The organism is Crystallibacter degradans (genome assembly GCF_012952295.1).
In the GTDB taxonomy this organism is placed as follows: domain Bacteria; phylum Actinomycetota; class Actinomycetes; order Actinomycetales; family Micrococcaceae; genus Crystallibacter; species Crystallibacter degradans.
In genome coordinates this window covers 115,344-228,750 of record NZ_JABBCH010000006.1, presented here as the reverse complement: position 1 = coordinate 228,750, position 113,407 = coordinate 115,344, and the positions used below count along the sequence as shown (strand labels likewise).

Genomic DNA, 113,407 nt, shown 5'->3' with positions numbered 1-113,407 from the left:
GAGCATAGGTCTGGGACGCGGCGATGATCGATTCCGGGCTTAGCGCCGGCACATTGCCCAAGATGCCCAGGCATGGCCAACCTGCGACGTGAATTTGCTCGTTCTGTGCGTACATGGCGTACTTGGTCAGCGGCTGAATGTGCTCAAAGCAGTTCAAAGCACCGACGCGGCCGATGGCAGTTTCGACGACCTTGATTCCGCTGCCGTCGCTTTCACCGAAAAGGGTGCGCTCCGCATGGGTGGGCTTGAGTTTGCGGCGGTGTAGGATGGTCTCCCCATCCGGCCCGATGATGGCTTGCGCCATGTAAAGGGAGCCGCCGTCCTTCTCGCTAAAGCCCAAAACCACGCTGATCTGATTCTCACGAGCGGCTTCGCGGATGCGGCGCAACTGGTCGCCGTCCACCGTGATCGAGTTGGCATGGTAGCGAGCCACAAACTCCATCTGCTGATAGACAGGGTAGGACCAGAGGAAGACCGGGTAGCCCGGGATCCAGGTCTCGGGAAACGCCACCAGTTCGGCACCTTCGGCTGCAGCCTGGCCAATCAGGTCGATGGTCTTTTTAGTGGTGCCTTCCGCGTCGAGCCAGACAGGCTCGGCTTGGACTGCTGCTACACGGATTGTCTTTCCCACGATTACTCCTTGTTCATCCCTGATGGATCGGATATTCCGAGACTATGACGCAGCACACTTACCTGTCCTTGGCGTTTTCTGCACGACATGGTGCATTTCCTGCAGGCGTTGGTACCCTCGTAGGCGTTGAACGTCCGCAGTGACGGCGCTTGGGGAAGCAAGAGGGATGAAGATGGCAGCCATTTATGCCTCAGACATTGCGGGATGGCAGGATATTTCCAGTAGCCATTTCGTACCGCTTCGCTGTGCCTCGCCCGATGCGACTTTTAGGGGCAGCCTGGTTCCGCTGCGGTTGGCTGAGGACGTCTCCCTCTGCAGAGTCAGTACGGGGCCGGTTCTGGTGGAGCGGACGGACCGTTTGGCGCAGCGTTCAGACAACGACGACGTTCTTCTCTCGCTTCAGTTGGCGTCCTCAGGAACGGTAAGGCAGCACGGCAGGGCGGCGCAGATCAATCCCGGTTGTGCCACTCTCTACGAGACCAACCGGCCATACGTCTTGGACCACCTGCAAGCCGGTCAGGAACTGCTGGTGTTGCGTGTCGGCAGAGACCGACTGGGCGTCCGGGGCAGGCTGATCTCCGAGCTATGCGGTCGCACGCTCGACGGCCGGATACCGGGCATGGCCGCTTTCAGCGGCTATCTGCGTGGTTTGGCCGAAGATACGGGGATCGATGACTTCGTACGGCCGGACATGGCTCGGGCTGGTGCCGAACTGCTGACCATGGTCCTGCGCTCATTCTCGGGCTTGGAGAGCAACGGCTGGGACAGCGACGCAGCGTTGCTGGCCGCAATGCGTTCCTATATAAAGGATCACTTGGGTAACCCGGCGCTGACTGTGGAAATGCTCGCCCGGGAACACCACGTATCGGTGCGCAAGGTCCATTCAATCTTTTCCGATATCGGGCAAACTCCCGCTGCTGTTGTCCGGGGCCTTCGCCTGAGCCGGGCGGCCTCGATGCTGACTTCCCGTGCTCCTGGGCAAACCGTTGCTTCCATCGGTGCCGCTTGTGGCATTCCGGATCCTACGACATTCAACCGCGCGTTCCTGCGTGAGTTCGGCTGCCCGCCTTCGAAGTGGCAACCTCACGCGTAAACGTACGCGCGGGATTCGAAGCAGGGCGGCTGGGAGACCCTGCGGCTCGGTTCCTGAGCATAACCAGGACGACCATGTAGGCGGGTGGCTGCGCAACGCAGCCACCCGCCGTCGTTGTTTGGCACGGCAGTGTCCGCCGCGAGCCACGACGTCTTTCCACGCTCCGTATTCCCTGTCATTCTGTAGTTGCAGGGCGGAATCCAGGACGAAGGAGAGCGGCGATGGGGTCGGCAGACGGAAAAATTGTGGTGGGCGTGGATGGTTCCGAGGGCTCGGTGGAGGCGCTGCGCATGGCCGCGCGGCTGGCGCCGGCACTTGACGCTTCCATCCACGCGATATCCTGCTGGCATTTTCCCGCGATCTACGAGGGGTATGTTCCCCCGGATTTCGAGGCGTTCGAGGCCTCGACAAAGAAGGAACTCGAGGCCGCCTTGGATCAGGCCTTCGGTGGGAATAGGCCGGCAGACCTGACCACCGAGCTATTGCGCGGTCCGGCGCCCGAGCTACTGGTCGAGGCAGGCCGGGAGGCCGTCATGCTGGTGGTCGGGCGGCGGGGACACGGCGGCTTCCTCGGCATGCACCTCGGCTCGGTCAGCACAGCCTGCGTATCCCATGCCGCGTGTCCGGTCCTGGTGCTGCACGAGGACGGAAAGATCCACAACCGCTCCGACCGCGCCCGGGGACGCCGGAAGCACTAGGCGGCGGCCGCCGTTATGCACTCAGGAGAGGTTGGATGCGCTTGAGTTCTTGTTCGTGTTTGATGGCTTCCACACTGAGGTCATAGCGCGTCTGCAGATTCATCCAGAACCGGTCGGAGGTTCTCAGAGCGCGAGCCAGTCGTAGGGCCGTGTCAGGACTGATGCCGCGCTTTCCATGAACAATCTCGTTGATGCGGCGGGGCGGAACGGAAATTGCGGTCGCAAGACGATATTGACTAATTCCTAGAGGCTTCAAAAACTCTTCCAGCAGTATCTCACCCGGGTGGATGGGGTCATGAGTGGTGGCCATGGCGGTGTCTCTTTCAGCGATAATCGGTGATCTCGACGTCATAATAACGCTGCGCGTTATTATCGGCAAGCGTTATTAGGGTCCTTGGCAGAATGCCAGTCGGCCCGTCGCGGTGCTGTAACCCGGATCAAGGGGCGGCCTTCACGATGTACGCCATCCCGTTCCGGCCGAGGTCAGGGAAGGCACCGATCCCGTCACCGGAGACGGCGGCGGGCAGCACCGTCTCCTTGCCCGCATGCCAGGGGCGCGGTTCCGTTCCCAGCGCCGGGTCGTAGCTGGCCGCCTGCCCCTTACCGGTGCCAGGTGCCGCGTACTTGCCGTAGACGATGCGGTCGGCACCGACAAAGTAAGGGCGGAAGTCCTCCGACTCGGTGTCGCGCGGGTCGGCGTTTTCCACCCATTGCCGCCCGGTCTCCGGGTCGAACATGGAAACCAGGACAGTGCCTTCCTCGAAGGACGCGAAACCGCGGCCCCGATGCCCCACAAACAGGAGCCCATTGAAGCCATGGATGTGGTTGGAGCCCGTCCGTAAGCACCCGTTGTTCAACTGCTCCGACGCGCCGATGCTTTCGCCGGTATGCACGTTGACAACGAGGCACTTGTCCGTGGCGACGCCACCGTTCCCGATGGCCAGATTGATATACGGGCCAACCGCGTTCGGGATGGCAATGAGCCCCTCATGGCGCCAGTCCCCGGTGAACGCTTCGTATCCCTGCTGGCGGCGGTCATCAAGCTCCATGTCCGCGAGGTCATCGACCCGGTTGAAGACGTCCACCCCGTCTACCCGCAGGATCCATTCATCGCCGTCGGGAACCTCAACGGTTTCGAACTCGCCGCTGACCGGATCGAAGACCAGCGGAGCCTCGGCGACCGGCAGATGCAGGGAGCCGCTGTGTCCGAGCAGCCCGGTGTCATTGTCGCCGTCGGAGGGGAACGTGTGGAACGTCCGGTGCAGCAGCTCGCCGTTGGCCCCGTCGAAAACGGTGATCACGGCAGCCAGGGCGCCGGGGGAGGGGCTTGCCCCTGCTGCCTCGGGTGGAGTTCCCTGGGTGAACACGGCGAAGAACTTCTTCCCGCCCTCATAGAGCTGAGCCACCTCAGTGCCCCTGGTCTGCTCGGGCCTGAGCTCCGTGGGTTCCTCCGACTGTGAGACTACGCCGCCGCGCCGGTCATAGACGGTCATGATGCCGTTTTCGGATAGGGCGGCGATGCCGGTGTCCAGGCCGTACGCGCCGACCACCCCGCCCTCGGTTACCCATGAGGCTCCGCCCGTCCACGGGTCCGGCAGCTGGGCGTCAAAGGAGTTGGTGGACCGGTAGGACTCGTGGGGCTCGCGCGTGGGCTCGGCGGATCCCGTGGAGCCCGCAGAAGTAGAGGGGACGGTGTCGGGTGGTTCCGGTCCGCCCGGGGTACAGGAGGACAGCGCGGTCACAGCGGCTGTTGCAAGTGCGACGGCCGTGGAGGCGTGCAAAATCCTCATGGCGCATCCTTCCCCAAGGCGGCGCACCGTCGCGTCGCGTGCGTTCAGAGTTACCCACCGCAGCCCACGCGTCAATCCACCAAACAGGGGGTGGAATACGACGGCGGTGTGAAGTACGACGACGGCACGACGAAGCCGTCCGCCCAGCCGGTTTGGCTGGACGGACGGCTTCGATGGGTTGACTACTCGGTTACCTCGAAGGTCAGGGTCTGCGTGAACTCGCGGCCGTGGACGTCGGTCGCGGTGACTTCGGCGGTGTGCTCGCCGACGGCGAGGCCGGCGGGCAGTTCCAGCCGCCAGAGGTGCATCATCCGGTCGGCCAGGCTGCCGCCGTGGACCAGCTGCTCCTGGACGGCGGTTGGGTCGGACCACTCGGCGCCGACCAGCTGGCCTTCGCCCTGCATCTGCTGGGTGCGGACCGCCTCGGCGGTGTCGCCGCCGTCGATCTTTACGTCAATCGTCGAGCCGGTGCTGCCCATCCAGAAGTTGGTGGTCAGCCAGGTCTCGCCTGCCAGGTCTTCCTGCGAGACGGTCAGCGGGTCGGTGAACTCCGGCGCGGAGCCCTTGTTGTCCACGTTCTCGGCGTACCAGCCGCGGTAGCGCGGGGTGTTCAGGCCCAGCGCCATCTGCAGGGAATCGTCTTCGCCGCGGACGGTGAAGCGCTCCTTGACGTCCGTGTTCTTGATGTCCAGAGTGAGCACGCCGGGCAGACCGCCGTCGCGCTGGACGGCAAGGGGGTAGCCCTCGGGCAGCATGCGGCCGGAGTACCAGTCGCCGGAGATGGCGCCCGCGGTGATGTGCGTGAATGGCAGGCCATCGACGCCGAAGACATCGGACCAGCCGACCATCGAGTCGCCTTCGCGCAGGTTCTCGATGCTGTGGGTGTGCCCGCCCAAAGCAATCACCTCGCGGCCTTCGAGGATCTGGTAGATCTCCTTGACCTGGTCGACCTGGTGCTTCGAGCTGCCCTGGTCAGCGTAGTCCAGCAGCGGGATGTGCGCGGCGAGGACGATCAGCTTGTTTTCCGGAACCTGGGCGATGTCATTGCGCAGCCACTCGAGCTGGCGCTCGTCCAGCGCTCCGTTGTACGGCGTGCCCGACTTGTACTCCACAGTGTTCAGCGCCACCACGTGGGTTTTGCCGGCGTCGTACGAGTAGTACTCCGGGCCGAGGTTGGCGCGGAACGAATCGAACGAGTGCTCGCTGCTGGCGGCGTCGAAGTCCAGGTCATGGTTGCCGGGCAGGAAGCGTGCCGGGCCGTTGAGCATGCTGGTCAGCTCGCGGGTCTGCGGGTACAGCGAGGGGTCATCGCCCACCACGTCGCCGATGAACAGGGCGCCGCAGCCGGCATAGTCGGTGCGTTCGGCCAGATCGGCGAAGGCGCCGGCCCGGGCGTACGGCACTTCTTCCTCTGTATAGGTCTGGATGTCGCCGCCGATCAGGCAGTGCTGCTCGGGTGACTGGGTCAGCTGGCTCTGGGCCAGCGGGAAGTTGACCGCATCCGGCAGCGGGCCGGTGGGGGCGATGCCGCCGTGCTCCAGCTCCGGGGAGCCTTCGGGCAGGTGGTGGTAGTAGAACTGCGCCACGTTGTTCTCGTCCACCGGCACCTGGTAGCCGCGCGGCTGGGTGGCGAAGACGGTCATGTTCTCGAACGCCGGCAGTTCGTAGCGGCCCTGGCTGTCCGTGGTGGTGATGTCTCGTCCGTTGGACACGGTCACGCCGCCGAGGCCGCGCTCGCCGTTATCCTGCACGGAGTTCCTGTTCTTGTCGTCGAAGACGCTGCCGTCGAGCGTCTCCTGATCGGCGTCCGGTCCTTCGACCACCTCGACGCCGCCGCGGTAGGCGTTCGCGGCCCAGCCGGTGTCGGCGGGAGCGCTGTCAGGCGCTGCGGTGGCCGCGGGGGAGAGCAGGACACCGCAGAAAATCAGCGCCACCGTGCCGGCGGTCAGGGCGATGGGTCTGGCAGAAGGTGATGTGGACGGGGTGGTATTGGGGTTCACCGTGATCCTTCGGTCGAGTGATGTTGGCAGCGGTTCTCGCCGCCAATGGCACTGTTCCAGCGTCCGGTGAACGTTTCACTACCGGCAGACCACAGGGAGGGGAAGCAGGCATAGCGACTCGCCCAACGCCGGGTGAAGTCTCCAAGCCCTGCGTCAAACAACGACGGCGGGTGGGCAGGCGCCGTCGTTGTTCGACCGAAGCGGATCTGGCATAGGGGTGCGAAGTCAGAGATAAAACGTACAATCAATAGCGGAAGCGTTCGCGGCGCTTCCGTTTTTGAAGTGCTTTTGCGCCGTCTCCCCAGCGGTGCACCATTGACAGGATGCCTATGTCTCAGCTCCGTCCCCGCCCGCTCTCTTCTGGAGTCGCCTCGTTCTGCGCAGCTGCACTGCTGGGCGGCTTGCTGTTCCCCGCCGCGGCAGTTGCCGCCGAAGAACCACGTCCCGCAGCCGCGGAGGAGCCCCGTCCCGCGGGCACCGAAGAACCCCTTCCGATGGCGCCGGAAGCCGGACTCGAGCGGGAAGATGTGCCGGCGTCGGGCCGGTTTGTCGTCAAGTTCAAGGAGAAGGCCGGGCGCAGTTCCGCCGGCCGCGCCCATGCCTACGGGAAGACGGCCAAAGACCTGGGCATCTCCGTCAAGGAAGTGCGGACCACCGCCACCGGGGCGCGAGTGATCGAAACCGCCGCGACGTTGGACTCCACCGCATCCGAGGACCTCGTGGCCGGGCTGGAGGCCAACCCGGATGTTGCCTACGTGGAGCCGGACCCGCTGCTGCAGCCGGCCGCGGCGGCGCCGAATGACGAGCTGTACGAACTGCAGTGGAACTTCTGGGAAGAGCAGGCCGGACTGCGTGTGCCCGGGGCATGGGATACGGGCCGGGGCGAAGGCGCGGTTGTCGCCGTCGTCGATACCGGCATTACCAACCACAGCGACCTGACCGCGAACGTGCTGCCGGGGTACGACATGATCTCCGACCCCGCGATGTCCCGCGACGGCAACGGCCGCGACCCCGATGCGCATGACGCGGGGGACTGGTACGGCGCCTACGAATGCGGCTCCAACACCGGCGGCTCGGGGTCGTCCTGGCACGGCACCCACGTAGCCGGGATCGTGGCCGCGGTGACCGGCAACGGCCAGGGCGTGGCCGGCGTGGCCCCCGACGCGAAGGTCCTTCCGGTCCGCGCGCTGGGCGCGTGCGGCGGCTACATGTCCGACATCGCCGACGGCATTATCTGGGCCGCCGGCGGCACGGTGCCCGGTGTGCCGGCGAACCCGAACCCGGCGGACGTGGTGAACATGTCGCTCGGCGGCAGCGGAGCCTGCTCCAACACCTCGCAGGCCGCAATCGATTACGCCTACAACGCCGGAGCCGCCGTGGTGGTCGCTGCCGGGAACGAAAACCAGGACGCGCTGAACTCCAACCCCGCGAACTGTGAGCATGTCATCACCGTGGCCGCCAGCGGCCGTGAGGGCAACCGCGCCGAGTACTCGAACTACGGCTCGGTAGTGGATGTAACCGCTCCGGGCGGGGACATGAGTACGGACTTCACCAGCGGCATCGCTTCCACGCTGAACGACGGCGCCACCGTGCCCGGCGCCGAATCGTACTTCTACTCGCAGGGCACCTCCATGGCGGCGCCGCACGTGGCAGGGGTGGCTGCGTTGATGATCGCCGGCTCCGGCGGAACCATGACACCGGCCGCCGTGGAGCAGCGGCTCAAGGACACCGCCCGGCCGTTGCCGGGCGTCTGCACGGCGGGCTGCGGTGCCGGGCTGGTGGATGCCGCCGCCGCGGTGGGGTCCGCCCCGTCGCCCACCCCGGAGCCGCCCGTGGTCGAGGTGGTGCCGAAAGACGTGGTTTTCACCGACAAGGACGGCACCGCCGCCGATGCCTACACGGTTCCGTCGGTCGAGGGTGTCCGCTACCAGGCAAACGGCAAGACCGTAGCTGCCGGCAGCCACCCGGGTAGCGGCACGGTGGTGGTCACCGCGGCCGCGCAGCCGGGCTACGGGCTGCAGCAGGGCTCAACCACCGAATGGTCCCACGCCTTCAGCGCGGCCGCCATCAAGGTTGACACCGCCGCACCATCACTGGCCGGCTCCACCGTAACGCCGGAAACGCTGAACCTGGCAAACGGCACGGACACCGTAACCGTCAAGGTGCAGGTGACCGACGGAACCGGGGCCGTGGCGCCATCGGTTTCGCTGGAGCATGCGGTGACGGATGAAACCGTGGGCCTCGGCGAAATGAAACTCGTTTCCGGAGACGTTAAGAACGGCGCCTGGGAACGGGCCATGACCGTGCCCGAGGGCGCATCCGCCGGCACCTGGGACGTCACGCTGTATCCGCTGCGGGACACCTTGGGCAACTCGTCGGCGGACTTCCGGAACCTGGGCAGCGTTGAGGTCACGGCGGGCAACTCCGCCCCGGAGCCCAGCCCCTCGATCACGTCCCAGGGCGAGATCGTGGCCTTCGATTCCCACGGCCAGCTCTGGAACTACGGGCACAGCGGAACCGGCTCAAGCCGTGTCATGATCGGCGCCTCCGGCTGGACCACCATGGACGAAATCCACACCGTGGACTGGAATGCGGACGGGTACATCGACATCATCGCCCAAGCCAAGTCCGGCAGGCTCTACTACTACCAGGCCAAGCGCGACGGCGGCTTCAGCCGCCACACCATCGGCAGCAGCGGCTGGGCGCCCTATGACCTGACCGTCACCAAGTGGCGGGCCGGCGATAAGTACCCCGTGGTGATCGCCAAGAACAGCTCCACCGGAAAGCTCTACGTGTACCCCAACGACTCCGGCACCTGGCTTTCCCCGCGGTACATGCTGGGCAGCAGCGGCTGGAGCGATTACACGCTGACCGCGATGGACTGGGACCGCGACGGGCAGCAGGACGTCGTTGCCAAAACCCCGGCCGGGCAGCTCAAGCTCTACCGCGGCAACGGCTCTGGCAAGTTCATCAGCGAGACCCGCCGGATAGTGGGCAGCTCCGGCTGGAACTCCATGAGCAACATCGTCACCTCCAACCGCTACGCGGGGGAGGGCACCGCCGGGCTGATCGCCAGGGGCAGCGACGGCCGGCTCTGGTACTACCAGGCGAACAAGGGCAGCTGGGCTTCGCGCGCGCTCATCGGCACGGGCTGGTCGAGCTACACCGTGGCGGGCCAGTAGAACCGAAGAACGACGGCGGTGCTCCACGACACGGAACGCTAACGTTTAATCCTGCATCTTTCGTGCGGGTATGAGGATGCTGTAGTTTTGTTGTCAGCAGTGAAGGAAAATGTTGGTGCAGTTTCCTTCATCTGCTGGCGCAGTTGGGGCGTTGGGGAACGATACTTCCTTGTTGGGGAATGATATTTTCTTGCCGTGCCCGAGTGCGTGTAAGTACTGGGAGGCTCTCAGTTCTGTTACCGCCGGGCACGTGCTTCACTTGATCCCCCGAAATCGGGTCAGCGCGTGCCCGGCTCAGCAGACTGTTGTGCTCCCCGTTTGGAAATAAGCGATAGACAGTTGGGGAACTGCATGAATCTACGACGTTTGCGGCGCAAATGGCGCCGGATGAAACCCGAAGCGCAGCGCGGCATTGCGAACGCAACAGTAGCGGTCCTGGGCGTGATGGTCCTGGCCGCCGGAGTTTACTCCATCACTCTTTAGCGCCGGCCAGCACTTTTGTGCCGGCCCGCACTTTTGTTCAGTACACAGTCGGATCGGCCGGCGCCCGCTCCCGCCGTCAGCAGGCTCGCGCCCGTATGGTTCAGAAATGCGCGAGCTGCTGCGGCTGCGGATGCTCCACCGGGAGTCAGAGTGGACGGATGTTCTCCGCCTGCAGGCCTTTCTGGCCCTGGACGACGTCGTATTCGACCTTCTGGTTTTCTTCCAAGGACTTGTATCCGCTGCTGGCAATGGCTGAGAAGTGGGCGAAGACATCCGGAGAACCGTCGTCCGGCTCAATGAAGCCGAAGCCCTTGTCTGCGTTAAACCATTTGACGGTTCCTGTTGCCATGATTCTTCTCCCAGTGCTCTTTCGATTGACCAATCGGGACAGCCCCATTTGGTCTTCGCCTCTCAACCTAAGGGGCAGACGGCAGAAGTCGCAAGGGTCAGCGTAAAGCATAGAACGTAGCCTGCCACCCGCCGTCGTGCTTTGACTGTTTTTCCTGCTCAGGGGCAAGGTTCAGTGTGGGGTAGGTTCTGGCGGGAGGCCGGGAACCGTGCCTAGGATGTGAGGAACAGCCCAGCGTCGGGCAGGTGAGGCGGTTCCTATGGCATTGAATCATGGGTACGGGGTGGTCGCGGGGGTCAAAGAGGACTACTTCCGGGATCCACCGAACGACTACGGGCAGTACTTCCACGGGAACCTGCGGCTGCGCACGACGGATGGTGTGTACAACTGTGCCATCGATGTCGACAGCAAGGCCGTCCCGAACGGCGTTCAGTGGCGGGTCATCGAGCTGCGGCCTTCAATGCTCAAGGGCGTAAACAAGCTAGCCGATGGCTGGCATCCACTCGAGTCCACGCCGGATTCCGGCGCGCTGGACTTCATCCGCAACAAGGACTTGAGCTGGCGGCACCATCTGGGGTGCATTCCGGGCCTGCTGGCCGCCGTGTTCCGGGTACATTTCCCCGTGCCGTGGAAGTCGGGCGTGAGCACCGAGGCGCTCGCCGACCTCGAGCCGCTGCTTGAAGTGTCGCAGCGGCTCTGGGTGTTCGGCGAACCGTTCCAGGACGGCCTGGGCGTGCACAACATCCACCAGAACCAGGGTGACCCGCTCGATTCGCCGTGGTCGGCGGAAAACGGCATCTGGCAGGACGGTGCCACCCTGGTGCAGCGGCAGGACGGCTCGTTTGCGATGTTCTGCAACAAGTTCGTCACCCAGTCGGTCCGGACGGACGAGCACGGCAAGCCGCGGAAATAGCGGATCCCATTGTCCGGTCCTTGAAGCGGGGTTAGTGTCGGAAGCAGGATCCATTCCATCCGAGACCGCAATCAATATCGGGCGGGGCGCATCTGCGCGGCTTCCCGAGGCAAGGAGGCTGGCATGGCTGAACGCCGGACTGAGAGGAGCCTGCGATGGGCTCCGTAGTGATATTTGCGCCGTCGCCGGTGCTGACCGTGACCGTGGAGGATGTGGAAGGCACCGCCGACATCCACCTCCACGCCGGAGGCCAGGGCGTGTGGCAGGCGCGGATGCTTACGGCCCTGGGCGCTTCGGTCACGATGTGCGGTGTGTTTTCCGGCGAGACCGGCCGCATAGTGCGCCATCTGATCGCCGATGAAGGTGTCCATGTGCTCTCGGTGGAGGGCCAGGGCAACGGCGGCGCCTACATCCACGACCGGCGGGACGGCGGCCGGAAGGTGGTCGCCGAATCCCCGGGTGACAAGCTCTCCCGCCACGAGCTCGACGAGCTGTACGGCCTGACCATCAAAGCGGGGATGGACGCCGGAACGGTGATCCTCAGCGGCGCCGCCCGGGAGGACGCGGTGCCGGCCGATGTGTACCGGCGGCTGGCCGCGGATCTCCGGACCGCCGGGTGCCGGGTCATTACCGATCTGACGGGGGAGCGGCTGTCCGCTTCTTTGGCCGGTGGCCTGGCCGTGCTCAAGATCGCCGACGACGAGCTCGTGGAGTCCGGCCGCGCGGCCAGCTCCAGCCCGGCCGACATTGTCGAGGCGATGCGTAAGCTGAACGAAGAGGGCGCGGAAACGGTGATTGTCACCCGTGCCCATCTGCCGTCCCTGCTGCTGGAGGAGGGCGAGGTCAGCGAGATACACATGCCGGAGATGCAGAGCGTGGACACCAGCGGAGCCGGCGATTCGCTGACTGCCGGTGTCGCCGCGACCCTGTCCGACGGCGGCTCGATGCATGAAGCGGTGGTGCTGGGAACGGCTGCCGGCGCGCTGAACGTGACCCGGCACGGCCTGGGCACCGGCGAGGCCGCCGCGATCCACAAGCTGAGCAGCCTGGTGAAGGTGGCTCCCTTCGAGGGCGAGGCTGAAGCAGATCAGTCGCAGCAAATTAGTCCGGACGAGCTGGCGCAGAAGATACGGAAACAATGAACAAGCCCAAGATGGTCCTGATCACGAACGACGACGGCATCGACTCCCTGGGTCTGCATGCCTTGGCGGCCGGTGCCGTGGAGGCCGGGCTCAACGTCACGGTTGCCGCACCGGTGGTGGAAGCCAGCGGCAGCAGCGCCTCCATCACCGCCCGGGAGGACGAGGGCCGCATCCGCATCGAGGAGCGGAAGCTGGAAGGCCTCGACGGCGTTCCGGCGTATGCGGTCCACGGTGCGCCGGGCTTCATTGCCATGATTGCTACCCATGGCGCCTTCGGCGACCCGCCCGACGTCGTACTTTCCGGGGTGAACCGCGGCGCGAACGTCGGCCGCGTGATCCTGCACTCCGGCACGGTAGGCGCCGCGCTGACCGCGGGCATCAACGGCGGCCACGGGATGGCCGTCTCCCTCGACACCGGCATGCATCCGGCCCACCTATACTGGGACAACGCCGCGCGGCTGGCCACCGGGCTGGTGCCGTTCCTGCTGGAGCAGGAGGCCGGCACCGTGCTGAACCTCAACGTGCCGAACACGGACTCGCCTGAGCTGCCTGAATACCGCACGGCCACGCTGGCCGAATTCGGTATCGTGCAGACCACCATGGCCGAACGCGGGCAGCAGCATCTTCGCCTGGCCATTGCAGACAGCAAAGAGGAGGCGCCGCCGGAGAGCGACTTCGCGTTGCTGGCAGCCGGCTTCGCCACAGTGACCAGCATCCAGCCGGTGACCGAAAGCAAGCTGCCTGATCTGGAGCGGAGCCTGCCGAAGCCAGCCGGATCCTAGGATGAACTTTCTTGCCCGTTCCGGTCCGGCACGATGGCGGCGGGCGTATGCTCGGCCTATGGATATTCCACGGGGATTGGCGGTTCTGGCCGTGGCCGCGCTGGCTCTGACCGGCTGCGGCGACAGCAGTGGCAACGAATCCGCCGGTTGCATGGAAGCTTTCGCCGCGGCCGACAAGGAACGGGAGCTGCAGGACACCGATAAGTTCCTGGAGCCGGCCTTCACCGCGTGCTCCAATTTGAGCGAGTTCGAGGCGGCTTCCGAGGCGCATCAGGGCGTTCTGGGCAATACGCTTCCCAGCAGGTATGTGACGGAGCGCTGCCAGAACGAAGCTGCGCTGGCCGAGACGCCTCTGTGCACGTCCTTGGGCACCGGTTATTAGGACGCGCGCCTAGTCATCGAAGACCGTTTGGGCCGGTCCCTGGCCGATAGCGGCCACAATTCCGGCTGCGATCTCGCGGAGCTTGATGTTCCGGCTGCTGGAGGCGTTCTTCAGGATGCTGAACGCCTCGTCCTGGCTGCAGCGGTTCTGGCCCATGATGATGCCGACGGCGAGATCGATAGTGGTCCGCGAGTCCATGGCCCGCTTGAGGTGGTCTGCTGTTTCCGTGCTGTAGGCAAGACGCAAGGCCAACTGCAGGGTTCGCGAGGCCTGGGCTGCATAGCCTTCCGCAGTCCGGACGGCGTCCGGCCCGAAGGTGTCCGGCTCCCGCGCATAGAAGTTCAAGGCAGCACCGCCGCTTTCGCCCAGGATCAGCGGCACTCCCATCATGGAGTAAAAGCCATACTCGGCAACGGCCGCGAAGTAATCCGGCCACCGGTTATCCGTGCGCACATCAGCAATGACCGTTGTTTGCTCGGTGGCAATGGCATGCAGGCACGGTCCCTCGCCAAAACCGTACTGGACCTCGTCCAGCAGCGTGGCCTGGGCGCTGCTGCTGGCCACCGTGAGCGCCCGCTTCTCCCGCTTGAGAGTCACTCCGCAGTGCACCTCGACGCCCCCGCCAAGGATGTTGGAGGAAAAGACGGCCAGATCCTCGAGGAAGTCGTCAACATCCTCGTTGCTGAGGATCAGGTCTTGGAGTTGTTCCGCGACGGGAGTCTCCGCGTAATTCTCTGTCATCGCTCAAGTCTAAGTTCCGGCCGGCCTAAATGCAGCGCCCAACTTTCGCCATCAGGTCCTGCGGACCTTGAGTGGTCAGGGCAGGCGCCGGCCCTTGTAGACCGAATCCGTGTTCAACTCGGGCACGCGTTCGCCGCAGTCCCGCTCAAAATCCTGGATACCGGCGAAACGGATTTCCACAGTAACAGCACTGGGCTGGCCAGCAGTGCCGGCAGGATCGGGTCCCACCACTAGCACCAGGTCTCCCGACGCCGGTAGTCCGTCCAAACCCGGCTCAAGGCAGAAAGGCAACCACCCGCCGTCGTTCTGTGGAATGCCGATCACCTGCCGCGACGGCGGGACACACGTTGACGTGTGGGCGGTGAAGTTCCGGAGCTCGACGCCGGAAAGCAAATCCAACCAGGTATTCCCGCCGGTTCGTGCCAGCAAGCCGATCAACGCGGGAGCGGCATGGCGTGCGCCGGTGATACCGATCCAGCAGGCCTCACCGGCGGGCAGGGCGACGAGGAGACGGACCGCGCCATCTGTGGCACCTACGATGCAGAGGGGCAGCGCTCCGGCACTTGTGGGCAGCGCCGTGAGTCCGTCAGCAGCGGGGCAGCGGTAGCGCTGGAACGATACGAACACCCCCTCCGCCACAGCATATTCAAACATCCGATCCCTGCCCTGTTACGCCGATTGCCCGGGCGGGAATGAGAAGCCTGCGTGCAGCGTCCTGGCTGTCCGTCGCGCCGCTGCGCTGGATCCAGTGCTCCAGTTGGCGGGCGTGCACGCGTTTTGACCCGGGGTCGGAGGCCCAGGCCAGGAACGGACCGAAATTCGTCACGGCATGCACCCGTTCCCAGAGCGATGCCGGTAGCAGTTCGGGGTTTGCATAGCTGGCTTGCGTCATGAGCTGCCAGCCGGCCCTGAAAATCGGCGGTACGGTGAAGGGCCCGGCGGTGCGTAGGGCGGGGTCCCTGCAGCGCAGCGACAGAGCGGCTACGTCCGGGTGCACGTATCCCACCATTTTCCCTAGCCGGACCACGGCAGCGTCGAAGGCGGCTTGCCGGGCTTCCACCCCGCGCTGGCTGTGTTCCATGGCGATGAGCAGCAGATAGCAACCGAGGATGCCGGCAATTGGATCGTTGTACTCTTCTAGCAAGAGCCGCTGCAGATTCATTCCGTGGCTCTTGCCGAGCAGATCCCGTCCCTGCGCCAGTCCCAGACGGGCGGACTCCACGACGCGGTCCTGCTCTACTGAGCCTGCCACGCCGTAGGGGCGCATAAAGACGGCCGCGTCCACCAGCGGTACAACGTCGTTGGCAGCGAGCCCGGGCACCAGCTCCGCCGGGGAGCGCTGCAAGGCAATCTGGGTGAGCCAGTCTCCGCAAGCTATAACGCTGGCCTCTCCCGCACGGCCGCTGCGAAAGGTCTGGCGGAGGTAGTAGGCGCCGGGCGGCACCCGTCGTGCCCACACAGCAACCGGGTCCGTAGGGGAGGAGCCATCCAGACTGCTGTCCTCCAGCAGGGAAGCGATGACCGTTCCGTCTGGCGAGATCAGTTCCAGCCCCTCCATCGGGTGGGCAAGGGGAAGCTGCGGGCGGTCCTCCGGATCCAGCCAGTAACGGACCAGCACGGAAATGGTAGGGGCGTCCAAGGCGGCGCCCGCGCGGCTGTCGGCCTGGGCCCCTTCGCGAAAGCGCGCTACGTGCGATTCGTGGATCAGCGCGGTTCCGGGGATGGGCGCAGGGGAGGGCACCTCAGGCGAAGCGGACATCGCGGGTTGCATGTCCTGGTCCAGCAAAATGATCCGTTCGAGCACCGTTGATATGTCGCGCCCGAGTTCAGTCCTGATCTTGTAAACGCCAGGGGCGTCGAACTCGTGCAGCGCCCCGGTGTCTGAGAAGATCCGCTTGAGCGTGTGGTCCATGATGGAGACCGAGGCGGCGGGATTGGCTGTCTGCACATCGAGGGTGAAAAGCCGGGTGGGATGAGGCGACAGAACCCGCGGCCCGGTATCGCGCATTTCCACTTCCATCGGCCCGGATCCGGTGACCTGAAAACCGTGACGGAAGCCTGCGTCCGGAACTTCCGCGACATACAGGCCGCGGACAAAATCACCGGTCCAACTGCTTCCGGTGATCTTTTCCATAACGACGGCGGCGTGCGGCCTTCCGGTCCAGACCTTTAGTTCCAGTCCGGTGAGGTCCCGGGGGAAGGCCAGCGTGACCAGATAGGCGGGCCGGTTGCGGAACCGGCGGAAGGTGATGCCGGCATCCGCCCGGATGAAGGGGTGCAGGTCCACCGCGGAGGCATTGCGGACGTCCTCCGGAAGGAACTGCGGCATGGTGTCATGCAGGAAGGCCTTGAGGCTTTCGGAAGTTACCCGGCCGTGTTCGTCCGTGGCGCCACCCCGGAGCCCGTGCAGCAGCGTCCAGCTGAAGACGCCGTGAACTTGTCCATCCGCCATCTGGTGTTCCAGGGCGCTCTTTGTCTGGGCGGCAACGGCCACGAAGGCAGGACCCGGTACCCCGGTTCCCACACCGGCGCGGATGGGAACACTGCTGACCGGGATGGTCTGGTGGTGGGTCATGCAGCAGTCCATCCACAGGACGACGTCCCTGAAACGCCGGGCCTTGCGGAAATTGCGCATCCAGTCATAGGCATAAACGTAGGACGGGATGGTGTTGGTAGCCTCGGCGGTAAACAGCGCTCCTTCTTCAAGCACGGGGGCGAAACCGTGCCCGGAGAAGTACAGGTACAACCGGTCCCCCGGCCGGTCCGCGGTCTCCTCTTCGAGCCAGGTCAAGGCACGCCTGATGGTGGCTTCTTCCGGCTCCGGTTCGTCAGGCTTGGGCGGATGGAAGTCCGCCGAACGGATCAACCGCACGTTCTCGGAGCTCAGCCCTCCGCCGTCGGCATCGATGAGCCAGTCATGGATGTCCTTCGCATCCGTGTCCGGTCCCTGCAGGTCGGCCGTGGCGTCTGCGGTAGCGAACTTGGGATAGTGCGAGATGCCGACGACGATGGCGTAGTCAGCCATGCTCTGGCCCCCTTTTTAGGCTGAACCGCTCACCAAGGATAGGCGCCACGGATAAATTCGATGTCGGTCCCGGACAACCTGGAGTTGAAGCCGGCGGAGAAGCCATCGGTGGTCCAGGACAGCGGAATGGGATACATCATGATGGAAGAACTGTCCGTGTCCGTTCCGGTGACCTGCGCTGTGTTGTACTTGCTGAAGATATTGTGCTCGATGGTCTGCTCATCCCAGTTGTTCGGTGGGCCGGACAGATCGGCGATGACAGCCGCGCGGTTCCACTGGATCGGCCGTTGGGGATTCTGGTGCTCATGGATCAGCCCGATGGCGTGGCCGAACTCGTGAAGTACCACCTCATCGACTTCGTCGTCGGTCGATTCAGGCGTCAGCCAGCCGAAGTTCATGGTCGGCTCGCCGGTGGCGATGTGCTGGGCCTGCGTCCCGAGGTAGGACCAGGATCCGTCACCTTGCAGGAAGGCGACCCGGATATCGCTCGGGCCATCTGCGGCCTCCAAAAATTTCAGATTCGCGACGTCCGGACCGGTCCATTTACGTGCCGACGCCAACACGCGCTGCTGCAGATCAGCGTCACCCTCGAGGAAGCCGACAGTGAGTTGGGTGGCGTTCCACTTTGTGTCATTCAGTAGCGCGGCCTTGGTATTGCCGGTGGGCGGCCGGACTGTCCGTATGGTGCAAAAATGATTCCGGTTAGTTCCGGTTCCCTGGTTCTGTTCCACGAGTTTCTCCTGCCGGCGGCCGTATCAATCTATGGCGCCTTGCCCCGCTTATTGCCGGGCAGAACGTTTACCCGGTATAGCTCGTGAAGTGTTACTGGAGCATTACCATCTGTTGCGTTGCGACCCCGGCTTACCTGTGAACTTGCTGAAAATCATTGACTCCTTTGCTTCATGTGAGGATCGTCGAGTCAAAGGTTGGTATCGGGGGATTGCCGGCGATCGACAGTGGGGGGCTTATGTCTTCGGCCGCAGTAAGCACAGGAAAAACGTCCAGGGAATACAGTCTGTCTCTGCTGCAATGCTGGCGCCTGAGCCGCGACGACGAGGTGGTTTCCGTGGCCTTGCGCCAGCAAAGGCTTATCGCCGCCGTGGCCATAGCCGGACCGGCACCGCGGAATTATCTGAGCGGGTTGCTGTGGCCGGACAGCCCCGAACTCCGGTCTTCCGAGAACCTTCGGGTCAGCGTCCATTACGTCACCCGCGACCTTCCGGGACTGCTGGATGTTGACGGCCGGACTCTGGGGCTTGGGCCGCGGGTTCGGGTTGATCTCCATGACTTGTGGCACGAACTTTCACACCCGGAACCGGAAGCTAACGCCATGGCCTTTTCTCGCGTCAAACAGTGGGCAGAGCTATTGCCGGGCTGGTACGACGAGTGGGTAACCCAGGAACAGCGGCGGCTGCTGCAGATGCGGGTGTCCTATCTGGAAAGGCTTGCGGCGTGGTTTCTTGAGGTGGGCAAGCCTCCTAAAGCACTGGAGGCGGCTGCGTCCACCCTGAGTCTTGAACCCGTGAATGAGATCGCTTTGATGCAGTTGGTCAGGGCCCATTTGGCCCTCGGAAACCGGGGTTCTGCCCTGCGTGCACTGGATGAATTCGAGGAGACGCTGTACCGGGAATTCGGAGTCAGTCCCTCTATTCAGATCTCCGGTCTGATCGATTCCATCCGATGGGCTTAGTGCAGGGTTGACCACGGAAACTGTCGCTTTGTTCCATGGAGTTAGAAGACCGGTAGCGGGATAGTCGGTACAGCGGTAAGGAAGCTAGTAATGGACACTACGGAACAGTTTTGCCAACCTTTCGTCTCAATACAGAAGCCGGGGCTGGCGGATGTGGAAGAGCGGCATACGGTCTGGGGGACGCTGATCAGCGACAGCCTTGTGGTCTGCCGGGACAGTTCGTGGACCCAAGATGTGGACCGGGACTGGGAAGTGCTTCTGGCCACCGACCCCCGTAACGGCAGCGCCGCAGTGGAGCGGATCAAGATGGATGAAATCGACATCCTCGGGCACGACGGCGCAGGCAGCGCGTCCATTGCAATGATCAGGCTGGCCCACGCACCCCGGTATCCCGTGCGCACGCACGTCAACCTGGACGATATCGACGAGGACGTCTTCACCCAGGGACTCGGCGACAACTGGGATGTCTGTGCCGCCTTGCAGGCCGCCGGTGCGTTGCCGTCCGAACCACAGGACGGGCCGGTGGGCCAAGTATTGGGTCCGGTGGCGGATTGGGAAGCCGCGGAGGAAAAGCCCCGGATCAAGAGATACGATCCCGCCGCGGATCAGCCCTCCGGGCGGACCAGAACCTTTGCGCTGAGTGCGCGGGATGCGGAGAAGCCGGCAGAGGAACCGGAACCGCCGAGCCGGATCCTGCTCTGTTTCTTCAAGAGATGCGGGTAGCCCGCCATGCGTCGCCTCCACCTTCCCACAAGCGTCTCACCGGCTCTGGATGTGGTGGTGCTAACCCTGCTGTATGTGCTGGACCTGCTGATTTCCTGGGACCCCGCGACCAGTCCGCCGGGCGTGGGCACGTATGCTGTCCCGCTGCTGGGCATGGCAGTGTATTTGCCGTTGTTGTGGCGGCGCCAGCACCCGCTGCTGATGTTGCTCTTGACCGTGTCGGCCAGCGTCGTTTTTGCTATTCTTATGCCGCCCACCGTCCTGATGCTGGGTGCATTCCTGGGCCTCTTCAGCGTGGCGCGGCATTGCCGACTGCGTCCCTCGTATACGGGCTTCGCGTTGGCAATGGTCTTGGTAGTGGTCAATGTGGTGGCGCAACTGGACTACATGCCTGCCGGAGAGCCGGGGCAGATCATTCTGGTGGGTGGCCTTCTGGGTACCATGATGGCCATTGCCTCGTTCGCCGCCGGCCGCTGGGCACGCAGCGCTGCCCGGCAACGCCTGCTGACGGCCCAGCTGGCAGCAGCAGATGAACGCAGCCGCATTGCACGGGAGCTGCATGATGTGGTGGCCCACGCCGTGAGCTTGATGGTGCTGCAGGCAGCCGGCGCCGAAAAGATGTTGGACAGCAATCCGGAACGGGCCCGCGCTGCGTTGGGGAGCGTTAATCAACTCGGGACTCAGGCGATCACCGAGCTGCGCCGGATGCTCGGTCTGCTGGTGCCGGCGGGGCCTTCCGAGCCAGCAGATTCCCTGATGCCGGCTGAAGCCGCCCCGCCAAGACGGCTGGTTGATGTTGGCGGACTCGTCGAAGAGCTTCGGGAAACGGGGCGGGAAGTGCTGCTGGAAGTAGTCGGCGACCCCGTTCCGCTCGAAGCAGGTGTGGATTTTTCCGCGTACCGGATAGCCCAGGAAGCACTGACCAATGCGGCAAAATACGCGGATGCCATCCGCCCCGTTATGGTGCAGATAACCTGGCAGCAGGACGAGGTCCGTCTATCGGTCCGCTCCCAGGGTGCCGGTCCCGCAACCCCGCAGACCCTGTCCACCGGACACGGCCTGCTCGGAATGCAGGAACGCGCCAGAGCTGCTTCCGGCAGCCTTGCGGCAGGCCCTACACCGGATGGCGGCTTCCTCGTGTCGGCTGCATTTCCGACCGCCGCGCCTACCAATACCGGCACCGCCGACCGGCACAGCAGATTCCGCCGGCTGCATCTGGGTAGGGCCTGATGACCCAAACTGCCGGCGACGGGATCCGCGTTCTCTTGGCCGATGACGAGGCCTTGGTCCGCGCCGGGCTGACAATGCTGTTGGAGTCTGAACCGGACGTCACCGTGGTTGGGGAAGCGCAGGACGGTGAAGCCGCCGTCGACATGGCACGTAACCTGCAGCCTGACGTGGTGGTCATGGATATCCGCATGCCGGTGATGAGCGGCGTGGAGGCCACGGAAATTCTCACCTCTGACGATTTCCTGAACGGTGTGGAGAATGTGCCTTCCGTGCTCGTCTTGACCACATTCGGCGATGACGAGGCCGTCCGGGCCGCACTGCGCTCCGGTGCGTCCGGCTTCATTCTCAAGAGCTCGGCTCCCAAAGGCCTCGGCGACGCCGTACGCTCGCTGGCTGGAGGGGCCGGTTGGCTGGATCCTGCCGTTACACGGGGCCTGCTGGTCGATTTCGCCGGCCGGCCCGATGCCCGGCTGCCTACCACAAAGGAGATGGAGCGGTTGACCGCCCGTGAACGTGAAGTGCTCGCCGTCGCAGCACACGGATTGAATAATGCGCAGATTGCGGCTCACTTGTTCCTCAGCGAAGCGACCGTCAAGACGCATCTGCACAGGTCTTCCTCAAACTCGGCATCACGGACCGTGCCCAGGCAGTTGCCGCCGCTTATAAGTGCGGTCTCGTGAAGTCAGAGGACAAGCTGTAAGACCATTCCGTCCAGGCTGCCTGCTGCCTAACTGGCCGTCACGGCCTACACCGCTGGTGGTATGCCACTTTTGCATCACCCGGAGGACGCTGCGTTGCCCCTGCTGGGCGCATTCTGATTCCGAACCTGAACAAAGGTTGGGAGAGGAACAGGACATGCTCGGCACAGATACGGCTACTGGTCGCAAGGTAAACGCGGACTCGGCCAGCGGGAATGCAGTACGTGTGGATATATTCCTCTGGGCTGCAACGTTGTGCGCTGACCGGAGCTGCGATCCTTCACCGGCGTTGCTCCACGATAAGTATGCGGAGAAGGTACGGTTCTGCGACGGATTCGGGCATCTCGAGGCAGCGCAGGCCGAGAACCCGGACGAGACCTCTGTTTACCTGCCCTGGTACTGGCAGGTTTCGGAAGCCTGCACGCTGGATGCCTTGGCCACGGGTTACCGCACTGAACTGGAACGGGCCCAGGGGGAGACGGGTTCGGAGAGCCGATTGCTGGCCCTGGCGGTCGAACTGCGCGACCGGGTTGCAGCAGACCTGCGGACGGCGCAGCGGAACTACTGCAGCTACTTGGCGGAGGCTTTGAACTGGTGGCTGGGCAAACTCAACGGGCTGGTCAGCCACTTTGCCGAAGAGCAGTCTGCGTCCATGTCTGAAATCAGTCAATGAACGCCACCTTCGAAAGGTACTCCTGGTACATCCGCACAGCATCCTCCAACGGAAGGTGACCGAATCTTAAGGCAGTCTGCAACCCTTCCAACTCGATGTTGCAGGCTTCAGCAGCCGTTATTTGCGCGGCCACGTTATTGGAATTGGCCAGACCGGTGGCCACTGCGGATGCTACCGAAAGCAGCGCAGCCAGAACGCAGATGACTTGCCAGACGACGGAGGGGTCCGGAAGTGAGAACAGCCGGGCCACCGCCGCGGTGAAGCCTTCCTGACCAAAGCCCGGACCAGCGGTCAGGGCAGCAACCAGGGCGCTTCCAACAACGCTGGTTATGGTTAATCTGGTCCGGCGGGGACGGGCACGCCGCAGGTACGTCTTGATGTCACGGCGCCGTTTGTCAATCTCGCGGAATAAGTTATCGCGGGTTCCTGACGTATTCATGTCCCATCCTTGCCCAGCACCTACCGGGACACCGGACGCGGCATCCGCAGCAGACCGCTGCTTGGCCCCAAGCTATAAACGACCTGTTACTCGGCCGTTACCCAGAAGCCTGTCTTGCCGACCTTGCAGGACCGGATCTCCTGCACCCGAAGTCAGCAGATGGACGGTGATTTCATTGGCGCGTAGCGTGGAGACTATGAGCGAGATCCGTGTCAACGGTGTGTCCCTCTACTACGAAGAACACGGCGACGGCGTTCCCATCCTCTGCATCCACGGAACCGGCAGCTCGGCGAAGGTCTGGGGCGAGGCGACGGCGCAGCTTGCCAAGCGTGGACGGACGATCATCTACGACCGGCGAGGCTGCACCCGCAGCGAGCGGCCGGAACCGTACTCGATGACCTCGGTGGGGGAGCATACCGAGGACGCTGCGGCGCTGCTGCAGGCTCTCAAGGCGACCCCCGCCGTCGTTATTGGACGCAGTTACGGCGGCGAGATCGCCGTTGACCTCGTACAGCGCTATCCCGGACTGGTCCGGGCCCTGGTCCTGCTGGAACCGGCGATCGTGACGATGACGGCGGAAGCACATGCGTGGGAAGGCGCCCTGGAGGCGAACGTCGCCGCGGCTGCCGCGGTCGGGGGACCGGAAGCCGGAGCGGATTGTTTCTACCGGGAAATCCTCGGCGACGGGGGCTGGGCACAGTTGCCCGAAACCTGGCGGCGCATGGTGCTCGATAACGCGCCCGCTATCATGGCCGAGCTGAAAGGCGGATCCTCCCGGCCGGACCAGGAGCAGCTTGTCCGCGTGCGAAAGCCCGTGCTGATTGTTTCCGGTGCTGCGTCGCCGCCGGTCTTCCGCGCAGTCGACAACGTGCTGGCCGACCTGATTCCCGGTTCTCGGCACGAAGTCGTGGAAGGCGGGCACCTCATCGATCCGGCTTCCGCGGAGGTGCTGGCGTTTCTCGACGAGCAGCTGGCCTGACGGGAACGGTGTATTAGTCGCGGTGGCCGTGGTCCGCCTCGAACGCGCGGAAGACGTCCCGGGTGGTGGTGCCTTCGAGCGCAAACTCGTCCCGCAGATATCCGGCCAGTTCCCTCAGCGAGGTTTCCAGGACCTCGGCGGTGAGGTTGACATCCTTGCTGGGAGAGCGCTGTCCTGCCGCGGAAAGGTCCAGTGCGTAGGTGAGGGAAACGGCTAGAGAGACATCAGGGGACATGTCCCGAAAGTAGTACGTCTCCGTGGTCTGGCTGAGGTCGATGCGGGCTTGGGAAATGCTGTCCGATACCGATTCCAGCGCGCTGCAGGCCACTGAAGGTTCCAATTGGCATAGTTTGTCCACGTACCCGCTCTTGCTCATCGAGGACAGCTTTAGCGCCAGTGCACGGCGGCGTGAAAGGGCAGGGTAGATCTGCATGAACCACGAAACCGCTGCGGTGAGCAGGCCGAATCCCGTGACTGCTTGAAAGGTAGAGGCCCAGCGGATCCAGTTGTCGATAGGAACGACGTCGCCGTAGCCGAGCGTGGACAGCGTCATGACCGAGACGTACAGCGCCTCCGCGGCGTTGGAGTACCTGGTTTCATCCAGTCCCGGCGAATAGGAGAACCCGTCCGGAAAGTGCGGGTAGTAGATCAACGCCCATCCCACGGCCTGCAACACGGTCCAGGTGAGGATCACGGAGACGATGGCCAACGGGCCGGCGTACTTCCGGATGCCGCCCGTGCCCCCGAAGGCCTTCCACATTCCGTTGACCACGAAGTGACTCAAATGGCCGCGTCCGGTAGGCCGGAGCAGGGTATGGAAAATGTCGTTCAGCCCGGCAACAATCAGAACGACGCCCAGCAGGGTGAAGAGCCACATCATCCTTACTGTCTAGCACGCCGGCCTTGCGCGTGGGGCAGAACGGCGGATCGGGCGTCCTTCCATTGGGCGGACATCTCGCCCCAGGGGCTTACCGCCAGGAGAAGCGGGCGATATCCGCGGCGCCGATCAGACCCGCCTTCGGTCCAAGCGCCGCCAACTCGATGGGTGCTGCGGGACGGAATCCGCCGCCGGTGAGATTGCGTCCGAACGCGCGGCGGGTCGGTTCCAGCAGCAGTTCGCCCGCTTCGGAGAGTCCGCCACCGATCACGAACATCCCGGGGTCCAGGGCCGCCGCCAAGTTGGCCAGGCCCAGGCCGAGCCACTCACCGATGTCCTCGATCAACTGGATGCTTGCCGGATCGCCCTCGCGGGCCAGGGAGGTGACGACGGCGCCCGTGATGTCCTCCGCGCGACCATCGACTGCGCGGAGCCACTCCTGGGCAACTGGGGAGTTTGCCCGTGCGAGCTCGCGTGCCTCGCGGCCCAGGGCGTTGCCGGAGGCATATTGTTCCCAGCAGCCGCGGTTACCGCATTCGCACCGGTGGCCGTGCGGGACGATGACCTGGTGGCCGAACTCGCCGGCCACGCCCCAGTTGCCCCGCTCGAGCCGGCCGTCGATGACGATCGAACCGCCGATGCCGGTTCCCAGCGTGATGCACACCAACCGGCTCTGGCCGGTTCCCGCGCCGAAGCGGCATTCCGCCCAGGCCGCGGCGTCGGCGTCGTTGGCCAGCGAAACCCTGCGGTGCAGCAGCTTTTCAAGGTTGGTACGCACCGGCTCGTTGCGCCAGGCCAGATGCGGGCTGAACAGGACGGTGCTTCCGCTGCGGTCCATCCAGCCGGCGGCGCCGATGCCGACCGACAGGATGCGGTGGTTGGCGGACAAAGAGCGGACAAGCGAGACGATGACCTGTTCCACTTCGCGTGGATCGTGGCCCGGGGTGGCTCGGATTTCCTCGGCGAGGATGCGGCCGTCAGCGTCGACGACGCCGGCAGCTACCTTGGTGCCACCGATGTCGATCCCGATGGACAGCCCGCGGCGGGTCAGCCGGCTGGGCAGCCGGAGCTGGGGGCGTGCACGAGGAACCCGGCCATTGCGCAGGGCCCCGGCATGGACTCTGAGGATACGCGGGCGGTCCGGATCAGCTCTCATCTGTTTCATATTAGGGGCACTTCTGCCAGCTGGCCGTGACCGGCGGCCCCTGTGACGTGGATGGGTTGACCTGATGAACCTGGTGGGGCGGCATCTCGCCGATGCCGCCCCGTCAGCTTGTACCCGATGTCGACCGGGTCCTATCGCTTTACCAAGGAGGCGGTCAACGCCGCATCGGCATCTTTCAGGACATTGGCGGCGACCTCAAGACCTTCGATCCGGCCAAGAGAGACATCCTCATGCTCGATGTTCACGAGCATTTCCGGATCGACTTCGTAAAGTGCCCGCAGGAACTCCGTCCAATAGGCAGTGTCATGCCCCTTGCCCAACGCCACAAAGTCCCATGCGGATTCCTTCGGCCATTCGTTGGCCCGTTCGTCGCCGCCCAGATTCGTGCGCTCCTCCGCGGGCGAGAGGCGCCGGAACCGGTTATCGAGAACCCCGTAGAGGGCGGCTGTCTCCGCATTTACCCGAACATCCTTGGCAGCGGCCTGCACCACCAGGGGACCAAGATGACGGACCACGGCGACCGGGTCCATCTGCTGCCAGAAAAGATGGGACGCGTCGAGTTCGACGCCGATATGTGTCGCCTTGGTCAGTTCCAGCAGCTTATATACGTCAAGTTCCGTGTGCAGCATTCCGATGCACGACTTGCTGGGGAGATGGTCGGGCGCCAGACCATGTTTGGCGGCAGCGTACGTGCTGGGCTGGGTGGGCTGATTCTGTTCGCTTCGGGTCCAGCGCTAGCTCTACCTGACGCGAGTTTTGTGCTTCATGTAAGTATGTCAGTACAAATGTTTGACAGGACATTTTGACTCGTGCAAAGTAGTTGGTGTGGTTCGGCTCACAGCCTGCCAGCAGGCGGCCGCGAGGGCACGCCCCGAAACAGAAAGGCCGAGGATCTTAAGTGGCTCACGATTTGCTTACCATGGGACGGATCAGCGTCGACATATATCCGAATGAAATCGGGGTCGGGCTGGCAGACGTCAGTACGTTCGGGAAGTACCTGGGCGGTTCTCCGTCCAACGTCGCCGTAGCCGCCGCGCGGCACGGCCGCCGCAGTGCCATCATCACGCGTACGGGTGAAGATCCGTTCGGCGAGTACCTGCACCGCGAGCTGTACAAGTTCGGTGTGGATGACAGCTTCATCACCGCGGTTCCGGGCCTCCAGACCCCGGCGACGTTCTGCGCCATCATGCCGCCGGAAGATTTTCCGCTCTACTTCTACGGCCGTTTCCCCACCGCTCCGGACCTGCAGATCGCGGCCAGCGAGCTGGACCTGGACGCCATCCGCGAGGCCGGCATCTTCTGGTCTACTGTCACCGGTCTGTGCCAGGAGCCCAGCCGCTCTGCTCATCTGGCCGCCCACGAAGCGCGGCGCCGCGAGGACCTGCAGGCCGGCCAGTTCACGGTTCTTGACCTGGACTACCGCCCGATGTTCTGGGCCTCCGAAGAGGAAGCCCGCGAGCAGGTTGCCCGCATCCTGCCGCACGTGAGCGTGGCCATCGGCAACGACAAGGAATGCGCCGTCGCAGTGGGCGAAGGTACTCCCGACGAGCAAGCGGACCGGCTGCTTGAGGCCGGCGTGGAGATTGCTGTGGTCAAGCTTGGGCCGGAGGGCGTGATGGCAAAGACCCGGACCGAACGCGTGGTCTCCGCCCCGGTCCCGGTCAAGACCGTGAACGGTCTCGGCGCCGGCGATGCCTTCGGCGGTGCCTTCTGCCACGGACTGCTGGCGGGCTGGCCGCTCGAGGCGGTCCTGGACTATGCGAACGCCTCAGGTGCTCTGGTGGCTTCCCGACTCTCCTGTGCGGACGCGATGCCGACGCCGGACGAGGTCAATTCGCTGCTGGCCGAACGCGGGCGCAACGTTCCGGCTCCCGTGGAGGCAGTCCGATGAGCGAGTTTGACGACAACCCGCGCCGCTACGAGCACCTCTCGCGGATCCGGCTGGAAGATCCGGACGCTGTGGCACGGGCGGCAGCCGTACGCCGGCCGCACCCGGGACTCAAATTGGGCGAGCAGAACTTTATCGTAGCCGCGGATCATCCCGCCCGCGGCGCTCTCGCTGTCGGCGAAAATGCCACGGCAATGGCGGACCGGCGCGATCTGCTGGACCGAATGAAGGAGGCGCTGGCCAACCCGGCAGTAGACGGTGTACTTGCCAGCCCCGACATTATGGACGACCTGCTGCTGCTCGGTGCGCTGGACGGCAAGCTGCTCTTCGGTTCAATGAACCGCGGCGGCCTGGCTGGGTACGTCAACGAGATGGACGACCGGTTCACCGGTCACACCGCCGCCGCTCTGGAGACCCTCGGCGCTACCGGCGGCAAAATGCTCACCCGGATCTGCCTGGGCGACCCGGCTACTGTTGCGACGCTGGAATCCACGGCCAAGGCCATCGACAGCCTGGCAGAACGCCGGCTGGTCGCCATGGTGGAGCCCTTCATCTCGGTGTGGGACAACGGCCGGGTCCGCAACGACCTCAGCACCGACGCCGTCATCAAATCGATCGCCATCGCCTCCGGCCTCGGTGCCACCAGCGCCTACACCTGGATGAAGCTGCCTGTGGTTCAAGACATGGAGCGCGTCATGGCGGCCACCACCATGCCCACAGTGCTGCTGGGCGGGGATCCGTCCGGCACGGCCGAGGAGATCTATTCGAGTTGGGGCGCTGCGCTGCGGCTGCCCGGCGTGCAAGGCCTGACCGTTGGCCGCACGTTGTTGTACCCGAAGCAGGGCAGCGTTCAGGAGGCAGTGGCCACCGCCGCATCGCTGCTGAATACCCGTACCGAACAGGAGATCGCCAGCTGATGGCAACCCGTAGAATGACCGTGGCCCAGGCGGTCGTAGAGTTCCTGGGCAAGCAGTACACCGTCGATAACGTCGGGGGAGCGGAGTACCGCGAGCGGCTGATCCCGGGCATGTTCGGCATCTTCGGCCACGGTAACGTTGCCGGGGTCGGCCAGGCCCTGAAACAGTGGCAGGTCCAGGATCCGACTCTCATGCCGTACTACCAGGGCCGAAACGAGCAGGCCCAGGTACACCAGTCGGTGGGTTACGCCCGGCACATGCGGCGCCGCGCCACTTTCGCGATCTCCAGCTCGATCGGTCCGGGTTCCTCGAACCTGCTGACCGGTGCTGCCCTGGCCACCACCAACCGCCTGCCCGTGCTGCTGCTGCCCTCGGATACCTTCGCCACCCGGGCGGCGGACCCGGTGCTGCAGCAGCTGGAGCGCCCGGACGCCTACGACATCACGGTTAATGATGCCTTCCGCCCGCTGTCCAAGTACTTCGACCGCGTCACCCGCCCGGAGCAGTTGTTCTCAGCCTTCCATCACGGGCTTCGCGTCCTGACGGACCCGGCCGAAACCGGTACCGTGACCATCTCGCTGCCGCAGGACGTGCAGGCCGAGGTGCTGGATGTGCCGGAGGAATTCCTCGCCGAGCGGGAGTGGCGAATCCGCCGCCCCGAGCCGGAAGAGGGTGACATCCGCCGTGCCGCCCAGCTGATCCGCGCGGCCAAGCGCCCGCTGATCATCGCCGGTGGCGGCGTGCTGTACTCCTTCGCAAACGAGCAGCTCGCCCGGTTGGCCGAGCTGACCGGCATCCCGGTGGCCTACACGCAGGCCGGCGTGGGAGTACTCCCATGGGACGCCCCATACTGCCTCGGCGCTGTGGGTTCCACAGGTACGACAGCAGCCAACGCCCTGGCTCGCGAAGCGGACTTGATCATCGGTATCGGCACCCGTTACGAGGACTTCACCACCGCCTCGCGCACTGCGTTCCAGAACCCGGACGTGCAGTTCGTCAACATCAATGTGGCGCCGATCGACGCCTACAAGCAGGGCACCAGCCTGCCGATCGTCGCCGACGCCCGCAAGAGCCTGGTCAAGCTGGTGGAAAGTCTGTCCGGATACCGGGTGGCCGGCGACCTGGAGCAGCAGGTGGCGGTGGAGAAGGACCGCTGGAACAAGACGGTGGACGAGGCGTTCGACACCCGGCACACCCCGCTGCCAAGCCAGAACGAGATCATCGGCGCCGTCAACCGCACCATGGACGCCCGCGACGTGGTCATCTGCGCGGCCGGCTCGCTGCCTGGCGACCTGCACAAGATGTGGCGCGTACGGGACCCGTTCGGCTACCACGTGGAATACGCCTACTCCTGCATGGGCTACGAGATTCCCGGCGGCTTGGGGGTGAAGCGAGCGGCCATCGACGAGGCCGACCGCGCCGCGGAGGGGTCGGCAGACGCCGAACCGCGCGACGTCGTCGTTATGGTGGGTGACGGCTCTTACCTGATGATGCACACCGAGCTGGTGACGGCAGTGGCCGAGGGGATCAAGCTCATCACGGTGCTGATCCAGAACCACGGCTACGCCTCCATCGGCGCGCTGTCCGAATCGCTCGGCTCGCAGCGGTTCGGCACCAAGTACCGCACGCTGGACAAGAAACACCACACATTCGACGACGGCGAAAAGCTGCCGATCGACCTGGCTACCAATGCCGAATCGCTCGGCGTGCGGGTGATCCGGGTTGAGCCCGGAGAGAACGTCATCGCGGACCTGGAATCGGCGGTCGCCAAGGCCAAGGCCGAGCCGGAAGGGTCCGGTCCCGTGCTGATCCATGTGGAATCCGATCCGCTGATCGACGCGCCGGACTCCGAGTCCTGGTGGGACGTGCCGGTGGCCTCCGTCTCCGAGCTGGACTCCACCCAAAACGCCTACAAGACCTATGCGGACCACAAGGCCCAACAGAAGCCCCTGATCTAGTAATTTTCCACTGCAACACCGAGGAGCAATCATGACCACCACCATCACGCACTTCATCAACGGAGCGGAGACCGCCGGCGAGGGCGACCGCACCCAGCCCGTCTACAACCCCGCCACCGGCGAGACCACTGCCGAACTGCGCCTGGCCAACCGTGCGGACATCGATGCCGTCGTCGCTTCGGCCAAGGCCGCCTCGGAGATCTGGGCCGAAACCTCGCTGTCGAAGCGCACCGCAGTCCTGTTCAAGTTCCGTGAACTGCTGGCCGCCAACGTGCAGGAACTGGCCGAGATCGTCACGAGCGAGCATGGCAAGGTTGTCTCGGACGCTGCCGGCGAAGTGGGCCGCGGCCTCGAGGTCGTCGAGTATGCCTGCGGCGCCTCGCAGTCGCTCAAGGGCGAATACTCTGACCAGGTCTCCGGCGGGATCGACGTCTTCTCCTTCCGCCAGCCACTCGGCGTGGTCGCCGGCATCACTCCGTTCAACTTCCCGGTGATGGTCCCGCTGTGGATGGCGCCGGTCGCCATCGTCACTGGCAATGCCTTTATCCTCAAGCCGTCCGAGCGCGACCCTTCCGCCAGCCTGTTCATGGCCCGCCTATGGAAGGAAGCCGGACTGCCTGACGGCGTCTTCAACGTCCTCCAGGGCGATAAAGAAGCCGTTGACGGTCTGCTGACCCACCCCGATGTGGACGGCATTTCCTTTGTCGGCTCCACCCCGATCGCCAAGTATGTGCACGAGACTGCCACCAAGCACGGCAAGCGCGTGCAGGCACTCGGCGGCGCGAAGAACCACGCGGTGGTCATGCCGGATGCGGATATGGACCTCGCCGCAGACCACATCAACGCCGCTGCCTTCGGCTCGGCAGGCCAGCGCTGCATGGCCATCTCGGTTGCCGTTGCCGTCGGCGATGCTGCGGAAGGACTGGTAGCCAAGCTTAAGGAACGCGCCGAGGCTGTCAAGGTGGCCAACGGTTTGGAGCCGGACGCGGACATGGGCCCGGTCATCACCCCGCAATCCAAGTCCCGTCTACAGAAGATCGTCGGCGAGGCTCAGGACGACGGCGCAGCGCTGGTCGTGGACGGCCGCGAACTGATGGTCAAGGATCACGAGAACGGTTTCTTCGTCGGCCCGACCGTCATCGACCACGTCCGCCGCGAGATGAGTGCCTACCGGGAGGAAATCTTCGGACCAGTCCTAGCCGTGGTGCGCGTGGCCAACATGGAAGAGGCTCTCGAAGTCATCAACTCCAACCCCTACGGCAACGGAACGGCCATTTTTACGTCCTCCGGAGCCTACGCCCGCGCCTTCACCCGCGGCGTCACCGTGGGCATGGTCGGCGTCAATATCCCGCTGCCGGTGCCGGTGGCCTGGCACTCGTTCGGCGGTTGGAAGGACTCGCTGTTCGGCGATCACCACATTTACGGCCCCGACGGCGTGCGCTTCTACACCCGCGGCAAGGTTGTTACCCAGCGCTGGCCCGAACCGAAGCAGGCCTCCAACGCGTCCTTCGCGTTCCCGTCCAACTGACGCGCGTCCATCCGGCCCGCCGACTAACCCCGCCAAGTACAAGGCTGAAAGGACTAATCCATGTCCGAGGTTGAGAACAAGCTGATTATCGGAACTGCCCCCGACTCCTGGGGTGTCTGGTTTCCGGATGATCCCAAGCAGACCCCTTGGGAACGCTTCCTGGACGAGGTCGTTGAATCCGGTTACAAGTGGATCGAACTCGGCCCCTACGGCTACCTGCCCACCGATACGTCCCGTCTGGCAGATGAACTGAAGGCGCGTGACCTCAAGGTCTCCGCAGGCACCGTGTTCACCGCCTTCCACCGCGGCGTGGACCAATGGGACGTTGCCTGGGAGCCGGCCCGCAAAGTTGCGGAACTGACCGCGGCCGTCGGCGGGAAGCACATTGTGGTCATCCCCGCGATGTGGCGCGACGACGTCACCGGCGAGGCAGTGGAGAACGGCGAGCTCACGGTTGAGCAGTGGGATGACCTGTTCAACGGGCACAACCGCCTGGGCAAGGTTCTCTCCGAGGAGTATGGCCTCCAGCAGCAGTTCCACTCCCACGCTGACTCGCACGTCTGCGTGCAGCCGGACATCGAGCGCTTCCTCCAGAACACGGACCCGCAACTGGTCACGCTGTGCCTGGATACCGGCCACGCAGAATACGGCGGCGCCAGCAGCGTGGACCTGATCGAGAAGTACCCGGAGCGGATCGGCTACCTGCACCTGAAACAGATTGACCCTGCCGTGCTGAAGACGGTGCGCGAGCAGAACATGACGTGGGCCGCAGCCAATCTGGCCGGCGTCATGACCGAACCCCCGAACGGCATGCCGGACCTGTCCAAGGTGATCGATGCCGTCGAAAAGCTGGACAAACCTATCTTCGGCATCGTCGAACAGGACATGTACCCGGTGGCCGACTTCGGGGTGCCCATGCCCATCGCCAAGCGCACGTGCAGCTACCTGCTTTCCTGCGGCTCGCGGACCCGCCTCCAGTAGCCCGTTCAGCAACAGTCCCTCACGCAATCGTCACAAGCCAAAGGAAATACCATGAGCCAGAACCTGCGCGTTGCCGTAATCGGCGCCGGACGCATGGGCATTGACCACATCCAGCGCATTCACCGGCGCATTCATGGCGCCGAGGTGGCCGCCGTCGTCGATATCGACCTGGACCGAGCCAAGGCCGCCATCGCTGACATTCCAGGCGCCGTGGCGCTGACGGATGCCCAGGCCGCCCTAGACAATCCGGAGATCAACGCGGTACTGATCGCCACGCCGGGCTTCCTGCACGAGGAGATCCTGCATGCGGCGCTGGTCAAAGACATCCCTATTCTGTGCGAGAAGCCGCTGACTCCGGACGCCGAGTCTGCCTGGAAGGTGGTCCAGGCAGAGGAGAAACTGGGCCGTAAGCGGATCCAGGTGGGCTTCATGCGCCGCTACGACAGCGAATACGCGCAGCTGGGCAGCATCATCCGTGGCGGCGAACTCGGCGAGTTGCTGGTGCTCCACCACCAGCACCGCAACCCGACCACCCCGCCCGGCTTCACTAACGAGATGCTGATCAACGACTCCGTAGTCCACGAGTTCGACGCCGTCCGGTTCTTCACCGGCGAGGAAATCACCTCGGTGCAGGTGCGGATGGGCAAGAAGACCCGCAACGCGCCGGAGGGCCAGCACGATCCGCAACATGTCCTGCTCGAGACCGAGTCGGGCGTCCTGGCCGACGTGGAAATCTACGTCAACGCCCAGTACGGCTACGAGGTCGGCACGCAGGCCTCCTTCGAGGACGGCGTGGTCAGCATCGGCGGCGACTCGGGTCCCTATGTGCGGACGCAGGGCCGCTGGGGCGGCAAGATTGCGCCCGGCTTCGAGGAGCGTTTCGGCGCAGCATACGACGTCGAGATCCAGGCGTGGGTAGATGCCGCGCTGAAGGACGAGATCGGTGGCCCGAGCGCCTGGGACGGCTACGCCACCGCCGCCTGCTGTGAAGCGGGCGTCGAAGCGCAGAAGACCGGCGGCAAGGTTCTCGTCCAGTTGAACGAGAAGCCCTCACTCTACAGCTAGAACCCGTGGTGGGAGGGGCCTGGAACCATCGGTCTCTCCCGCCAGCCCATGTCCGGTCATCTCCGGCCCCACATCCACAAGGAGCGCTACCGATGAAGATCGCCCTGGATCCAACTCCGTTCCACCACAGCCACTCTGTGCTTGAGTTCCCGAAACTCGCGGCAGAACTGGGGTACAAGTACATTCAGCTCACCCCGCACAAGGACGTTATCCCCTTCTTCACCCATCCGAAGGCCGACGACGCCTTGGTAGCCGACCTGAAGAAGGCCTGTGCCGAGGCCAACGTCGAAATCGCTTCGGTGCTGCCGGTCCTGCGTTGGTCCTCTCCGGACGAGAACCTGCGTGCGGCTGCGGTCCGTTACTGGAAGCGCGCGGTGCAGATCGCCGTCGACCTTGGCGTGACACAGATGAATACCGAATTCAGCGGACGGCCGGAGCAGCCAGAAGAATCCGAGGCCGCTTTCTACCGGTCCATGGAAGAACTTGTACCCGTCTTCGAACGCGAGGGCGTCCATGTGGCCATCGATCCGCATCCTGACGACTTTGTCGAGGAAGGCCTGGCCGCCTGGAGGGTAATCCGCGGCGTTAACTCGCCGAACCTGGGCTTCGTCTACGTCGCCTCCCACTCCTTCCACATGAAGGATGACCCCGCCGAGATAATGCAGGCGGTGGGGGACCGGCTCCGCGTTGTCCATGTCTCGGACACCATGGACCACCATGCATCGCACGGTCTGCGCTACATCACCAACCCGCCGGGCAACCCGGTACGCGTGCACCAGCACCTCAAGATCGGCGACGGCGACGTGGACTGGCAGGAATTCTTCGGTGGACTAGCAGAGAACGGCTTCCTGGACCGACCTGACTCGGTGATGGTCTCCAGCGTCTTCGCCGAGAACGAGAATGCCATCGACGTATCCCGATACCAACTCCAGACGATGAAGGAATTCGTCGGCGGTTTCCAGTGACAGGCAAGTCCGACGGAGAAGACATGAGCATTGCAAGCTCGCATAAGTTAGCTGCTTCCGGCGGACCTGCCGGTGCGGCAGGCCCCGAGGGCAAGCCCAACAGGGCGCTCAAGCGCATTACCGCCGTGAGCACGCTGGGTGGACTGCTCTTCGGTTACGATACCGGCGTCATCAACGGCGCCCTGCCCTTCATGGAGCAGGATCTCGGGCTGACACCGTTCACCACAGGACTGGTCACCAGTGCCCTGCTGTTCGGCGCAGCCTTTGGTGCACTCGTGGGCGGCCGGCTGGCAGACCGCTATGGCCGCCGGCGGATGATCATCGCCCTTGCCGGGGTCTTCCTCATCGGCACGCTTGGCGTGTCCTTCGCGCCGAACGTGGAGATCATGGTCCCGTTCCGTTTTGTCCTCGGTCTGGCCGTCGGCGGTGCCTCTGCCATGGTTCCCGTGTTCCTGGCGGAGATGTCCCCGGCGCACATGCGTGGGCAGATGGTTACGCGTAATGAACTGATGATCGTCACCGGGCAGTTGCTGGCCTTCGTGACTAACGCAGTGCTCGGGAACGTATGGTCCGAGGAGTTGCACATTTGGCGCTGGATGCTGGTGCTCGCAACATTGCCTGCGATCGCACTCTGGATCGGCATGCTCCGTGTCCCCGAGAGCCCACGCTGGCTGGCCTCGATCGGCAGCTTCGAAGAGGCCTTTGAGGTGCTGAAGCGGATTCGCACCGCAGCGACTGCGCAGAAGGAATTCGACGAGGTCCGCCACTTGGCCCGTGAGGACTACGAGTCAAAGAAGGGCTCTTTCAAGGACCTGAACGTTCCATGGATGCGCCGGATCTTTTTCATCGGCGTGGGCGTAGCGATCTGCCAGCAGATCACCGGCGTGAACTCAATCATGTACTACGGCACGGAGATCCTGAAGCAGTCGGGCTTCGGCACACAAGCGGCGCTGACGGCGAACATCGCCAACGGTGTGATCTCGGTCCTGGCGACCTTCGTCGGCATTTGGCTACTGGGCCGTGTTGGCCGTCGGCCGATGCTGATGATCGGCCAGATCGGCACCATCATTGCCCTGGCCCTGATCGGTGTCTTCTCCATGGTGCTTCCGGAAGGAACCGGACGGGGCTTCGTCATCCTGGGCTTGACGGTGACCTTCCTGGCTTTCCAACAGGGCGCGATATCGCCCGTGACCTGGCTGATGCTCTCCGAAATCTTCCCGCTGAGGATCCGCTGCCTCGGCATGGGCAGCACCGCCTTCATCCTTTGGATGGTCAACTTCGCCGTTGGGTTCAGCTTCCCCATCCTCGCCGAGGGCTTGGGGATCTCCGGCACCTTCTTCATGTTCGCATTTGTCGGAGTCTTCGCGGTGATCTTCGTAAAGGCCTACCTGCCAGAGACACGCGGCAAGACATTGGAAGAGCTGGAAGAGCAATTCCACGTGGGCGACACAGCGGCACTTCGTCGGGAAGGCACCTCGGTGCTGGTCAGCCAGCACTAAGCGCTGCACCACTGACCCCGGCCGTCGTAGTCCTTTTGGACGGAGTGGTTTTCCCTCACGACTGGTCCGGAAGAAGAGGGGTCCGGGCACGGCGGAAAAGCCGGCTCGGGCCCCTCGTCGATGTTTGGCTATGGCACGGCGTCTTGACCCATTTGCTCTTTACCGAGTCCACCATATTTGTTAGAATGTCAGGACAAACTATTTAGGAGGCGTACATGCCGCTGATCCGCATTGATGTCGTCGAAGGCCGTTCCGAGCGGGAGCTCGACGCCGTCAGCCAAGCTATTCACACCGCGGTCGTGGCGGAGTACGGGATCCCCGAGCGGGACTACTTCCACATCCTGACCGTGCACCCACCCGGCCAGATCGTCGCCCAGGACGCTGGCCTTGGGTTTGAACGGTCCCACGGCGTTGTCATGATCCAAGTCTTCACCCAGGAAGGCCGGAGCGCCGTCGCCAAGACGAGCCTGTTCGAGGCTATCCACAACTCGCTGGCCGAGGTTGGCGTCGCGAGCGAAGACGTGTTCATCGGCTATATGGAGAACGGGCCGGGCGACTGGTCCTTCGGCTTTGGGCGTGCCCAATACGTCACCGGAGAACTGGCCGTGCCGAAGCGCTGAACTCAGTCATACGCACCGGGGACGGTCTGGTCCCAGTCGACCACTGAGCCGGTGACTACGCCGGAGCGCTCGGACAACAGGAACACCACGAAGTCGGCGATCTCGTCCACCTGCCCCAGTTTGCCCATCGGCTGCGAGGCGTTAGCCTTCTCCAGCCAGTCATCGCCGGCGTTGTGGAAGCGGCGCTGGATCGCGTCTTCGCCCTCCGTAGCAGTCCAACCGATGTTGATCCCGTTGATCCGGATACGATCGCAGCGGTGCGCGTGCGCGGCATTCCTGGTCAGCCCGGCCAGGCCCGCCTTCGTCGCGGCATAGGGCGCCAAATAGGGCTGGCCGCCGTGGGAACTCATCGTGATGATGTTGGCGATGTTGCCAGACGTCCCGCGTTCGCGTAGATGCGCGATGACCTGCTGCATGAGGAAGAATGGCGCCTTTAGGTTCACTGCCACGTGTGCGTCGAAGAGCTCCTCGGTGGTGTCCAGCATGGTCCCGCGGGTGGTGAGGCCCGCGGCGTTCACCAGTGCATCGACCCGGCCGAGACGCTTGACGGCGGTCTCCACCACTGTGCCTACCTGCGGCATTTTGGACAGATCGGCCTTGATGAACATTGCCTGCGTCCCGGCCGCTTCAATCCGTTTAACGGCTTCCCTTCCGTTTTCCGTGTTGCGACCGACGACGGCGACCGCCTCGGCGCCCTGCTCCGCGGCGGCCATGGCAATGCCCGCACCGAGTCCCTGCGTCCCCCCGCTGACCAGCAGGACCTTGTTCCTCATCAAGCCATCAAATCCCACTACTGTTATCCTCTTGATTCGGTTGCTCTTGTGGCGGCAGCAGGACCAACTGCGGCAGCCCCGCCCACGGCTACTGTCCTGCCGGTCACCGCTGAATGGGCAGCTGCCTCGGCCAGTTCGAGGGCGGCAACCCCGTCGCCTATTCCAGGGGTGGCCGACTCATCCTCCCGTATGCAGCGCAGGAAGTGCTCCAGCTCGGCGCGGTATGCGGCGGCATAACGTTCGAGAAAAAACGGCTCGTACGCATCGGCTTGCTCAGTGCCGGCGGACGAGTAACTTCGCACCGACGTCGGCCGAAAGTTCTCCGCGCTGAGCATCCCGCCGGCGCCGAACGCTTCCAACCGCTGGTCGTAGCCGTACGCGCTGTGCCGGGAGTTCGTGATGGTGACCTGCTCGCCGCCGGCACCGATCAGGACAACGACGGCGGAGTCATAGTCTCCCGCGTCGCGGATGTAGCCGTTGAACAGGTTTGAGCCGTGTGCACTGACTTGGACAATGTCTGGGAGGAAGAACCGCGCCATGTCGAAATCGTGGATGGTCATATCGCGGAAGATGCCGCCGGAGGTGCGGATGTAAGCCTCGGGCGCCGGCTCCGGGTCGCGACAGGTGATGGCGAGTTGCTCCAGCCGACCGATCTCGCCCGCATCCACCCGCCGCCGGACAGCCGCAAAGGATGGGTCGAACCTGCGGTTGAAGCCAATCATGATCGGCCGCGCCGCCCCAGCCACCGCGCGCTGGCAGGACCGGGCGCGCTCAAGGTCCAGGTCCACCGGCTTCTCACAGAGCACCGCCACGTCCCGTTCGGCTGCGGCCAGGATCAGGTCCACGTGGGTGGGGGTCGGCGAGCAAAGGATGACGCCGTCCACGCTTCTGTCCTCCAGAACCTGCTCGACAGATTCCGTGGCGGTCGCTCCGTACATCGCCGCCAGTCCGCGCGCACTTTCGATAAAGGGGTCGGCCACCCAAGCGAAGTCCACCCCGGGATGCGCGGCCAGACTGGCGGCGTGGACCGCGCCGATCCGGCCGGACCCGATCAGGCCCAACCGGAGCGGACGGCCAGCGCCGGTGTGCGATGCCACGTCAGCCCACCTGCGTCCGACGGCGCTGCTGCTGGGCATCCAGTTCCGCTTCGAAGGCCGCCTGGTCCAAACCGGTTTTCAGGGCGCGCAGCACTAGCCCGGCCTGGCTCTCCGGGGCGATGCCGCCGACCGGCTGGTCCCGGTCAAGATTGGTGGGGAAGGCATATCCCTCGGCGGACGCGGCCACGACGTTGCGCACCGAACGCTCCGAGGATCCAGCGGCGCGGTGTTCCTGCATGATCGGGTAGAGCGCCTTGCACATGCTGGTCCGGTCCACGGTTTCCATGGCGCGGCCGAAAGCGGACGAGACCTGGAGCAGGTTGGCCATGCGGCGGATGTCGGCGCTGCGGTTGTGCCCGGCCCCGTGGAATAGCGCGGGGTTGAAGAATGCGGCGTCACCCTTTGCCAGGGGCAGCTGGACAAAGTTCTGTTCGAAGTAGTCGGTGAACTCGGGCCGGTGGAACGCCACATAGCCCGCGGGATATTTGTGTGAATGCGGCAGGTAGAGGGTGGGCCCGGATTCGATCGGCATGTCGCAGTGCGCTACGGCACCCTGCAGGGTCAGCGCGGGGGAGAGCCGGTGGATGTGTGCTGGGTAGGTCTGGGCTTCCTCCAGCCCCATGAAGCCCAGATGATAGTCGCGGTGCGCGGTCTGAGCGGCGCCGCCGGGGTTTACCACGTTGACCTGTGACGTGACTTGATAGTTCGGGCCGAGCCAAGCTTCGGAGACCAAGGCCAGGATGTCGTTGCCGTAATAGTCGGCAAAGACTTCAGGTTCCGCAACGGCAAGCTTGTCCAAGGCGCCCCAGACCCGATCGTTCGCCCCGGGCTTGGCGAAGTGGTCTCCCGCCGCAGTCCCCGCCGCTTTCTGTGCTTCGATCAGCCGGATGAAGGCCGCGGTGGCTCGATCGACGACGGCGGTATCGGCGAAGGCCTCCTTGAAGACGACGATGCCGGGCCCGTCGGTCAGGGCGCGGACCAACTCGGCCTGGATATCTCGGCGCCCCGCCGGGTCCTCGGCCCGCTGTTGCAGCTCCGGGCCGTAGATGAGGACGTTTCGTTCCACACGATGGGCGAAGGGGTAGTCCTCGAGGCGTGTCTCGACGGAGACTGTACGGACGAAGTCCTCCAGGCGGCAGGCGTCCGAGTGGAACCACTGGACACCGGCGCTCATGCTTGCGGTGCTGGCCCGAGCGGTGATGGACATGGCAACTCCTTTGCTGGGGTGCTGAATGGATGGAATCCACCTGCGGATGCAGATGGTCGGCAAAGCCAGGAAATAGATAGATGTCTCGTGCTGCGAGCTGCCGGGGCAGCTGCTCTTACACCAGTCTTCTGCCCCAGCAACCTCCGCGGCAATGGGCAAGTACCTCAGAAAGCCATCAAGCTTCGGCCCTTGCCATGGCACTCTCCTTCCTGAAATGCTGGCCCAGCGATCGTCGATTGCCTCAGGAACCCCTCACCTCGACCTCAAACAGGAGGCAGCATGGCGCATCGGTTCACTGTGCGGGAGATCGCCCGGCAGGCGGGGGTCAGCGACGCCACGGTGGACCGGGTGCTGCATGACCGCCCCGGCGTCCGAGCGGTTACGGCTGGACAGGTGCAGCGTGCCATTCAGGAACTCGAGGCGCAGCGCCACCAGTTGGAGCTGACCGGACGCCGCTTCCTGATTGACGTCGTCGCAGATGCTCCTGCGCGGTTCAACACCGCTGTGCGGAGGGCGCTGGTAAACGAGTTGCCGCTACTGCGCCCGGCGGTGTTCCGCGCCCGCTTCCACCTGAACGAGAACTGGACACCAGCAGGCTGCGTGGATCAGTTGGACCGGATTGCCGCCCACGGCAGCCATGGGGTAGTGCTCAAGGCGCCGGACGTGCCGGAGGTGGCTGCCGCCGTCGAACGTTTGCATGCCAAAGGCATTCCGGTGGTCACACTGGCGACAGACGTACCGGTGAGCCGGCGGCTGGCGTATGTCGGAATCGACAACAGGGCGGCCGGGGCAACGGCGGCCTACCTGGTCTCGCAATGGCTGGGCGGGCGGCCCGGGAGCGTCACCGTGACAGTCAGCAGCGACGCGTTCCGTGGCGAAGAAGAACGGGAAATGGGATTCCGGGCCGCGATGCGCAGGCTGGAGCCGCATCGTCCCGTTCATTATCTGGCCGGCTCGAACGGGCTGGACGGCAACGCACAGGAGATCATGGCGCACGCACTCGCAGAGGATCCCGGAGTGGCCGCGGTTTATTCCATCGGCGGCGGGAATGCCGGATTGCTGGCGGCCTTCGCGGAGGCCGGCCGGGAGCTGGCTGTCTTCATCGGGCACGACCTGAATCCGGACAACGTCCGCCTGCTGCGCGAAGGCAGGATCAGCGCGTTGCTGCACCATGACCTGCGCCAGGACGTCAACCGATGCTGCCGCGTTCTGATGCGCCATTATGGTGCTCTGCCCATGGACCCGGTGCCCGAGGCGTCAAAGATCGACGTCGTCACCCCGCACAATATTCCGGCCGGACTGTAGGCAGGCCGGCCGGATAACCCCGGGGTTTGCGTGTGCTGCTCCTGGAGTGGTCAGGCGGTAAAGGGCAGCCGGGGATCCATCTGCTGGCCCTCCCAGGTCTGGCGGATCCAGCCGTGGTGCGGGTCGTCGCTGATCAGCCATTCCCGGACGCGGCCGGGGCCGGCCATCACGTTCAGGTAATACAGGTCGTAGCCCGGGGCGGCCATGGCCGGTCCGTGCCAGCCGTAAGGGACCAGGACCACGTCGCCGGTGCGGACTTCGGCATTGACATCGATCGGCCGATCATCCGAGGCATAGACCCGGGCATACCCGATGGCGTCCGCCTCGGCAGGAGCCAGCGCGTCCTTGGCTGGCCGGGTCTCAAAGTAGTAGATCTCCTCAAGGCTGGTCTCGCCGTCCTTCTCCTCATCATGCTTGTGCGGGGGATATGACGACCAGTTGCCTGCCGGCGTAATAACCTCGCACACGATAAAGCGGTCCGCTTCCAATGCCGCGGGGGTGCCGAAGTTGTGCACTTGGCGGGAGCAGATCCCGGAGCCGCGCAGTTCCACCGGAGTATCTTCGGCTTTGATCAGGCGCACCGGGTAGCTGGCCTTTGCGGGCGCCAGGGCAACGGCCACCCGTCCGCCGTCGGACGAGGAGATGGTGACGGCGGTTTCGATCCCCGTGTAGAGCACATCGGACGGGCCAGCGAAGACGGATCCTCGCCCGCGGAGTGCGTAGTCAAGGCCGTCGATGGTCACGGTGAAGGAGCCTTCGAGCGGGATCACGAGGCGTTCCTCGGCATCCGCCGCCAGTTTTACGGCCTCGCCGGGGGCGAGCCGAGCGATCTTGATGCCGGTGTGTGCCCAGCCGTCCACCTGGGTGGGGCTGTCGGCGGCGCCGAGCGAGACCTGCCAGGCGCCGTCGACGGCGGTTCCGAGCGGGTATACCCATTGCGTAGATTCGGGCATGACTGTGCGGCCTTTCGTTGAGGGATCGAAGTCGGTCTGTAGAACGGAAGTTGGTGAGGCGAGTTGCCGCCTGTCCTGGGTCAGCGCTGGACCAGGGTCATCTCGAAGCTGTACGAATCGGCGCGGTAGACATGATGCCCGGTTTCGACATTTCGCCCGGTGTCATCCACCGCGGTGCGCTCCATGGTGACCAGTGCGGAGCCTGTCTCGACGTCAAGCAGGCCGGCCTGCCGGGCATCCGCCACCATGGCGCCGATGCGCTGGCTGGCCAGACGGAAGTTCACACCGGCGTCACGCAGAATCTGGTACAGCCCGAGTTGCCGCAGTCCTTCTTCGGTGATCTCCGTAATGTCGTCCCGGACCCAGTTCTCCATCAGCGCCAGAGGTTTGCCGCCTACGCTTCGCAGTCGAGAGAAATGGTAGACGTTCACACCCGAGGGAAGGTCAAGGGCCTTAGCGATTGACGCATCGGCCTTGCCGTGGCGGAAATCCAGGACCTCAGTGGTGGGCTTCTGGCCCGTGCGCTTGAGGTCGTCGAAGAGGCTGGACAGCTCGAGGTGCCTGCGGACCTGGTTGGAGACCACCTGCGTTCCGACACCGCGCTTCCGGACCAGCAGGCCGGAGCGGACCAACTCGTCCATAGCCTTGCGCATTGTCGGCCTCGAGAGCTTGAGTTTGCTCGCCAACTCAATCTCGTTGTCCAGCCGGGAGCCGGACTCAAGCGCGCCGCTGTGGATGGCCGCTTCGATGCCCTGCACTACCTGGTGGTACAGAGGCACCGGAGAGGACCGGTCTATGGGGATATTGAGGTCTGTGCTCATTGCTCCTCCTCCGCCTGCTTCCGGGTCTTGGGTGATGGTTGCTGCAAATGATAGGACAAACAGTCTTGCCGTGATGGTATCAGCGATCCTTCTCGTTCCCTCGGCTACACCTGGGGAATGGGAGCTCTTCCTGTACGTATACCGGCCGCCACTCGTGCCTTCCGAAGCGTGGCTTCCTTCTCATTGTGAATATGTCCTTACATACTATTGACTTCTGTGACTCCTGTCACCATGCTTGTTCCCAAGGAACTGAACCGGGGCGAAGACCATGCTCCCCGGGATCGGTCCACCGGCCTTCGGGGAAGGCCGGTTCACGAAAACAAAGGAGATTCTCGTGTCACACAAGCTTTCCTGGCGGAAACTGGCGGCTGCGGCGGTCCTGGTTCCTGCGCTGACCTTGACAGCCTGTTCCAGCGGCGGAGGGCGTGCCCCCGAAGCGGGGGGTGAAGGTGGTGGCGCCGTTGCCGATACGGAACGGATCAAAGTTGCATTGATTACGCACGCAGCTCCTGGCGATACCTTCTGGGACATCGTTCGGAAGGGTGCGGAAGAAGCCTCTGCCAAGGACAACGTCGAATTGCAGTATCTCTCTGATCCCGAGGGCGGCCGGCAGGCTCAATTGATCGAACAAGCGGTGCAGCAAGGCGTGGACGGCATCGCAGTTACCCTGGCCAAGCCCGATGCTTTGGCCTCGGCATTGCAAAATGCAACTGAAGCGGGCATCCCCGTAGTGAGCCTCAACGCAGGAGAGGACCGGTTCTCCGAGCTGGGCGCTTTCACCCACTTCGGATCGAACGAAAAGCTCGCTGGCGAGGCGGTGGGTGAGCGGCTGGCGGAAGACGGTTACGAGCACCCCATCTGCGTGATCCAGGAGCAGGGACACGTCGGCCTCGAGAACCGGTGCGCCGGTGTTAAGGAAAAGGTGCCCGGCACCGAAATCCTGTACGTGCAAGGAACCGATATGACGCAGGTGCAGTCCACTGTGACCGCAAAACTGCAGGCAACGAAAGCCGCCGATGTCGTTATCGGGCTCGGCGCACCGTTTACCCTGACCATTCTGCAGGCGGTCGAGACCGCCGGAAGCGATGCCAAGGTGGCGTCCTTCGATATGAACGCTGAACTTGCGCAGAAGATCGTCGACGGCGATGTCATCTTCACTGTCGACCAGCAGCCATGGCTGCAGGGCTACATGGCTGTGGATGCACTTTGGCAGAACAAGCGCGGCGGCTTCGAGATCGGCGGTGGCCAGCCGGTGCTGACCGGTCCAACCATTGTGGACCAGGAAAGTGCAGGCGAGGTCCTCGAATTCGCCGAGCAAGGCGTCCGCTAACCAGCCGACTGCTGTGGCGGGACCACTTTCCGGTTCCGCCACAGCCTTCAAGGAGTAAATGACATGACCATGACAGCAACAGCTCCCGTCAAAGATGAACGGGTAGCGAAGAAAAGCACCATCAGCAAGATTCTGGGCCGTCCCGAAATCGGAGCCCTCGTCGGGGCCGTGGCACTGTTCATCTTTTTTTCGGCTGTGGCCCCCGTCTTCCTGCAGCCCGGATCGATCGCTACCGTTCTCTACGGCGCCTCGACGATCGGCATCATGGCTGTCGGTGTTTCCCTGCTGATGATTGGTGGCGAATTCGACTTGTCCACCGGTGTGGCCGTAATCAGCTCGGCGCTAATGGCCTCCCTGTTCAGCTGGTACTTCTCGATGAACGTCTGGGTAGGCGTGGTCCTGGCATTGGTCCTCTCGCTTAGCGTCGGCTTCATTAACGGCTGGATCCTGATCAAGACGAAGCTGCCCTCATTTATTGTCACTCTGGCAACCTTCCTGATGCTGACCGGTCTTAATCTGGGTCTGACCCGGGCAATAGGCGGCAGCGTTTCCACGCCGTCCGTTTCGAACATGGACGGATTCGAGTCGGCCAAAGCGATCTTCGCCTCCTCGGTAAACATTGGCGGCATTGATGTGAAGATCACTGTTTTCATCTGGATCGCAATGGTTGCCGTGGCCTCGTGGATTCTGCTGCGCACGAAGGTAGGGAACTGGATCTTCGCTTCCGGCGGCGATGCCAATGCCGCCCGTGCCGTGGGTGTTCCTGTTGTACGCACCAAGATCGGTCTCTTCATGGGTGTAGGCTTCTGCGCCTGGGTCCTTGGCATGCACAACCTGTTTGCCTTCGCGACTGTCCAGTCCGGCGAAGGTATCGGCAACGAGTTTCTCTACATCATCGCCGCTGTCATCGGCGGGTGCCTCCTCACCGGTGGCTACGGTTCAGCGATCGGCGGCGCGATCGGCGCGTTCATCTTCGGCATGGCCAACAAGGGCATCGTCTATGCGGATTGGAATCCGGACTGGTTCAAATTCTTCCTGGGGCTGATGTTGCTTCTGGCCACGATCGTCAATCTTGTGGTCAAGCGCCGGGCCGAGCAGAAGTAAGCGCACGAGGAGCAGAAGGAAATGACACTCATGAAAAACAAGGACATCACCCAGGAAGCGCTGCTCCGGGCCGAAAAGGACCCGCTGACCAGCACGCCGGTCCACCTGCTCGAATTGGACGGGGTGGGCAAGCACTACGGCAACATCATCGCGCTGAGCGACGTAACAATGGCCGTGGACGCGGGCCGAGTGACGTGCGTCCTCGGCGACAACGGCGCCGGCAAATCCACGCTGATCAAGATCATCGCCGGCCTCCACAAGCATGATGAGGGAACCTTCTCGATCTTCGGGGAGCCGCGCCATCTGAATTCGCCGCGTGAAGCCTTGGATGCAGGAATCGCAGCGGTGTACCAGGACCTCGCCGTCGTGTCATTGATGCCGATCTGGCGTAACTTCTTCCTTGGTTCCGAACTGACCACCGGCGTCGGCCCGTTCAAGCGGCTAGACGTGGAGACAATGAAGCAGATTACCAAGAAGGAACTGAAGGAAATGGGCATCGATCTGCGCGATGTCGAGCAGCCCATCGGCCAACTCTCCGGCGGTGAACGGCAGTGCGTGGCCATCGCACGAGCCGTCCATTTCGGGGCCAAGGTTCTGATTCTGGACGAGCCCACCGCTGCGCTGGGCGTGAAGCAGTCCGGCGTCGTGCTTCGTTACATCCTGCAGGCGCGCGATCGCGGTCTCGGCGTCATTTTTATTACCCACAATCCGCACCACGCCTTCCCTGTGGGTGACCGGTTCCTGCTGCTCAAGCGCGGCAAATCGATCGGTTACTACAACAAGAAGGACATCACGCTCGAGGAGCTCACGGCGCAGATGGCCGGCGGTGCCGAACTGGCGGAGTTGGCCCACGAGCTGGAGTCGCTCGGCGGCCACGGGGATGTTATTGCGGAGGTTGAAGCAGAGGTCTCCGGTACCGAAACCCGCCGAAGCTGAAGACGGCTAACCCGCGACTGAACGAAGAATTCAGCAGGAAAGAGGACCATGACCATCCGCGCAGGAGTGATTGGCGCCGGCATAATGGGAGCCGACCACGCACAGAACCTGGCCCGCAATATCGGAAGTGCTTCGCTGACCTGCATCGCGGACATCGATGCCGAGAGGGCCGAGGGAGCGGCTTCAGCCCTCGGCGCCCGCGCGGTGACAGATCCGCTGGAACTCATCAAAGCGGACGAAGTCGATGCAGTGGTCATCGCCTCCCACGACTCCACGCATGCGGAACTGGTCCAGGCCTGCCTGGACGTCGGCAAGCCTGTGCTCTGCGAGAAACCGCTGGCGCCGACGGCGGCGGAAGCGCGTGAGGTTGTGGATGCCGAACGCAGGGTCCGTGACGAGCACGGAAGGTCCCTGGTCAGCGTGGGATTCATGCGTCGTTTCGACCCCGGGCACCTGGAGGTCCGCGAGGCCATTGAGGATGGCCGGTTGGGCCGCACATTGCTGGTGCACGGCGTCAGCCGCAATGTCTCCGCGGCGCCGGGCGCCACGAGCGAATCCGCCGTCACCAACTCCGCGATCCACGAGCTGGACTCCCTCCCTTGGCTGCTGGACAGCCCGATCACCGAGGTCGCGTGGGTACCCGGTATTCTCTCCACGTCTCAGGCTGGTTCCGGCCTGCAGGATCCGGCGTTCATGATGATGCGCCTGCGCTCCGGCGTGCTGGCCACTCTGGAACTGTTCCTCAACGCCGGCCACGGCTACTCCACTCAATGCGAGGTGGTCGGTGAGCGCGGCACTGGCCGGTTCCTGGAGCCGGCCACCGTGGCCTACAACTCCGCGCTGAAGAGCTACACGCAGTACCCGCAGGATTGGCGGCCTCGTTTCGCCGAGGCCTACCGTCGTCAGCTGCAGGCCTGGATCAGGTCGCTGCAGGAGGGCACGGAATCGCCGCTGGCGTCTGCCGAGGATGGACTGCGTGCCTCGCTGGCGGGCGAGGCGATGGTGGAATCCATGCACAACGGAGGGGCTTTCACCCCGGTGGGGCAGGCATGAGCCCGACATCAAACGCGCGCTTTCCTGATGCGCTTCCCGGCAGCCGCGTGCCGGACTCCTGGGACGCGCCCCCGCTACGGTGGGGCATTGCCGGACCGGGCTGGATCGCGGAGCGCTTCGCCGCCTCCTTGCAGAGACACACCCGCCAGGTTGTGGCCGCCGTTGGTTCGCGGTCTCAGGAGCGCTCCAGAGATTTCGCAGGACGGTTCAGCATCCCTGCGGCCTACGGCAGCTATGAGGAGCTGGCGGATTCGCCGGATGTGGATATTGTCTACGTGGCCACGCCGCACAACCACCACCACTCCGTCGCGCGTGTGGCGCTCGAGGCGGGCAAGCATGTCCTGATTGAGAAGCCTATCGGTGTCGACGCCCGGCAGGCCGAGGACATCGCCGGTCTGGCGGCATCGCGGGGGCTGCTGGCTGCGGAGGCGCTTTGGACGTTCTTCCTGCCAAAGTACGACATCGCGCGGCAGCTGCTCGAGTCCGGCGCGCTGGGACGGTTGGTCACCGTGCAGGCCGAGTACGGCGAGCACTTCGAGCCGGGCCACCGTATCTTCGACCCGGAGCTGGCCGGCGGGCCGTTGCTGGACCTGGGCACGTATCCGCTAGCGTTCATCTCCTCGGTCCTTGGTGTGCCCGAGACCGTCCACGCCCTCGGGACTCCGCACCCGGCCGGCGTCAACGGCCAGATCTCCGCGGTGATGGACTTCGCCGGTGGCGCGCACGCTGTGTTGAACACAAACCTCTTTGGATTCACGCCCACCACGGCCACCATCGTGGGGACTGAAGCAACGCTCACCCTGGACGGATCTTTCAACGTACCCGGCGGTTTCACGGTCCGCACGGCGGATGGGCGGGAACTGCGCTACGGGGAACCGCCTGGTGATCACGTGGCGGGGCTACACTTCCAGGCCGCGGCAGTGGCCCGTGCGGTGGCCGCCGGGAAGCTCGAAGTGGCAGAGCGGCCGCTGGGCGAATCCATCAAAACGATGCGGCTGGCCGACGAACTGCGCGCCCAGCTGGGAATCAGTTTTCCCGACGCGCGGGATAGCACGGCCGCGGCGGCGCGTACCATCTAGCAGCCCCCACCACCACCAGCAGCCTTATCAACCAGCAAAGGAAACAATGAACAAGGTATCCCTCGGCCTGGCCGGCGCCGGCCGAATCGGCACCATGCACGCAAAGAACATCTCCGCCCTCAACGAGGGCCTGAGGGAGCAGGGCATTCAGGTCCGGCTGCAGATTACCGACGTTGCCGCGGACCACGCGCGCGCGGTGGCCGAATCGGTGGGTGCGGAATTCGTCCCTAGCGTCCGGGACATGCTCGACGGCGGGGTCGACGGCCTGGTCATCGCCACCGGCACCGCAACCCATCCTGAGCTCATCCGTGCCGGCGTGGAAGCGGGCATACCGGTCTTCTGCGAGAAGCCGGTGGCCGGAAATGTGGCGGACTCGCTGCCGGTGCTCGACTGCATACGGGAACACAACGGTGTGGTGCAGATCGGTCACCAGCGCCGCTTCGACGCAGGCTACCTGGAAGCCAAGCGCCGCTTTGATGCGGGGGAGCTGGGTTGGATCTACTCCCTCCGGGCCGTCACCGGCGACATGTTTCCGCCGTCTATCGAATTCCTGGCAACGTCGGGCGGACTGTTCCGCGACTGCTCGGTACACGATTTCGACATTCTTCGCTGGCTAACGGGCCACGAGATCGTGGAGGTGTATGCCCGCGGCTCGAACAACGGAGATCCCGCCATCGGCGCCGTGGGCGACGTGGACACCGCGCTCGCCGTCGTTACTTTCGACGACGGAACGGTGGGCACGGTCTCCGCTACCCGCTACAACGGGGCCGGCCACGACGTGCGGCTCGAAATCCAAGGATCCAAGTCATCCGTGATGGTGGGGCTGGACGAGAAGACCGCGGTCCGGTCGACCGAGGCCGGAGTCGAGTTTCCGCAGGGGGAGACCCACAAGACCTTCGCCGAGCGGTTCGACGCTGCTTATCGGGCCGAGATGCTGGCGTTCCTCGAACTGATCCAAGGGCAGCGGGAAAACCCATGTACGCCCGATGACGCCGTCGCTGCCTCCAAAGTGGCCGACGCCGCACAGCTGTCCCTGGAGACCGGCATCCCGGTCAAAGTGGAGCTCTGACTCTCCCAGTCACGAGGTCCGGACAAGGCCTCGCGGCCAGTGTTGGCCGATCGGTGATCGGGGGTCCTGGTGGCGCTGCTGCTAGCCCTTGGAGATCCCCGCACTGAAGGGATCCGTACGCCGTATCGTGAATGCTTCTCGGAAGCGTGCCAAGGCCAGCTCACTGTCGGATTCGGCCCAGGCCTCCATCCCGACTGTCCCCTCGTAACCGATTTCGTCCAGGGTCCGAGCGATGGCCGGGTAGTTGATCTCCCCGGTGCCGGGTTCGCAGCGCCCAGGCACATCTGCCACCTGGATCTCGCCAATGTGCGGCAGGGCGCGGCCGAGCAGGTCGATCAGGTTCCCTTCGCCGATCTGCGCGTGATAAAGGTCGAGCATCATCTTTACATTGGGGTGCGCCACCGCCTCGACGAGGGCCAGCGTGTCCTTGACTCTGGCGAGCGGAATGCCCGGGTGGTCAATGATGGTGTTGAGGTTCTCGAGCGCGAACGTGACGCCGTGCTCCGCGCCGAGCTCGCCCAGCTTTTCAAGAGTCCGCAGTCCCGTGAGCCACATCTGGCCGGTAGCGCGGAAGGCTGGACGTGCGGCCTGCCCGTCGATCAGCTCGGCAGGGTGGACCACCATGCGGCTGACGCCCAGCTCCAGTGCTGTGGGAATGAGCTCGGCGGCCGTGCGGAGAACATCGGGCGAGGTGTCCGGATCGATGACGCTGCCCGCAGAGTAGCCGGTCATCGAGGAGAACGCGGCGCCGGTGGCGACGAGCTGTTCGACGTCGTGCTTGCGGGTATCCCAAAGCTCGACGTCGAAGCCAGCGTCGGAGATCCGGCGGACACGTTCCTCGATGGGCAGGTCCAGGAAAACCATTTCTGCGCAGACAGCAAGGCGGATGCCGGTTGAGCCCAGGCTCGGCGTGGCCTGACCGCTCATCGGGCGTCCGCCGGAAGTGCGCTGGCCTGGACGGCGGCGGGGAGAACATCGGCTAAGTTGACGGGGGCACTGGTGTCGACTGATTTGATGCAAGCCAGGGCGAGGGCTAGGGCCGCCCGGGCATCGGCGCCGCCGGGTGCGACAAGCTCAGGAGCTGGTGTGCCGTCGCGCCGGCTTCGGATGACCTCCGCGAAGTGTGCGATTTCCGCGGTGTAGGCATCATGGAATAGCTCGACGTTCAGCCGCGGGGTTTCGCCGCTGAAGCCGTGCGCGGTGTAGCTTGTGGCTGATGTCTTGTGCAGCGAACCGGCCTGGACCATACCGGCCGACCCGAATACCTCGCCGCGTACGTCGTAGCCATACAGGGCGCTGAAGTTCGCCTCGGCGACGGCGATCGCTCCATTGCTGTAGCGGATGGTGACGACCGCGGTATCCAGGTAGCCCGCATCCTTGAGCGAAGGTTCCACCAGCGCATCGGCCATCACATGGACCTGCTCCGGGACGGCTCCTTGGTTGAACCAGTTGAGAGTGTCGAAGTCGTGAATCAGCGTCTCGAGAAAGATGGTCCACTGCGGGGTCCGGTCCGCGTTTGGGATGGCGTCCGTTGTGTTGGGATCGCGGGTAAGCGAACGTAGCAGCCGTGGCTCGCCCACGCTTCCGGCGTCAATGGTGCGCTTTGCGGCCGCGAAGTCCGCCGCGAAACGGCGGTTGAAGCCGATCTGCAGCTCGACTCCGGCCTCCTCTACGGCGGCCAGCGCATCGTCCAACTCTTCGAGGGTCCGTGCTGCCGGCTTTTCGCAGAACACATGCTTACCGGCGGCAGCGGCTGCTGCGATCAGGGACGAGTGGAAGCGGGCCGGTGCTGCTATGATGACGCCGTCGACGTCCGGATCGACAAACAGGTCGGCTGGATTGGCAGTCACCTTGGCGACGCCGAGCCGGTCCGCCAGTTCGGTGGCGGGTCCAAGGGCAGGATCGGCGATCGCCTCGAGGCGGGTTCCGCCGATCCGGGCGGCGGCGCTTTCGGCATGGAAAGCTCCTATCCAGCCGGAACCGATCAGGGCAAGCCGGACCGGGGATGTTGTCTCGGTGTTGCGCTCGACGTAGGCCATGGATGCTCCTTTGATGATGAAGTCCGGAGCTTGGGCTCCGACTAGCACTAGAACGATCTAGTAGACGGGACGCATCCACTGTGACACACGTGGACAGCGCTGTCTAGATCGTTCTAGTATCAATTTTGGGGCTCTTGCAAGAATCGAAGCGGCCGCGAAAAGCCCCTCGAAGAACCCGCTCCCGGATGTGTGGCGGAAAGCAAAGGAGCATGATGCGACAACAGCCTGAGGGCACGCCGACGCGCAGGACTACGCTGGCGGACGTCGCCGCGGCGGCCGGTGTCTCGCGGGCGCTGGCTTCGATCGTAATGCGTGGCGCCGAAGGTGCCGGTGAGGCCACTCGCCTCCGCGTGCTTGAGGTTGCCCGCGAGCTGGGCTACCGTCCGGATTCCCGTGCGCGTCTGCTGCGCAGCAGCCGGACCAGGCTCCTTGGCGTCACTTTCACACTCTCCGAGCCATTCCACGGTGAGGTGGTCGAATCCATTTATGCTGCAGCGGAGGCTGACGGATTCGACGTGGTTCTCAGCGCGGTCGGTGCGCGTCGGCCGGAATCCCGCGCGGTGGAGTCGCTTCTGGATGCGGGCATTGAGGCGGCGCTGATGATCGCGCCGTCCTCCGCCCCGGATTTACTGGCCGCTTATGCGCGTCAGGTGCCGGTGATCAGCCTCCTCAGCACCACGTCGGCTGAAGGCGTTGACGTAGTCCGCAGCGACGACGGCGCCGGCGTCCGTGCGGCCGTGGAACATCTGGTGTCGCTGGGGCACCGGAATGTTGTGCACATCGATGGTGCCGGAGCAGTGGCCGCCGACGAACGCAGCGCGGCCTATCGGGCTGCCATGCAGGAGTACGGACTCTCGGCCAACATCCGGGTGCTCCATGGCGGAGCCCACGAAGAAGACGGGCTGCGCGCGGCTGGCGAACTGGTGGCCGGTTCGATCCCGGACGCCGTAGTGGCCTTCAATGACCGGTGCGCACTGGGCGTGCTGGAGGCCGTACGACGGGCGGGACTAAACGTTCCCGAGGACCTCTCTGTAACTGGGTACGACGACAGTCAGCTTTCCCGCCTCAGCCACGTGCAGTTGACCAGCGTCAGCCAGGACGCGCCGCGACTGGCTGCAGCTGCTGTCGCGTGTGCGGCGGCGCGGCTGGCCTCCCAGGAGCCCAAAGACCTGGTCCACCAGCCACAACTGGTCGTCCGGGAAACAACAGGGCCCGCTCCCGCACGGGTCTAGCGTGCGTTACTTGCGGGCATCACCGTCGTCGTTGTTCGCCGCGAAACTGGCACGGCCAAGAGGATAGCCACGGCACACATTCCCGCCAGGAGGAAGAAACCGGCGTCGAACGAGCCAAGGAGGTCCTTGGCCGACCCGAGCAGGTACAGCGAGAACAGGGCGCCGATGTTCGCCCAGAAGTTGGAGAAGCCACTGATCGTGCCGGCGAATTCGCGGCCGAGTGCGCGGACCGGAATGTCGAAAAGCGGACCGAAATAGATCTGAACCAGGAACTGGTTAACGGCCACCAGGACCAGCAGGGCGGCGGGGGACTGGGCCTGGACGATCAGCAGCAACGTTCCGCCGATCAGCACCAGTGCTGTGGAGATGACCGCCACGGGACGGTTGAAACGGTCCGCGATGTAACCGCCGAGGAAGTTTGCCGGGGCAGAAAGCAGAGCGCCCGCAGCGAGGACAAGCCCCGCGGCCTGCAGAGACATGCCCTTGTCCGTGATGAGATAAGTGGGCAGCCACATCGCTGTTCCACCGGTGACTGCCAAGCGCACGAACTGGATGCCTGCGCAGAGCCAGAGAATGCGCTTTCGTATGAGGGCCGCGAGCTCGTGGAACCGGACGGGCCGGGTGTCCTGCCCGGTGCCAGGTGCCTCCGGCGTCTTCCAGAACAGGACCAGGAACAGCAGTCCCATGGCGGCAAAGATGAGAAACAGATTGCGCCAGCCAAGCGGGCCCACCAAGACCGGACCGAGGGTGTTGAGGAAGATGTTGGAAGTGAAACCCAGCGCCACAAACAATCCGATTGCAGTGGCACGGCGATCAGGCGGGAACTGGCGTGACATCAGCACCATGCCTGGTGCGAACATAAGTGACCGGAATATCCCGGATACTGCCTGGTCCAGAAGTAGCCAGCCAAATGTTGGCAGCAGCGCAAAACCCAAGGCTGTCAGATTAACCCCGAGGGTGCCGATCAGGAATACCCGCTTGGCGCCGAACCGGTCCGCCAGATATCCCGCGGGAATCTGCATCGCCGCATAAGTGGCCGTGGTCGCAATGGCGAACAACCCGGACTCGGTAAAGGTCAGTCCAAGTTCCGTCCGGATCAGCGGAAGGAATAGCGCGATGCCTGCGTATGCCAAGGACTGGGAGCTTTGGCAGAGCACGATCAAACCGGCGATAAAACCGCGGGAACTTCTCATCGGACCAGTCTTGCAGGTCGACTGTGTGGTGGAACATCTTGCAGGTAATGCACAGTCGCAGATTGGCATCGCAATCCACGTGGTCGATCAGGGGTCGGACCGGCGGATAGCGGCGGCGACGGCGAAAGCCCAGCCGAGGATGCCGACTAGACAGATCCGCTCCGCCAAACCGAGCAGTTCCGGTGCAAAGCCGATAGCCAGGCCAAGGGACGCGAGTCCTGCGCCGGCGAGCAGGGTGAAGGCCAATGCGGCCGGATACGCGTTGCGCAGGTTCGTGCTGGTTCGAATCCACAGGGTCAGCAGGACGAAGGCCGCCAACGCGGCGAGGAACCCGAAGGCTGCGACGTAAAGGTGGATGGTGCCTTCGGTGGTGGAAACCCGCAGACCGGATGCGCCGGCAGCAAGGACGTCGGCCGAAAAGAATGCCAGCACCCCGGAACACACGCCTCCGATGCCCAGGAGCCAAGAGCCGGTGCGCCGCAGCCCCGTCGCCGGCCCTGTCCGGCTGATCGCTGCGATCACGCAGAAAGTCATAACGGCGCGGCCGAGGAAATTGAGGTTCATGATCCAGCCGAACGGACCCACCGCGAGGTTGCTTTCGGCGTCGCTGATTGGGTTGTAGTGCGGCGGCAGCAGGTGAAGGACAACATCCACCACGGCGTAGATCACGGCGCCGGCCATGGCAGCCGCCGCGTATCGGCGTCGGCCTGCGGTGAGCGGCTGCGTTGTCTCCATCCCCTAATTCCATCACGCCGCCCGCCGCGCGATCGCCGCGGGCAGGCGCAGCGAGTGCACCGGCCGTTCACCCGGCGTTGTTAGACTGCCGTGAATCCGCGAGCCGGAAGGAGTGCCGGGATGACTCAGGACGACGCACAGTGGTCGATCGGAGACCAAGGATGGGTCAGGGAGAACCTGCGCGAGGCCATCGACCAGTTGGTGGAGCTGGGTTACTCGGTGCGGGGCGGCCAAGGCGAGGACCCGGAGCTCATCGACCCTGGCGGTTCGGCCGTGGAGACGTGGCGGGAGGACTACCCGTACGACGAGCGGATGTCCCGCGACGAGTACGAGCTGGAGAAGTACCGGCTGCAGGTGGAACTGCTGAAGTTCCAGTACTGGAGCCAGGACCATGACCTCAAGCACGTAATCGTTTTCGAAGGCCGCGACGCCGCCGGCAAGGGCGGTACGATCAAGCGCTTCACAGAGCATCTGAACCCCCGGGCAGCCCGAACGGTGGCGCTGGGAAAACCATCGGACCGGGAAGCGGGCCAATGGTATTTCCAGCGCTACGTCCACCATCTGCCCACCATCGGAGAGATCGTGATGTTCGACCGCTCCTGGTACAACCGCGCCAACGTAGAGCGCGTGATGGAGTTTTGCAGCCCCGAGGAATACGAGACCTTCATGGCGCAGGCACCGGTCTTTGAACGGATGCTGGTGAATTCCGGCGTCCACCTCACCAAGTTCTGGTTCTCGGTGACGCGGCACGAACAGCGCACCCGTTTCGCGATCCGCCAGATCGATCCGGTGCGGCGGTGGAAGCTCTCGCCGATGGATCTTGCCTCCCTGGACCGGTGGGAGGACTACACACAGGCGAAGGAAGACACGTTCCTGCGCACCGATACGGACCACGCCCCGTGGACCACCATCAAGTCCAATGACAAGAAGCGCGGGCGGATCAACGCCATGCGCTTTTTCCTCAACCAGTTCGACTATGAGGACAAGGACACCTCAGTGGTTTACGAGCCGGATCCGCTGATTGTGCGCCGCGGCCGCGAAGCGGTAGGCGACTAAACCGCAAACGTGACCCCCGCCGTCGTTAGCCCACTACGCTGGAAGAAAATTCTAACGACGACGACGAAAGGCGGGGCGACGTTGAACCCACCGCAGCAGGTACAGCAGACCCGGACGATCAGCGCGGACGACAAGGGACTGCCCGGCAGCGCGGCCGGCCGGGCCGTGGAGGAGTACGTCGCGGCCGGTCCGGACCTGGCGGATTTCTGGACTCCCTTGCTGGTCCTGGACGAGGAAGCCCTGGCGCACAATGTTGCGTTCATGGCCGGCTGGCTGGGCGAGCGGGACCTGGAACTGATGCCGCACGGCAAGACCACCATGGCGCCGCAGCTCTGGCAGCAGCAGCTCGACGCCGGCGCCACCGGCATCACCGTGGCCAATCCCAGCCAGCTGCGGGTGGGGCGGGCGCGGTCTTTCAACGCGCTCCTGCTGGCCAACCAGCTCACGGACCCCAATGCGATCCGCTGGGTCGCCGGGGAGCTTGCGGATCCCGAGTGTTCCATCTGGTCCTGGCTCGACAATCCCGCTGCCATCGCCCTTGCCGAAGAAGCCCTGGCCGGGGTCTCGCTGGCCCGGCCGCTGTCCGTGCTGGTGGAGCTCGGTGCGCCGGGTGGGCGGACCGGCTGCCGCAGTGTGGACGAGGCGGTTGCGCTCGCCGAAGCGGTTGCCGCGTCACCGGTTCTGCGGCTGGCCGGGGTGGCCGGCTACGAGGGGGCGCTCGGGCACGACCGGGACACGGCGACGCTGGACTTCCTCCACCGGTACGTTTCTGATCTGTTGGAGCTGCACCAGCGGATCGGCCACCTGTACGACGACGGCGACGTGCTGGTGACGTGCGGCGGCAGCAACTATCCCGACGTCGTGAGTGAGCTGTTCGCGCAGGCGCGGAAGTCCGACACGGCGCGGTACGTCCTGAGGTCCGGCGCCTACATCACCCATGACCACGGGATCTACCATGCGCTGTCACCCTTCGACCCGGACCGCGCGTCCACTGGTGACGAGACACTGGTGCCGGCAGCCCGCGCCGTCTGCCGGGTGCTGTCCCAGCCAGAGCCCGGGCTGGCCCTGCTCGACGGCGGCAAGCGGGACTTTCCCTACGACGAGGGCTTCCCCATCCCGCTGACCGCCGTATCCCGGACAACAGGTCAGACTTCCGACCTGCGCGGGGCTACCGTGAGCGGGATGAATGACCAGCACTCGTTCCTGCGGACGGCCGACGGCGCCGAGCCCGGCGTGGGGGACCTGGTGGTGCTGGGGCTCTCACACCCGTGCACCATGTTCGACAAATGGCGGCTCATCCCCGCGGTTGAGAGCTTCACCCCTGGGGCCAGCGCCAAGGTTGCCCGGCTGATCGAGACGTTCTTTTAGGAACACCACGTGCCCGGAAGCTGTGGGCTTCCGGGCACCCGGTGTTCCTGATGGCGCGATCTTGACGGGTTAGTACTTGTAGATGTACTCGTAGTGGCTCTTCTCCCAGCCGTACCACTTGGACCAGTCATAACCGTGCTTGTGCGTCCTGTAGTTCACGCTGTGGTAGACCTTCTCGCCATGCTTGTAATGGTCCGGGGCGCCGTACCGCACGGTGTAAGTTTCGTAGCCTTCATGGTCGAACTTGTCCTTGTGCTTCCATCCGCCCATGTACTCGTCGCCGCCGTGGCCCTTCTTCCAGGTCTTCTGGTGCAGATCGATCCAGTAGCCATCTTCGCAATGGACCTTGACCTTGTAGTCGATGTGGTGGGCCTTCTTGTAGTAGTTGCCGTGGTGGTCCTTGTGCTTCTTGTAGTAAACCTTCGGCTTCATCGGTTCCACCTCGCACCCGTACTTGTAGCCGTGGTGGCCCTGGCTCTGCGTGACGGCTGCAGTTTGGGCGGCGACGTTTGCCTGAGCCGGGCCAGCGAGGGCAAGCGGCACGGCCGATGCGGCGATGGCCAGGCCCGCGGCAGTGGTGGCTGCCTTGACCAGCGTGCCCTTGCTGCGTACTGATGCTGCTCCGTTACCGGAGTTCTTCTTAGCGAACATTGGTTTTGCTCCTGCATGTCTTGGCTGATTCGTTGCGTCCCATCGGGGTACGCCATCAGTTTCGCTTCGGCAGGGCATTCGGCGGATCCATCTGCAAGTTGGTTCGCGCGCTACATCTGCAGGTGTAGTGCGATGCCCCTGGCGGTACCGGGTGCATCCCGGGAAGTACGGCGGTTTTGCGCCCTGCGGTGGACGCCGCCGGAGCTGTTGCAAGCGCATTCTGGTCCAGCATCTAATCGGACCTCGGGAGCGGATATGGACATCTTCGGCATAGGACCAAACGGTAGCGTCAGTGATGAGGAACAGTGGAGTCTGGGGCTGATCGGCTGCTGGCGCTTGCGGCGCGGCATGGTTGACCACATACCCTCACGACGCGAGCAGCGCCTGATCGCCCTGCTGGCATTCCAAGGACCAATGCCACGTTCCACTGCGGCACGCATACTATGGCCGGAGGCCAGCAAAAAGCAGGCTTCAGGATCGTTGCGCATCAGTTTGTGCCAGGTATCCCGGGACTTGCCGGGCGTCCTGGTTGCCGAATTCGGCCGGGTCGGCCTGGCACCGGACGTCCGGGTGGATGTCCAGGAACTCCGGCAGCAGCTGAGCGGAACCTTGGAAATCGAAGGCGCCGCGGCCATCGCCTGCAGCCACCTGCTGTGCCACGGTGAATTCTTGCCTGGCTGGTATGACGACTGGGTAGTGGAAGCGCAGGACGAATGGCGCAGCGTACGCACGCAAGCCCTTCAGCAGCTGGCCTGGAGACTTTTCCGGCTGGAGGACATGTACGGCGCCGTCGAAGCAGCCCGTTCCGCGATGGAAATCGATCCACTCAATGAAGAGGCCCAACGGCTGGCTATGCAGGCACAGTTGGCGGAAGGGAACTACGCCGAAGCCTTGCGCGGGTACAAGGACTTCAGCTCCCGGTACCGCGAAGAACTTGGCGTTGCACCTTCCCGGGGCCTGGCCGACCTGCTGGTAACTGTGCCCCGGTCCGCGGAGAGAAGCCACTCTCTGCCTGTCGGCGCCCGACAGGCCAGCTGATAGGCGAGCCGGCGTAACTAAGCCGCGCCGCCGCCGTCGTACGTCAGCAGTCCCTCATCTTCCTCGATTGCCTTCAAAGCCAGATCCCGGTAGCCCACCGAGTCGAAGAGCACGGTGATGCGGTCCGGCTGGGTCCCCATGACAATGCCGTGGCCCCACTCGCGGTGCGTGACCGGCCGCTGGATCTCGTAGCCCTCCGGCATGGCGGCCTCGTGCGCCTCCGCCTCGGCCCGGGAGCCCTCTTCGCAGTTGTCGCAGTTGCCGCAGTAGCCGTCCGTCTCCTCGCCGAAGTAGTTGAGGAGCCAGTCCCGCCGGCAGGTGTCCGTCTCGGCGTAGCCGCGCGCCATTTCAATCCGGGACTTATCGATCAGCCGGCGCGATTCCGATTCGGCCAGGGCCTTCTCCACCGCTTCCTCGGCACTGACGGAGCCGACGGCGCGGTAACCCCTGCGGTTCACCGCGATGCTGCCGCTGTGCTCGAGCAGGTTCAGCACCCGGGTCTGTTTTCGTGGCGTCAGGCCGGTGTGTTCGCGCAGGCCGGCGGCGCGGATGGGGGAGTGGTCCCGGACGGCCTCGAACACCGCGGCCAGGTCCTCTTCGGCCGGGGTGCCGCCGACAAAGAACCGCTGCATCCCCAGGTCCTCGGAGCGGTAGTGCAGCACGGCGCGGGCGGGCTCGCCGTCCCGCCCGGCCCGGCCGATCTCCTGGTAGTAGCTGTCCAGCGAGTCGGTGATGTCCGCGTGCACCACAAACCGCACGTCCGGCTTGTCGATCCCCATGCCGAACGCGGTGGTGGCCACCACGACGTCCACCTCGTTGGCGTGGAAGCGCTCATGGATGTCCTTCCGCTCCGAGGCCTTGCGGCCGGCGTGGTAGGCGTCCGTCCGCAGTCCGCGCTCGGCGAGCTCCGCGGCGTAGAACTCGGTGTCCTTGCGCGTGGCGGCGTAGAGCAGCCCCGGTCCCTGGAGCTCCGCGAGCTCCTCCAGCACGGCGTCCTGCTTGCTGCGTTCCTCGTGGTGGCGCTGCACGCTCAGGTTTAGGTTGGGCCGGTCAAAACTGTGCACAAAGGTGTGCGGATCGCGCATGCCCAGCCGGTCGACAATCTCGTTGCGGGTCTGCGGCGAGGCGGTGGCGGTCAGCGCGATCACCGGTGGATGGCCCAGCCGCTTCACCACCGCGGTCAGGGTGAGATAGTCCGGCCGGAAATCATGGCCCCACGACGAGATGCAGTGCGCCTCGTCCACCACAAACAGGCTGATGTCCTGCTTGGCGAGCCGCGCCATGGTCTCCTCGCGCGCTAACTGCTCGGGCGCCAGGAAAATGAACTTCGCCTCCCCGTTCTCCAGCGCCTCCCACGCGGCCCGCTCGGCCTTGGCCCGCACCTGCGAGTTGATGGCGAAGGCCCGCTCCGCCTGCAGGTCCGCGTTGATGGCGTCCACCTGGTCGCGCTGGAGTGCCAAAAGGGGCGAAACAACGACGGCGGTACCCGGCATTGCCACGCCCGGCACCTGGTACACGGCCGACTTTCCGTGCCCGGTGGGCATGACGGCGAGAACGTCCCTGCCGCCAACGGCTGCCTCCATGGCTTCAAGCTGGCCCTCGCGGAGGGTCTCCATGCCGAAGGAGCGCTCGGCGATGTCCCGCAGTCGATCCGCCGTCGGCTGTTCTGAAGTTTCTTGATCTACGTTTGCCACTTCTCGATCTTCTCCCGTGGACGAGCGGGATGGGGGAATCGGGCAAGATTGGGCCAAACGCGCAACATTACGTGGTTTGTAACAAACGATTCACCATTGTGTGCGGTGGATTGGCAGACTGTACACGGCACAGCTGGCCGCGATTATCTTCCCCCAAGATATTGGCCGCTCCCGGACCGGATGCTTTCCCCCATTCATCCGCCCGGGGACGCCCGAAGACCCCCGCTCCGAGACTGGCGGGGGTCTTCGCTTTTAACTCACGCGAGACTTTTAACTCATCCGCGGTTGATCTGCACCTTGCGGGCTGGAGCGCTTGCCGGCTTGGGCGGCATCGGCGTCCGAACTTCCAGTACGCCGTCGCGATAGGTGGCGTTGATGTCGTCCGCGTTCACGCCATCGGGCAACGTGACGTCCCGGGTGAACGAGCCGTACCTGAACTCCGAGCGGTAACTGTCCTTGTCCCGGTGTTCCGTCTGTTCCCGGCGCTCGGCCTTGATGTGCAGGACGCCGTCCGACACGGAAACGTCCACGTCCTGGTCCGGGTCGATGCCCGGCAGTTCGGCGCGCACCACCATGGTCTCGCCGTCCACGAACTCCTCGACCCGGATGCCCGAAGAGGACTCCATTTCCGTATCGAACAAGCGCCGGAGCGGCTCCAGCAGTTCGCCGGGAGACCTGCGGGGGTCGAAGGGAAGCCTCTTATGCTGCTCAGCCATGGCCGTGTCCTTTCAGTCGGGTTTCTTACAGATTCCCACCGGAGGCATGCGGTGACAAGGACAAGCTTCCGGCGTCAGTCCTGTTCACGGGTCAACAGCAGGACGGCGCCGGAGACCACCAGCACGGCCAGGCCCACATAGAGCAGGAACTTCACGGCCTGGACGGCGATGCCCAGCACCAGCAGGACGATGGCCGCCAGGAGGAGGACGGTGAGCAATTGCTTCATGGTCCCAGTATGCCGCAGCCCGTCGACCCGGGCCGCTCAGGCAGCCAGTGCGGCATAGCGGCCGTTTTCTTCCACCAGCGTATGGTGCGTCCCGGTCTCAACGATGCGTCCGCCGTCGAGCACTGCTATCTGGTCAGCGTTGCGCACGGTGGAGAGCCGGTGGGCGATGGTGATGGTGGTCCGCCCCTGCGCCAGCCGGTCGAAGGCCTCCTGCACGGCTCGTTCAGTCCGGGTGTCCAGCGCGCTGGTGGCTTCGTCGAGGATGAGCACCTGCGGGTTGCGCAGCAGCGTCCGGGCGATGGCGATGCGCTGCTTTTCGCCGCCGGAGAAGCGGTGGCCGCGGGAGCCGACCATGGTGTCGTAGCCGTCCGGCAGTGCCATGATGTGCTCGTGGATCTGCGCGTCGCGTGCGGCCTGTTCGATCTGCGCATCGGTGGCGTCCGGTCTGGCGTAGCGCAGGTTTTCGCGTACCGTGGTGTGCAGCAGGTAGGTGTCCTGGCTGACCATGCCGACCACGGAGGCCAGGTCCGCCAGCGCCATGGTGCGGATGTCCATGCCGTCGATAGTGATGCGGCCGGCGCCGGGATCGTGCAGCCGGGCGGCCATGGAAGCCAGTGTGCTCTTGCCCGAACCGGTCTGTCCCACCAGCGCCAGGGTGGTGCCGGCCGGGACGTCCAGGCTGACGCCGTCGATCGCGGGAAGTTCGCTGCCCGGATAGCTGAAGCTCACATCCTCGAACCGCACGTGGCCCTTGAGCGCGGCAGGAACAACGACGGCGGGGGAGTCCGGGTCCTGGATCTCCACCGGCAGGTCGAGGTACTCGAAGATGCGCGCGAACAGGGCCAGCGAGCTGGTCAGTGTGATGCCGACGTTCAGCAGTCCCATCAGGGGCCGGAACAGTCCGCTCTGCAGCGCGGTGAACGCCACCACTGTACCGATGGTCATGTTTCCGGCGGTGGCAGGCAGGCCCGCGGCCAGGTAGATGACGGCGGGGACGGCTGCGAAGATGATGCTCATGGTGGCCATGCGCCAGCGGCCGGCGAGTTCGGAGCGAAGTTCCAGGTCCGTGAGCCGGCCGGAGGACTCGGTGAAGCGGGCGGCCAGTGCCGGTCCGGTGCCCAGGGTCTTGCTCAACTGGATGCCGCTGACGGAGAGCGACTCTTCGATCGTGACGTTCATGTCCGCCAACTCGCGCTGCTTGCGGGCCGTGATTTCGCGCCGCATGGTGGCGACCTTGCGGGTGAGGATCACGGCCGGCGGCATCACCAGCAGCGAGATCAGGCTCAGCTGCCAGGACAGTGCCACCATGGCGACGGCGGTGGCCACCACGGTGGTGAGGTTCGCCGCGATGCTCGTGGCAGTGGACGTGACAACCGTCTGCATACCGCCGATGTCGTTGGTGATGCGGGACTGTACTTCGCCGCCGCGGCTGCGGGTGAAGAAGCCGATGGACTGGCGCTGCAGATGCGTGAACACATCCGAGCGCAGCCGGTGCATCACCTGCTGGCCGATCCGGGTGCTGATCCAGGTCTGGACCACGCCGAAGGCGGCCGTGATGACGGCGACGGCCAGCATGCCTGCGGTCAGGAAAACCAGCAGCCGGACGTCCTGCTCCGGCAGCGCGGTGTCGATGACAGCGCGCAGCAGGAAGGGCGAGGCCATCGAGACCACGGAGGACGCAATGATGATGGCGGTGACGAGCGTGAGCTGCCAGCGGTAGGGGCGGAACAGTGCGGCAATGCGCCGCAGCGAAACGTGCTGCGCCTGGTCGCGTTCCGCGGCGGTAGGTGCGCGGCCGGGTCCGCCGCCACGGCCGCCGCCGGGGGCCAAGCTGATGGTATTGATGGATTCCGTGGGAACCACCCCGTTTCTCTCGAGGGGCGCCAGGCCGTTCTGATTGGACGGCCGGTTGATGACTGAGGCCAGCAGAATTGCTGAGGTAACCTCACTATGAGGGTACAACCGCTACCGCTGATAGTCTATTCCCGTGGCCGATGAAAACTTGCTGGATTCTTTTTGGGCCGTAGCCCGGCGGCTGCGGCACCTCTCCCGGGACGCGCTGGCGCCGTGGGACGTTGCGCCGTCACAGTCCCGGGCGCTGGGCATGCTCAGGCGCCACGGCCAGCTGAGGCTGGGGGAACTCTCCGAACGGCTCCACATTGTTCCGCGCTCCGCCACCGAAGTCGTGGATGGCCTGCAGGAGCGCGGCTGGTGCGTGCGCCAGCCGGACCCGGCCGACCGCCGTGCCACCGTGGTGACCCTGACCGACGCTGGCCGCGAGCTGTCCGAGGCCATTCGTGCCGCGCAGCTGGAGCAGGCCGACAAGTTTTTCGCGGTTCTGACCCACGAGGAGCGCGCCGAGCTCGCGGCCACCCTGGGCCGGCTCCTGCGCGCCGAAGAAGGTGCCTCCCTGACCTTCGACCGGGCGTCCGAGGACCGCGGGCAGTAGGTCTCGCCAACGCGGGCTATCCGTGCTGTGATGGTATGATTCCAGATCGTCCCAGTCTCGCAGCGGAGCGGATATGTCCAGCCAGGAACTCATCCCCGTAAAGCTTCCGGCACTCAGCCGCGGCGCCAGAAAAACCCTCTTGGTCATCGGAGTTTACGGCGTCGGCCTGTGCTGGTTCGGCGCCATCGCCCTGCTGGTCGCGGCGCCCGCCCTTGTCTATGCGATACCGCATCTATTGTTCTTCCCCGTGCTGTTCACGCTCGGGCTTTACGCAGCCTGGCGGCTCTGCCTGAAAGGGCCGGCTGCCGTTTCCACAGACGGGCGGCACCGGAAGCCTCCGCACGGCCAGCACCGTAAGCTTGCGGGTCGGCGGCAGCATCGGCAGTCCGGTCCAAGGACGAAACTCGGCCGGTACCCGGCCAACCACCCCCGCTTCTTCAACGGCCTTGCAGTGGTCGCAGCCTACGCGGCAGTGCTCTGCTGGATCGGCATGATGGGACTGCTAGCCGCCGGGAGCAACGGACTGGCAGGAGTGGGTCCGCTGGTCTTGATTCCCGTGCTGGCAACCCTGTCTGCCGTGGCCATCGCGCGTTTCGCGAGAAGCTCCAGACCCCGGCGGACTCTGCCCTAGCACCCGGCGGACGTCGCCAGGAGCGTCACTGCCGGAACCAGAATCGTCGGAACCAGGAGCGTCAGAGCCAGAAGAGGAACGTCGCGGCGATGAGCCCCGCCACCACGGCTGCGCCGCCGGCAATCCAGAGCGGCTTGCGGCGCGAGGCCGGGTCCGCCGTCGTTGTTTCAGGTTTTGGCGCCGGTACGTAACGCGTTTCCGAGGAGGGCTGGCCGTCCGCGGGCGGGACGATCTGGATCATCCCGGTCCGCAGTTCCTTGCGGGCGGGCAGGGCAGGCTGGGCCGGCACGGACAACTTGGTTGGCAAGGGGACCACGGGGATCATGCCGGTCGGGGGCACGGGGTCCGCTGCCCCGCTGCGGATGTCGCGCCGGCGGGGGTAAGGGGCGTTTTCAGCCGGGGGAGTCATCAACTCGACTTTCAGCCGGGCAAGCCGGACGTCGGATGGGAGTGTTTTCTCCATCCTATGGTCCGGGCCTGCTTCAAATGCCCTAGCCAGATAGCGTTTCCATCACATTTCCTCACGGGACCTTGGCCACTTGGCGAATCCGGCAGACCCGGTAACAATGAACTAGGGGACCGGACCGTATGACGGAGCACATGGGAGTGCCATCGTGAATGGGGAACAGGTGGACGAGGCAGCGCGCGCTCAGCCGGATTCGGCGGACCGCAGCATCAAGGTTTTTATTCTCGATGACCACGAACTGGTCAGGCGCGGACTCCAGGACCTGCTGGAGGGCGAGGGCTTCGAGGTCATCGGCCAGTCAGGCTCGGCGCGGGAGGCAACGGGGCTGATTCCCGCCCTGCGTCCGGACGTGTCCATACTCGATGCGCGGCTGCCGGACGGCACCGGGATCGAGGTCTGCCGGGACGTGCTGTCCGTCGATCCGTCGCTGCGGTGCCTGATTCTGACGAGTTACGACGACGAACGCTCGCTGCGCAGCGCGGTCATCGCCGGGGCGCTGGGCTATGTGCTCAAGCAGATTGTCGGGACGGATCTCGTGGCGGAGCTGCGCAAGGCCGCCAACGGGGAGTCGCTTTTCGAGCCGGACCTGAAGGCCCGGATCCTGCAGGGGCTGGCCCGGCCCGAGGCGGCGGATCCCCGGCTGGACGCGCTGAGCCCGCAGGAGCTGCGCATTCTGGCGCTGATCGGCGAGGGCCTGACCAATCGGCAGATCGGCGACCAGCTGTTTCTGGCCGAGAAGACGGTCAAGAACTACGTGTCCTCCATTCTGGCGAAGCTCGGATTCGAACGCAGGACCCAGGCCGCGGTGTTCGTGGCCAAGGCCGCCGGCGAAGCGCAGCCCGACGGGGTGGGGTAGCGGTCGCCTGATGACTGCCGGCGTTGCTGCGGAGTCCGCTACGCCAGCGGCACTGTCCAGACCAGGCTTGTGCCCTTGCCCGGAGCGCTCTTGAGGTCCAGAGTGCCGTGGAGTTCTTCGGCGCGCTGCTCGAGGTTGGCCAGGCCGCTGCGGCGCAGGGGATGGGCGAATCCGCGGCCGTTGTCCTTGATGGCCAGCCGGACGCGATTGTCGATAGCTGCCACGGCGACCTCGATATGGTCGGCATCCGAATGGCGCACCGCGTTGCTGAGTCCTTCCCGAATGACCGCCAGCAGGTGTTCGGCCACCTTGTCCGGCACATCCGAATCAATGGGACCGGAAATCTCGAGCCGGGGTGTGAAGGCGGACGCCCGGGTGCCTTCCTGCACTGCCCGGACAATCCTGCTGCTGAGGACTTCCTCCTGGGCATCGGCGCGCAGGGAGTAGATGGTGTCGCGCAGCTCGCGGATGGCTTCGTCCAGTTCCCGGGTGACGTCGGTGATCCGCTCCTGGGCGCTGTCCTCCATGGTGTAGCGGCGCAGGCTTTGCAAGCTCAAACCGGCGGCAAACAGGCGCTGGATGACGACGTCGTGCAGATCCCTGGCAATCCGGTCCCGGTCGGCAAAGAGCACCAACTGTTCACGCAGCCGCTGGCCCTGCGCCAGCTCCATGGTGAGCGAAGCATGCGTGCAGAAGATTTCTGCCATGTCCAGATCAACGGGATGGAAGCCATCGGCCCCGGGCGCCCGGCAGAGCACCAGCAGGCTGGGTTCGCCGCCGCGCGGGGACAGCCGGGCCACCAGCGCGGCCCCCAGCCCCTCCGCTTTTTCCGGGTCCACCAGATCTGCCGCTTCGCACAATACGGGCTTTCCTGTCTCCAGCACGGAGTGGAGAACGGTGAGTGAGACCGGGACGCTCTGGCGGACAATTTCCCCCGCGCGCTCGCCTGCGGCAGCTTCGCACCGGGCGATCATCCCGTCCTGGGCCGGGGTGGCGAACACCGCCAGCGCAGCCCCGGACGGTGCCAGCGCGTGGTCGACGATCAGATCTCGCGGGTCCTGGGATTTGGAAGGCAACCGCATGCTCAGTTCCATCGAGGCCTGCAGCCACTGCTCACGGCGCCTCATGGCCTCGAATAAGCGGGCATTTTGTATCGCCACGCCCGCCGCCGCGGCAAGGGTGGTTACGAATTCCTCGTCCCGGACGGTGAAGCTGCCGCCGCCCTTCTTCTCCGTCAGGTACAAGCTGCCGAAGACTGCACCCCGGACGCGGATCGGCACCCCGAGGAATGACTGCATCGGCGGATGGTTGGGCGGAAAGCCATGGGCGTCTGCGTGCCCGCTGAGCGGATTGAGCCGCAGCGCCACGGGTTCGCGAAGCAGCAGCCCGAGCACGCCGTGTCCGGTTGGCAGGTCGCCGATGCGGTGGTGTTCTTCCTCGTCGATGCCGACGGTAATGAAGTGGCTCAGCGAAGTGCCGTCTTCACCGGCAACGCCCAGGGCGCCGTACTGGGCATCCACCAACTGGCAGGCCGACTCCACCACCCGCTGCAGGACGGTTTCCAGGCTTAGGTCTTCAGCGAGCGCCATCACGGCAGCCAGCAGGTGTTTCATCCGGTCCTGCCTTCAGCCGACGAATCCGGAATCCACATACGTCCCCCAACCGATGTTCGTACTCTGCAGCCCGGCTGTTGCGCTAAAGCTCTGGACTGTCATCTAAGTTGCCGGGGGCAACACGCGTCAAGCTATTACGGCGTTAGATCCTTCTGCCGGACTGCTGCAGGGGCTTCCTGAATGCGCCAATCAGCCGCCGTCGTGCGGGCTGAATGGTTCAATCAGGGGCTCTTAGCACCTTTATAACAATTGAGGGACGAAAGGCCCTCCTCTTTCCAAAGTGGCTAGGGCAGACTTTTGATCATGCGGCCTCTGACGGCTGCTGCGCCGGACCAATGACGTCCGGCACAAGTCTTGAGCAAGACCGGAGGAAACCCCTATGGTTCTACCCGCTTGGCAAGAAGACGATGCGGCAATAGCGGTGCCCACAATCGGGATCGGACCAGAACTGCCCTTCTGCGAGACCTGCCGCTCGGACCAGTATCTGATCATTGAGGAGTTCATTCCGCCCCGGCTGCAGCCCGGGACAGGTCTTACCTCCGCCGAAGCCAGCTACAGCTGCCTTAAATGCGGGCAGTTCAGTGGCCATGAGGTGCCCTCGGACTGGGAGCCGCCGGGCTGGTTTTGGTACGCCTGACCTGAAGGCGGGACTTTGGGCCCTATTGGCAATGGCCGGGGCACGGGAGCCTGTAGGTGGTGCATATCGGGAGCCAGCAGGGGGGACTGGCCGCACCACGTAAGTGGCAATCCCGATTCCGTGCCGGTCCCGAGCAAAGGCGCCCGGGGTCCAGTACGGAAATGCAGCCGTGGACCGCCCAGGCTATCGGCGGTCCACGGCAGCAATCAGCAGTTCCCCGGAGATCTCAGAAGGACGGGTATGACAACCACGCAACTAGTACGAAATCCCGCGCACCAGACCGGTTTCGCCGGCGCTGCCAGCCGGAAACTCAAGGTGCTGGTGCGCCTGGACACCACGATGCAGTCGGCGCGGATCCAGGTGGGCGGAACGGTGACGATACAAAACCTCAAGGCGCTTTACGCCATTGCGCGGCGTACGAACGCGCTGGTGCCCGGGATGGAAATAGTTGTCGATCTGTCCAAGGCCCACGCCGGTGCCGAAGCACTGGCGGATCTGCAGACCGCAGTAGAGCGCGGCTGCCTGCCGGAGAAGTCCGATCCGCTGCATTCCGAATGCCGGCTCCAGGTGCTGGAACCCCTGACTGCGTAGAACTTCGCCAGGCGGTAGGGCGACTGCGTCCTAAGAGGCCGGGTCTGAGTGCGTCCTAAGAGGCCGGGTCTGAGGCCGTCTCCGAGGCGTTGGGGGACGGGGCACCCGGCGGCAGGTACTGACGGTAGGGTTCCAAGGTGCCGTCGAAGACCGGGACCAGCAACTCTGCACTCTCGGAGCCGACCGTGACGGTGACCGGGACGCGCGATCCCGGCGGTTCGGTGACGGTCGGGAGCTGGTGGACGTTCGTGTCGAACCCATAGTCCGTGCCGCCGTCGACCGTCACCGTCACTTCACTGTTGGCATCTGTGATGATGACCTCCGTGGGCTCGTCCGCGGTGTTGGAGAGTGTGCCCAGCAGACGGCCCGGCTGGCCTTCGGCCGCGGCAACGATCAGTAAGCTCCGCACCTGCATAGGCCCGATATCCGCGTTGACCCCGTTGGCCACCGGGTCTGTTTCTTCCACGTCCGTTTCTGCGCAGCTTGAGAGCGTAAAGGCCATGGCGAGGGCGGCCAGCACGGCGATCAGATGTCGCAGGACAGTGCCTGGTTTTCTCATGGTGGGGATCCTAACGTTGCTCGTCCAACACGTACGTTTACTCCTAACCTAAGCACACTGATCAATCCGGACAACGGTATTGACCGGATCGTAACCGGTTGGCGCGATCAAGCAGAACGGGCCGGTAACGGCGTATGTTGCCCGGGTTCCGGTTGTGTTAAGTCCGTTGACCTCTCTTCCGGCGTGTTTTTACGGTGAAACCAGCTGAATCAACTGCACATCGAAGGAGCAAGGCCATGTCGATTCATCATTCCCAGAGTGAACACGTGAGGAGCTGGACGGTCCGCCTGGGGCTTCCGGGCGCCCTTGTTTTCGCCTCGCTCGGCCTGGCCGGCTGCGGGACGTCGGGACCCGAGAGCGGGGTCGATGTTGAGGACGTCCAGGAGGCAGCCGATGATCCGTTGGGAGCGGAGGCTCCGCGCTCGGCGTCGCCGTCGGTGCCCGGCGGTCCCTATGAGGGGCTGTATGACCAGAAGTTCGTTGACGAGCTGGACTCGCTCGAAGGCCAGACCGTTACGGTCTCGGCCGACGTGAACGAGGTGGTGGCGCCGGAGGCCTTCACCATCGCCGGTACCGACGATACGACGGTTGAACCGCTGCTGGTGATTTACGACGGCGACCTGGCCGACCTCGAGCCAGGCGAACCGGTGCAGGTCAAGGGTGTGGTCCACACGGTGCTGGACCTGCCGTACGTTGAGGACGATCTGGGCGCGGACCTCGACGATCCCCTTTACGCCGCCTGGGACCAGGAGCCCTACATCATGGCGTTGAACGTCGATATGAGTCCCAGCGGCTGACAGCAGCCCCGGCTGGGGCAGAATGAGTGCATGAAGAGGCGCAGCGAACGCATCCGGGACACCCTGCGGACCCAGCTCTGGCCGGTGCCGGCGGTCGCCGTCGTTCTCTCGGTAGTTCTGGGCATCATCCTTCCCCGCCTCGATTCAGCTGTCGACGACGACCTGCCGCCCACGGTGACGGCCCTGCTGTTCGGCGGCGGACCTGAGGCGGCGCGCTCGGTACTGGAAGCTATTTCCTCGTCGCTCATCACGGTCACCTCGCTGACCTTTTCCCTCACGGTGGTCACGCTGCAGCTGGCCAGCAGCCAGTTCTCCCCGCGCCTGCTGCGCACGTTCACGCGCGACCGGTTTGTGCACGTGACGCTTGCATTGTTCCTGTCCACCTTTGTCTTCGCGCTGACCGTGCTGCGCAGCGTGCGGACCCAGCAGGACGAAGACGGGCCGTTTGTCCCGGAAATCTCCGTCACCGTCTCGTTTGTCCTGTCGCTGGCCAGCGTGATGGGGCTGGTCCTGTTCCTGGCCCACCTGACGCGCGAGATCCGGGTGGAGACGATGATGCGCAACGTGCACGAGGAAACCAAGGTCACCATTGACCGGATCTTTCCCGCCGGCGCCCCGCCCCAGCCGCAGGAACCGGAACCGGGCCCGGGAAGCATTCCCATCACGTCCGCCCGCTCCGGATTCCTGACCAGCATCGACGAAGACGCGCTGCTGCAGGCCGCGCGGGAGACCGGCGCGGTAGTCAAGATCGACCGGGGGCCGGGCAGCTCGCTGATCGAAGGAGTGCCGTTTGCGCGCGCCTGGAAGACCGGTTCCGGCGGCGCACTTGGTGCCGAGGAAGCCGCTGAGCTGGGGAAGCGGGTGAACGAGGTGGTGGCCACCGGCTTCGAGCGCACCAATGTGCAGGATGTGGCGTTCGGCTTCCGCCAGCTGGTGGACGTGGCGGCCCGCGCGCTGTCCCCGGGGATCAATGACCCGACCACGGCGATCCATGTGCTGGGCCACCTGTCCAGCCTGCTGTGCTGCCTCGTGGACCGGAACCCGGGACCGCGCATGATGATTGACGATCGGGACAACGACGACGGCGGCAGCGGCGGCCGCAACAACGACGACGGCGGCAGCGGCGGCCGCAACAACGACGACGGCGGCCGGGTCCGCGTGGTGCTGGCGTTGCCCAGCATCGAGGAGCTGCTGGATCTAGCCGTCAGCCAGCCGCGCCTGTACGGTGCCAAGGACCCGATGGTGGCCGCCCGGCTGGTGGAGCTGCTGCGGGAAGTAGCCTGGTGCGACAAGGACCGGCGCTACCGTGGCGCCCTCGCACTGCAGCTCGAACAGGTGCGCAGCGCCATCGAAGCGGCCTCGTTGGAGCGGGCCGAGCGCACCCGTCTGATGCAGGCCGCGAACGAAACTGCCGCCCTGCTCGCAAACTGAACGTCCCGCCGTCGTTCTCGGATTGTAATTCACAGCGGTTGCTTGTTCGAAGCAAACGGTCAGGGTTGCACCTTACAGTTAAAACCATGCGCATTCACAAGACTCCTTTGTTGGACAGCTCGACGAAGCTGGGCAAACTGGCCCTCTTCTTCGGGGTGAGCGTGCTGTGCGGCGTCCTGGCGGCCGGGCTCCTGGTCCCGTCCGTCGCCGTGGCCGCCGCGGGAGCCAACACCTCGGTGGACATTTTCGACCAGCTGCCCAGCGATCTCGAGACCAACCCCATGGATGAGCCTTCCACCATCTACTCCGCGGACGGGGAGCTCATTGCCACCTTCTACGCGGAGAACCGGGTGCCCGTGACGCTGGACGAGGTGTCGCAGCACATGCAGGATGCCATAATCTCCATCGAGGACACGCGGTACTACGAGCACAACGGCGTGGACCTGCAGGGCATCATGCGCGCCGCGGCCAGCAACCTCGCCGGCGGCAGCCTGCAGGGAGCATCCACGCTGACCATGCAGTATGTGAACAACGTGCTGATCGACAACGGCGTGGAAGCGGGCAAGAGTGCCGACGAGCTGACCATCAGCGGCACCAAGAACATCACGGACAAGCTGCGGGAGGCCAAGCTGGCCATCGCCGTCGAACGGGAGTACTCGAAAGAGGAAATCCTGCAGGGCTACCTGAACATTGTCCTGTTCAGCGGCCAGACCTACGGCGTGGAGGCTGCCGCGCAGACCTACTTCGGTATTCCGGCCGCCGAGCTGAACATCGCGCAGTCCGCCATGCTCGCCGGCATGGTGCAGTCGCCGAACTACTTCAACCCGGTCACCAACCCGGAGGCCACCAAGGAGCGCCGGGACACGGTGCTGGGTGCCATGCTGCGCAACGGGAAGATCACCCAGAAAGAGTACGACGACGCCGTCGCCTCGGATCTGGAGATTGACCTGCAGCCGGTGCACTCGGGCTGCGTGGGGGCCGAGTTCGCCGCCTACTTCTGCAACTACGTGGAAAACCTGGTCATGCAGTCCGACGCCTTCGGCGAAGATGCCGCCGAGCGCGCCAAACTGCTGGTCCGCGGCGGCCTCAAGATCCAGACCACGCTGGATTCCCGGCTGCAGGAGGAAGCGCAGGAACAGATCGAGGAGCAGGTTCCGGTGGGTGACGCGTCCGGCGCCGGCTCGGCCATGATCTCGGTTGAACCGGGTACCGGCAAGATCCTCGCGATGGCGCAGAACACCAACTACACGCCCGAGGCAGGCGAGGGTAACACCGAGCTGAACTTCAACGTTGATCCGGGCATGGGCGGAACGCCGTACGGCTTCCAGCCGGGCTCCACCGTGAAGCCGTTCACCACCGTTGCCTGGTTGGAGGCCGGGAACGCCCTGAGCGATGTGGTGGACGCCAGCCGCACCTACTATCCCGGCGGATACAACTGGACGGCCAGCTGCCTGCCGGACACCGCCTACTTCAGCGAGTGGGATTTCAAGAACGCGCTGCCCGGCTACGCCCGTCCGATGACCGTAAGCGAGGGGCTGACCTCGTCGGTCAACTCGGCGACCGCGGCCCAGGCCGCCATGCTGGACCTGTGCGAGATCCGCGACGTGTACAACAGGCTCGGCGTCCACCGCGCGGTGGACGGCGAGCCGATGGTCGTGAACAACCCGTCCTTCGTGATCGGCGGGCAGGAGGTCTCCCCGCTGACCATGGCCGCCGCGTTCGCCACCTTCGCCAGCGGGGGAGAGTACTGCGAGCCGATCGCCCTGACCGAGGTCACCGACTCCGAAGGCAAGAGCTACGAGATCCCGGAGCCGGCGTGCGAGCAGGTCCTGGAACCGGGTGTGGCGGCAGCCATCAGCAAGCCGCTGCAGGACCTGGTGCAGGAGATGCCGGGCAACATCACACCCATCGGTGTGCCGGCCGCAGCCAAGACCGGCACCACCGACCTCTCCGAGCAGACGTGGACCGTTGGCTACACGAAGGGCATTTCCACCGCGTCCTGGGTGGGCAACTGGACGTCCTACTCGTCGCTGAACTACGTCCCGATCAACGGCGTGGTCCGCGACTATGTGGACGGCTCCACTATCGCCGGGGCGCAGTGGACCGAGTACATGCGCGAAGTGGCTCCGCTCTACGAGACCGGGGACTTCGGCGAGATTCCCTTCAGCATGCGCTAATCCTCCACGAGCTCCAGCTCCACGGTGGCAGTCACCTGCTCGCAGGCTCCCACGGTGCAGGTGGCCAGGAAGATGCGGGCGACGGCGGTTCCTTCGGTGAACGCGAAGAAGCCCCCGGATGCCAGCACGGACACCTCCACGCTTTGCTCCTCGCCGGTGCAGTCGACCGGAGCGGCGAACCCGTTGCCGCTGGCGACACGGTCGTCCTCGACGGTTTGGGCGATTTCGGCGAACACGTTCGCATTCTGCCCGCTGTCGCACTCGTAGGTGATGGACAGGGTGACAGCAGCGCCGTCGCCAAGGAGCTCGCCCTCGTCGGGAGCGGTGAGGGTGCCGGCCGCGCTTGCGGGCGCGGCGATGGAAAAGGCGGTCAGGAGTGCGGCGGCTCCGGCCGCAGCCAAAGCGCGTGACATGGTTTTCATGATGGGGAAGTCCGATGCGACAAATGAGCGGGAATTCGGGGGAGGTCGCCTAAGAAGGCTTGGTCCGCTGAGCCGGAGCGCCGTTTACCACTTGTTCCGTCATTTTATCCGTCCGTTCCGCCCCCGGCGAGGGGGGCCGAAGAGCCCTTGTCAGCGGCACACAGACTCATCCCTGGTGCTGTGCGCTTGCACACTGATGGGACCCCTCTGCCTCCCATAGTCTGTGACCAAGACCGCAAATCCCACCGGAAGACCGGTCCGCACTCCGTCCGGGAGCGCAGGTCCAGGGCCTCGACCGACCTCTTGCCCTGAGGTTCTGGAACCGTTCGGTGCCGTGGCAGCTGACCCTGCCGCGGCACCGCATCTGGACCTCCCGGCTGCAGGATGAGAAGCCGCACTTAAGGACCCGCAATGACGCACACTGTTCTGGAAGAAATACCGACCGACCGCCTCCTCGAATCCACCACCGGCATCGCCGCAGACGCGTTCCTGGACGCCTGCGGTTTCGGCTCCGCCCGCTGCCCCTACTGCGACGGCCCGGAAACGGACTGAACCCCGGCGCCTGCTGCCGGGCTCCTCACCCTGGTCCGCGCGCCTGCGCGTCAGAGCTCGGGGACGCATTCGCCTTGGCCGAGGAGGGCAAGGCCGGCACGGTCCCCGTCGGCGAGTTGGGTCTGGGAGTTCCCGCCCGCGTACATCAGCTGGCCCGGATCATCCACATGGTCCAGCCCCAGGACATGGCCCAGTTCATGCACGACGACTGACCGCGCACCTTCCCAGCCACCGGGGTATTGCAGGACGTCGCGCATCTGCGGGCCGTCCAGCTCAACCTGCCCGGTGACATAAACCATCGTTTCGCCCTCGAGGCCTACCGGGGAGCTGCCGCCCAGGCCGATGGTGTCGCCACCCAGATCCGGATTGTCCTCGGGTGTTGACCAGGCAATGAGCACCGGTGCCCAGCGTTCACCGTAGCGGTCCGGCTGGTACTTCGGCCGGCCGGCCTGGGGCGCTTCGGCGGTTTCGCCGTCGTTAATGAACTGGAGTCCGGAAGCCGCCGAGACAATGCGGACCGCCTCCTCGATCATTTCCGCGCCTCCGGCCGGCGCCCCGTCCGCGCGGACCACATAATGGATTGGCCGGCAGGGATCGTAGGCGACGAAGGGCTGGTCCAGCCCGTCGAATTCAAGGAACCGGTACTGGTCCGATCCGGTGGCGGCTGGCGGTGTGCCCAGCGGCGCATCCGCAGCTCCAACGCCCGACGGCGGCATCTCGGCTGCCGCTAAAAGCCCCGGCAGGGCGTTGAGCACCCGGCTCCCCATGGTCGGCGCCAGCAGCAGGGCACCCACAACAGTGATGGACACCGCGGTGGTCAGCCAGAGAGGGTACCGGCGGTTCCGGTGGAGACCACCCCGGTTCCTGCGGCGTCGAGCGCGCCGTAGAGCGTGCGGGGAAACGGTGGAGGCCGGGGCCGCCGGGGGAGTCCGCCAACCGGCCGGGGCCGGCCCCTGTCCAAGGGCCTCGTCCAGCGCCCACTGCGGGATGCGTCCGGACACGGAGCTGCGCAGGGTTTCCGATGTACCGGTGATCCTGCGGCTGACGTTTTCGGTGGGCGGAGGGTGCGGCCCATCCCCACGGCTATATGGCATTTGTTTCCCCCAACTGCCTGATCCACCCGACCCTAGCCCACGGCCAGGACAATTCTGCGGCCGGCAGCTACCGGCCCAGCAGCAGCCAAAGGGCCCCGACACACGCAGCGACGGCGAATGCTGCCGTGACGGTCCGCATCTGCCGCAGCCGCGGGCCCGTCCGCAGGTCCCGGCGCATCGGCAGCGGGCTGCCCGAGGGTACTGTAACCAGCGGAACCGCTGCGATCATGCCGGTGGGCGGAACGGGATTGGCGGTGCCGAGGCGGATGTCGCGGCGGCGCGGATAAGCCAAGGTCTTCGTCGTGTAGCTCATGAACCTGTCTTTCAATCGGCGGTCCGGCGTAGGTTGCAGTGGTCAGGTGAAAAGTTACTTGGGTCACCTTGTGAATACCTTGAGGCCCCTGACAAGCCACAACACTTCGGGGCGCCAATCAGCCGCGCGAGCGTGATCAAACCGTAACCCAAGCGGGTGGTGAATCGGTTACTCTTATTCGGCGCCGCGTGTCTCGGATTGGGGCGGTGCACCAAGTCTCGCTATCTGGAGTTACCTATGAACACCGTTCATTCGCGCCCGCCTGCCTGCGGTCCGTTATATAAACGATTGACCTCCCGGAAGGCCTGGCAGCGCGCTGTCTCCGGTGCCACCGCCCTGACCATCAGCGTGGCCGGAGTGCTCATCATGCAGCCGGCAGCAGCGGCCGAATCCCTCCCCGCCCCGGCCGTCACGGTGACCGAACCAACCGAAACCCAGGCGCCGCCGTCGTCGGTTGACAAGGGCCTGGCCGAACGGCAAACGCTGCCGGACGTGCTCGGGTCCGCGGAACCGGTGGAAGACGCCGCACCGGCGGAAACGCCCGCCGTCGACCCCATTGATGAGCCGTCAGATGGGCCGGCCACTGAAGCGCCGGAAGCCCCCGAACCGGGCCAGACCGCCACCGAACCCGCCGAGGATACGGGCACACCGGCGTCGGAGACCCCCGTCGAGGTGGACGTGGACAAGCTGACGCAGGCGCAGAAGCTGGCCCTCCTGGAAGAGCTGCAGGGCGAACACGGCGCCGAGATGGGCAAGGGCCTGGAGATGCGCCAGGAACGCGAAGCAGAGCTCAAGCAGGAAGACGCGCAGGAGGAGCTCGCCGAAACGCTCGACGTCCTCGAGATCGAGCGGACGGCAGCCGTCACCATCGCCGCGGCCACCAACCGCAACCACTGGCGTGCGCCGGGCGTCCAGGGTATGGACGTCTCCGGCTGGCAGCCGAGCGTGAACTGGCAGACCGAGTGGAACCTCGGCGCCCGCTTCGCCTACGTGAAGGCCACCGAAGCGACCAGCTATAAGAACCCCAGCTACGGCAGCCAGTACTCCGGCTCCTACAAGGTGGGCATGATCCGCGGCGCCTACCACTTCGCCATCCCCAACGTCACCAGCGGCAAGGCCCAGGCGGATTACTTCGTCAACAACGGCGGCGGCTGGTCCGCCGACGGCAGGACGCTGCCGCCGCTGCTGGACATCGAGTTCAACCCGTACCCGGAGCTGGGCAACACTTGCTACAACATGAGCCCCTCGCAGCTGGTCAACTGGGTGCGCGACTTCTCCAACCAGATCAAGGCCCGGACCGGCCGCGTGCCGGCCATCTACACCAACGGCAGCTGGTGGAACCAGTGCCTGGGCTACAGCAGCGCCTTCAAGGACCACCCGCTGCACATCGCGCACTTCTCCACCGGCAATGTCACCTACCCGTGGCTGCCCGCCGGCTGGACCCGCTACGACATCTGGCAGTACAGCGAATCCGGCCCCTTCCTCGGCGACTCCAACGTCTGGCGCGGCACCCAGGCGCAGCTGGTCGCTTTCGCCAAGTACCCCAACGGCGTGAGCGCCCCGGCACCCGCCGTGGCGCCGAAGCCAGCCGGCGACTACACCGTCACCAGCGCTGTCCCCGGCGACCTGAACCGCGACGGCAAGAGCGACATGGTCTCCCGCCGCACCGACGGCAGCCTCTGGTACTACCCGGGCAACGGCGCCGGCGGCTACGGCAAGGCCGTGAAGATCGGCGGCGGCTGGCACATCTACAACAAGCTGGTCGGCGCAGGGAATTACGACGGCGATGCGTACCCTGACCTGCTGGCCCGCCACCGGGACGGCTCGCTCTGGCTCTACCAGGGCACCGGCGCCGTCGGCACCAAGACCTTCAAGCCCAGGGTCAAGGTCGGCTCAAGCGGCTGGAACCAGTTCACCGAGGTCATTGCCGCCGGCGATCTGAACGGGGACCGCCGGGCGGACGTGCTGGCCACGCGCCCGGACGGGACCGTGTGGTTCTACCCGGGCCTAGGCACCGGGAAGACCGGCTCCCGGGTCCAGGTCGCCTCGGGCTGGAAGTACACCAAGCTCGCCGCTCCGGGCGACTACTCCGGCGACGGCAAGGCCGACGTCCTCGCGGTTAAGGCCGACGGCACGCTGTGGCTGTACCGGGGAACCGGCCGGAAGGCGGCTCTGAATGCCTCGTTCGGCGTGCCGCAGAAGGTCGGCTCCAGCGGCTGGCAGAAGTTCAGCCAGGTCCTCGGCGCGGGCGACAACAACGGCGACAGGAAGCCGGACGTGCTGGGCATCTACCCGGACAAGTCGCTGCGTTTCTACGCCGGCACCCAGATGCAGGACGCCTCCGGCATGCTGCCGCACGTGGCCGCCGGAACGGGCTGGAACGCCTACAACCTGGTGGCGACGCCGGGCGACTTCAACGGCGACGGCAAGGCAGACCTGGTGGCCAGCAAGTCCAACGGCACGCTGTGGTTCGCCGCCGGCAACGGCAGGGGCGGCCACGCCGCCGCGGTGCGCATCGGCACCGGCTGGCAGATCTACACCGCGCTGGTCGGCGTGGGCGACTTCAACCGGGACGGCGCCAACGACCTGCTGGCCCGCGAAAAGGACGGCTCGCTGTGGCTCTACAAGGGCACCGGCCGGGTCAACTCCATCAGCGAAGGCTACATGCCGCGGATCCGCATCGGCGCCAGCGGCTGGAACCAGTTCAACACGCTGCTGGGCGCCGGCGACGTGAACCGGGACGGCAAGAAGGACCTGATCGGCGTGCGCCCGGACGGCACGGCGTGGCTCTATCCGGGCACCGGCACGGGCAAGGTTTCCGCGCGCAGCCGGATCGCCACCGGCTGGAACAAGTACGACCACCTCACCGCGGTCGGAGATTACGACGACGGCGGCACCGGCGACCTGACGGCCCGCAAGCCTGACGGCACGCTGTGGCTGCTGGCCGGACGCACCAGCGCCTCCTCGGGCGGGTGGTTCGCGGCGGAACGCAAGATCGGCAGCAGCGGCTGGTCGCAGTACAACCGGATCCTCGGACCGGGTGATGCCGGCACGGACAACAACACGGATCTGCTGGCTACCAGGCCGACGGGCGCCATGTACTACTACGCCGGCACGCGATTCACGAACAACGGCGTGAAGCCGGGCTTGGTCAAGGGCTCGTTGTAAGATCCGCCGCTGGAACCAGTAGGGATCCAGCAGCATGCAGAGGCAACACCAGGCGGCGGTTTCGGGCATCATGCCCGGGGCCGCCGCCTTTGTGTTGCCGGAATCCTTGACCGCACTGCCAGGCAGGCGGATGCTGAAATTCAAGCGCCCCGCCCGGGGCGCGGCTTTGAAGGAGCTGGCTGTGCAGACTCTGGACCGGGACGAGCTCACTACGTACATCAACGCTGCCCCCGAGGTCCTGTACGCGATCGTCGCGGACGTCACCAGAACACCTGAATACAGTCCGGAGGTTGCCGAATGCGTCTGGCTTGACGGCGCTTCAGGACCCAAGGTCGGTGCGAGGTTCAAGGCCCGCAACACGGTCGGCCGGGCCAGCTGGCACAATAAGCCGGTGATCACCACGGCGGAGCCGGGCCGGGAGTTCGCCTTTGCCCGAACCGAACCGTTCGCCGGGACCCTGGTCTGGCGCTACCGGTTTGAGCCGGAAGGAGCGGGGACACGGGTAACCGAATCCTATGAAGTCGTGCGTCCGATCACCCGGATCGGTTGGTGGATCATCCAGTCCGGCAGCAAGGAAAACAAGAACCGGCGGGCAGTCATGCACGCCGGCATGGCCCAAAGCCTCCAGCGGCTCAAAGCGCTGGCCGAAGGCCAACCGCGCTGACCGGACGATGAACGCGCTAACCGGACAATGAACACGAAGGACGGAGACAGGGAACCGGACCACCCGGTTTCAGACCGGCGCTGGTACCAGCAGATAGAGGCAACTGCGCTGCTCTGGCTGCAACGGTTGTTCTTTTTCCTGTCCACTTCGCTGGCAGGATGGGCCGCTTACGAACTGCTGCTCGACGAAATTGACGACGGCGGGCGCCGGTTTTGGCTGTTCCTGCCGATCTGGGTGCTGGCGGCCTACGTGTTGTTGCCGCGGCTGAACCGGGTGCTGACACGGATCTATGTGCCCAGCTATTTCATCGGCCGGACACGCACCGCGGACGGCTTGCTCGGTGATCCGGTGAACCTGGCGGTCATCGGCACTGCCACGCAGCTGCGGATCGCCATGCTGTCCGCCGGCTGGGTGGAGGCGGATCCGCTGACCTGGCGAACGGGCTGGCACATTGTCCGCGCCGCCCTGTTGCGGCGCAGCTATCCCGCTGCGCCTGTCAGCCCGTTGTTCGTTTTCGGGCACAAGCAATCGCTGGTCTTTGAACGGGAGGTAGCAGGCAGTCCGGCGGAGCGGCACCACGTCAGGTTCTGGAACTGTCCACCGGATTGGCGGCTGCCGGGCGGCTTCAAGGTGGAGCTGGTCGGTGCAGCCACCTACGATCGGCGAGTAGGACTATCCCTGTTCACCTTCCAGATCACCCACAAAATCGCGGAGAACACGGACACTGAGCGGGACCTGGTTACTGCCGCACTGCATTCATCCGGTGCCGCAGTGCACACGGTCAGACACTTCTCCACCGGCTACCACAGCAGGAACGGGGGAGGAGACGCCATCGAAACCGACGGCGACCTGCCCATCATCGCCCTGGCTGGTTAGAGCTCCTCGACCTGGTCGGCGACGACAACGAGTTCCTGCTCAAATTCGACAACGCGCTCCGTCTCGTCGTCGTTCAGATCAATGCCCAGCCGCGGCTCGACGTCGCTCATGAGGAAACTCTGGACAGTTCCATGGACCCTTACGTCGTCTCCTTCTGCCAAATTTTCGGTCATGCCGGCGGCAAGGACCATGGTGTCTTCGCCGACGATAAATACGTTCGGTCCGACGACTTCTTCAACTTCGGACTCCATGGTCACGGACTCGCCCAGGATCTTGGCCACGGCGGCAGGGCCCTCTTCCTCTGCCTCCTGGACCGGTGTTTCATTTCCGCAGCCGGTCAGCAGCGCCGTACCGAGCGCCGCTGCCGAGAGCAGCAGGATTGGCCTGTTCCTTCGTCCCATCATGATTTCATTCCTCGGATTGGAGGTGGCGTACCGATGTCGGGTGCCCTGATGGCTCCAACATAGGCAGGGCCGTCCAGCCCAACAACGGAGTTGGCACGATTGTGACCGGCCGCCCCGCCTCCGGATTAAGCGTTGCACCGGGTTGCCGCCGGTCGTGCCTGCTGAAAGGACTGCGCAGATGCTTTATGCGACTGTGACATGGATGCAGGCCTAGCTGTGACTTGGGCCGTTGCTCTGGCGAGGGCGAACGGTTATCTGTAGCGTGACCGCATGGGAACCGGTAAAACCGTGCCGTTATGGCAGCGGGTCTTGGCATGGCTGGCCAATCTCGTGCGGCTGGCTGCGCTGCTCAGCTGCGTTGCGGCGGCAGCCTGGTTCGGCCCGGCCGAGGTGTTCCGGTTCGTGGCGGTTTTCCTGGGTTTGCTGCTGCCGCGTTGGGCGAAGGCGCCTGCGGGGTTCGATTTCTCCTTCGGGCTGACGGTGCTGGTGGCCGCGTGGAGCGGAGTCCTTGGATGGTACGAGGCGCTGCGCTGGTGGGACGTCGGCGTGCATTTCCTGACCACCGGAGCTATCGCAGCCATGGCGTACTTCGTGTGCTCCCGGTTCGGCATTGTTCCCGGTATCCGGGAAACGGCCGTGCCACGCCGAAGCGCCCGGCTCGTCCTCCTTCCGCTGGCCTTCGGTGTGGCTACGGCCGCCTGGTGGGAGTTGTGGGAGTGGTTCGGCCACAATTTTCTCAGTGAGGATATTTTTGTCGGCTACGACGACACCATTCTTGATCTGGCCGCGGGAACGCTGGGATCCCTGCTTGCCGGCGGTGTGATGGCATGGTGGTCATCCCGGCGGGCCGGGATTGCGGGTCAGGAAAGCAGCACGAGGATCGGTTGATAGGACCATGACGTTACCTCGAAGCCGGAGCACTCCGGGGTCCCGCCGGCCCGGACCGCGGTGGCCGGCAAGGCGGAAGGCAGAGGTCATGGATACAGCAGCCGGAGCCCGGCCACGGCGGATCCAAGCATTCCGCTTGGGTCTTGCCGGCGCCTTGGGCGTGGGCGTCGGGCTTGTCATCTGGGCCGCGGTCTCGTCGCTGGCGACGCTGATCATCTATGTCGGGCTGGCGCTCTTCGCCGCGCTAGGGCTTGATCCCGTGATCAGGTGGCTGGAAAGCAGGAAGCTGCCGCGGCCCGCAGCCGTTACCGTAGCGATTGTGGTCCTCGGACTCATCACAGCCGGCCTGCTGTATTGGATCATTCCGCTTTTCATCAGGGAAGTCCGGGACCTGATCGCCTCCCTGCCCCTGTTTGCCGAACAGGTACTGCGTTCGGACTGGGTGGACAACGTTGAACGCATCCTCTCCGGCTATCTGGACGTGGACCAGCTGGCCGGGGAAGTGACCGGATTCCTGAGCAACCCTGCCAACCTCATCGCCCTCGGCGGCGGAATCCTCGCAGTCGGCGCGGGATTGGCCGGCGGTATTTCCGGCGCGATCCTCGTGTTCATCCTGACCGTCTATTTTGTGGTCTCGCTGGGCCGGATGAAGAAGCTTGCCTACGATCTGGTCCCCGCGAGCCGGAGGCCTGCCTTTATCGAGGTATCGGAAGACATTGCCCATGCCATCAGTCGATATCTGGTCGGGGAGTTCGGGCTCTCCTTCATCAACGGTGTCCTGTCCGCGGTCTTCCTGACAATGATCCAGGCTCCGAGCCCGCTGCTGCTGGCCACTGTGGCCTTCCTGGGTTCCTTCGTGCCGATGGTAGGAACGATCGTCTCCTCCACGATCATCACCCTTGTCTGCCTCGCCGGTTCTCCCCAAACAGCACTGGCAGCCGGAATCTACTATCTGGTTTACATGCAGGTGGAGGCCTACATCCTGACGCCACGGATCATGGACAAGGCCGTGGAAGTGCCCGGCGCCCTTGTCGTCATCGCCGTGGTTGCCGGCGGAACACTGGGCGGTGTCCTCGGCGCGCTGGTGGCAGTGCCCCTGGCGGCATCGGCAGTGATCATCGTGCGGAAAGTAGTCATCCCCAGGCAAAACCTGCATTAGCGTCCCGGCTCTGGCGGCGGCACCGTACGGGCACTACGCTGGGCTGAACAAACCATCAGTCTGCTTATGAGCGGCGGGAGCCTTGGCTATGAGTGATTTAAGCGACGTGCGCGAAGGAATGGACGTCTTTGATGCGTCCGGAGAAAAAGTCGGGACGGTGAAGTCAGTTAAGTTCGGCGATCCGCAGGCGACCACCGCCGAGGGACAGACCTCCGAGCGGGACCCCAATATCGTCCAGGCGGTGGCGACGGCGCTGAGCGGGCAGTCGGACCTGCCGGAAGAACGCAGGGAACGGCTGCTCCGGCTGGGCTACGTAGAAGTGGACGGAAAGGGCTTTGGAAACAATTTCTTTGAAGCCTCCGACGCGGTAAAACGGGTCTCCGGGAACACCGTTTACCTGAACCACACCCGCGGGGAACGCACGAAATCCTGACCTGCAACAATTCTGACTGACCGTCCCGCGTACAGCCGCCTCCCAGCAGGCATGGAGTCCGCGTGAAGTTTGGCGGCATAGTGTAAGGCCGGCCGCGTCGGCTGATTACCCACGTGGAAGGTGGCCTTTCGCTGCCAACGCGAGCGGCCGACGTCGTTGTTTGGAAGGACACTATCGTTTTGCGCTCAGCGTTCAGGAGACTGGCTGCCGTGTTGCTGTTTGGACTGGCCGTCACAGGATGTTCTTCGATTCCCGACATGGGGCCGGTAGATAAGATCGAACCGCCGACCGAAGGGGCCCCGGTCGGGGACTACACGTTCAATCCGCCGGGACCCGAGCCTGGTGCGGGACCAGAGCAGGTCATCGAAGGCTTCCTGTTGGCGGGCACCGCGGCCCAGGATGATTACGGTACGGCCCGGGAATTCCTGGCTCCGAAGCTCGCGGGCGAATGGCGGCCCACTGAGCGGACGTTGGTCTACGACGGCGGGGTGAAGATCACCAAAGCAGCCGGGGAGCACGCCTATGTCCTGAACTTCGAGGTTGCGTCCGTGATTGATTCCCGCGGCATCAGGGTCATAGCGGATCCCGGGACCACGCGTTCCGTGCCCGTGGAGCTCGAACAGGTGGACGGCCAGTGGCGCATTTCCGGTATACCGGATGGGACGATGGTCTCCGCCTCGGACTTCCCCTCGCTGTTTGAGGGATATACCGCGTATTTTTTCGACCCCACCTACAGCTACGCGGTTCCCGACACCCGGTGGCTTGCCAGCCGCCAGGGCGTCGCGGCGAGCCTGGCAACACTTCTGCTCGAAGGTCCGGCGCCCTATTTGGCCGAAGCCGTGGTGAGCGCCTTCCCCGAAGGCACCCGGCTCGCGCAGCAGGCGGTGCCGGTCGAATCAGGGGTGGCCAGCGTGGACCTGACGTCCGCTGCCCTTGACGGCACGACCTTCCTGGACCGCCAACGGATGCAGCAGCAATTGGAGCTGACCCTTGGTCCGCTGAACACGGTGAGCAGCATCAGGATGTCGGTGGGCCAGCGTGATGTTGAAATCGGCGACAGGGCCGCGGCGGGATTCGAACCGGCGGTGAAGGATCCGGCGGTTGGAAGCAGGCAGATTGCCGTGCTCGACGGCGAGCTGGTCTTCTACGAAGGATCCGCCGTGCAGAACCCGCCACTGCCGAAGGTCTCGCAGCTGCATCCGCGCGAACCGGCGCTGGCTCCCAATGGGGACGAAGCCGCCTTCCTTGGCGACGGCGGGCTTTACACGATCGGTGCGGATGGAACGGTCAGGAACGTGGTCGCCGGCACGGAACTGACCGGTCCCAGCATCGGCCCGTTTGGGTGGGTCTGGACCGTTTCCGGCCAACGCGGCACGGTGTCGGCGGTTCCGCTGGACCAAAGCGGCGGGCCTGCCGTTCCGGTTGCTGCGGAATGGCTGGCAGGTGCGGAGGTCTCGGATTTGAGGATTTCGCGCGACGGAACCCGGGCCCTGCTGATCACGCAAGAGGACGGGGAGAGCAAGGTACTGGTGGCGGGCATAGTCCGTGACGGGGACGGGGTCCCGATCCGGCTGAGCGAGCCTAACGAACTGCCTTCTCCTTTCGCCGCCGACAGCGCAGCCTGGGCAGACGAAACTACCGTGGCGGTCCTGGACTCCGGCGGCAGCGAGGCCGCTGTGCTCCGGCTCGACGGCAGCTCCGAGGAACTGGGGAAGCTGGACGGCATGGAAGAAATCAGCGCAGGGAACGGACCGGACAACATCTACGTCCAGACTTCGGACGCTCTCTACTCGCGCGTGGGGCAGAGCTGGGCGCCGCAGCCGCCCCCGCTGGTCCTGGATCCGGCCTTCCCCGGCTAATCGGGGAATGCCCTCGACAGGGTTTGGGGCAGCTGTGTGCTCTTGAGACCGGCGTCAGCGCTTTCCTTGGTCCAGGTTCTTCGGACCCCTGATCAGACCAAGACCGAACAGCAGCACGCCGAGCACCAGATGGAACCAGTTGTCCACTTCGCCTGCGGGTACCCACAAGGTGGACCCGTACCTGACGTTGATGAGTCCGTAGGCCGCGCATGCGACATTGAACAGCCCCAGCCCAATCAGGGTGGCTTTTGTCGCACCGGCGCTGCGCTGCGCGGCGGCGAAAATGCCCGCAGCAAACAGCAGCATCAGAACGTTGTGCGTAATGGTCACCGGCAGCAGCCCGAAGAGCAGGGCGTCGGTGCCGATGCCTGTCACCTCCAGCAGCCCGTATTCGGTAGTGATGCCCGGGATGAAGCCAAGAATTCCCAGGACGGCCAGGACTATGGCGACGACCCGCGCGGTTTTCTGCACCGGCGTTGCATGGGCCCGGCGTTCGTCCGGACGCGGTTTGTTCATGTTGACCATTATCTTCTCCCTCGGATTGCGGCCGGCAAGGCCGTGCATCTGTCTTTGGACCAGCCCCCGCTGTCTGCTTGTTGGCTTTCCCTCCTTATTCGCCAAGTGCCGTAATGAGAGCCAGGAGGGCCGCATAGAAGAGAACTCCGACGGCGAACCAGGCAAAACTGGAATTACGGTTGGAAGGGATCTCTTCCTTGAACACGTTCAGCAAGATGGAACCGCCGAGGAAGGCGGTCAGGAGCACAACCACCAACGTGTTGGTCGGTGCTGCAAGCGCGGAGAGGGCCCAGCCGAACAGCAAGGCACCGCCAAGCGCCAGCCGCCCGCTTCTGTTGAACCGGCGTGGATAATGTTCCTCCAGCCCGCGGTCCGTCAGGATGAAATGCAGCCCCATGGCAACGGTGAACAACACCGCGAACAGCACTCCTGTCTGCAGCCGCAGAGCCATGGAATAGGTGATCAACGCGTTGTAGACCATGAACGATCCAAGATGTAGCCAGTACGTTCCGGCGCTCGGATGTTCATTGGCTCCCTTGCCGGGGCGTGGCGGGCGGTCGGCGGCCCGTTCGAGGCCGTAGAACAGGCTGAAGCCGACCAACGCCACCAGGAAGATACCCAGATCGAGCAGCGGCGTGGGCTCGATGACATCGGAAAGGAGTTCGCCGATGGCCTCGTTTCCTGCTGCGATCTCCGGGAGCAGGTGAAGAAAAACATAAGTGACCGCCAGACCTCCCGCGAATGACCCCGTGGCACGTTCCGGTACCAGCGGCAGTTTGCGGATGCCCGGTGCGCTCAAATGCAGCGCGGCGAGCAGGACGGCGATAAACAACGACCCGGCCACGCTTTGCGCCACATTCATTTCAAGGGTCACCCGGAGTGCTCCTAACGACGTGCGTGCGGGGCGGTCAGGAAGGTACGCCCATCACCTCACCGGGGGATAGGGGTAGCCGGGGTAGATGTACCCGGGAGCCCAGTAGGGGGTGTAGCCGTAGTAGCCGTAGAGATCCTCGTAATAGCCGCGTTCCTCGACGATGTCGGGATCGTAGGTCGGCGCACCTGCTATCTTGTCTTTTGCCTGGTCAATACGGACTTCATCGGCAGTGATCCCTGCGACGGCTTCAACGGGAATGAACGACTTTGTCTGGCCCAGCCCGAGGAATCCTCCGGAGGCGACCACCAGGAAGCGTACGTTGTTTTCCGTCGGGTCGATCAGGAGGTCGTCGACTTCGCCAAGGTCTTCGCCGTCTCTGGCTTTGACGTTCCTGCCGCGGATGTCTTCGTCTTCTTGGGAGACGGTCCGGGCAATGTCGCTGAGCTTTTGGAGGCTGGCGGCTTTATCGTCTGTCATGGTTTCTCCTCGTCGCAATTCAGTATCGAGCGGTTCGGTTGCTTGGTCCTGGAACTCCTCCATCCAGGGCGGGTTTGTCTGCGCCCTGTTTTTCACGTTACGGACGGTACCGAGGGGCTGCAACGGATGTTATCCACCTGTGACTCCATCCGACGCCGTGAAGCCGCTACCCCATTTCTCCTGCGGGGCGCGCGATCATCCGGTAATTTTCGGCAGAGCAATGCGCTGGAGCGGTTCGAGGAGACACTCCAGCGCAAGGGCCGAGCTATGGTTACGGCGGTGCCGGAAGCCGGTCACCGGCACGCCGGCTAGGGCTTGTGTGCGTAGGTTAGGCAGTCCGCATTGTCGGCTCCCGGGCCGACATGGACTTCGGCTGCGCTGCAGAGCAGGTGGTCGTTGTGGACGCACTCCGCCCGCTGGCAAGCGCCCACCTGGGCGAGAACCTTGGGCAGGCCGCCATGCTTTCCGATGTCTACAAAGGTTGCGCAGGCGGCATGGTCTTCACCTCCGCCTACGGTGATGGCAACCGCGGTACAGCCTTCATGGTCATTGAACCCGCAGCGGGTCACGCTGCAGTCGGCAACACTGGTGGTGACAGTCACGACAGAACCTCCATGTCAGGTCGTCCGGAACGGACGACGCCTCATTCCACGGTAAGCCCGGATGGAGTTGAATAATTAGTGCTGATTTTATGCCCTATTTCCCGCTGCCCCGATTACTCGAGGGCGCTGCTGTCCTCAGCCAGGCTGGTAGCGGCATGTGTGATTGCGTCGGTCATAATGCTCAGCGCTTCCTGATCGACGTTGCTGATGTCATCGCCTGACGTGTGGTAATTGGGATCGCGCGGCTCCCTTGCCTCGCCGCCGAAGATGTTGGCCTGCTTACGCGATTTCCTCTCGTTGCTGCCGGTGAACAGGCCGCCTACTGCAACGCCTTCCTCAATGAACGCCCTCTGATCGGAATCGAAATTCCACCCGGTAGTCACCCAGGGCTGGTCGCGGGAGTCGAAGTAGTCAGTGAAGAACTCCATGATCTGCCTCGAACCGTCAGGCACTTCGAGCCAGGTATCGGATTCCCGTGCGTCATAGACCGCGATGACATAGTTGGGCGAGGCGACCATGTCGAAGTTCAGATAGGCGGCGATGTCGTCGAGTTCGCCGCTGTCGGCCAGGTCCTCGACGTAGTGCTCAGAACCGATCGGCTCGCGAAACTCCTCTGCCCCCCACCACGCGAAGCGTACTTTGTTCTTGGGCTCATCCCGCTGGCTCAGTTCTTTCGCGGCCTGCAGCAGTGCCGCCACGCCGGAAGCATTGTCATTGATTGCTGGGCTGTTCTGCACCCCGTCGAGGTGTGCGCCAAGCATGATCACGTTATCTTCGCTGCCGCCATCGGTCTCCGCAATGATGTTGAAAGACTCAAATTCTTCGCCATGATCTTCGACAGTGAAGTACTGGCGGCTGCTTTGATACCCAGCACTGGCGAGCTGCTGTTCGACATACTGAGCCGCGGCCTCATATCCGGAGGTGCCGGCAGCTCGGTCGCCGTGCTCATCGGCAATTGCTTGAAACTCTTCCAGATGCTCGTACGCTGTGGTCGCCTGCGGCTGCGACTGTGGCCCGGTTGCCGCGCGACCCTGACCCCGCGGCGCGGAATCGTCCGTCCGCCCACTGACCAGCGTAAGCGCCAAAAGGACAACACACAGCCCGAGCGCCGCGATGAGGACAATTGTTCTCCGGTGCCAGTGCAGTTTCATTTCGTCCTTATCAGTGCGGCATGAGGACAGCATTCTAACGTAGCGGGTTTCCCATAATGCGCCACAGTGATGAGCGGGAGCAGGTGCACGGAGTAGAGGTCAAGGCCATCGTACCCATCGCGGCGAGATGCTTCATCGAGCGTGCGCCCGCGCGCTCGGTCCGGAGGAACAGACCGGCCGCCAACATGGAGTCCGAGGCTGCTGGCGATCGCCAGTCCCGCACCGATACCGACGAGATATCCAGCAGGGCCGTCGCGGCCTTGCTTGTCTTGAGTTAAGCCCATCCGCGTCCTTCTCTCGACGTCTAGGTGATTTCCTGTGCGGGGTTGCCGCCGTACCGGGCGCCTTTCGGCACTTGGCTCCCCTTCATCAGGAAGGAGTCGGCCTCCAGCACGGAACCGTCGCCCATAACGGCGTCATACAGCAGGTAGGAGCCTACGCCCAACGTGACCCCGTGGCCGACGTCGATGGCGTCCAGTTTGAAGACGCCGTCCTCCATTGAGTGGCACTGGACGACGCTGGCAGTATTCAGAATCGTGTCGTCGCCGATGGTGACCAACGTTTTCTCCGGAATGACGCAGCCATCGTCGAAGACCCGCTTGCCCATCCGCACGCCGTAAAGGCGCCAGAACACAGGCTTGAACGGGGTGCCGTCGAAGAATGGCAGGGGATACCCGATGAACCTCCAGAACCGTTCGTGCCGCCAGAACCTCACGTCATAGATCGAGCACCGGATCGGGACCATCGCTTTGAATCCCTGGGCAGCACGCTCGAGCACAATGAAGAAGGCGATCATGAAAGCGCCGAAGCCGATGGTGCCCACATAGAGCCCCAGGCCCGGAACACCCGGGAATAGTATGATGGCGAACGAGTACGCGAGCAGGCCGGCGAGGACGAGGACCCACCGGCTGGCCAGGTACAGTCCAATAGATATCGCGTTGTGCCGGTTTTTGGCCGGCAGCCGACGGAGGATTTCCTCCCTGCTGTCGATCTTGAGCGACGCCGTGTCGCGATCGACCGACCGGGGAATCTCGAATGCCGGTGAACCCAGCAAGCCGACGTTTTGCCGGACCTCGCCGTGGATGGGAATCATGGTCTTGCTGCCGAACAGAACGTTGTCGCCCGCACGAGCACCTGCGGGATACGGGATGTCGTTGCCGAAGAAGTTATTCGTCCCGATTTTTACCTCGGTTACGCTGAAGGACGTACTTGAGTAGTCGGCGTTCATGATCGACACGCCGTCGGAGATCATGGTCCCGGATCCCACCGTGGTCAGGTAAGGGTTCTCGTGGTCGAGTTCGGTCCCGAAATTCGATCCGGTCTGTATCTGGTTGGGTTGCTTGTAGCCCAACAGACGGAGGTAGTGCACGGCCAGTGAGCTGTCTCCGCTGATGTGCATGAACTGGAAGACATTCGTCATTCGGATGATTAACCGGTGGACCGCGTAATGCAGACCGTACAGCGGATACGTCCGCCCCGGTTTGATCAGGAGGTTGAGCAGCCGAGGAATCGTCAGCACAGCGGACAACACGAGGACGATGCCACCGAACAGCAAGACGAAAGAAACCAACACCAGATCCACGTAGAATCCTGGGTCCGCATAATTCAGATGGTCAGTTGCCAAGTAGGCCGGCACGAACAGCGCGATGGCCAGCAGAAGCAGCGGGGCGAACAACGCCATGTTGTTGAGCAGGACAAGCGCGCTGTAGGTGATCTGGCGCCGTCGGCTGGCCCGCAGCGGTTCGATGAACCGGTAGTTCACATCGGTCGGCACGGCAGGGGATCCGTGCCAGCTCTCGCCCGCGGGTACAGACTGCAGTCGCTGCAGTGACGACGAGTGGCCCAGTTGCGCTCCGTCACCCATTGTGGAGTCGATGTCCAGCACGCACCTCTCGCTGATCAGGACGTCCTGGCCAAGCGTGACCCGGCCGGTCTGGATCCATCCGTCATGGGCGCGGTAGCACAGGAAGAACGTATCCTTGTTGATCACCGTCCCGGAACCGATGGTCAACAGGTCGGTGCACACCGGGGTGATGGGGGTGAGGATGGTGACGTTGTGGCCGATCTTTGCGCCCAGCAACCGTAGGTAGAAGGGAAGGATTGGGGTCCCGACGAAGTAGGCCAGCGGGTTGAGCCTGACCAGCGCACGGACAAACCAGAATTTCACGTATGCCAGGGACCAAATGCGAATGTGTTGCTCTTCCCACCGTCCCAGGATCAGCCATTTGAGCAGGATCGGCACGATGCAAAGAGCCAAGAAGAAGATGACCCCGAAGATGACCGAACGTCCCCAGCTCTCCAGGATATTGGCACCTGCGGCGACCCAGAGGTAGCCTGCCACGATCGCCGTGATGAATGCATAGGAGTAGGCAATGGCGAGTACAGCTTGCAGAAAACCGCAGAGCACCATGTCGAAAATGGTGGCCCGCCCTCGTTTGGGCCGGGGACGTGGTTCCTGTTCCGCCCATACGTCTGCGGCGGCCGGAGCCGCGATTGCCGCAGCTAGACCTCGAATGGTCGGATGCTCGTAGATGATCTGTACACCGACCGGCGGCAGGTCGGTGTTTTTGCGCAACTCAGCGGAGAAGCGCGCAATCAGCAGGGAGTTGGCCCCGAGGTTGTCGAAGATGTGCGCCTCCACGGAGATGCGTTCCATTCCCAGCACGGCTCCAAGCTGCTCGGCCAGAGCCGCCTCGATATCCGTGGCGGGTTCGCAGTACTCGGCGTCGGCCGAGTCGCTCACCCGGTTGCTGGGCGTCGGCAGGTTTTTCCGGTCGGCCTTGTCGCTGGGCAGCATCGGCATGGTCTCAAGCTGCTCGTAGAAGGCCGGGATCATGTAGCTCGGCAGCCGGTCGCGGAGCTCCTCCCTGATCATCTGCGGCGCGAGATCGGAGACGCCGTGGCGCAACGTATAGAACGCGGCGAGCTCTGTCATCCCCGGTGCTGATTCATGCGTCGCGACCACTGCCTGCGCGATCCCGGGGACTTGCAGGAGCACCGATTCAATCTCGGACAGCTCAATCCGGTATCCGCGGATCTTGACCTGGGTGTCGATCCGGCCGTAGTACTCGATCAACCCGTCGTTCGTGATGCGGCCAAGGTCGCCGCTGCGGTAGATGCGTCCGGAGGGGTTGTTCGGAATGCCCATGAAGTCGGGGATGAAAACTGCATTCGTCTTCTCGGGATGGTTCATGTACCCGACTGCGAGTCCGATTCCGGCGATGCCGATCTCACCCATCTCGCCCCGCGGCAGGGCCCGTGGCTTCTCGGGATCCAGGATCATGGTCGTGTAGGTCGGCAGCGGCTGACCTAGGGTAATGGGCTTGTCGGGGTGCATGACGTCCCACGTGGCGGTCACGGTCGCTTCTGTAGGTCCGTAGACATTGAGGAATCGCCGGCCCGGCCGGTGCCAGCGCTCTGCCAGATCGCGCGGGCAGGCTTCACCGGAGACGAGCAAGAAACGCAGGTCGGGGAGCTCATCCTCCAGCGTGGCCAGCAGGGTTGGTACACAACACATCGCGGTAATACGGTTGTCGGTTACGAAGCGTCCCAGGTCCGCTCCGAGCAGGCTCTTCGAACTCGGCTTGGGCACCAGCGTCGCTCCGACCATCCACGGCACCCACATCTCCTCGACCGAGAAGTCGAAGGCGATCGTCAGCCCCTGATAGACACGGTCGTCGCTCTGATATCCGTAGACCTCGGCGGCGACGCGGACGAAGTTGCAAATGCTGGAGTGTTCGATGCCCACCCCCTTGGGGCGGCCGGTGGACCCCGAAGTATAGATGACGTAGGCCAAGTCCTCGACCGGCTCGGGCTTCTCGATGTCTGTGAGTCGGGAGCCAGGCAGACCCGCGACGTCCGTGGCGGCCGCGTCCAAAGCCAGAGCGCGGCAGCAGACTTCCGGCAAGAGACTGGTCAGGTGGCTCTGGGTCAGCACGCGGCTGGTCCCGGAGTCCTCCATGATGTATCCCATCCGGTCCGTGGGGAACCCGGCGTCCAACGGCACATACGCCGCCTGAATCTTCAGCACCGCCAGCATCGCGACATAGGACCACACCGCATTGTCGAACAGCAGCGCAATGCGGTCGCCGGCCTGTGCGCCGTCGGCCAGCAAATGACGGGCCAACTGATTGGCCTGCGCGTCCAGCTGATCGTAGGTCAACGTCGAGTCCCCGGAGTCGACCGCCAACTGGCCTGCGCGGCCATCGCGGCGTAACGAGTCGCATTGGCTCTCGAAGAGCGTTTCCAGACGCTCACCCGGAGACCACCGCACACTCTGGTGGTGCGAGGACTGCAGCAGCAACTGGTCCAAAGTAGCTGGCACCGTCTCATGAACTGCGTCAGCCGCGGTGCGTGCAGGATAGGAATTATCAGCCAGAGCCATCGGTACCTCTCGTTGATACGGTGCTTTCGGTGTCTGGGGGGTGTCCCTATGTTCTTTGTCAAGCGGTTCGGCCGTTTTTCGTTGCTGCGTCGGGTCGGGGTTTTTGGGCAGGGGGTATCGGCCGGCGGCGGGTGCCGGCCGGCTGGTGTGCGGCTCTTTTAGGCGGCCTGGGCTGCGGGTGCCTCGTAGAGTGTGCCGTCGCGCAGCATGGCGAAGATGACGTCGCAGCGGCGTCGGGCGAGGGCGATCAGGGCCTGGTTGTGTCGTTTGCCTTCGGTCCGTTTGCGGTCGTAGTAGGCGCGGGAGACCGGGTCTTTCAGGGCCGCGAAGGCGGAGAGGAAGAGGGCGCGTTTGAGGATTTTGTTGCCCTTTTTCGAGGAGTGGTCGCCGCGGATCGAGGTTCCCGAGCGCCAGGTGACGGGCGAGAGCCCGGAGTAGGATCCGAGGTGGCCTGCGGTCTTGAATTCCTTGCCGACAACCTCGGTGATGATCCGGGCTGCCGTCCTGACGCCGACCGCCGGCAGGGACGTCAGGAGTTGGTGAAGAGGGTGGGCCTCCACGAGTTTCTCCACCTGGGCCAGGACCTCGGCGCGGGAGGTGCGCAGCTGGGCCAGCTGCGCGGCGAGCTGGGGCAGCACGATGCCGGCGGCGCCGGTGCCGGAGACGACCACGCTCTGCTGGTCCAGGGCGGCGAAGATCTCCGCGGCCCAGGGCTTGCCGGCGCGCGGGGCGTACTTGACCATGAACGCGGCGACCCGTGTCTGCCCGGCCCGGCGCAGCGCCTCGGGGCCGGGGTATTTGCGTAGCAGTTCGGCCATCACGGGGTGGTCCAGGTGCGGGCCGACGGCCCGCTCCAGGGCGGGGTGGATCTGGGTCAGCAGCCCGCGGATCCGGTTCGAGGCGGCGGTGGCCTGCTTGGCCAGGTCGTCGTCGAAACCGCAGAGCATGGACAGTTCCGCGGCCTGCTCGTCGGCGACCGCGATCGAGCGCAGCGTGTGCGGCATCGTGCGGGCGGCTTCGGCGATGATGTAGGCGTCCCGGGCATCGGTTTTGGCTTCGCCGGGGTGCAGGTCCGCGATGCGGCGCATGGCCAGGCCGGGCAGGTAGCCGACCATGATGCCGGCGGCCTGGGCCACCGCGACCGGGAGGGCGCCGATGGTGGCGGGCTGGTCCACGACCAGCAGCAGCGTCCCGTGTTTGGCGAGTTTGTCGATGATCGAGCGTAGTTTCGCCTCGTCCTGCGGCAGCGCCTTGTCGAGGAGTTTTTTGCCTTTTTTGTCCAGGGCCACGGCGTGGTGGTTGGATTTACCGACGTCGACGCCGATGAAGACATCGACCGTTTCGTGGTCCTTGATCACTGCTTACCTCCGGAAGTTGGATCCAGTGCGACAGCGCTGGCATGTCCTGCGGCCCCAGAGCTCGGCATCCACGTTACGGCCGGCCTGCCGCGGTGGTGTCCGCGGCTGGTCTGGTCCCCATTAGCGATCCCCTGGCGCCTATCGAACCCCGGTGACAACACCCCCCCGGATCATGGTCGACTGGGGGACTAAATCATGCCGGGGCCGACAGGCCAGCAACCCCGATTCTTGCTCGTTTTGGGGCTATAAGAAAGGTAACGGGGTTGTCTCGGTTAGGGGCTGCCTGCGGTGGTTTTCGACCGCGGGAACGGGCCGGCACGAGCAGGGTGTCCAACCGTCCGCCTTCCCTTCCAGCCGAATGTCATGGAAAATCCCTTTGCCCCGTTGACGCGGCCGCCTGAACACGAACAGGGGACGTGTGTCTGGCGTGCGCATCGGCCGCCACTTCCTCCTCCCGCGGCGTTAGACCAAGAGCCATCTGGAGCGCTCGGACAGCATCGGCAAGCTGATTGGCAGGCGTCACAGCCGCGATGCACAGTTCCGAAATTGAGATGATTTCCGGACTGATTCCGGCGTCGGCCAGCGCTTTGAAAAATGTGCTGAAGGCAGTGGGGGAAGAGCGCATCCCGAGTCCAGTGAGCGAGACCTTGCCTACTTCGTCGTTGTGGTGGAGAGCTTCGAATCCGATGCGGCTCTGGGCCGCGTCCAGAGCCGCAATCGCTGCCGGCACCTCCGCGGACGGAAGGGTAAAAGTGATATCGGCGAGTTCGGTGCTGGCATCTCGCGGGTTTTGGGCGAGCATTTCAATGCTCAGTCCCGCTGCGGCGAGGTCCTGAAGGAGCCGTGCGGCGGTCCTGGAGCAGTCTGGGATACCAGCGACGGTGACTTGTGCTGCAGAGTTGACGCTTGCCACGTCCGAAACCAGAGTCTGTTCGCCTGCCTGCGCCTCCGAATGGTGCTGGTCGAGACTGGGCAGAATCATTGTGCCCTGCTTTTGCGCGAACGAGGATCGGACATGAATCGGAACGCCGAAGCGGCGAGCGTACTCGATGCATCGGAGGTGGAGAACCTTTGCTCCCGAGGCTGCGAACTCAAGCATTTCCTCGCTGGCGAGCACATCGATCTTGCGGGCATTGGGCACGATCCGTGGATCCGCCGTGTAGATACCGTCGACATCCGTATAGACCTCACAGACGCTTGCACCTAGTGCTGCGGCGAGCGCGACGGCGGTCAGGTCCGAGCCTCCCCTCCCGAGAGTGGTGACCGTCTTCCCTTTGCGGCTCCTGCCCTGGAAGCCTGCCACGACGGCGATCTGACCGTTCTTCAGGCAGGCGCGGATCCGGCGCGGGTCGACATCGACAATGCGCGCTTTGCCATGGAAGTCGTCGGTAATGAGGCCCGCCGCGCTTCCTGTGAATGTCCGAACATCGGCTCCCAGATCCGCCAACGCGATCGCCAGCAAGGCCGCGGAAACGAGTTCACCAGTCGTCAATAAGGTGTCGAGCTCGCGGGCAGGCGGATGAGGCGAGACACTGGCCGCGAGATCCAACAAGTCGTCGGTGGCGTCGCCCATAGCGGACACCACTGCTACTACCTGATGTCCAGATGCCTGTGTCTCGGCCACCCGCTGAGCAACGCGCCGAATACCTGCGGCATCCGCCACCGACGAGCCGCCGTACTTCTGCACTATGACATTCTTCGAGTGTCCCGCCGTGCCCACCGCCGGCGGCAGTATGCCTAGCGGCAGTGGCCCACCGATCGTCGGGGCGCTGTGCTGCTGGGCGAATGAGCCCTTCGCCATGCGGACAATAGCTTCATCCAGGCGCTTGAAGTTGTTCACCCTGACCCCCATCTCTTGGACTGCCGCCACAACTCCGGCCTGCTCTCCTGGTGCATCCGGAGCGCTATCCGCCGCATGCCAATGTGTTCGGACCCGACGTGCTAACCGCCTACTGCAGAACCGAGCTGGACGCTGGTGGCTCAAGGACTTCCCCGCCGAGGTCACTTGGTAGTTCTTCGGGCCGCTCACAGCTAACCGAACGGACCGCCCCTGCAAGAAGGTCGAGCCCGCGGGCCATGTTCTCCGCGCTGATCGTCAGCGCCGGCATGACTTTGACCACTTCGCCCTCCGGTCCGGAGGTTTCTACCAGCAAGCCGCGGGCGAAGGATTCGGCGGCAATTTTTCGTGCCGTTGTCCGGTCTGGAAAATAGAGGCCCGCCAGGAGCCCTCGGCCGCGGACGCGGGCGCCTTCGGTGCCGGCCGCTAGCGTTGCCAGAGCTGCGTGCAGCTGTGCGGCCCGGGCGGCTATCTGTTGCTCGAATCCGCGGCCGTTCCAGAAATGCTCCAGCGCAGCAGTCCCGGTCACGAAGGCCGGGTTATGGCCTCGGAATGTGCCGTTGTGCTCCCCGGGCTGCCAGATGTCCAGTTCGGGCTTGAGCAGCGTAATGGCCAGCGGAAGCCCGAAACCGGAAAGCGACTTGGACAGGCAGACAATGTCGGGACGGATGCCTGCTTCCTCGAAACTGAAAAACTTGCCGGTACGCCCGCACCCGGCTTGAACATCGTCCACAATGAGAAGCACACCGTGCTGTTGACAGATATCAGCGAGTCGGCGCAACCAAGCGCCACCGGCTGCCCTGAGCCCTCCCTCGCCCTGAACCGTCTCCACAATGACTGCGGCGGGTTTGTCCAGCCCGGACCCGCTGTCCTCCAATGAGCGCTGCAGCCACAGCAAATCATCCGTCTGCCGGTCAAGATAGCCATCATAAGGAATGCTGGAGGCGTTGTTGAGCGGAACTCCTGCCCCTTGTCGTTTCATGGAATTGCCGGTTACCGCCAGTGCGCCGAGGGTCATCCCGTGAAACGCGTTGGTGAAGCTCAGCACCTGATGCCGGCCAGTCACCTTGCGAGCCAGTTTCAGTGCCGCTTCAACGCTGTTCGTTCCGGTGGGACCGGTGAACATGACCTTATAGTCCATCCCGCGCGGTACCAGGATCAGTTCCAAGAACGTCTCTAGGAATCGCCGCTTCGCCGTCGTCTTCATATCGAGCGAATGAACGACCGAGCCCGAGCGCAAGTACGTGATCAGCGGTTCCAGCAGGAGCGGATTATTGTGCCCATAGTTGAGTGCTCCGGCGCCTGAGAAAAAATCAAGATATTCTGTGCCGTCCTCGCTGTACAACGAGTCCCCGGCAGCGTGGTCGAAAACAGTGTCCCAGCCCCGGCTGTAGCTGCGGACCTCGGACTCCAGGGATGCAAAAATATCCGTCAATTTCTTTTCCTTAGGGATCGCTGGCTGCTCCGGACGCATCTCCTCGGAGCGGGGGCAATGAAGTGAACACGACGCTAGGGAGCAGACCTTAGGAAAATGTTGGGCACTGCCAGTAAAGTCCGGCTCAGGCGGCCGGTAGCGTGCTCGCTTGAGCAGGGGTGGGCGGGTGGATCCGGCTCTCTGTTCTCCTGGCCTCGGCGGCCTCTGGATGCCGGACGCACCGCCGTGGGAGGAGCTCCGGCGAAGACGTCAAGGAACGCTGGCGCACCTATACCGACTGAACCGTCCTCGCCGCAAACGGTGGATTTCCGGGCGGCAACGTCATGAGGCACATGATTTTGCCGCAGCTATGGACGGTTCTTCCTCCGGGGGTACATACTGTGATTCCAAAGGGGTTTATAACGATATGGTGAAGCGCTTGGGGGCAGGTGGCCGCATATCGATTTTGGGGATATTGGGATCGAACCTGCTTCGGAGGAAATCATGGGGAGTCTGCATCCAGCAGCGCGCCGGTTGCTGGCCATTGTGGCTGCATCAGCAACCGCTACGGCCGGAATGGCTTTTCTCGGATCGCCGGCACTGGCCGAGACCGAGGACGACTACATCGTTGTTTTAAAGGACTCCGCTGCCGATGTTGAGGACATCGCGGCGGACCACCACGAGGAATTCGACGTCGAGGAGACCTCGACATACCGCGAGGCAATCTCCGGCTACGCCGCGAGCATGACCGCTGCCGACGCCGAGCAGCTGGGCGATGACCCGGCAGTGGCCTACGTTGCCCTGGACCGGCAGTTCACCCTCGCGGCGCAGAAGACGCCGGTCAGCGTGACGCGCACCGGGGCTGATCAGTCCAGTGCCAAAGCCGGCGACGGCGCCGGTGACGTCGACGTCAACATTGCCGTCATCGACACCGGCGTGGACGCGACCCACCCGGACCTCAATGTCCGCGGCGGCGTCGACTGCAGCAGCGGCTCCGCGGTAGACGTACCCGCGCCGGTGGACGTCATGGGCCACGGAACTTCGGTGGCCGGCGTGGCGGCGGCACGCGACAATGATCTGGGCGTGGTGGGCATGGCTCCCGGGGCTCCGATCTGGTCCGTGCGGGTGCTGAGCGACGCCGGGACGATCTCGTTGTCCAGCCTGATCTGCGCGTATGACTGGGTGACCGGGACGCGGACCGATAACGATGCGGACAACGACATCGCCGTCGCCAACGTGAGCATTGCCGGACCCGGGACCGACGACGGCGCCTGCGGCAGCGAGAGCGGCGACCCCATGCATGCGGCGATCTGCCGTTCGGTTGAAGCCGGTGTGACCTACGTGGTGGCGGCCGGCAACGGTGCGACGGATATGGCCGGAGTGGTTCCTGCCGCCTATGACGAAGTGCTGACCGCGACGGCGATCGGCGATTTTGACGGCAGGCCCGGCGGAGAGGCATCGCCGGTGTGCCTGGGCCAGGACGTGAGTGCTTATGCCAGCGACGACCGGCCCGCGAGCTTCTCCAACTTCGCCACACAGGGTGACGACCTGGAGCACACCGTCGCCGGCCCGGGAGTGTGTGTTGAAACCACGGCCCGTGGCGGTGGCACAGCTTCCCCGCACGGCACCAGCTTCTCCTCGCCTGCTGTGGCCGGAACGGTGGCGCTCTGCCTGAACCAGGGCACCTGCACCGGGTCTGTGGCCGAGGTGATGGACAGCTTCGTGGAGGCGACCGAGCAGTACAACAACGAGAACCCCGACCACGGCTACGAGGGGGATCCCCAGCGGCCGGGTTCGATCTACTACGGCCACCTCATCCGCGGCTCGGTGTTCTAACCTGAGTCTGGCCTTGACGGAGGGCACCGGCGCAGGGAAGGAAGGAGAGCCGGAGCGCCGCGAAGGATTGCGGGAGCGGCACCGGAAGCTCTTCGGCTCCGGTGCCTCCCTTGAGCGGCTGGTGTTTTTCAGCGACGCGGTCTTTGCCATCGCCATGACGCTGCTGGTGCTGGAAATCATCATTCCCGAAGGGCTGGATCAGGAGCACTTGGGCGCTGCCCTGCTGGCGGCCACGCTGGAATTCTTCGCTTATGCCGTCAGCTTCGCCGTGATCAGCACCGCCTGGATGAACCACCATCGAAAATTTGTTGTCATCCGCCGTTACGATGCCCGTCTGCAGTGGCTGAACCTGCTTCTGCTGTTCTTCATTGCGGTCCTGCCGATGCCTACCAGTTTCCTGAGCAACTATGGCGGGGAGATTTCGCCGTGGCCGGCGGTTCTCTATGCGAGCGTGACGGCGGCCGTCTTTGTCATGCTGAACCTGATCTGGATGCATGCGTGGCGGGCAAAGCTGATGACCGAGGACGTGGACCGGGCTATGTACAGGTATGTGTTCTGGTCCATCCTGCCGGTGCCGCTGGTATTTGTGCTGAGCATCCCGGTAGCGTTCTTCCACACGGATGCGGCCATGTATATGTGGCTGCTCATCATCCCCGCTGTCGTGATCACCCGCAGAATCGGCAGGAAGGGGGCGGACGCCGTATGACCGGCCCCTGGGAAACGCGAGAACGTCCCTGCCGGTACCGCCGCCCTCGTGGGAGGGACGATCGGGTTCGTCAGGGACGTTCTCGTGAAAAATCAGCCAGGCAGAAGAATAGCTAGCCCGCCATGAGCCGGAAGCCGATGACCAGGGTGGCGATGCCCAGGATCATCGACGTGGTGATGAGCATGAACCGTGTGGTGAGGTAGCTGGTCATATTGCCTTTGTCGTCCTTGGACCGCGGGTCCTTCCAGACTTGGAGCAGGAACGGCACCCAGGCGATGACGCTCCACAAGCCGGCGAAGACCAGGATCCAGGCCAGGGCAGCAGGTACGTTCACAGTCCGTAAGCCCTATGCCCGGCCGGCGATCCAGGCTTCGGCCTGCTCCGCCTGGATGCGCAGCGCCTTGCCCAGCATCGGCTCGGCCGCAGAGGCGATCTTGCCGCCCAGGAACGGGATGCCGGAGGTGACTTCTCCTTCGAGATCCACGCGGGTGGAACCGCCTTCGGAAACCAGCTTCTGCACCGCGGCCACGTCCACGGGAGCACCGGCAATCTTGACGCCGACGTTAACGGTCCGGGAACCGTCGGACTCCGGGGCCTGCCACTGCTCGGTCTGCGTCACGTTCAGGAACTCGCCCAGCATCTTGCGCGCGATGTCCGGGAGCCGGGTGGTGGGAATGTTCCGGACCACGGTGAGCGTGAAGGGACCATCGACGTCGCCCTCCTGCTGGACGGAGACCAGGCTGCCGCCGACCATCTCGCTGATGTGGCGGAGGAAGTCCGCGCTGACAAAGGTTTCGGTAACCTCGGCAACGGGGTGGGACAGGTTGGTGGAGGCGCTCAAGGCCATAGGTGGACTCCAAAGATCGGTCTCGGTTGGGATCAGAGTCCATCCTACTGGCTGGCACGGATGTGGCGCCCCCGGTGCTAGCTCGACGGATCGGCCTCCACCGCGGCGTCCGCCAGATAGTCCGCGACCGCCGTCTCATTGATCCGGAACGAGTGGCCGATGTGGACGGCTGGCATCTCGCCGGAGTGCACCAGGCGGTACACGGTCATCTTGCTGACATTGAGCCGGGCTGCGACGTCCGATACTGTCAGGAAGTTGCCGATGTCCAGGTTTTGTTCATGTGACATTTTTCCTCCCCAGGAAAGGTAAAGCCACTGTAGGCCTCCGCTGTGGCATGGGTGGCGGAAACACGCTGGTGTTGTCGTTTCGATACCGCGGGTGGGCCGCCGTTACCTGATCGCGTCACAGCTCGCCGGGCTTCCCGGGGGTGAAGAGCCAGGTGTCGAAGAGTTCGGTCAGGTCCTGCCCCGAGTACTGCTCGGCAAACTGGATGAACTGTTTCGTGGAGACAACCTTGCCGGCTTTCCCGGTACTCCAAGCCTTCAGCATCGGGAAGAATGTCTTGTCGCCAAGCTCATCGCGCAGTGCGTGCAGCACCATCGCCCCGCGGGCCTGCACGGAGGCGTCGAAGACACGGTCCGCGCCCGGATCCGAAATACGCAGGTCCCAGAAGGGATCGTCGGCCGGAATGCCGCCGTAGAATTCGAACGCATCCTGGGCCTTGCCGAGATCCTGTTCCTCATTCCACAGCCATTGCGCGTAGGTGGCGAAACCGTCCGCCAGCCAGGCATCCCGCCACGAGGCGAGCGAAAGGCTGCCGCCGAACCACTGGTGCGCGAGTTCGTGCACCATCATCGAGTCGGCGCTGGCCGGATCGTAGAACCAGTCTTCGGAGTAGGTCGGCCGGCTCTGGCTCTCCAAGGCAAACCCCAGACCGTCAATTCCACTCACGACGCCGCCCGCGGCCTCCGCGGGATAGTCGCCGAAATTGTCGGCCAGGAAACCGATGATTTCGGGCTGGCGTGCCAGGCCCTTTTCCACCCTGGCGCCGATGGAGACCGGCGTGGAAACGCCGGCTTCCCAGTCATCCTCGTTGCCCGGGCTGCCTTCCGGCGCACCGGGAACGGTCCAGCCTTCCAGCCGGTCCCGGTTGCGGTCGTTCTCGAAGGACGTGGTGCCCTCGTCGGTGGAGACGATGATGTCCTCGATCAGGACGCCGTCACGCTGACCGTTGATGTCGCTGGCGTAGGTGATGGAGAGCTCCACGTCCGTACCCTTGAAGGCGGACAGATCGAACTCCCACTTCTCCCAGCCGTCGCTGGTGCCGCTGGCAGCCCACCACTTGCCCGAGGTGCCTTCGGCCGTGCAGCCGCCCTCGCCGTCGTCGGTTTGGTAATGCCTGAGGAACGGATGCACCTCGTGCCAGGCGGGGCAGGCCAGGCCGGTGTCGTTGGTGGCGTGGCCGGTAGTGTCCTTGAGCGTGGTCCAGTCCTCGGTGCCAGCGGTGCGGGCCTCCACGAACGCGAAGTCCCAGCCCGGTTCCGTGTCGCGCTCGAGCCAGAAGGACAGCTCGGCGCCGTCGTTGGGAATGCTGATGGTGCGGCTGAGCCGCTTGTAGGAGGCGTCCGAGGTGTGGGACCAGGCCAGGCCGTTGCCGTTGCGCGGCGTGATGACGGACTTCAGTTCCGGATCCAGTGCGTCCCAGTAGTCGATGCCGTCCTTGGCATAGGAGTCGATCTCGAACTCGCCGACGCTCATCGAGGCCAGGTACGCCGGCAGCTGCTCCTTGGCTTCCCACGTCCACGTGGTCCGGCCGCTCTTGGACTTCTTGTCGGTCAGCGCGCCGTTGGCCAGGGCTTCCCAGCCGTCCGGCACAGAGATGTTGTAAGTGTAGGTGGCCTTGTCCCGCGGGTGGTTGTTGGACGGGAACCAGGTGGGCGCGGTCAGGGGGTGGCCGGTGACCGTGGCGCCGGTTTCGGTGTGGATGAAGCCGGCCAGGCCCGGCTCCTTGATGGTTTTGGGCACGCCCGAGTACTTGACCACCACGGTGAACTTGTCGCCCTTGCGGATATTCTGCGGCGACTGTACCTTCAGTTCGCCGTCCTCCGGAACGGACCAGTAGGCAGAGAGGCCGTTGACCTCGACTGACTCCACGGAGAGACCGCGCAGGTCCAGGTTGAAGGAGGAAAGGTCCTGGGCGGCACGGGCGCTGATGGTGGCAATGCCGTCCAGCTTGTCCGTGGGCGGATGGTAGGACAGGTCCAATTGGTAGTGCTTGACGTCGTAGCCGCCGTTGCCTGCCTGCGGGAAGTACTTATCGCCCACGCTTGCCGCGCCGGGCTGGGATTCGAACAACCGCGGATCGGGCGCTGCGAGGGCGGCGGTTCCCGGCAGGACAGTCAGGCCCGCGGCCAACGATGCCGCAACGGCCACCGCAATGCCGGTCCGGCGCCATACTGCCGGCCCGGTTGGTTCCGTGCCTGACCTGGATCTGAAACTCATGCTGCCCCCTGAAACAGCGCTGTCGGTGTCTCTACCGTGCGCTGCTTCTGCAAGTGGTGTCAATGAATACGGTCGGTGCAGCTGTTACTGCGCTCCGGTGCCATTCTTCGTCCCGGTGCTTGGGAAAAAGTTATGTTGCAACGTTTACGTTGCGGTGACACGCGCACCCCTGTATCTCCTCAGCGGAGATGGGTAATCTGGCTATAAGGAATACCGTTCAGGGGCGACATTGTCCGCGGCTCTACGGCAAGGTTGCTTCCGCGTCGAGGGAGATGCATTGCAATGAATGCAGAATGGTTCTTAGTCGGAGGAGCCTGGCTTTTCGGCCTGGTGCTGCTGATGGTTGTGGTGCTGCTGGCTGTCATGGTGGTGCGGGCCTTTGTGACCGCCACCCGTGGCGGCGAGCCGTACCTGTTGACCCCGGCAGCAACGCATCATGCACCGCCGCCCCGAAGCGTGGCACGACAGATCCTGGACCAGAGGCTGGCCCACGGCCGGATCACGTTGGACGAATACCAGGAGCGGCTGCGGGTCCTCGGCGAAAGCAGCAACGTGTAGGGCCTCGGGTCAGTCCTGGATCCCAGTACCCTTGATCTGCAGCAGCCGGGCGGCATCCCGCTGGGCCGATTCTTCCTCCGGACTCAGCACCGAACCGGAAACGTGCGGCGGGGCCGCCATTAAGCGTCTCAGTTCTGCGGGGGAGTAGGGGACAGGCGTGCGTTGGTGCGCCATCACGTGGCAGTTGGCGCAGAGCGGCACCAGATCGGTCAGCGGATCCAGCTGATAGTCCGCGCCCTGTTCGGCGGCCGGAACGATGTGATGGATCTGGATGTAGTCTTTGCCGAGCCCGCCGTAGGCTGCTGCGAAATTGAAACCGCAGGCCGCGCAGCTGGATCCGTGGTGGCGGATGCAGGCCGTTCTCGCCTGCGGACTGACTTCGTACCGGTTGGTGGAAACCTTTAGCAGGGCCTCATCCGGAAGCGCACCCGGCACGGCTAGCGTCGGCTCAAACTGCGACGGCCCTGCATAATCGGCCCAGACATCGCGCAGCGCGGGCAGTTCGGCGGGCGGGATAGGTTCGCCCCAGCCACGGACCAGGTCCCACGGCATGCCGGGAACGCGGCTGGCCAGCTCGTCGTAGGGAACATGTTCGCCCTGGCGCAGGAGGGCGTCGAAAACGACGTCGACGGCGGAGCCTGGCTTGGGGTCAGCGGTTCCATGCCGGGAAGCCCCGTCGGGTCCCACCATGCCATGGCCGATCAGTCCGCGGTCCTTCCCACCGGTGAGCAGCAGCCATACCTCGGCGCCCGGGGAAGTCTCTGCCTGCCAAACGGGATCCTGAGGCAAGCCAAGGCTCCAGTTGGTCCGGAACCCGCCGGTTTCGGCGACAAGCTCCACTACCTCGGGGAAGGCCGGTTGCCAAGCATCCCAATCGGCAAGATCCCAGCCGAGGACGATCGCGTTCATGGGTTCCTCCTCGGCCGTCGGGGTCAGGGGCGGCCGATGCCCTTGTAGGTCCAGCCGGCGTCGCGCCAGGTTGCGGCGTCGAGGACGTTGCGGCCGTCGAGAATGCACTTCTCGTCCACGAGATTGGCGACGGCGGACGGGTCCAGTTCGCGGTATTCCTTCCATTCGGTCAGGAGTACCAGGGCGTGGGCCTTGGCCAGCGCGGTCTTTGTGTCCGGTTCGTAGGACAGCTCGGGGAAGCGGCCCTTGGCGTTGGGCAGCGCTTCGGGGTCCGTGACGGTGACGGTGGCGCCCTGGAGTTGGAGCTGCTGGGCGACACTGAGTGCGGGGGAGTCGCGCACGTCGTCGGACTCGGGCTTGAACGCTGCGCCGAGGACGGTGATGCGTTTGCCGATCAGGGAGCCGCCGACGAGTTCGCGGGTCAGTTCGACGACGCGGGAGCGGCGGCGCATGTTGATCGCGTCGACTTCGCGCAGGAAGGTCAGGGCCTGGTCGGCGCCGAGTTCGCCGGCGCGGGCCATAAAGGCGCGGATGTCCTTGGGCAGGCAGCCGCCGCCGAAGCCGACGCCGGCGTTGAGGAACTTGCGGCCGATCCGCTCGTCCATGCCGATGGCGTCGGCGAGGGCGGTCACGTCGGCGCCGGCGGCTTCGCAGACTTCGGCCATGGCGTTGATGAAGGAGATCTTGGTGGCCAGGAAGGAGTTCGCGGCGGTCTTGACCAGTTCGGCGGTGGCGTAGTCGACCACGAGGCGGGGGGTGTCGTTGGAGAGCGGGGTGGCGTAGACCTCGTCCAGGGCGGCGGTGGCGCGTGCGCCCCGCTCACCGGCGGGGACGCCGTAGACGAAGCGGTCCGGGGTGAGGGTGTCTTTCACCGCGTGGCCTTCGCGCAGGAACTCCGGGTTCCAGGCGAGGACGGCGCCGGGCGCCTTGGCAGCGACCATGTCGGCCAGCCGGGCGGCGGTGCCCACCGGGACAGTGGATTTGCCGACGGCGATGTCGCCCTCGTGCAGGTAGGGGATGAGTTCGTAGAACGCGGAGTCGACGTAGGTCAGGTCCGCGGCGTATTCGCCCTTGCGCTGCGGGGTGCCGACGCAGACGAAGTGGACCTGGGCGCCTTCGGCGTCGGCCATCGACGTGCTGAACTTCAACCGGCCGGTCTCCTGGACCTCGGTCAGCAGTTCCGGCAGGCCGGGCTCGAAGAACGGTGCGCGGCCGGCCTGGAGCTCGGTGATCTTGCGCTGGTCCACATCGATGCCGACGACTTCGTGACCGAGCTTGGCCATGGAAGCCGCGTGGACGGCGCCTAGGTAACCACAGCCAATGACGGAGATACGCATACAGATCCTTTGAACGAGACTTCTTGGAAAAACCCTATTGACAGTATCCCGCAAACATGAAGAGAAGATTAAAACGGCACGGAACTTGAGGGGACCTTGAGGTTCATGCCTTAGGGTGTGGACAAGCCTAAACGCCTGTGCCATCTGGGGACGGCCACGCGATGGGCGATTAGTGGGGAGTTGGGGAACTCATATGTCTGTACTTTTTCGCGTCCAAAGTGCCATCCATAAATCTGGGCAGAACTATCGAACAGCCGGCTGTGCAGAACAGCTGGTGTTGCCATGACCGGATTCATGAGCGCGCGCGTCCATGCCGCAGCGGACAACGGAACGGTCCTGGTCGGTGTGCTGTGTCTGGCCCTGGTGTTCCTGTTTTTCGCGCTGCAGCGCAAACCGCCGCGGCTGCTCAAGGCCGACCCAGCCATGCTGCCGTCCACGTTTTTCACCGGCGTCATGGCAACTGCCCTGTTCGCCGGGCTTACCGGCGGCGGGACCTCAGAGATGATCGGGGCAGGCCTGGCGGCCGGCGCTGTTTACGGGCTTTTCTGCAGCTTCGTCCGGCAGCGGCCCGCGCGGTCGGGCAGCCTGCACCTTGTCCGGTCTTTCATCGAGTTCATCATCGCCGCGGCCGCAGTGTTCTACGCGAGCACTGCATACTTTGAGCTGGCGGTGCAGTCCCCCGCAGCCGGGCTGCCGCGCCCCTTCTGGACGGCGGCCTACATTGCGCTGCTGGCCGCCGCGTTCATCGCGGTCCTGCCCAATACGCTGCACAAAATTGGCAGCCACGGTTCCATCCTTGACGTGGGAATGTGCACGTATGCCGCCCTGGTGTTGCTGACCTTCTGCCTCGCGCCCACGGGCTTGGCAACGCTGGAGCTGCCCGGGGACGGCTGGATCTGGGCGATCGCCGGCGTGGCCGTGGTCCTGATTGCCAGCGTGCTGGCGCCCGGCGCAGTGACGGCGGCCGGCGGCCTGTTCCTGCTGCTGGGCGGGGTGCTGCTGGACGCCTCGGCCGGGGCGGATTTCTCGCCGTCGTCGCTTGTCTCCGCCGCGGTTCTGGGCGCTTATGCGGTGTGCTTCTGGCTGTGCCTGGGTTTGACGCAGAAAGTACTTCCGCCGGTCGTGCAGATGCGCTAAGTTTCATCGCAAGGGGGAACATCCATGAAAATGCATAGAGGTGTCCGGGCAGGTCTTGCCGCCGCGGCCGCGGCCGCCGTCGTTGTTCTTGCAGGTTGTTCCGCCGCTCCGCCGCCGCTGGTTCCCACGCACAGCGCTGACACCGGTGCGCTGCGCGAGGCCGTTAACGCCCGGGACATCATGGATCACCTCGAGGCGCTTCAGGACGTGGCCGATGCAAACGGCGGCCACCGGGCCGCCGGCAGTTCCGGCTACGAGGAATCCGCCCGGTATGTCGAGGAGCAGCTGCGCGCGGCCGGGTACAACCCTGTGCGCCAGCATTTCACGTACAGGGACGACGGCGAGGAGGTCGAGACCTTCAACATCCTCGCGGAAACCGGCGGCAGCGACGAGCACATCATTGTGGTGGGCGGGCATTTGGATTCGGTGCGCCGCGGGCCCGGCATCAACGACAACGCCAGCGGGGTGGGCGCCATCCTCGAAACGGCACTGCGGATGGCGGACTTTGGGATCGAGCCGACCAACAAGGTGCGGTTCGCGTTCTGGGGCGGCGAGGAGGAGGGGCTGAACGGATCGCAGCATTACGTGGACGAACTCAGCGGCAGCGAGACCCGGCAGCATGCGGTCTACCTGAACCTGGACATGGTGGCCTCACCCAACGGCGTGCGATTTGTGCACGACGGCGACGGCTCGACTTTCGGCGACAACGCACCAAATGGGTCGGATGAGATTGAGGACGTTTTCGTCGACTATTTTGCGGACCGCGGACTTGAGGTGCTGCCCACTCCGTTCGAAGACGGGGACTCCGACTACACGGCCTTCCTCAGAGCAGGCATTCCCGCCGGCGGGCTCTTCACCGGCGACGCGGGCACCAAGAGCGGGGCCGAAGTGCAGGACTTCGGCGGCGAAGCGGGGCTGGAATACGACAGCTGCTACCACCGGTCCTGCGACACGATCGAGAACGTGGACACGGACCTGCTCGAGGACATGGCGGACGCCCTGGCACACGCCACCATCGCCTTCGCCACGGCCACTCCCGCGGAGGACTGAGGAGGCTTAGCCCGGACCGCCGCGGCTCGAGTTCGGACTCAGTTTCCGAGTCCGGCACAACGTTTTGTCAACCCCTGATGGCGATTCTCCCTCCTCGCAGGGCGAACTGGTTGTGCGCTCTTCCAGCCCGGGATTCCCTCGACTAACGTCAGCAACACGACCGGTGTTGGGGGCCATGCCGGGCGACATTCAACCGAAATCAGGGGAATGACACAAATGAATCATCGTCGCAATAAGCGCATCGGGGCGATAACCGCCGTCGTCGCTTTGGCACTCGGCGCCGGGCTGCCCGCCAACGCGGACAACGGGACGGACACGGAAAAGCTGCGTGAAGCCGTCACTGCTGAGAGCATCATGGACCACCTTGAACAACTCCAGAAAGTGGCCGGGAACAACGACGGGAACCGCGCAGCCGGAACGGAAGGCTACGAGGCAAGTGCCGAGTACATCGAGTCCGAACTGAAGGATGCCGGCTATGATCCGGAGCGCCAGTACTTCGACTACGAGCAGTTCGTCGAGCACACACCATCGGAGCTGGTACAGGTCTCGCCGACGGAGAAGACCTACATCAACGGAACCGACTTTACGACCATGGAGTACTCGGGTGCGGACGAAGTCGAGGCCGCAGTAACAGCGGTGGACGTGAACTTCACCGATCCGGCGGCCTCGACCAGCGGATGCGAAGCGGCCGACTTCGAAGGCTTCACGGCCGGCAACATCGCGCTCATCCAGCGAGGCACCTGCACCTTCGGAGTGAAGGCACAACTGGCTGCGGCCGCAGGTGCTTCGGCAGCCATCATCTTCAACCAGGGCAACGGGGACGACCGGTCCGGCCTCCTCAACGGCACGCTGGGCGAGGCCGTTAAGATCCCGACTGTCGGTGCCACCTACGCGGTGGGTCAGGCCCTGGCCGCGGATCCGGCGACAACGGTGCGCGTCAAGGTTGATGCTGAAGTCAAGCAGTCGAGGACCTTCAATATCCTGGCGGACACCGCCGGGCGCGCGGACCGCACCGTAGTGGTCGGCGCCCATTTGGACAGCGTGGCCGAAGGCGCCGGCATCAACGACAACGGCTCCGGCAGCGCTGCCATCCTGGAGACAGCCATCCAGATGGCTGAGCAGGACGAAGACGGGCCGCGCAACCGCGTGCGCTTTGCGTTCTGGGGAGCAGAGGAAAGCGGACTGATCGGTTCCACCCACTATGTCTCCCAGCTGAGCAAGGAGGAGATCAAGCAGCACGCACTCAACCTGAACTTCGACATGGTGGGCTCGCCTAACTTCGTACGCTTTGTGTACGACGGCGACGGCGATGCTTTCGGTCAGGTCGGTCCGAACGGGTCCGCTCATATTGAACACGTCTTCAACGACTACTTCGCCTCGCAGGGGTTGGCCTCAGCGCCGACGGCCTTTGACGGGCGCTCCGACTACTTTGCCTTCATTGAAAACGGCATTCCGGCCGGTGGCCTGTTCACCGGCGCCGAAGGGATCAAGAGCGAAGAGCAGGCCAAGGATTTCGGTGGCACGGCGGGCGCAGCCTACGACCCCTGCTACCACACGGTCTGCGACGATCTTAGCAATATCAGCATGGACGCCCTGGAACAGATGTCCGATGCCATTGCGCACGCCACGCTGACCTTTGCCGAGACCACTTCCGCGGTCAATGGCACGGCCAAGGGAGGTTCCAACAGCGGTGCTGCTGACATGAAGTTCAAGGGCAATGCCGCACAGAAGTAGCCGAAAATAAACCGAGCGCTACAGCTAGGGGTCAGCGCCGCCGTCGTTCATCTGTTTCGGATGTTCGGCGGCGGCGTCCTCTTTGGCGATGCGCCGGTATTCGAGGAACGCATATAGGATCACCAGGCCCAGCGCCGAGCCATGGGTGTTGGCAAGGACATCCTGCATAGTCCCGAAGCGGCCGGGCAGGAACGTGTCCTGGACCAGTTCGATCAGGAACGAGACGGCGAAGGCAGCGGGCACGGCGATCCAGCGGTAGCCGGCGCGCAGGAGGGTGCCGCCCAACAGACCGATCGGTATAAACATCACAATGTTGGCGCTGGTCTCCACCAGGTTGTAATCGATCCAGTCCGGCGCGCCGAAGGCATGCAGCTTCGCCAGCACCTGCAGGATGGTGCCGCTCGCGTCGCGGTCCACGGGCGTTGGCCATAGAACTACCAAGGCCACCGTCAGCAGGTAACCGATCAGCAGGAAGCCGGGCAGATGCCCGCGCCGGCCGCCGGCCGGTGCCCTCAGCAGCCGGGCGCCGTTCTTGGCGTCGTGCCGTCGCCGGAACCAGGATTCAAGCTTGGCCCAGAGCCGCGACCGGCGCATCGCCAGCACGGCGGATTTCAACTTTGCCGACAGCGGTGCCAGCTTTGTCCCGAACTTCTGTCCCAACATCCCCAACTTCGTTGCCCACGTCCCCAACTTGGTCCCTAACGCCTGCCGCATCAAACCCTGTCCGCCGACGTCGTCTCCGTAGAAGGGGTCCGGTCACCGCCGTCGGCCGGAAGCAGGACCGTGAACGTGGTGCCCTTGCCGAGCTTGCTGGTGAAGCTGATCGAGCCGCCGTGCGCCTCCACGATCGCCTTGGTGATCACCAAGCCAAGTCCAACTCCGGGGATCGCCGCCCTGCGCACCGTGGGAGTGCGGAAGAACTTGGTGAAGACCCCGCCCAGGTCTTCTTCCGCGATGCCCATGCCGTGGTCCTCGACTTCGAAGCCGACCCGGCCCTCTGCCTGCCATGCACGGACGGTAACACGACCGCCGGCGGGGGAATACTTGATGGCATTGGAGAGCAGGTTGTCCATCACCTGGCACATTCGGTCGTGGTCAATGAACGCCTCGAGATCGCTAGGGCTCTCATTGACCAGTACGACGCCGGCTTCCTCCGCCCGAGGTGTTGCCGAAGCCAGGCAGGACGCGATGACCTCGGCCAGATCGGCGTTGCGTTGCTCGATCTTAGCCGGGCCGGAGGCGGTAGTGAGCAGGTCCGAGACCAGCTGGAGCAAGCGCTCGGCATTGCGCAGCGCTACGCGTAGGGATACGGCCAAGGAGCCGTCCGGATCCTTCAGCTGGGTCTCCTCCAGCGACAGATCGAGGTAGCCGATAATGGAGGTCAGTGGGGTGCGCAGCTCGTGCGACACGCTGGCGACGAAATCGTCTTTGGCAGCCAGGGCGTTCACCAGGTCCGTGACATCGCTGAAGGCAACGACAGAACCGGCGAAGGTGCCGTCGTCGTCCCGCATGGACCTGGCGGAGATGGACATTGCCCGCTGCTGCTTGCCCTCACCGATCCAGACCAATTCGTCGGAGAAGGTCTCCCCGCGCACGGCCCTCAAGACCGGCCGCTCCTCCGGCGGAATCGGGGAGGTTCGGTCCGGTTTGTACACGTGCAGTTGACGTTCGTTGGGATCAGTATTTCCCGGGGGAGCTGCCAGCATATGGTTCTGCTGCTGGCGCCGGTTCATCAGGATGTCGTGCCCGTCCTTGTCCACGGCGACCAGACCGACGCCGACCGTGTCCATCATCGTCTGCATGAGCCTGGAGCGGTCCCGGGTTTCATCCAGGACAGCCTGAAGTTCGCGGTCTTTGGCTTCGAGGACTTCCTGTTTGTCCGTCTCGCTCAGGCTGAATATCGACGCGGTAACGCAAATGGCGAGCATGATGATGGGAATCAGGAATGGATCGGCCAGCCCGGCTGCGGTAACCGGCTCACCGGAGGTCAGAACGGGTACCCAGACCAGCAGCAAGGGTGCGAAGAAGCTGATGATTCTGGCGGCAACTGGCGCTATGCCGGACCATGCCAACCAGAACACCGGGAAAACCGCCAGCATGCTCAGCCCGCTCAGCGACTCCGCCCCGCCTGTCCTCAGCGCCGCTACAACAACGAAATCCAGCAGCGGGATGACCCAGTAGGTGGGGTAGGGCAGGCGGTCCCAAGGGACCAGAAAGCTGGCTGCCGTCAGTACTGCCAGCATGATGAGCCCCGCCTGGAAAGCGACGTTGTCAAGAGTGGTCGGGAAGAAGATTGCCGCCACCAGGGCCACCAAAGTCACGGAAATGACCAGCGGCATCTGGCTCAGGAAGACCCG

The 113,407-nt window shown here is 64.4% G+C and carries 106 protein-coding genes and 1 pseudogene (2 of these 107 only partly in view); 56 read left to right on the top strand and 51 right to left on the bottom strand.

Annotation, left to right across the window (positions count from 1 at the left end; all coding sequences use genetic code 11):
* On the bottom strand, positions 1-631 hold the 5' portion of the coding sequence (locus HGO92_RS12450; RefSeq protein ID WP_169995211.1) for a nitrilase-related carbon-nitrogen hydrolase. 392 nt of this gene lie to the left of the window's left edge; 631 of the gene's 1,023 nt are visible here — the first part of the coding sequence; it begins with the start codon at positions 629-631; its stop codon lies beyond the left edge, outside the window.
* Positions 632-803: 172 nt separating this feature from the next.
* Between HGO92_RS12450 and HGO92_RS12445 the strand changes: the two genes are divergently transcribed.
* Positions 804-1,724 (top strand): AraC-like ligand-binding domain-containing protein, encoded by a 921-nt coding sequence (locus HGO92_RS12445; protein ID WP_169995210.1) that lies wholly within the window; start codon positions 804-806, stop codon positions 1,722-1,724.
* A 221-nt stretch (positions 1,725-1,945) separates the two neighbouring features.
* Positions 1,946-2,422: a universal stress protein gene (locus HGO92_RS12440; protein WP_169995208.1), complete on the top strand. Its 477-nt coding sequence runs from the start codon at positions 1,946-1,948 to the stop codon at positions 2,420-2,422.
* Positions 2,423-2,435: 13 nt separating this feature from the next.
* Here the strand turns inward: HGO92_RS12440 and HGO92_RS12435 are convergent, their stop codons facing one another.
* From HGO92_RS12435 to HGO92_RS12425, 3 genes are all read right to left on the bottom strand, one after another.
* The gene (locus HGO92_RS12435; protein ID WP_169995207.1) at positions 2,436-2,732 is read right to left on the bottom strand and encodes a HigA family addiction module antitoxin; all 297 of its coding nucleotides are present in this window, start codon (positions 2,730-2,732) and stop codon (positions 2,436-2,438) included.
* A 127-nt stretch (positions 2,733-2,859) separates the two neighbouring features.
* Positions 2,860-4,212, bottom strand: coding sequence for a hypothetical protein (locus HGO92_RS12430; RefSeq protein WP_169995205.1), 1,353 nt, complete (start codon positions 4,210-4,212; stop codon positions 2,860-2,862).
* Positions 4,213-4,394: 182 nt separating this feature from the next.
* Positions 4,395-6,212 carry a calcineurin-like phosphoesterase C-terminal domain-containing protein gene (locus tag HGO92_RS12425; RefSeq protein ID WP_346768945.1) on the bottom strand — a complete coding sequence of 606 codons (1,818 nt, stop codon included), beginning with the start codon at positions 6,210-6,212 and terminating at the stop codon, positions 4,395-4,397.
* 329 nt (positions 6,213-6,541) lie between these two features.
* Between HGO92_RS12425 and HGO92_RS12420 the strand changes: the two genes are divergently transcribed.
* Entirely contained in the window at positions 6,542-9,394 is a 2,853-nt protein-coding gene (locus tag HGO92_RS12420) for a S8 family serine peptidase (protein WP_240974588.1), read from the top strand.
* Positions 9,395-9,745: 351 nt separating this feature from the next.
* Positions 9,746-9,877, top strand: a complete 132-nt coding sequence (locus HGO92_RS24255; RefSeq protein ID WP_264668197.1) for a hypothetical protein — start codon at positions 9,746-9,748, stop codon at positions 9,875-9,877.
* Between the two features lie 145 nt (positions 9,878-10,022).
* On the opposite strand, the gene HGO92_RS12415 is transcribed toward HGO92_RS24255, so the two are convergent.
* Positions 10,023-10,226, bottom strand: coding sequence for a cold-shock protein (locus HGO92_RS12415; RefSeq protein ID WP_169995204.1), 204 nt, complete (start codon positions 10,224-10,226; stop codon positions 10,023-10,025).
* Between the two features lie 259 nt (positions 10,227-10,485).
* On the opposite strand from HGO92_RS12415, the gene HGO92_RS12410 reads away from it, so the two are divergent.
* The 4 genes from HGO92_RS12410 (at position 10,486) to HGO92_RS12395 (ending at position 13,445) form a co-directional block, all read left to right on the top strand.
* Complete coding sequence (locus HGO92_RS12410) at positions 10,486-11,139, top strand: DUF2278 family protein (protein ID WP_169995202.1); 654 nt, start codon at positions 10,486-10,488, stop codon at positions 11,137-11,139.
* Between the two features lie 155 nt (positions 11,140-11,294).
* Positions 11,295-12,281 carry a 1-phosphofructokinase family hexose kinase gene (locus tag HGO92_RS12405; RefSeq protein ID WP_169995200.1) on the top strand — a complete coding sequence of 329 codons (987 nt, stop codon included), beginning with the start codon at positions 11,295-11,297 and terminating at the stop codon, positions 12,279-12,281.
* Positions 12,278-13,063 (top strand): 5'/3'-nucleotidase SurE, encoded by a 786-nt coding sequence (gene surE, locus HGO92_RS12400; RefSeq protein ID WP_169995198.1) that lies wholly within the window; start codon positions 12,278-12,280, stop codon positions 13,061-13,063. Before HGO92_RS12405 ends, surE begins: the two co-directional genes overlap by 4 nt.
* Positions 13,064-13,121: 58 nt before the next feature.
* Complete coding sequence (locus HGO92_RS12395) at positions 13,122-13,445, top strand: hypothetical protein (RefSeq protein WP_169995196.1); 324 nt, start codon at positions 13,122-13,124, stop codon at positions 13,443-13,445.
* A gap of 9 nt (positions 13,446-13,454) precedes the next feature.
* Here the strand turns inward: HGO92_RS12395 and HGO92_RS12390 are convergent, their stop codons facing one another.
* The 4 genes from HGO92_RS12390 to HGO92_RS12375 form a co-directional block, all read right to left on the bottom strand.
* Positions 13,455-14,186, bottom strand: coding sequence for a GAF and ANTAR domain-containing protein (locus tag HGO92_RS12390; RefSeq protein WP_169995194.1), 732 nt, complete (start codon positions 14,184-14,186; stop codon positions 13,455-13,457).
* A gap of 75 nt (positions 14,187-14,261) precedes the next feature.
* On the bottom strand, positions 14,262-14,840 hold the full coding sequence (locus tag HGO92_RS12385; RefSeq protein ID WP_169995192.1) for a hypothetical protein: 579 nt from the start codon (positions 14,838-14,840) through the stop codon (positions 14,262-14,264).
* Entirely contained in the window at positions 14,833-17,211 is a 2,379-nt protein-coding gene (locus HGO92_RS12380) for a caspase family protein (protein WP_169995190.1), read from the bottom strand. The genes HGO92_RS12385 and HGO92_RS12380 overlap by 8 nt, the downstream gene beginning before the upstream one ends.
* 29 nt (positions 17,212-17,240) lie before the next feature.
* A complete protein-coding gene (locus HGO92_RS12375; RefSeq protein ID WP_169995188.1) occupies positions 17,241-17,942 on the bottom strand; it encodes a M12 family metallopeptidase in 702 nt (233 codons plus the stop codon).
* Positions 17,943-18,151: 209 nt separating this feature from the next.
* Between HGO92_RS12375 and HGO92_RS12370 the strand changes: the two genes are divergently transcribed.
* The 5 genes from HGO92_RS12370 (at position 18,152) to HGO92_RS12350 (ending at position 22,225) form a co-directional block, all read left to right on the top strand.
* Entirely contained in the window at positions 18,152-18,901 is a 750-nt protein-coding gene (locus HGO92_RS12370; protein WP_169995186.1) for an AfsR/SARP family transcriptional regulator, read from the top strand.
* 90 nt (positions 18,902-18,991) lie between these two features.
* Entirely contained in the window at positions 18,992-19,624 is a 633-nt protein-coding gene (locus HGO92_RS12365) for a hypothetical protein (protein WP_169995184.1), read from the top strand.
* Between the two features lie 6 nt (positions 19,625-19,630).
* A complete protein-coding gene (locus HGO92_RS12360) occupies positions 19,631-20,854 on the top strand; it encodes a sensor histidine kinase (RefSeq protein WP_169995182.1) in 1,224 nt (407 codons plus the stop codon).
* Complete coding sequence (locus HGO92_RS12355; RefSeq protein ID WP_346768944.1) at positions 20,854-21,534, top strand: response regulator transcription factor; 681 nt, start codon at positions 20,854-20,856, stop codon at positions 21,532-21,534. Before HGO92_RS12360 ends, HGO92_RS12355 begins: the two co-directional genes overlap by 1 nt.
* A 175-nt stretch (positions 21,535-21,709) precedes the next feature.
* Entirely contained in the window at positions 21,710-22,225 is a 516-nt protein-coding gene (locus tag HGO92_RS12350) for a hypothetical protein (protein WP_169995180.1), read from the top strand.
* On the opposite strand, the gene HGO92_RS12345 is transcribed toward HGO92_RS12350, so the two are convergent.
* Entirely contained in the window at positions 22,215-22,664 is a 450-nt protein-coding gene (locus HGO92_RS12345) for a hypothetical protein (RefSeq protein WP_169995178.1), read from the bottom strand. The two genes, HGO92_RS12350 and HGO92_RS12345, sit on opposite strands and share 11 nt — an antisense overlap.
* 196 nt (positions 22,665-22,860) lie before the next feature.
* Here HGO92_RS12345 and HGO92_RS12340 point away from each other — a divergent pair, with 196 nt between their 5' ends.
* Positions 22,861-23,643 carry an alpha/beta fold hydrolase gene (locus tag HGO92_RS12340; protein ID WP_169995176.1) on the top strand — a complete coding sequence of 261 codons (783 nt, stop codon included), beginning with the start codon at positions 22,861-22,863 and terminating at the stop codon, positions 23,641-23,643.
* A gap of 13 nt (positions 23,644-23,656) precedes the next feature.
* Here the strand turns inward: HGO92_RS12340 and HGO92_RS12335 are convergent, their stop codons facing one another.
* The 3 genes and pseudogenes from HGO92_RS12335 to HGO92_RS12325 form a co-directional block, all read right to left on the bottom strand.
* A complete protein-coding gene (locus HGO92_RS12335) occupies positions 23,657-24,523 on the bottom strand; it encodes a potassium channel family protein (RefSeq protein ID WP_169995174.1) in 867 nt (288 codons plus the stop codon).
* 88 nt (positions 24,524-24,611) lie between these two features.
* The gene (locus tag HGO92_RS12330; RefSeq protein WP_169995172.1) at positions 24,612-25,676 is read right to left on the bottom strand and encodes an ROK family glucokinase; all 1,065 of its coding nucleotides are present in this window, start codon (positions 25,674-25,676) and stop codon (positions 24,612-24,614) included.
* Positions 25,677-25,816: 140 nt separating this feature from the next.
* Positions 25,817-26,296 (bottom strand): annotated as a pseudogene (locus tag HGO92_RS12325) (IolE/MocC family protein); the annotation flags it as partial.
* Positions 26,297-26,583: 287 nt separating this feature from the next.
* Between HGO92_RS12325 and iolC the strand changes: the two are divergent.
* From iolC to HGO92_RS12280, 9 genes are all read left to right on the top strand, one after another.
* Positions 26,584-27,576, top strand: a complete 993-nt coding sequence (gene iolC / locus HGO92_RS12320) for a 5-dehydro-2-deoxygluconokinase (protein WP_169995170.1) — start codon at positions 26,584-26,586, stop codon at positions 27,574-27,576.
* Entirely contained in the window at positions 27,573-28,490 is a 918-nt protein-coding gene (locus HGO92_RS12315; RefSeq protein WP_169995168.1) for a Cgl0159 family (beta/alpha)8-fold protein, read from the top strand. The genes iolC and HGO92_RS12315 overlap by 4 nt, the downstream gene beginning before the upstream one ends.
* Before the next feature lie 14 nt (positions 28,491-28,504).
* Entirely contained in the window at positions 28,505-30,448 is a 1,944-nt protein-coding gene (iolD, locus tag HGO92_RS12310) for a 3D-(3,5/4)-trihydroxycyclohexane-1,2-dione acylhydrolase (decyclizing) (protein ID WP_169995297.1), read from the top strand.
* Positions 30,449-30,479: 31 nt separating this feature from the next.
* Complete coding sequence (locus HGO92_RS12305) at positions 30,480-31,976, top strand: CoA-acylating methylmalonate-semialdehyde dehydrogenase (RefSeq protein ID WP_169995166.1); 1,497 nt, start codon at positions 30,480-30,482, stop codon at positions 31,974-31,976.
* Between the two features lie 60 nt (positions 31,977-32,036).
* Positions 32,037-32,957 (top strand): sugar phosphate isomerase/epimerase family protein, encoded by a 921-nt coding sequence (locus HGO92_RS12300; protein ID WP_169995164.1) that lies wholly within the window; start codon positions 32,037-32,039, stop codon positions 32,955-32,957.
* A gap of 51 nt (positions 32,958-33,008) precedes the next feature.
* Positions 33,009-34,022 (top strand): Gfo/Idh/MocA family protein, encoded by a 1,014-nt coding sequence (locus tag HGO92_RS12295; RefSeq protein WP_169995162.1) that lies wholly within the window; start codon positions 33,009-33,011, stop codon positions 34,020-34,022.
* Positions 34,023-34,114: 92 nt separating this feature from the next.
* Positions 34,115-34,987 (top strand): sugar phosphate isomerase/epimerase family protein, encoded by an 873-nt coding sequence (locus HGO92_RS12290; protein ID WP_169995161.1) that lies wholly within the window; start codon positions 34,115-34,117, stop codon positions 34,985-34,987.
* Positions 34,988-35,010: 23 nt separating this feature from the next.
* A complete protein-coding gene (locus HGO92_RS12285) occupies positions 35,011-36,486 on the top strand; it encodes a sugar porter family MFS transporter (protein WP_169995159.1) in 1,476 nt (491 codons plus the stop codon).
* A 215-nt stretch (positions 36,487-36,701) separates the two neighbouring features.
* The gene (locus HGO92_RS12280; protein WP_169995157.1) at positions 36,702-37,106 is read left to right on the top strand and encodes a tautomerase family protein; all 405 of its coding nucleotides are present in this window, start codon (positions 36,702-36,704) and stop codon (positions 37,104-37,106) included.
* 2 nt (positions 37,107-37,108) lie between these two features.
* Here HGO92_RS12280 and HGO92_RS12275 read toward each other — a convergent pair whose 3' ends face one another.
* The 3 genes from HGO92_RS12275 to HGO92_RS12265 are packed head-to-tail and all read right to left on the bottom strand — an operon-like array spanning position 37,109 to position 40,183.
* Entirely contained in the window at positions 37,109-37,879 is a 771-nt protein-coding gene (locus HGO92_RS12275; protein WP_169995155.1) for an SDR family oxidoreductase, read from the bottom strand.
* A gap of 23 nt (positions 37,880-37,902) precedes the next feature.
* Positions 37,903-38,976 (bottom strand): inositol 2-dehydrogenase, encoded by a 1,074-nt coding sequence (gene iolG / locus HGO92_RS12270; protein WP_346768943.1) that lies wholly within the window; start codon positions 38,974-38,976, stop codon positions 37,903-37,905.
* 1 nt (position 38,977) lies between these two features.
* Positions 38,978-40,183: a phytanoyl-CoA dioxygenase family protein gene (locus HGO92_RS12265; RefSeq protein WP_169995151.1), complete on the bottom strand. Its 1,206-nt coding sequence runs from the start codon at positions 40,181-40,183 to the stop codon at positions 38,978-38,980.
* A 279-nt stretch (positions 40,184-40,462) separates the two neighbouring features.
* Here HGO92_RS12265 and HGO92_RS12260 point away from each other — a divergent pair, with 279 nt between their 5' ends.
* Positions 40,463-41,488, top strand: a complete 1,026-nt coding sequence (locus HGO92_RS12260; protein ID WP_169995149.1) for a LacI family DNA-binding transcriptional regulator — start codon at positions 40,463-40,465, stop codon at positions 41,486-41,488.
* Between the two features lie 50 nt (positions 41,489-41,538).
* Here HGO92_RS12260 and iolB read toward each other — a convergent pair whose 3' ends face one another.
* Together iolB and HGO92_RS12250 are read right to left on the bottom strand one after the other, a co-directional pair.
* Positions 41,539-42,441: a 5-deoxy-glucuronate isomerase gene (iolB, locus tag HGO92_RS12255; RefSeq protein ID WP_169995147.1), complete on the bottom strand. Its 903-nt coding sequence runs from the start codon at positions 42,439-42,441 to the stop codon at positions 41,539-41,541.
* Between the two features lie 80 nt (positions 42,442-42,521).
* The gene (locus tag HGO92_RS12250; RefSeq protein WP_169995145.1) at positions 42,522-43,262 is read right to left on the bottom strand and encodes a GntR family transcriptional regulator; all 741 of its coding nucleotides are present in this window, start codon (positions 43,260-43,262) and stop codon (positions 42,522-42,524) included.
* Positions 43,263-43,596: 334 nt separating this feature from the next.
* Between HGO92_RS12250 and HGO92_RS12245 the strand changes: the two genes are divergently transcribed.
* The 6 genes from HGO92_RS12245 to HGO92_RS12220 all read left to right on the top strand — a co-directional run bounded on the left by HGO92_RS12245 (position 43,597) and on the right by HGO92_RS12220 (position 49,833).
* Positions 43,597-44,592 (top strand): substrate-binding domain-containing protein, encoded by a 996-nt coding sequence (locus tag HGO92_RS12245; RefSeq protein ID WP_169995143.1) that lies wholly within the window; start codon positions 43,597-43,599, stop codon positions 44,590-44,592.
* Positions 44,593-44,655: 63 nt separating this feature from the next.
* Positions 44,656-45,696 carry an ABC transporter permease gene (locus tag HGO92_RS12240; protein WP_169995141.1) on the top strand — a complete coding sequence of 347 codons (1,041 nt, stop codon included), beginning with the start codon at positions 44,656-44,658 and terminating at the stop codon, positions 45,694-45,696.
* Positions 45,697-45,726: 30 nt separating this feature from the next.
* The gene (locus tag HGO92_RS12235) at positions 45,727-46,632 is read left to right on the top strand and encodes an ATP-binding cassette domain-containing protein (protein ID WP_169995295.1); all 906 of its coding nucleotides are present in this window, start codon (positions 45,727-45,729) and stop codon (positions 46,630-46,632) included.
* 48 nt (positions 46,633-46,680) lie between these two features.
* Positions 46,681-47,685 carry a Gfo/Idh/MocA family oxidoreductase gene (locus tag HGO92_RS12230; protein WP_169995139.1) on the top strand — a complete coding sequence of 335 codons (1,005 nt, stop codon included), beginning with the start codon at positions 46,681-46,683 and terminating at the stop codon, positions 47,683-47,685.
* On the top strand, positions 47,682-48,764 hold the full coding sequence (locus HGO92_RS12225; RefSeq protein ID WP_169995137.1) for a Gfo/Idh/MocA family protein: 1,083 nt from the start codon (positions 47,682-47,684) through the stop codon (positions 48,762-48,764). The genes HGO92_RS12230 and HGO92_RS12225 overlap by 4 nt, the downstream gene beginning before the upstream one ends.
* 46 nt (positions 48,765-48,810) lie before the next feature.
* A complete protein-coding gene (locus tag HGO92_RS12220; RefSeq protein WP_169995135.1) occupies positions 48,811-49,833 on the top strand; it encodes a Gfo/Idh/MocA family oxidoreductase in 1,023 nt (340 codons plus the stop codon).
* Positions 49,834-49,914: 81 nt separating this feature from the next.
* Here the strand turns inward: HGO92_RS12220 and HGO92_RS12215 are convergent, their stop codons facing one another.
* Entirely contained in the window at positions 49,915-50,760 is an 846-nt protein-coding gene (locus HGO92_RS12215; protein WP_169995133.1) for a TIM barrel protein, read from the bottom strand.
* Positions 50,757-51,872: a Gfo/Idh/MocA family oxidoreductase gene (locus HGO92_RS12210; protein ID WP_169995131.1), complete on the bottom strand. Its 1,116-nt coding sequence runs from the start codon at positions 51,870-51,872 to the stop codon at positions 50,757-50,759. Before HGO92_RS12210 ends, HGO92_RS12215 begins: the two co-directional genes overlap by 4 nt.
* Before the next feature lie 209 nt (positions 51,873-52,081).
* On the opposite strand from HGO92_RS12210, the gene HGO92_RS12205 reads away from it, so the two are divergent.
* The gene (locus tag HGO92_RS12205; RefSeq protein WP_240974587.1) at positions 52,082-53,104 is read left to right on the top strand and encodes a LacI family DNA-binding transcriptional regulator; all 1,023 of its coding nucleotides are present in this window, start codon (positions 52,082-52,084) and stop codon (positions 53,102-53,104) included.
* On the opposite strand, the gene HGO92_RS12200 is transcribed toward HGO92_RS12205, so the two are convergent.
* On the bottom strand, positions 53,101-54,297 hold the full coding sequence (locus HGO92_RS12200) for an MFS transporter (protein WP_169995129.1): 1,197 nt from the start codon (positions 54,295-54,297) through the stop codon (positions 53,101-53,103). The two genes, HGO92_RS12205 and HGO92_RS12200, sit on opposite strands and share 4 nt — an antisense overlap.
* Before the next feature lie 87 nt (positions 54,298-54,384).
* A complete protein-coding gene (locus HGO92_RS12195; RefSeq protein ID WP_169995128.1) occupies positions 54,385-55,032 on the bottom strand; it encodes a DUF998 domain-containing protein in 648 nt (215 codons plus the stop codon).
* Between the two features lie 120 nt (positions 55,033-55,152).
* On the opposite strand from HGO92_RS12195, the gene ppk2 reads away from it, so the two are divergent.
* A complete protein-coding gene (gene ppk2 / locus HGO92_RS12190; protein ID WP_169995126.1) occupies positions 55,153-56,088 on the top strand; it encodes a polyphosphate kinase 2 in 936 nt (311 codons plus the stop codon).
* 81 nt (positions 56,089-56,169) lie between these two features.
* Positions 56,170-57,456, top strand: coding sequence for an alanine racemase (locus tag HGO92_RS12185; protein ID WP_169995124.1), 1,287 nt, complete (start codon positions 56,170-56,172; stop codon positions 57,454-57,456).
* Between the two features lie 69 nt (positions 57,457-57,525).
* Here the strand turns inward: HGO92_RS12185 and HGO92_RS12180 are convergent, their stop codons facing one another.
* Positions 57,526-58,107 (bottom strand): hypothetical protein, encoded by a 582-nt coding sequence (locus tag HGO92_RS12180; RefSeq protein ID WP_169995122.1) that lies wholly within the window; start codon positions 58,105-58,107, stop codon positions 57,526-57,528.
* Positions 58,108-58,362: 255 nt separating this feature from the next.
* On the opposite strand from HGO92_RS12180, the gene HGO92_RS12175 reads away from it, so the two are divergent.
* On the top strand, positions 58,363-59,145 hold the full coding sequence (locus HGO92_RS12175; RefSeq protein WP_169995120.1) for an AfsR/SARP family transcriptional regulator: 783 nt from the start codon (positions 58,363-58,365) through the stop codon (positions 59,143-59,145).
* Between the two features lie 17 nt (positions 59,146-59,162).
* Here HGO92_RS12175 and HGO92_RS12170 read toward each other — a convergent pair whose 3' ends face one another.
* The 4 genes from HGO92_RS12170 to HGO92_RS12155 all read right to left on the bottom strand — a co-directional run bounded on the left by HGO92_RS12170 (position 59,163) and on the right by HGO92_RS12155 (position 63,645).
* Complete coding sequence (locus tag HGO92_RS12170) at positions 59,163-60,839, bottom strand: RecQ family ATP-dependent DNA helicase (protein ID WP_346768942.1); 1,677 nt, start codon at positions 60,837-60,839, stop codon at positions 59,163-59,165.
* A 275-nt stretch (positions 60,840-61,114) separates the two neighbouring features.
* Positions 61,115-61,555, bottom strand: a complete 441-nt coding sequence (locus HGO92_RS12165) for an Hsp20/alpha crystallin family protein (protein ID WP_169995118.1) — start codon at positions 61,553-61,555, stop codon at positions 61,115-61,117.
* Between the two features lie 74 nt (positions 61,556-61,629).
* Positions 61,630-61,782, bottom strand: coding sequence for a hypothetical protein (locus HGO92_RS12160; protein WP_169995116.1), 153 nt, complete (start codon positions 61,780-61,782; stop codon positions 61,630-61,632).
* A gap of 36 nt (positions 61,783-61,818) precedes the next feature.
* Positions 61,819-63,645, bottom strand: a complete 1,827-nt coding sequence (locus tag HGO92_RS12155) for an ABC transporter ATP-binding protein (RefSeq protein WP_346768941.1) — start codon at positions 63,643-63,645, stop codon at positions 61,819-61,821.
* A gap of 124 nt (positions 63,646-63,769) precedes the next feature.
* Between HGO92_RS12155 and HGO92_RS12150 the strand changes: the two genes are divergently transcribed.
* Positions 63,770-64,231 (top strand): MarR family winged helix-turn-helix transcriptional regulator, encoded by a 462-nt coding sequence (locus tag HGO92_RS12150; RefSeq protein WP_346768940.1) that lies wholly within the window; start codon positions 63,770-63,772, stop codon positions 64,229-64,231.
* 73 nt (positions 64,232-64,304) lie between these two features.
* The gene (locus tag HGO92_RS12145) at positions 64,305-64,862 is read left to right on the top strand and encodes a hypothetical protein (protein ID WP_169995114.1); all 558 of its coding nucleotides are present in this window, start codon (positions 64,305-64,307) and stop codon (positions 64,860-64,862) included.
* Between the two features lie 61 nt (positions 64,863-64,923).
* On the opposite strand, the gene HGO92_RS12140 is transcribed toward HGO92_RS12145, so the two are convergent.
* Positions 64,924-65,325 (bottom strand): hypothetical protein, encoded by a 402-nt coding sequence (locus HGO92_RS12140; protein ID WP_169995112.1) that lies wholly within the window; start codon positions 65,323-65,325, stop codon positions 64,924-64,926.
* A 166-nt stretch (positions 65,326-65,491) separates the two neighbouring features.
* Between HGO92_RS12140 and HGO92_RS12135 the strand changes: the two genes are divergently transcribed.
* A complete protein-coding gene (locus HGO92_RS12135; protein WP_440915776.1) occupies positions 65,492-66,184 on the top strand; it encodes a response regulator in 693 nt (230 codons plus the stop codon).
* 38 nt (positions 66,185-66,222) lie between these two features.
* Here HGO92_RS12135 and HGO92_RS12130 read toward each other — a convergent pair whose 3' ends face one another.
* On the bottom strand, positions 66,223-67,797 hold the full coding sequence (locus tag HGO92_RS12130) for a GAF domain-containing protein (protein WP_169995110.1): 1,575 nt from the start codon (positions 67,795-67,797) through the stop codon (positions 66,223-66,225).
* Between the two features lie 379 nt (positions 67,798-68,176).
* Between HGO92_RS12130 and HGO92_RS12125 the strand changes: the two genes are divergently transcribed.
* Positions 68,177-68,434: a hypothetical protein gene (locus HGO92_RS12125; protein WP_169995108.1), complete on the top strand. Its 258-nt coding sequence runs from the start codon at positions 68,177-68,179 to the stop codon at positions 68,432-68,434.
* A gap of 240 nt (positions 68,435-68,674) precedes the next feature.
* Positions 68,675-69,025, top strand: coding sequence for a hypothetical protein (locus HGO92_RS12120; RefSeq protein WP_169995106.1), 351 nt, complete (start codon positions 68,675-68,677; stop codon positions 69,023-69,025).
* A gap of 55 nt (positions 69,026-69,080) precedes the next feature.
* On the opposite strand, the gene HGO92_RS12115 is transcribed toward HGO92_RS12120, so the two are convergent.
* Positions 69,081-69,584, bottom strand: a complete 504-nt coding sequence (locus tag HGO92_RS12115) for a hypothetical protein (protein WP_169995104.1) — start codon at positions 69,582-69,584, stop codon at positions 69,081-69,083.
* Between the two features lie 236 nt (positions 69,585-69,820).
* Between HGO92_RS12115 and HGO92_RS12110 the strand changes: the two genes are divergently transcribed.
* From HGO92_RS12110 to HGO92_RS12100, 3 genes are all read left to right on the top strand, one after another.
* Complete coding sequence (locus HGO92_RS12110) at positions 69,821-70,381, top strand: hypothetical protein (protein ID WP_205834445.1); 561 nt, start codon at positions 69,821-69,823, stop codon at positions 70,379-70,381.
* A gap of 30 nt (positions 70,382-70,411) precedes the next feature.
* The gene (locus tag HGO92_RS12105; RefSeq protein ID WP_169995102.1) at positions 70,412-71,812 is read left to right on the top strand and encodes a DUF2254 domain-containing protein; all 1,401 of its coding nucleotides are present in this window, start codon (positions 70,412-70,414) and stop codon (positions 71,810-71,812) included.
* A gap of 86 nt (positions 71,813-71,898) precedes the next feature.
* On the top strand, positions 71,899-73,989 hold the full coding sequence (locus tag HGO92_RS12100) for a transglycosylase domain-containing protein (protein ID WP_169995100.1): 2,091 nt from the start codon (positions 71,899-71,901) through the stop codon (positions 73,987-73,989).
* On the opposite strand, the gene HGO92_RS12095 is transcribed toward HGO92_RS12100, so the two are convergent.
* A complete protein-coding gene (locus tag HGO92_RS12095) occupies positions 73,986-74,402 on the bottom strand; it encodes a hypothetical protein (protein ID WP_240974586.1) in 417 nt (138 codons plus the stop codon). The two genes, HGO92_RS12100 and HGO92_RS12095, sit on opposite strands and share 4 nt — an antisense overlap.
* Positions 74,403-74,822: 420 nt before the next feature.
* Here HGO92_RS12095 and HGO92_RS12090 point away from each other — a divergent pair, with 420 nt between their 5' ends.
* Positions 74,823-74,963 carry a hypothetical protein gene (locus HGO92_RS12090; RefSeq protein WP_169995096.1) on the top strand — a complete coding sequence of 47 codons (141 nt, stop codon included), beginning with the start codon at positions 74,823-74,825 and terminating at the stop codon, positions 74,961-74,963.
* Between the two features lie 50 nt (positions 74,964-75,013).
* On the opposite strand, the gene HGO92_RS12085 is transcribed toward HGO92_RS12090, so the two are convergent.
* Positions 75,014-76,057: a matrixin family metalloprotease gene (locus HGO92_RS12085; protein ID WP_169995094.1), complete on the bottom strand. Its 1,044-nt coding sequence runs from the start codon at positions 76,055-76,057 to the stop codon at positions 75,014-75,016.
* 67 nt (positions 76,058-76,124) lie between these two features.
* Positions 76,125-76,370 carry a hypothetical protein gene (locus HGO92_RS12080; protein WP_169995093.1) on the bottom strand — a complete coding sequence of 82 codons (246 nt, stop codon included), beginning with the start codon at positions 76,368-76,370 and terminating at the stop codon, positions 76,125-76,127.
* A 288-nt stretch (positions 76,371-76,658) separates the two neighbouring features.
* Here HGO92_RS12080 and HGO92_RS12075 point away from each other — a divergent pair, with 288 nt between their 5' ends.
* From HGO92_RS12075 to HGO92_RS12065, 3 genes are read left to right on the top strand one after another with little or no spacing between them, the layout of a single operon-like run.
* Positions 76,659-79,538: a GH25 family lysozyme gene (locus tag HGO92_RS12075; protein WP_240974585.1), complete on the top strand. Its 2,880-nt coding sequence runs from the start codon at positions 76,659-76,661 to the stop codon at positions 79,536-79,538.
* A 34-nt stretch (positions 79,539-79,572) separates the two neighbouring features.
* Entirely contained in the window at positions 79,573-80,202 is a 630-nt protein-coding gene (locus HGO92_RS12070; protein WP_169995091.1) for an SRPBCC family protein, read from the top strand.
* Positions 80,203-80,229: 27 nt separating this feature from the next.
* The gene (locus HGO92_RS12065; RefSeq protein ID WP_169995089.1) at positions 80,230-81,078 is read left to right on the top strand and encodes an LssY C-terminal domain-containing protein; all 849 of its coding nucleotides are present in this window, start codon (positions 80,230-80,232) and stop codon (positions 81,076-81,078) included.
* On the opposite strand, the gene HGO92_RS12060 is transcribed toward HGO92_RS12065, so the two are convergent.
* Positions 81,075-81,482 carry a hypothetical protein gene (locus HGO92_RS12060; protein ID WP_169995087.1) on the bottom strand — a complete coding sequence of 136 codons (408 nt, stop codon included), beginning with the start codon at positions 81,480-81,482 and terminating at the stop codon, positions 81,075-81,077. The genes HGO92_RS12065 and HGO92_RS12060 overlap by 4 nt on opposite strands.
* Before the next feature lie 270 nt (positions 81,483-81,752).
* On the opposite strand from HGO92_RS12060, the gene HGO92_RS12055 reads away from it, so the two are divergent.
* The 4 genes from HGO92_RS12055 (at position 81,753) to HGO92_RS12040 (ending at position 85,821) form a co-directional block, all read left to right on the top strand.
* The gene (locus HGO92_RS12055; RefSeq protein ID WP_169995085.1) at positions 81,753-82,370 is read left to right on the top strand and encodes a DUF2238 domain-containing protein; all 618 of its coding nucleotides are present in this window, start codon (positions 81,753-81,755) and stop codon (positions 82,368-82,370) included.
* An 88-nt stretch (positions 82,371-82,458) separates the two neighbouring features.
* Positions 82,459-83,529, top strand: coding sequence for an AI-2E family transporter (locus HGO92_RS12050; protein ID WP_169995083.1), 1,071 nt, complete (start codon positions 82,459-82,461; stop codon positions 83,527-83,529).
* An 88-nt stretch (positions 83,530-83,617) separates the two neighbouring features.
* Positions 83,618-83,962, top strand: a complete 345-nt coding sequence (locus HGO92_RS12045; RefSeq protein WP_169995081.1) for a PRC-barrel domain-containing protein — start codon at positions 83,618-83,620, stop codon at positions 83,960-83,962.
* Between the two features lie 257 nt (positions 83,963-84,219).
* Positions 84,220-85,821, top strand: a complete 1,602-nt coding sequence (locus tag HGO92_RS12040; protein WP_169995078.1) for an LpqB family beta-propeller domain-containing protein — start codon at positions 84,220-84,222, stop codon at positions 85,819-85,821.
* Positions 85,822-85,875: 54 nt separating this feature from the next.
* Here HGO92_RS12040 and HGO92_RS12035 read toward each other — a convergent pair whose 3' ends face one another.
* The 9 genes from HGO92_RS12035 to ectB form a co-directional block, all read right to left on the bottom strand.
* Positions 85,876-86,346 carry a DUF4383 domain-containing protein gene (locus HGO92_RS12035; protein ID WP_169995076.1) on the bottom strand — a complete coding sequence of 157 codons (471 nt, stop codon included), beginning with the start codon at positions 86,344-86,346 and terminating at the stop codon, positions 85,876-85,878.
* A gap of 85 nt (positions 86,347-86,431) precedes the next feature.
* The gene (locus tag HGO92_RS12030) at positions 86,432-87,211 is read right to left on the bottom strand and encodes a hypothetical protein (protein ID WP_169995074.1); all 780 of its coding nucleotides are present in this window, start codon (positions 87,209-87,211) and stop codon (positions 86,432-86,434) included.
* A 51-nt stretch (positions 87,212-87,262) separates the two neighbouring features.
* Positions 87,263-87,688 carry a PRC-barrel domain-containing protein gene (locus HGO92_RS12025; protein ID WP_169995072.1) on the bottom strand — a complete coding sequence of 142 codons (426 nt, stop codon included), beginning with the start codon at positions 87,686-87,688 and terminating at the stop codon, positions 87,263-87,265.
* 308 nt (positions 87,689-87,996) lie between these two features.
* Positions 87,997-88,290 (bottom strand): DUF1540 domain-containing protein, encoded by a 294-nt coding sequence (locus tag HGO92_RS12020; RefSeq protein ID WP_169995070.1) that lies wholly within the window; start codon positions 88,288-88,290, stop codon positions 87,997-87,999.
* 113 nt (positions 88,291-88,403) lie between these two features.
* Positions 88,404-89,441 carry a M28 family peptidase gene (locus HGO92_RS12015; RefSeq protein WP_169995068.1) on the bottom strand — a complete coding sequence of 346 codons (1,038 nt, stop codon included), beginning with the start codon at positions 89,439-89,441 and terminating at the stop codon, positions 88,404-88,406.
* A gap of 304 nt (positions 89,442-89,745) precedes the next feature.
* Positions 89,746-93,765: a Pls/PosA family non-ribosomal peptide synthetase gene (locus HGO92_RS12010; RefSeq protein WP_346768938.1), complete on the bottom strand. Its 4,020-nt coding sequence runs from the start codon at positions 93,763-93,765 to the stop codon at positions 89,746-89,748.
* Positions 93,766-93,983: 218 nt separating this feature from the next.
* Complete coding sequence (locus tag HGO92_RS12005; protein ID WP_346768937.1) at positions 93,984-95,183, bottom strand: IS110 family RNA-guided transposase; 1,200 nt, start codon at positions 95,181-95,183, stop codon at positions 93,984-93,986.
* A 361-nt stretch (positions 95,184-95,544) separates the two neighbouring features.
* Complete coding sequence (locus HGO92_RS12000) at positions 95,545-97,023, bottom strand: aspartate kinase (protein ID WP_346768936.1); 1,479 nt, start codon at positions 97,021-97,023, stop codon at positions 95,545-95,547.
* Between the two features lie 109 nt (positions 97,024-97,132).
* Entirely contained in the window at positions 97,133-98,455 is a 1,323-nt protein-coding gene (ectB, locus tag HGO92_RS11995; protein WP_240974584.1) for a diaminobutyrate--2-oxoglutarate transaminase, read from the bottom strand.
* Positions 98,456-98,938: 483 nt separating this feature from the next.
* Between ectB and HGO92_RS11990 the strand changes: the two genes are divergently transcribed.
* Together HGO92_RS11990 and HGO92_RS11985 are read left to right on the top strand one after the other, a co-directional pair.
* On the top strand, positions 98,939-100,270 hold the full coding sequence (locus HGO92_RS11990) for a S8 family peptidase (RefSeq protein WP_169995064.1): 1,332 nt from the start codon (positions 98,939-98,941) through the stop codon (positions 100,268-100,270).
* A gap of 13 nt (positions 100,271-100,283) precedes the next feature.
* The gene (locus HGO92_RS11985; protein ID WP_240974583.1) at positions 100,284-100,976 is read left to right on the top strand and encodes a TMEM175 family protein; all 693 of its coding nucleotides are present in this window, start codon (positions 100,284-100,286) and stop codon (positions 100,974-100,976) included.
* A 112-nt stretch (positions 100,977-101,088) separates the two neighbouring features.
* On the opposite strand, the gene HGO92_RS11980 is transcribed toward HGO92_RS11985, so the two are convergent.
* The 4 genes from HGO92_RS11980 to HGO92_RS11965 form a co-directional block, all read right to left on the bottom strand.
* On the bottom strand, positions 101,089-101,310 hold the full coding sequence (locus tag HGO92_RS11980) for an SCO4848 family membrane protein (RefSeq protein ID WP_169995062.1): 222 nt from the start codon (positions 101,308-101,310) through the stop codon (positions 101,089-101,091).
* A 12-nt stretch (positions 101,311-101,322) separates the two neighbouring features.
* Complete coding sequence (locus HGO92_RS11975) at positions 101,323-101,823, bottom strand: DUF2505 domain-containing protein (protein ID WP_169995060.1); 501 nt, start codon at positions 101,821-101,823, stop codon at positions 101,323-101,325.
* A 77-nt stretch (positions 101,824-101,900) separates the two neighbouring features.
* Positions 101,901-102,110: a helix-turn-helix domain-containing protein gene (locus HGO92_RS11970; protein WP_169995058.1), complete on the bottom strand. Its 210-nt coding sequence runs from the start codon at positions 102,108-102,110 to the stop codon at positions 101,901-101,903.
* A gap of 115 nt (positions 102,111-102,225) precedes the next feature.
* On the bottom strand, positions 102,226-104,325 hold the full coding sequence (locus HGO92_RS11965; RefSeq protein ID WP_169995056.1) for a M1 family aminopeptidase: 2,100 nt from the start codon (positions 104,323-104,325) through the stop codon (positions 102,226-102,228).
* Positions 104,326-104,607: 282 nt separating this feature from the next.
* Between HGO92_RS11965 and HGO92_RS11960 the strand changes: the two genes are divergently transcribed.
* Positions 104,608-104,883 carry a DUF1707 domain-containing protein gene (locus tag HGO92_RS11960; RefSeq protein WP_169995054.1) on the top strand — a complete coding sequence of 92 codons (276 nt, stop codon included), beginning with the start codon at positions 104,608-104,610 and terminating at the stop codon, positions 104,881-104,883.
* A 9-nt stretch (positions 104,884-104,892) separates the two neighbouring features.
* Here the strand turns inward: HGO92_RS11960 and HGO92_RS11955 are convergent, their stop codons facing one another.
* Both HGO92_RS11955 and HGO92_RS11950 read right to left on the bottom strand, forming a co-directional pair.
* Positions 104,893-105,792 carry an HNH endonuclease gene (locus tag HGO92_RS11955; RefSeq protein ID WP_169995052.1) on the bottom strand — a complete coding sequence of 300 codons (900 nt, stop codon included), beginning with the start codon at positions 105,790-105,792 and terminating at the stop codon, positions 104,893-104,895.
* 23 nt (positions 105,793-105,815) lie between these two features.
* Positions 105,816-107,129 (bottom strand): UDP-glucose dehydrogenase family protein, encoded by a 1,314-nt coding sequence (locus HGO92_RS11950; RefSeq protein WP_169995050.1) that lies wholly within the window; start codon positions 107,127-107,129, stop codon positions 105,816-105,818.
* Positions 107,130-107,411: 282 nt separating this feature from the next.
* Between HGO92_RS11950 and HGO92_RS11945 the strand changes: the two genes are divergently transcribed.
* From HGO92_RS11945 to HGO92_RS11935, 3 genes are all read left to right on the top strand, one after another.
* Positions 107,412-108,266: a hypothetical protein gene (locus tag HGO92_RS11945; RefSeq protein WP_169995048.1), complete on the top strand. Its 855-nt coding sequence runs from the start codon at positions 107,412-107,414 to the stop codon at positions 108,264-108,266.
* A 24-nt stretch (positions 108,267-108,290) separates the two neighbouring features.
* On the top strand, positions 108,291-109,316 hold the full coding sequence (locus tag HGO92_RS11940) for a M20/M25/M40 family metallo-hydrolase (RefSeq protein WP_169995046.1): 1,026 nt from the start codon (positions 108,291-108,293) through the stop codon (positions 109,314-109,316).
* A 207-nt stretch (positions 109,317-109,523) separates the two neighbouring features.
* Positions 109,524-111,050: a M28 family peptidase gene (locus tag HGO92_RS11935; protein ID WP_240974582.1), complete on the top strand. Its 1,527-nt coding sequence runs from the start codon at positions 109,524-109,526 to the stop codon at positions 111,048-111,050.
* A 24-nt stretch (positions 111,051-111,074) separates the two neighbouring features.
* Here the strand turns inward: HGO92_RS11935 and HGO92_RS11930 are convergent, their stop codons facing one another.
* Together HGO92_RS11930 and HGO92_RS11925 are read right to left on the bottom strand one after the other, a co-directional pair.
* On the bottom strand, positions 111,075-111,713 hold the full coding sequence (locus tag HGO92_RS11930) for a VanZ family protein (RefSeq protein WP_169995044.1): 639 nt from the start codon (positions 111,711-111,713) through the stop codon (positions 111,075-111,077).
* A gap of 50 nt (positions 111,714-111,763) precedes the next feature.
* Positions 111,764-113,407 carry the 3' portion of a sensor histidine kinase gene (locus HGO92_RS11925; RefSeq protein ID WP_169995042.1) on the bottom strand. The gene runs 75 nt beyond the window's last position, so only the last 1,644 of its 1,719 coding nucleotides appear in the window; its start codon lies beyond the right edge, outside the window — the gene reads right to left on this strand; the stop codon is at positions 111,764-111,766.

Coding starts and splice junctions, on each gene's coding strand:
- HGO92_RS12410 (WP_169995202.1), top strand. CDS start 10,486: ATGGCATTGAATCATGGGTACGGGGTGGTCGCGGGGGTCAAAGAGGAC.
- HGO92_RS12140 (WP_169995112.1), bottom strand. CDS start 65,325: ATGGAGAAAACACTCCCATCCGACGTCCGGCTTGCCCGGCTGAAAGTC.
- HGO92_RS12200 (WP_169995129.1), bottom strand. CDS start 54,297: ATGAGAAGTTCCCGCGGTTTTATCGCCGGTTTGATCGTGCTCTGCCAA.
- HGO92_RS12220 (WP_169995135.1), top strand. CDS start 48,811: ATGAACAAGGTATCCCTCGGCCTGGCCGGCGCCGGCCGAATCGGCACC.
- HGO92_RS12240 (WP_169995141.1), top strand. CDS start 44,656: ATGACCATGACAGCAACAGCTCCCGTCAAAGATGAACGGGTAGCGAAG.
- HGO92_RS12025 (WP_169995072.1), bottom strand. CDS start 87,688: ATGACAGACGATAAAGCCGCCAGCCTCCAAAAGCTCAGCGACATTGCC.
- HGO92_RS12405 (WP_169995200.1), top strand. CDS start 11,295: ATGGGCTCCGTAGTGATATTTGCGCCGTCGCCGGTGCTGACCGTGACC.
- HGO92_RS12315 (WP_169995168.1), top strand. CDS start 27,573: ATGAGCGAGTTTGACGACAACCCGCGCCGCTACGAGCACCTCTCGCGG.
- HGO92_RS12390 (WP_169995194.1), bottom strand. CDS start 14,186: ATGACAGAGAATTACGCGGAGACTCCCGTCGCGGAACAACTCCAAGAC.
- HGO92_RS12380 (WP_169995190.1), bottom strand. CDS start 17,211: ATGGCTGACTACGCCATCGTCGTCGGCATCTCGCACTATCCCAAGTTC.
- HGO92_RS12335 (WP_169995174.1), bottom strand. CDS start 24,523: ATGATGTGGCTCTTCACCCTGCTGGGCGTCGTTCTGATTGTTGCCGGG.
- HGO92_RS12105 (WP_169995102.1), top strand. CDS start 70,412: ATGAAGAGGCGCAGCGAACGCATCCGGGACACCCTGCGGACCCAGCTC.
- HGO92_RS24255 (WP_264668197.1), top strand. CDS start 9,746: ATGAATCTACGACGTTTGCGGCGCAAATGGCGCCGGATGAAACCCGAA.
- HGO92_RS12265 (WP_169995151.1), bottom strand. CDS start 40,183: ATGTCCATCACCGCTCGGGCCAGCACCGCAAGCATGAGCGCCGGTGTC.
- HGO92_RS12085 (WP_169995094.1), bottom strand. CDS start 76,057: ATGCCATATAGCCGTGGGGATGGGCCGCACCCTCCGCCCACCGAAAAC.
- HGO92_RS12035 (WP_169995076.1), bottom strand. CDS start 86,346: ATGGTCAACATGAACAAACCGCGTCCGGACGAACGCCGGGCCCATGCA.
- HGO92_RS12160 (WP_169995116.1), bottom strand. CDS start 61,782: ATGAAGCAATTGCTCACCGTCCTCCTCCTGGCGGCCATCGTCCTGCTG.
- HGO92_RS12090 (WP_169995096.1), top strand. CDS start 74,823: ATGACGCACACTGTTCTGGAAGAAATACCGACCGACCGCCTCCTCGAA.
- iolB (WP_169995147.1), bottom strand. CDS start 42,441: ATGCCCGAATCTACGCAATGGGTATACCCGCTCGGAACCGCCGTCGAC.
- HGO92_RS12280 (WP_169995157.1), top strand. CDS start 36,702: ATGCCGCTGATCCGCATTGATGTCGTCGAAGGCCGTTCCGAGCGGGAG.
- surE (WP_169995198.1), top strand. CDS start 12,278: ATGAACAAGCCCAAGATGGTCCTGATCACGAACGACGACGGCATCGAC.
- HGO92_RS12165 (WP_169995118.1), bottom strand. CDS start 61,555: ATGGCTGAGCAGCATAAGAGGCTTCCCTTCGACCCCCGCAGGTCTCCC.
- HGO92_RS12235 (WP_169995295.1), top strand. CDS start 45,727: ATGAAAAACAAGGACATCACCCAGGAAGCGCTGCTCCGGGCCGAAAAG.
- HGO92_RS12290 (WP_169995161.1), top strand. CDS start 34,115: ATGAAGATCGCCCTGGATCCAACTCCGTTCCACCACAGCCACTCTGTG.
- HGO92_RS12225 (WP_169995137.1), top strand. CDS start 47,682: ATGAGCCCGACATCAAACGCGCGCTTTCCTGATGCGCTTCCCGGCAGC.
- ppk2 (WP_169995126.1), top strand. CDS start 55,153: ATGACTCAGGACGACGCACAGTGGTCGATCGGAGACCAAGGATGGGTC.
- HGO92_RS12230 (WP_169995139.1), top strand. CDS start 46,681: ATGACCATCCGCGCAGGAGTGATTGGCGCCGGCATAATGGGAGCCGAC.
- HGO92_RS12060 (WP_169995087.1), bottom strand. CDS start 81,482: ATGATGGGACGAAGGAACAGGCCAATCCTGCTGCTCTCGGCAGCGGCG.
- HGO92_RS12360 (WP_169995182.1), top strand. CDS start 19,631: ATGCGTCGCCTCCACCTTCCCACAAGCGTCTCACCGGCTCTGGATGTG.
- HGO92_RS11975 (WP_169995060.1), bottom strand. CDS start 101,823: ATGGCCTTGAGCGCCTCCACCAACCTGTCCCACCCCGTTGCCGAGGTT.
- HGO92_RS12070 (WP_169995091.1), top strand. CDS start 79,573: ATGCAGAGGCAACACCAGGCGGCGGTTTCGGGCATCATGCCCGGGGCC.
- HGO92_RS12305 (WP_169995166.1), top strand. CDS start 30,480: ATGACCACCACCATCACGCACTTCATCAACGGAGCGGAGACCGCCGGC.
- HGO92_RS12385 (WP_169995192.1), bottom strand. CDS start 14,840: ATGTTTGAATATGCTGTGGCGGAGGGGGTGTTCGTATCGTTCCAGCGC.
- HGO92_RS11955 (WP_169995052.1), bottom strand. CDS start 105,792: ATGAACGCGATCGTCCTCGGCTGGGATCTTGCCGATTGGGATGCTTGG.
- HGO92_RS12275 (WP_169995155.1), bottom strand. CDS start 37,879: ATGAGGAACAAGGTCCTGCTGGTCAGCGGGGGGACGCAGGGACTCGGT.
- HGO92_RS12205 (WP_240974587.1), top strand. CDS start 52,082: ATGATGCGACAACAGCCTGAGGGCACGCCGACGCGCAGGACTACGCTG.
- HGO92_RS12415 (WP_169995204.1), bottom strand. CDS start 10,226: ATGGCAACAGGAACCGTCAAATGGTTTAACGCAGACAAGGGCTTCGGC.
- HGO92_RS12195 (WP_169995128.1), bottom strand. CDS start 55,032: ATGGAGACAACGCAGCCGCTCACCGCAGGCCGACGCCGATACGCGGCG.
- HGO92_RS11965 (WP_169995056.1), bottom strand. CDS start 104,325: ATGAGTTTCAGATCCAGGTCAGGCACGGAACCAACCGGGCCGGCAGTA.
- HGO92_RS12050 (WP_169995083.1), top strand. CDS start 82,459: ATGGATACAGCAGCCGGAGCCCGGCCACGGCGGATCCAAGCATTCCGC.
- HGO92_RS12435 (WP_169995207.1), bottom strand. CDS start 2,732: ATGGCCACCACTCATGACCCCATCCACCCGGGTGAGATACTGCTGGAA.
- HGO92_RS12330 (WP_169995172.1), bottom strand. CDS start 25,676: ATGAGAGCTGATCCGGACCGCCCGCGTATCCTCAGAGTCCATGCCGGG.
- HGO92_RS12365 (WP_169995184.1), top strand. CDS start 18,992: ATGGACACTACGGAACAGTTTTGCCAACCTTTCGTCTCAATACAGAAG.
- HGO92_RS12125 (WP_169995108.1), top strand. CDS start 68,177: ATGGTTCTACCCGCTTGGCAAGAAGACGATGCGGCAATAGCGGTGCCC.
- HGO92_RS12110 (WP_205834445.1), top strand. CDS start 69,821: ATGTCGATTCATCATTCCCAGAGTGAACACGTGAGGAGCTGGACGGTC.
- HGO92_RS12295 (WP_169995162.1), top strand. CDS start 33,009: ATGAGCCAGAACCTGCGCGTTGCCGTAATCGGCGCCGGACGCATGGGC.
- HGO92_RS12420 (WP_240974588.1), top strand. CDS start 6,542: ATGTCTCAGCTCCGTCCCCGCCCGCTCTCTTCTGGAGTCGCCTCGTTC.
- HGO92_RS12120 (WP_169995106.1), top strand. CDS start 68,675: ATGACAACCACGCAACTAGTACGAAATCCCGCGCACCAGACCGGTTTC.
- HGO92_RS12040 (WP_169995078.1), top strand. CDS start 84,220: ATGGGGCCGGTAGATAAGATCGAACCGCCGACCGAAGGGGCCCCGGTC.
- HGO92_RS12285 (WP_169995159.1), top strand. CDS start 35,011: ATGAGCATTGCAAGCTCGCATAAGTTAGCTGCTTCCGGCGGACCTGCC.
- HGO92_RS12340 (WP_169995176.1), top strand. CDS start 22,861: ATGAGCGAGATCCGTGTCAACGGTGTGTCCCTCTACTACGAAGAACAC.
- HGO92_RS11960 (WP_169995054.1), top strand. CDS start 104,608: ATGAATGCAGAATGGTTCTTAGTCGGAGGAGCCTGGCTTTTCGGCCTG.
- HGO92_RS12180 (WP_169995122.1), bottom strand. CDS start 58,107: ATGTTCGCTAAGAAGAACTCCGGTAACGGAGCAGCATCAGTACGCAGC.
- HGO92_RS11930 (WP_169995044.1), bottom strand. CDS start 111,713: ATGTTGGGACAGAAGTTCGGGACAAAGCTGGCACCGCTGTCGGCAAAG.
- HGO92_RS12130 (WP_169995110.1), bottom strand. CDS start 67,797: ATGAAACACCTGCTGGCTGCCGTGATGGCGCTCGCTGAAGACCTAAGC.
- HGO92_RS12260 (WP_169995149.1), top strand. CDS start 40,463: ATGGCGCATCGGTTCACTGTGCGGGAGATCGCCCGGCAGGCGGGGGTC.
- HGO92_RS12345 (WP_169995178.1), bottom strand. CDS start 22,664: ATGAATACGTCAGGAACCCGCGATAACTTATTCCGCGAGATTGACAAA.
- HGO92_RS12015 (WP_169995068.1), bottom strand. CDS start 89,441: ATGAAACTGCACTGGCACCGGAGAACAATTGTCCTCATCGCGGCGCTC.
- HGO92_RS12100 (WP_169995100.1), top strand. CDS start 71,899: ATGCGCATTCACAAGACTCCTTTGTTGGACAGCTCGACGAAGCTGGGC.
- HGO92_RS12045 (WP_169995081.1), top strand. CDS start 83,618: ATGAGTGATTTAAGCGACGTGCGCGAAGGAATGGACGTCTTTGATGCG.
- HGO92_RS12300 (WP_169995164.1), top strand. CDS start 32,037: ATGTCCGAGGTTGAGAACAAGCTGATTATCGGAACTGCCCCCGACTCC.
- HGO92_RS12250 (WP_169995145.1), bottom strand. CDS start 43,262: ATGAGCACAGACCTCAATATCCCCATAGACCGGTCCTCTCCGGTGCCT.
- HGO92_RS11945 (WP_169995048.1), top strand. CDS start 107,412: ATGACCGGATTCATGAGCGCGCGCGTCCATGCCGCAGCGGACAACGGA.
- HGO92_RS11935 (WP_240974582.1), top strand. CDS start 109,524: ATGACACAAATGAATCATCGTCGCAATAAGCGCATCGGGGCGATAACC.
- HGO92_RS12355 (WP_346768944.1), top strand. CDS start 20,854: ATGACCCAAACTGCCGGCGACGGGATCCGCGTTCTCTTGGCCGATGAC.
- HGO92_RS12065 (WP_169995089.1), top strand. CDS start 80,230: ATGAACACGAAGGACGGAGACAGGGAACCGGACCACCCGGTTTCAGAC.
- HGO92_RS12440 (WP_169995208.1), top strand. CDS start 1,946: ATGGGGTCGGCAGACGGAAAAATTGTGGTGGGCGTGGATGGTTCCGAG.
- iolD (WP_169995297.1), top strand. CDS start 28,505: ATGACCGTGGCCCAGGCGGTCGTAGAGTTCCTGGGCAAGCAGTACACC.
- HGO92_RS12430 (WP_169995205.1), bottom strand. CDS start 4,212: ATGAGGATTTTGCACGCCTCCACGGCCGTCGCACTTGCAACAGCCGCT.
- HGO92_RS11970 (WP_169995058.1), bottom strand. CDS start 102,110: ATGTCACATGAACAAAACCTGGACATCGGCAACTTCCTGACAGTATCG.
- HGO92_RS12175 (WP_169995120.1), top strand. CDS start 58,363: ATGGACATCTTCGGCATAGGACCAAACGGTAGCGTCAGTGATGAGGAA.
- HGO92_RS11950 (WP_169995050.1), bottom strand. CDS start 107,129: ATGCGTATCTCCGTCATTGGCTGTGGTTACCTAGGCGCCGTCCACGCG.
- HGO92_RS12055 (WP_169995085.1), top strand. CDS start 81,753: ATGGGAACCGGTAAAACCGTGCCGTTATGGCAGCGGGTCTTGGCATGG.
- HGO92_RS12445 (WP_169995210.1), top strand. CDS start 804: ATGGCAGCCATTTATGCCTCAGACATTGCGGGATGGCAGGATATTTCC.
- HGO92_RS11940 (WP_169995046.1), top strand. CDS start 108,291: ATGAAAATGCATAGAGGTGTCCGGGCAGGTCTTGCCGCCGCGGCCGCG.
- HGO92_RS12350 (WP_169995180.1), top strand. CDS start 21,710: ATGCTCGGCACAGATACGGCTACTGGTCGCAAGGTAAACGCGGACTCG.
- HGO92_RS12115 (WP_169995104.1), bottom strand. CDS start 69,584: ATGAGAAAACCAGGCACTGTCCTGCGACATCTGATCGCCGTGCTGGCC.
- HGO92_RS12095 (WP_240974586.1), bottom strand. CDS start 74,402: ATGTCACGCGCTTTGGCTGCGGCCGGAGCCGCCGCACTCCTGACCGCC.
- HGO92_RS12395 (WP_169995196.1), top strand. CDS start 13,122: ATGGATATTCCACGGGGATTGGCGGTTCTGGCCGTGGCCGCGCTGGCT.
- HGO92_RS12210 (WP_169995131.1), bottom strand. CDS start 51,872: ATGGCCTACGTCGAGCGCAACACCGAGACAACATCCCCGGTCCGGCTT.
- HGO92_RS12080 (WP_169995093.1), bottom strand. CDS start 76,370: ATGAGCTACACGACGAAGACCTTGGCTTATCCGCGCCGCCGCGACATC.
- HGO92_RS12215 (WP_169995133.1), bottom strand. CDS start 50,760: ATGAGCGGTCAGGCCACGCCGAGCCTGGGCTCAACCGGCATCCGCCTT.
- HGO92_RS12145 (WP_169995114.1), top strand. CDS start 64,305: ATGTCCAGCCAGGAACTCATCCCCGTAAAGCTTCCGGCACTCAGCCGC.
- HGO92_RS11990 (WP_169995064.1), top strand. CDS start 98,939: ATGGGGAGTCTGCATCCAGCAGCGCGCCGGTTGCTGGCCATTGTGGCT.